A 92,062-nucleotide genomic window follows, 5' to 3' on the forward strand; every position below is an offset into this window, starting at 1 on the left:
ACCGGTCATCCAGACGGCCGGGTACTTCATGGTCACCTTGGAGCCAATGTTGCCATCGACCCACTCCATGGTCGCGCCCTCTTCAGCCTTGGCACGCTTGGTGACCAGGTTGTAGACGTTGTTCGACCAGTTCTGAATGGTGGTGTAGCGGCAGCGGCCTCCCTTCTTCACGATGATTTCCACCACCGCGGAGTGCAGGGAGTCCGACTTGTAGATCGGGGCGGTGCAGCCCTCGACGTAGTGCACGTACGCGTCCTCGTCGACAATGATCAACGTGCGCTCGAACTGGCCCATGTTCTCGGTGTTGATGCGGAAGTAGGCCTGCAGCGGGATGTCCACGTGGACCCCCGGCGGGACGTAGATGAAGGAGCCACCAGACCACACTGCGGTGTTCAGCGCGGAGAACTTGTTGTCGCCGGCCGGAATGACGGAGCCGAAGTACTCCTTGAATAGGTCCTCGTGCTCACGCAGCGCGGTGTCAGTATCGACGAAGATGACGCCCTTTTCCTCCAGGTCCTCGCGGATCTGGTGGTAGACAACCTCGGACTCGTACTGTGCTGCAACGCCTGCAACGAGGCGCTGCTTCTCTGCCTCGGGGATGCCGAGCTTGTCGTAGGTGTTCTTAATGTCCTCGGGCAGGTCATCCCAGGAGGTTGCCTGCTCTTCAGTGGAGCGGACGTAGTACTTGATGTTGTCAAAGTCGATGCCGGAGAGGTCTGCACCCCAGGTCGGCATCGGCTTCTTTTCAAAGATCTCGAGCGCCTTGAGACGCTGGTTCAGCATCCATTCCGGCTCTTCCTTGATGCCGGAAATGTCGCGGACAACGTCCTCGTTGAGGCCGCGTCGCGCGGATGCGCCGGCAACATCGGAGTCGTGCCAGCCGTAGTTGTAAGCGCCGATGGACTCGATGATCTCGTCGTCGTTCATCGGCTTTTCAAGACCTGGCGTTGGCTTCGCTTCAGTCATTGTCAGCCGCTCCTTTCGTTTCGTTTCCCGCCTTTGGGGCGAGAGGGATGTTAGTCGTGCAGATGCCGTGTCCGTCCACAATAAGGGCGAGCGGTTGCACATGCGTATCGACGATGCGCGCAATGGCCTCGTGTTCCGCCTCGCACAATTCTGGATGCTCAGCCGCTACCGCGGAGACTGGACAGTGGTGTTGGCACAGTTGGATACCTGCTGGCGTACGCCTGACGGTGGGCTCGTATCCGTGGGCTTCGAGCGCGGCAGCAACAGCTTGCACTGCTGCTTCCGGGTCGTCACTGTCAGCACCAGTCTGGACATCTGCAAAGATGCGTTCGGCCCTCCTGCGAGCGAATTCACGCACCGCTTCCTCGCCGCCGATAGATTCGATCACATCAACGGCCTCAAGTGCGATGGTGTCGTAGCTCGTACCGAACTCTTCCCTACCCTTGACGGTGAGCTGGAAGTGCTTTGCCGGACGGCCGCGGGATGCCTGATCCCCTGCTACCGCACGCGGCGGGCAGGTTTCTGCCATCCCTTCTTCAACGAGCTTGTCCAGATGGCGTCGTACGCCGGCGGGCGAAAGTCCAAGCTCGGTGCCGATTTCGGCCGCCGCAACGGGCCCTTGTTTGAGCAGGATAGACATCACCTGCGAACGGGTTGTTCCGTTCGCGCGGTATGCAGTGTCTTTCTCTGCCACCATGCAACCCCTTTCCTTGGCTCTCTGCTCGCCTTTACACAACACTAGTGTGTCGTAATTATTCCCGCCGAAGCGGGTCTCCTTGGCGTGGCGCGCACCAAGTAAGCTCTAGCGACGTGACTGCCCAGCCTCCCCGCTCGCCGAGATTGCCGCGTCTGCGGCGCCCTGGCCGTGCGGTCCTTGCGGAGTTTCCCCACATGGGGCGGCCCGGTTCGCGTTCCTCGGAACTGCACAATCCGTCGCCCGGGTTTGATGGCGGTTCGTCCATTCCACAACCGTCTTACCGGGAGCGGGACCGGTTTTTCATTTTGCGCTGGCTCGGAGCCCTGGGCGCGTGTCTCATCGCGCTCGGTGGTTTAGGTGGCGGGGCGCTCCCAGTCGTCGATAATCCGTGGTTCGCCTTCCCCTTTGGGGCCACCATGAGTCGAATGATGCTGGCTTCTAACGCCATCGTGCTCATCGGCGTGGGCATGCTTGTCGCGTCATGGCTGATTATGGCGCCGTTTGTCGGCGCAGGTGGGCACGCACCGCGCATCGGAGCACCGGCGTTGCAGCGCACGTTCGTCGCATGGGTGCTGCCACTCATGTTGACCGCGCCCCTGTTTACTCAGGACATTTATTCTTATTTGGCTAACGGCGCGATTGTGCGCATGGGGCTTGATCCGTACGCCGCCGGGCCAGTAGAGATCCTCGGCGTCGACCACCCACTGGCCAGGTCCGTGCCGTTCATTTGGGCGCACTCTCCAAGCCCGTACGGGCCGGTTGCACTCGGCATCGCGGCGTTAATTTCCATTGTTACCGCCGATGCAGTGTTTTGGGGGGTCTTCCTGCACCGTGTGCTTTCTGTCGCGGGATTGCTCGCAGCATCGTGGGGGTTGCGTGCCCTTGCGCAACGGTGTGGCGTCAACGCCTCGGCTGCGCTGTGGCTCGGCCTGCTCAACCCACTGACCATCCTGCACCTCGTCGGAGGTATTCACAACGAGGCGTTACTGGTCGGCTTCGTCCTCGTCGGCCTCGAGCTCGGGCTCAGAGCAGTCGATCCGATCCGAATTGGCGACGCAACGTTCCGTACCTGGATCACCCTGATAGCATCGGGCGTTCTCCTCTCCTGTGCGGGGTTGGTGAAGGTGACCGGGTTCATCCCGCTGGGGTTTATTGGCATGGCGCTCGCGCGCAGTTTTCACCTCAAGGGAGTCTCTACGGTGCGCTCCATTGCGCGGGCAGTCGCCGTGCAAACGCTTATTTTCTTAGCGACGATCACACTCGTCTCCCTCGGTACCGGCATCGGGTTCGGGTGGGTGACGGGACAGGGCGGTGCTGCGTCGATACGCAGTTGGCTCTCGCTGACCACCGACATCGGCGTCATCAGCGGATTCATTGGGATGCTGCTAGGACTTGGCGATCAGACCGAGGCGATACTCGTCATTACGCGTGGCGCAGGGCTCGCCGTAGCTGCAGCGTTCGCGGTCCGCATGTTGTGGGCCACGTTCAAGGGCACGATCCACCCCGTCGGCGGGCTCGGCGTATCCATGCTGGTGCTCGTGATCCTGTTCCCGGTGGTGCACCCCTGGTATCCGCTCTGGGCGATCTTGCCGCTAGCGGCCTGGGCGAACCGGTTCTTTTTCCGGGTGATTGTGGCGTCTTATAGCGCGGTTTTTAGTTTCCTTGTACTCCCGCGCGGGCTGGCACTGCCGCCGTTTGCTGTGGTGACAATCTACGGGTCAGCCGCTGTTGCGTTCACTGCGTTAGTGCTTGTTGCCTGGTTGGGTTTCCGGTACTGGCGGGGCCGCGGGCTAGACTGATCGGCCATGAGTGATCTTGCTCTTGAAGTCGACAATGTCGTCAAGGAGTACGGCGAAAAGCGGGCTGTCGACGGGCTGACGTTTACCGCGCGACGTGGTGAACTTTTGGCACTGCTCGGCCCGAATGGTGCCGGCAAAACGACGACGATTGAGATGTGCGAGGGGTTTACCACACCAACCTCCGGGTCTATCCGGGTGCTTGGCATCGACCCTGTTACGCAACCGCAGAAGGTCCGTGACCGCATCGGCATCATGCTGCAAGGGGGCGGATCCTATGCGTCGTTGAAGGTTCGCGAGATCCTGCAGCTCGCTGCGCGGTACAACACCAATCCTCACGACCCGGACTGGCTTATAGAGCTGCTCGGGCTTGAAGGCGTAGCGAAGACCACGTACCGCCGCCTGTCGGGCGGCCAACAGCAGCGACTGTCGCTCGCGCTCGCGATGATTGGTCGCCCAGAACTAATCTTCCTCGACGAACCCACTGCAGGCATGGATGCCCAGTCGCGCCTCGCAGTATGGGACATCATCCAGGCGATGAAGCGTGACGGCACCACTGTGCTCCTTACCACCCACTTGATGGACGAAGCGGAAACGCTCGCCGACGACGTTGCGATCATTGACCATGGCAAACTCGTCGCCCAAGGCTCCCCAGCGGAGTTGACCAGTCATGAGGAGTACCCGGTTGTTGCTGTCCGCACGGACCGTAAGCTCGATGTGCACCTGCTTAACGACGAACTCCGAGCGCTCGACATTACCGCCGAGGCAGTCAGCCCTCAGCGCTACCGAATTCTTGGCGCCGGTTCCCCGGCCGTCATCGAAGCGCTTGCGCGAAGTGCTGCCCAGCAAAACGTGCTGATCCGGGATTTGTCGATGTCGCACCGCGACCTTGAGGACGTCTTTTTGGATATCACCGGACGAGAGTTGAGGAGCTAACGCAATGACCACGCAAGCCCAGACCACCGACCGAGCTCTTACCCCTGGTATTTTCACGCCGAACCCGCAACGTGCATCACTTGCACAGATGGCACTGGCACAAGGCCGCGTTGAAGCAAGGCTGATGCTGCGCCACGGCGAACAGCTCCTCGTCAACCTCATCATCCCTGCTGCGGTGCTCATCGCAGCCACGCACATACCGATGTTTGGCGACGACACCGACTTCAACGCACTCGTTCCGATGGTGTTTGCTGTTGCTGCTACCTCGGCTGGCTTCACGGGCCAGGCGATTGCCCTTGCGTTTGATCGTCGATACGGAGCGCTCAAGCGCGTGGGCGCCTCGGGCGTGCCACCATGGACCATTGTCGCCGGGAAAATCTTCGGTGTTCTCGCCACCGTTTTGGTACAGATCGTCGTCCTCGGCGCGATTGCCCTATACCTGGGCTGGCGAGTTTCGGTCGCAGGCGCTGGATTCGGCCTGATTACCCTGCTGTTCGGCGTGGCGGCGTTTACCGCCATGGGACTACTGATGGGCGGCACGTTGAGCTCCGAGCTAGTCCTTGCGCTGGCAAACCTGATCTGGATTGCGTTCATGGGCATTGTTGGATGGGTGGTCTATTCCGGAGACCTTTCTAGTGCCGGTGTTTGGAATGCTGTGCCCACGGTCGCGCTAGCCGGCGCTTTGGCAGATGCTGTTGACCTGCGTTTTAACGTGTCGGCTTGGGTCTCGCTCGCAGTATGGACTGTCCTAGCGATCATCGGGGCGGTGCGCCTGTTCCGCTTTGACGACTAACCGCGATACACTCAAGCCGTTATTCATCCGAAAGTTGGAGAAGTTTTGTCGACCACCACCGCCCAGCCAAAGTCCCAAAGCCGCTTCAAAGAGGCCTGGCAAGATCCCTCACTCCACCTGCAGCGCGTTCTCGGCATGGTGCTGCTCATCTGCCAAGGTGGCATTACGGTCACCGGCTCGCTTGTCCGCGTGACCGGTTCCGGTCTCGGTTGCGACACCTGGCCGCTGTGCCACGAGGGCTCACTCGTGCCGGTTGCGGGCGCTGCACCTTGGATTCACCAGACAATCGAGTTTGGTAACCGCCTGCTCGCCTTCGTCGTCGCCGCTGCCGCAGTCCTTGTCCTAATTGCGGTATACAAAGCGAAGCGCAGCGACGCAATCAAGACGATGGCTTGGGTTTCCTTCCTCGGCGTTGTTGTCCAGGCCGTCATCGGCGGCATTTCAGTACGCCTCGACCTGCAATGGTGGTCCGTCGCGGTGCACTTCCTGCCGTCGATGCTGCTCGTGTGGGTTGCGGCAGTGCTCTACATGCGCATCGCAGAAACCGATGCGGCCGAGCCGACGCGCCGCTTCCCCGCGCATGCTCAGACCTGGACTGTCATCGCCGCCGTCGCGCTCTGCTTTGTCCTCGTTACCGGCACTATGGTTACCGGCTCGGGTCCACACTCGGGTGATTCCGGTGTTGGCATGGAAGGTCGTCTCGACCTCGACACCCGGATGCTCGCCTATGTCCACGCCATCTGCATGTACGTCTACCTCATCGCAACCTTCGTCGTCGCTTTCATCTTGCGCCGCTCTGATGCCCCTGCAGACGCAAAACGAACCGTCTGGGTGCTCATTGCATTGATTTTTGTGCAGTGGGCCATCGGCGTCATCCAGTTCAGGATGGGTGTTCCACGCTGGACAATCCCAGCCCACATCGGCATGTCATCAACGGTCGTAGCATTTAGTGCATTCCTTTTCGCACACGGAAAGCGTCGTTTGCCTACGCTAGTGTGACATGAAGGCAATTCTTGTTACCGAACATGGCGGCCCGGAGGTACTCGAATACACCGAGATCGCCGATCCCGTTCCAGGCGAGGGGCAATTGCTTATCGACGTCGACTATGCCGGCGTCAACTACATAGACACGTACTTCCGCTCCGGAACGTACGCCTCTGAGCCTCCCTACGTCCCCGGCACCGAAGGTTGCGGCCGAGTGGTCGACGACCCATTGGGGGAAATCGCGCCGGGTACGCTCGTCGCTTGGCACGACGCTCCAGGGTCCTACGCAGAGAAGGTTGCCGTCGACCGCAACCGTCTCGTCGCAGTGCCGGAAGGCGTGCAGCCCGAGGTTGCGGCATCCATGCTTCTACAGGGGATGACCTCGCACTACCTTCTCCACGGTGTTCGAGATACCAGGCCGGGAGACACCATGGTCATCACTGCTGGCGCCGGTGGCGTCGGCCTTATCCTGACCCAGATGGCTGCGGCGCTCGAAACCACGGTTTATTCGATTGTTTCTAGTGACGAGAAAGAGGATCTCGCGTACAAAGCCGGAGCGACCAAGGTGTTCCGCTACGGAGACAAGGGCTCCGCTCTCGCAGAGGAAATCAAGGAAGCCAACGGTGGCAAGGGCGTCAACGTGGTCTACGACGGCGTTGGCAGGAACACTTTCCAGTTTGCCCTTGAGGTCACAGGTCCGCGCGGCCTCGTGTGCTCCTTCGGTTCCGCGTCGGGCGACGTGGAGCCGTTCAAGATTCAAGAGTTGAACCAGCACGGAGCACTGTTCCTCACCCGCCCCTCGCTGAAGCACTACGTTGCCACAGACGAGGAGTTCCTCATGCGCGCACAGGCAGTTGTCCGTGCGATCGAGGACGGCACCGTCAGGATGCGCGTCCACCCGCCGTATGAGCTCAAGAACGCCCGCAAAGCCCATGAGGATCTGCAGGCGCGTAAGACCACAGGTTCTGTGGTGCTCAAGATCGAGCGGGATTAATCGAGCGGGATTAGAAGAGCAGTTCTCCTATAGTCTCCCAGCCAAGCACGGCGTCAAAGGACAGACCGAGGAACAGGGCCGCGAGGTAGTTGTTCGACAAGATGAACAGCTTTAGCGGCTTGACCTTCTCGCCTCGCACGATGCCGTTGTGCAGCTTGGTCGCCATGACGAGGAATGCGACACCGGATACCACGGCAATCACGAGGTAAATCCACGACGCAGCCGGCACGAGGCCAAACGAGACAATGACGGTCAGCCAGGAGTACAGCACGATCTGACGGCTGGTTTCTTCTGGCGAGGCCACCACCGGCAGCATCGGCACATTCGCACGCGCGTAGTCTTCCCTGTACTTCATTGCTAGCGCCCAGGTGTGCGGTGGCGTCCAGAAGAAGATGATCAGGAACATCACGATGGCCTGCCACCAGTGGTCTGGCGTTCCGTCGGTGACGTTGTCGCGGATCACGGCCCAGCCGACGAGCACCGGCATGCAGCCAGCCGCGCCGCCCCAAATCACGTTTTGCCACGTGCGGCGCTTGAGCCACTTCGTGTAGACGAAGATGTAGAACGCGTTGGTCAAGATGATGAAGAACGCCGCCAACCAGGACTTACAGAGCAAACCAAGCCACAGCACACTGATGATCAGCAGTGCCCATGCAAAGATGGCGGCCTTTTGCTTGGTGATCTTGTGACGGACCAGCGGGCGGGCGCGCGTACGCCCCATTTTCTGGTCGATGTCGTAGTCGGCCACCATGTTGAACGTGTTTGCGGCGCCGGCACCCATCCAGCCTCCGAGGAGAGTTGCGAAGACGAGCCAAACGTGAACTTCGCCGCGGTCAGCCTGGAGCATCGCCGGGATTGCGGCGACCAGGAGTAGTTCAATGACCCTCGGCTTCGTCAACGCGAAATATGCCTTAATGGTCTCCAACAACTCTCTCCTTTTTATTCTTCAGGTGGCGCAGGGCACTCATACCTTTGGACGATGGTAGCCGTTCCCCCACTGTAGGCACGAATCGAACACGCCATAAGGGTCACGCAGTATGCTCTTGGGAGACCTCATCAGACTCAACTTAAGCGAGGAATGAAGTGACGCTGCCCCCCGAGCTGCAAGCCATGACTGTCCGCAACTACCCGTCGGATTGGACCGATACTGACACTCGTGCAGTTGATACTGCCCGCGTGCTGGCGGCCGACGCGGTGGAAAACTGCGGGTCCGGACACCCGGGTACGGCGATGTCCCTGGCGCCGCTCGCCTACACCCTGTTCCAGCGTGTGATGAATGTTGACCCGTCCGACAAGGATTGGGTTGGCCGCGACCGTTTCGTGCTATCCAACGGCCACTCGTCGTTGACCCAGTACGTGCAGCTTTATCTCGGCGGTTTCGGCCTCGAGCTGCAGGACTTGAAGGATCTGCGCACCTGGGGTGCAAAGACGCCGGGGCACCCGGAGTACAACCACACTGACCATGTGGAGATCACTACGGGTCCACTCGGCCAAGGCCTTGCCTCCGCTGTGGGCATGGCAATGGCTTCTCGACGAGAGCGCGGCCTCTTCGACCCTGAGACGCCTGCTGGCGAGTCCCCGTTCGATCACTACATCTATGCCATCGCCGGCGACGGCTGCCTCCAAGAAGGCGTTACCGCAGAGGCATCTTCGCTTGCAGGTACCCAGCAGCTGGGCAACCTCATCTTGTTCTGGGACGACAACCGGATCTCCATTGAGGACGACACCCAAATCGCGTTCACCGAAGACGTGATGAAGCGTTACGAGGCCTACGGTTGGCAGACGCTGACCGTCGAGTCGGGCGAGGATGTCGTGGCAATCGAAGCAGCCGTCGCAGAGGCGAAGGCCGAGACCACGAAGCCGACCATTATCCGTGTGAAGACCGTCATCGGCTACCCGGCCCCGAACCTGATGAACACTGGTGCTATCCACGGCGCAGCTCTCGGCGCGGACGAGGTAGCTGCGGTGAAGGCTGAACTCGGCTTCGATACCGACGTTCACTTCCCTGAGGAAGCCGACGTGATCAACCACACCCGCAAGCTGCGTGAGCGCGCAGCCGAAAAGCGTGCCCAGTGGGATGAGAAGTTCAACGCCTGGGCTGCGGCAAACCCGGAACGCAAGGCGCTGCTGGATCGCCTCACTGCCCGTGAGCTGCCTGCGGATTGGAAGAAGGACTTCCCCACTTGGGAACCGGATGCCAAGGGCCTAGCTACCCGAAAGGCTTCTGAAGCTGCGATCCAGGCTGCGGCCGCTATGCTGCCTGAGCTCTGGGGCGGTTCTGCGGATCTTGCTGGTTCCAACAACACCCTCATTAAGGGCGAGCCGTCGTTCGGTCCTGAGTCGATCTCTACGGAGATGTTCACGGCGAACCCGTACGGCCGCAACCTCCACTTCGGTATTCGTGAGCACGCGATGGGCGCTGTCATGAACGGCATTGCCTTGCACGGTGGCACTCGCGTATACGGTGGCACCTTCCTCATCTTCTCTGAATACCTCTACCCCGCCATCCGCGTTGCCGCACTGTCCGGCATCGATGGTTACTACGTGTTTACGCACGACTCGATCGGCCTCGGCGAGGACGGCCCAACTCACCAGCCGGTGGAGACTCTGGCTGCGCTGCGCGCCATCCCGGACGTTGCCGTGATTCGTCCGGCAGATGCGAACGAGACTTCTGCTGCGTGGATCGCCGCACTCGAGGCGAAGGAACAGCCGAAGGCCCTGGCCTTGTCGCGCCAGAACCTGCCGGTGCTCGAGGGCACCAAGGAGAAGGCGTTCGACGGTGTCGCCCGCGGCGCTTACGTCCTGGTTGAGGGTTCGAAGGAGACTCCGGACCTGATCATCATGGCGACCGGCTCCGAGGTGCAGTACGCGGTTGAGGCCGCCAAGGTGCTCGAGGAAGATGGCACCGCAACGCGTGTGGTTTCCGTGCCGTCCATTGATTGGTTCATGGAACAGGACGACGACTACATCGACGCTGTTTTGCCTCGCGAGGTCAAGGCCCGTGTGTCTGTCGAGGCAGCAACCTCCATGCCGTGGTTCCGCTTCCTCGGCGAGTTCGGCCGCGCTGTGTCGCTGGAGCACTTCGGTGCTTCTGCCCCGGGCGCGGAGCTCTTCGAACGCTTTGGTTTCACCACCGACAACGTTGTCCGCGTCGCCCGCGAGACTCTTGCATGCGTGCGAGATAACCGCAGCGTGCCAACGAGCCAGCGTGTTGGCGACACCGAGTCCGAACCAACCCGCGGCGACGGAAAGTAGGAGTGCATGACTGCTATCGACGATCTGTACAACGTAGGCACGTCAACGTGGCTGGATGACCTGTCGCGTGAACGCATTGCTACCGGCAACCTCGCTGAAGTGAAGGCATCGAAATCGATTGTCGGCGTAACCACTAACCCGGCGATCTTCGCTGCGGCGATGAGCTCGGGCACACACTACGACGAGCAACTCGCCGAGTTGAAGGCTGCTGGATCTGCTGCTGATGCAGCGGTTTACGCAATGAGCGTCAAGGACGTTCAAGATGCGTGCGACCTGTTCCGCGATACGTTCGAGGCAACGGGTGGCAAGGACGGTCGCGTGTCCATTGAAGTAGATCCTCGCTACGCGGCTGACGAAGCAAAGACCATCGCGCAGGCGAAGGAGCTCTGGAATCAGGTCGACCGGGAGAACTTGATGATCAAGATTCCCGCAACCGACGAGTCGCTTCCGGCCGTCACCGCCGCCCTCGCCGAAGGCATTTCGGTCAACGTGACGCTGATCTTCTCGGTAGAGCGCTACCAGCAGGTCATCGACGCGTACAAGGAGGGCATTCGTCAGGCTGCTGCGAACGGCCACGATGTCAGCACTATCCATTCGGTGGCATCGTTCTTCGTATCCCGTATGGATAGCGAGGTGGACAAGCGCCTCGAGATCATCGGCACCGACGAGGCTCTCGCGCTTCGTGGCAAGGCAGGCATTGCGAACGCCCGCTTGGCGTATGCACTGTTCCAAAAGGAGTTCGAGGCGGAGCTCATCGACGAACTGCCTAACGGCGCGAACAAGCAGCGTCCGCTCTGGGCGTCAACGGGTGTGAAGAACCCTGAGTACCCTGCGACGATGTACGTCACGGAGCTGGCCGGACCGGATACTGTAAACACGATGCCGGAGAAGACTCTTGACGCGGCGCTCGCGGATGGCGGTGTGCACGGCGACACGCTCACCGGCACCGAAGCTGTCTCCCGCGAGGTGTTTGCGGCGCTGCGTGAGGTTGGCATTGACGTTGAGGATGTCGTCGCCACGCTAGAGCGCGAAGGCGTAGAGAAGTTTGTGGACGCGTGGCAGGAGCTGCTCGATTCGATGACAGCTAAACTCGCCTAATGTGACTAACCCACTCCGTTCCCCTGAGGACAAGCGGCTGCCCAAGATCGCCGGACCTTCCGGCATGGTTATCTTCGGTGTGACCGGCGATCTGGCCCGCAAAAAGCTTCTTCCCGCGATCTATGATCTAGCGAATCGTGGCCTCCTCCCCGGCGGGTTCACGCTCGTCGGCTACGGGCGGAGGGACTGGACACAGGCTGATTTTCAGGCCTATGTCCGTGAAGCAATCGATGCGGGCGCGCGCACTAGCTTTCACGAGAATGTGTGGCAGCGCCTCGCTGAAGGTCTTCAGTTTGTCAAGGGCAACTTTGATGACGACGACGCCTTCGACGCCCTTGCGGCCACGTTGAAACGCAGCGACGCGGAACGCGGCACTGCTGGCAACTGGGCGTACTACCTGTCGGTACCTCCCGATTTTTTCGCGGATGTGATCCACCAACTTGATCGCAGTGGTATGGCCCACGCAGGTGAAGGCGAGTGGCGGCGCGTGATCATCGAGAAGCCATTTGGGCACAACGCGCAGTCAGCGCACCAGCTCAACGAGGTGGTAGGCGCCGTGTTCGACGAGCGCTCCGTGTTCCGCATCGACCATTATCTGGGCAAAGAAACCGTCCAAAATATTTTGGCCCTGCGCTTTTCTAACCAGCTCTTCGAGCCCGTGTGGAACTCGCACTACATCGACCATGTGCAGATCACCATGGCCGAGGACATCGGCCTCGGTGGTCGGGCGAGCTACTACGACGGCATCGGCGCAGCGCGCGATGTTATCCAGAACCACCTGATTCAACTGCTCGCGTTGGTTGCCATGGAGGAGCCGACATCGTTCTCGCCACGGCAGCTGCGCGCGGAGAAGCTTAAGGTGCTTCGAGCCACCACCGCTGTCGGCCCGTTCTCTGAGACGACGGCACGCGGCCAGTACACCGCGGGTTGGCAGGGCTCTGAACGCGTCGTAGGGCTGCGGGAGGAAGACGGATTCGATCCGAATTCGACAACTGAGACGTACGCAGCATGCACGCTAGAAATCGCGTCGCGACGCTGGGCTGGTGTACCGTTTTATCTGCGCACCGGCAAGCGCCTAGGCCGACGGGTGACCGAAATCGCGCTTGTCTTCAAACAACCCCCGTACCAGCCGTTTACAGAAGGCCAGACGGATTTGCTGACCAACAACGCAGTGGTCATCCGCGTCCAGCCCGACGAAGGTGTTCTCATGCGCTTCGGTTCGAAGGTCCCTGGTGCGGGTATGGAGCTTCGGGACGTGAACATGGATTTCCACTACTCGGAGGCGTTCACGGAACAGTCCCCAGAGGCGTACGAGCGTCTCATCCTTGATGCGCTGCTTGACGAGTCCAGCCTGTTCCCCACCAACGCCGAGGTGGAGCGCAGTTGGCAGATTCTGGATCCGGTGTTGGACTACTGGGCGGAACATGGCGCCCCTGAAGACTATGAGGCAGGCACCTGGGGTCCTGCGTCCGCTGATGAGATGCTTGCCCGCGAGGGCCGGGCGTGGCGTCGTCCGTAACGGAGCAGAAAGGGTTCGACGTATGATCATCGATCTTCCTAACACCACCACGAAACTGATTGAGACGTCACTCGCACGCGTGCGCGAGAGCCATTCGCTAGCTACCGGTCGCGTCCTGACGCTTTTGGTTGCGGTAGATGAAGACAGCGAGCTTCTCGATGACACCTTGTCCACCCTCCGGGACGCCTCTTTCGAGCACCCAGCACGTGTACTCGTGCTGGTCTCCGGCGACCCGGCTAAGGAATCGCGTCTCGACGCCCAAGTGATGGTTGCGTCTAACGCAGGCGCCTCCGAGGTCGTCGTCATGCATCTGCGCGGGGAATTGACGCAGCACCTCGGTGCGGTGGTGACACCCCTTCTGCTTCCCGACACCCCCGTTGTCTCATATTGGCCAGGCGCTGCTCCAAAACGGCCCTCCGAAGATCAGTTGGGACACATTGCGCAACGTCGCATTACCAACATTCGTGGTGCGAGCCGCGATGGATCGCTCGCGGAGTTGGCGGCAGGCTATACGCCCGGCGATTCCGATATGTTGTGGTCTCAAATCACTCCCTGGAGGGGAATTCTCGCTTCGGCGCTTGACCGGTTCCCTGAGCACACAATCACGGGTGCAGAGGTCGCCGGTGCTCCTGGAGACCCCAGCGTGGATCTTGCGGCCGGCTGGCTCGCTGACAGCCTCGATGTGGAGGTAACACGTTGCGATGAGCATATCTCCGGCTTCCCCATCGCCCACACCATCATCCACACTGACGGCGGCGATGTTGAAGTCGTTGCTGAGGGTGAGTACACGGTACGCATTTCGGTACCAGACATGGCTGACTCGCGCGTCGCAATGGGTGAGCGCACTGACGCCGAATGTCTTGCCGAAGAGCTTCGCCACCTCGGTCCCGATGCCATCTACGGCAACGCTTTGAACGGCTTAGGAAAGGTACGACACGCATGATTTATCCGAATCTCGAGGCTCTTATCGACGACACCGCCGCCGACGTTGCGGCCGTCATCCGCGACGCTCAGCGCTCTGGCGACGGCCGCGCTCGAGTGGTACTGACCGGCGGAACCGCGGGCATCGCTCTCCTGCGACGTCTGCGCACCGAAGCGATCGACTGGGCAAACGTAGACGTGTTTTTCGGCGATGAACGCAACGTACCGGTAGACCACCCCGAGTCCAACGAGGGCCAGGCCCGGGAGGCGTTGCTTGACCATGTCGACATACCCGAAGCGAACATCCACGGCTACGGGTTGGACGGTGGGCCCATGGATGCCGCGGTAGCGCGTTATGAAGCAGCCTTAGCGGAGTTTGCGCCGGATGGCTTCGACCTCCACTTGCTCGGTATGGGCGGCGAGGGTCACATCAACTCGCTGTTCCCTCACACCAGCGCCGTGCGCGAACATGATGCCATGGTCGTCACGGTTACTGACTCCCCCAAGCCGCCAGCCGAGCGGGCAACCCTGACCCTGCCTGCGGTCCAGTCAGCCGACCGTGTGTGGTTGCTCGTTTCCGGCGCAGAGAAAGCCGAGGCTGCCTCCCACGCAGGTGACGGTGTTACGGCAGCTCAGGATTGGCCGGTCGCCGGCGCAGTTGGGCGTAAAGAAACGGTCCTGCGCATCACCGAGGATGCAGCAGGACCGTTGAACTAATTCGCTGTTAGGACGCGAACGTCTGGATCAGGTTCAGACCGATGATGCAGGCGATCCAGATGATCGCCATCAGCACGGTCACGCGGTCCAGGTTGCGCTCCACGGTGGTGGAGCCGGACAGGTTCGCCTGAACGCCGCCACCGAAGAGGCTGGACAGACCGCCGCCCTTGCCTTTGTGCAGCAAGACGAACACGGTCATGAGGATCGCCGAAATCACCAGCACGATCTCGAGAGCAAGAGCCATCTGCGATACCTTTCCAAATCACATTGGTGCAAACTCTGTTGAGCCTACACCACTTTCTGGTGGGAACTTACATCGACGCGTTCGCGGCAGCGGCAGCAAGCTTCGCAAACTCCTGGCCATCCAGGGAGGCACCGCCGACGAGTCCACCGTCGACGTCGGGCTGGCCCACGATCTCTGCGACGGTGTCCGTTTTCACCGAACCGCCGTAGAGGATGCGGACCTGCTCGGCTGCGTCGTCGCCCGCAAGCTCACGGACAAGTTCACGGATGCCGTGGCAGACCTCTTGCGCGTCCGCGGCGGAGGCTACCTTGCCAGTACCGATTGCCCAGACGGGCTCGTAGGCGATGACGACCTTGGACGCATCCACACCAGCTAACGACTCACGCGTTTGCTTGACCACGAAGTCGAGGTGGTCGCCCGCCTCGCGGACCTCGAGTGGCTCGCCGACGCAGACGATTGGCGTGATGCCGTGTTCAAGCGCCTTCTTCGCCTTGGCAGCGACCTGCTCATTGGTTTCGCCGTGGTACTCGCGACGCTCCGAGTGGCCGACGACCACCCAGGTGCAGCCGAGCTTCTCCAGCATCGCGGCAGAAATGTCGCCGGTGTACGCGCCGTTGTCGTGCTCAGACACGTCCTGCGCGCCGTAGGTGATCTGGAGCTTGTCGCCTTCCACCAACGTCTGGATTGAACGAAGGTCTGTGAACGGGACGGTCAGGGCGATATCGACTACCTCGTAACCATCCTTCGGGAACGCGAAGACAAGCTTCTGCGCGCTCTGGATCGCCTCAAGGTGATCGTGGTTCATCTTCCAGTTGCCCGCGATGAGTGGTGTACGTGCCATGGATAGACCTCCTTACTGCAGAACAGAAACGCCAGGCAGGTCCTTACCCTCAATCAATTCGAGGGAAGCGCCACCGCCGGTCGAAATGTGGGAGAAGCCCTCTTCGTCGAGGCCCAGAGTGCGCACGGATGCTGCCGAATCGCCGCCGCCTACAACTGTGAAGGAACCGTTGTCCTTCGTCGCTGCGATCATGGCCTCGGCTACCGCTTTGGTGCCATCTGCGAAGTTCGGGAACTCGAACACGCCCATCGGGCCGTTCCAGAACACCGTCTTGGAGCCCTTAATAGCCTCCGCATAGTTCTTTGCGGTCTCCGGACCGATGTCCAGGCCCATCCAGCCTTCCGGAATCTCGTCTAGTCCGACGACCTTCTTTTCAGTGTCCTTGTCAAAGTCTGCGCCAGCTGCGACGTCGACCGGCAGGAGCAGCTTGTCGCCGAAGCGTGCAATGAGCTCCTTGCAGGTATCAATCATGTCGTCCTGCAGCAGGGATTTCTGCACGTTGTGGCCTTGCGCTGCAAGGAAGGTGAAGCACATGCCACCACCGATGATGATCTTGTCGGCCTTTTCGGCCAACGCCTCGATCACGCCGAGCTTGTCTGAAACCTTCGATCCACCGAGCACCACAATGTACGGGTTTTCAGGCTTGTCCTTCACCGCGGACAGGATCTCGACTTCCTTGTCGACGAGAAAGCCCGCGTATGCCGGCAGATTCTTCGCAACGTCGTACACAGACGCCTGAGCACGGTGCACAACGCCGAAGCCATCAGAGACAAACGCACCATTGTCAGCGGCAAGGGCTGCAAGCTCGGCCGCAAACTCCGCGCGCTCCGCCTCGTCCTTTGAAGTCTCGCGCGGATCGAAACGGACGTTCTCCAGGAGCAGAATCTCGCCCTCGGTCAGGCCGTTGGCACGCTCGTGGGAGTCCTCGCCACTGACGTCGCCTGCCAGCGGGACAAACTGCCCGAGACGTTCCGACAGTGCCTCTGCAACCGGTGCGAGAGAAAACTTCGGGTTCACCTCGCCCTTCGGGCGGCCGAGGTGTGCCATAACGATGACCTTCGCGCCGCCGTCGAGAAGCGCCTTCAGCGTAGGCAGCGACGCGTCAATGCGACCGGCATCGGTGATGTTGCCGTTCTCGTCGAGCGGAACGTTGAAGTCGGAACGAACGAGGACGTGGCGGCCGTCGACGCCTTCGTCGAGAAGCTGCTGCAAGTTCTTAGTCAAGGGGTCTCTCCTTTTAGTTCGGTGAACGCATCCCATCGTATGAAAAACGGGTCCGCCGCGCTGGAAGCGCCACGGACCCGGGGGTGCCATAACTTAGAGCTTGTCCGCAACCAGCTTGGTCAGACGGATGTACTGGGCGGTGTAAGACCACTCGTTGTCGTACCACGAGATGATCTTGACTAGGTTGCCGTCGATGACGCGAGTCATGCCAGCGTCGAAGATAGCGCCGTGCGGGTCACCGATGATGTCGGAAGAGACGATCGGGTCCTCGGTGTACTTCAGCGCCTGGCCGAACTCGCTGTCCTCCACAGCCTTCTTCACTGCCGCATTGACCTCCTCGACAGTGACATCCTTGCCCAGGGTCACGGTGAGGTCGGTGGCGGAACCGGTGATGGTCGGCACACGCATTGCGAAGCCATCGAGCTTGCCCTCAAGGCTCGGGAGCACGAGCGCCACAGCCTTAGCTGCACCGGTGGTCGTCGGAACGATGTTCTGCGCTGCCGCGCGGGCGCGACGCAGGTCCTTGTGCGGAGCATCCTGGATGCGTTGGTCACCTGTGTAAGCGTGGATGGTGGTCATCAGGCCACGCTCGATACCGAACGCCTCGTCGAGGACCTTCGCAACCGGCGCGAGCGAGTTCGTGGTGCACGATGCCGCGGAGATGATGTTCTCCTTGCCCGTGTAGTCGGCGTGGTTCACGCCCCACACGTAGGTGCCGTCAACTTCCTTGCCCGGTGCGGAGATGATGACCTTCTTCGCGCCGGCATCGATGTGCGCCTGAGCCTCCGGCCCCTTGCGGAATACGCCGGTGCACTCCAGCACAATGTCAACATCCAGGTCACCCCAGGCGAGGTTTGCCGGGTCCTTCTCAGCGGAGACCTCAATACGGCGGCCATCGATAGAGATCGAGTGGTCGTCGTACTCGATGTCGTGCTTGAACTGGCCGTAGGCCGTGTCGTACTTCAGCAAGTGTGCGAGAGTCTCATTGTTCGTCAAGTCATTGATCTTGACGACTTCGAGCTCGCCCTTGTACTCGTCCTCGATGATGCGGAGCGCGGAACGTCCGATACGACCGAAACCGTTAATGCCAATGCGCGTAGTCACTGTATTTTCTCCTCGATGGTTGTAGAAAACCTCGTACGCAAGCCAGTGTATCTGCGCCTCTCACAGCCTGCAGGGCGCAAATTCGCCCCAAGGCCCCCTCCCCGCAACCAGGGGGAGCATTCCCCCGCCGTGCCGATTCTGAATGTGGTTTCCCACACCACGACACCTCAGCACCCCCACTCCCCCTGGGGAAAATACCGCCCGCTCAGGGCATCTCATGTACCCCAGAGGAAACTGTGATTCCGAACACGTTCTGGGCGTTAATCTGAATTCACAGGATTCGGAGCCGTTTCCACTCCGTGTGTGTCCGGGATCCCCATCTCGGCTGCTCGACGATCAGCGAGCGACAGCAGTCGTCGAATACGTCCTGCAACGGCGTCCTTGGTCATCTGCGGGTCAGCCAAACGACCAAGTTCCTCGAGTGAAGCATGGCGGTGTTCCACGCGGAGGTAGCCCGCTTCCGCAAGGTGCTCAGGAACATCGTCGCCAAGAATGTCCATCGCACGCTCCACCCGAGCTGCAGCAGCTGCTGCAGCCTGCGCCGAACGGCGAGTATTGGCGTCATCGAAGGTAGCCAAGCGGTTGTTTACCTTCGCTGTCACAGCCTTCGCCGCGCGCTTGCGGTCCCACTCCAGGCGGGTCAGTGGTGCCCCCATACGACTCAGCAGGATTCCGATGGTCTCGCCGTCGCGGATAGTCACTCGCTCCACACCTCGGGTTTCACGGGTCTTCGCGGTCACCGACAGACGACGGGCCAACCCAACGAGTGCGAGCGCAGCTTCCTGGCCCGGGCACGCCACTTCAAGGGTCGCGGTACGGCCAGGCTCCATCAGCTTTCCTCGTGCGAGAAACGCGCCACGCCAAGCTGCCTCAACGCCGGCCATTGATCCTGAAATCACCTGTCGCGGCATACCAACCACCGGGTGACCAGACGCTGTCACAAGCTTCAACCGGCGGATGACATCAGCCACGTCACGTTCCACCCGAACGACATACGTAGTGTCTTTACTGCCTTGGGCAGGGGGTACGGTCTCGATGGCAGGCTGGACTGAGCAGAGCTCTTGGATTGATTCCGCGAGCCTCACCGCGACCGGCTTCTCGCCGAATTCTGCGACGATCGCCAGACCGTTATCGGAAGGCTGGATCGAGCCGGCGAAACGAATAAGCGCGGTGGCTTCCGCCGCCCGAGCCTCGGTGGTACCACAAGATACGGCGAGTAGCTCTTCTTTCACCTTGCCCGTAAGCGCCAATGTTTCCGTCCTTTCATCGCCCCCTTCAACCCGGAGCAGTCTAGCTTGCTGCTCTTAGCTGCTCGTCGAGAGGTCCTTGAGCGCCGCGGCAAGCTTCAACGGATCATGAAGGTTACGCTTCACACCATCGTCGCCTTCGACACGTAAGGAGCGGTATTCGACGTCCGCGCCGAGCCGTTCCGCCGCACGGCGGACGTTTTCACGTTCGCCTTGCGTAGTCACCATGTCGCTGTCCGCCAGGAAGCAATCAACCCGCAGGTTGGGGGCGTGTTGCGCAAAGACATGAATATGACGCTCGGTGGTAAAACCATGGGTCTCCCCTGCTTCTGGGGAGAGGTTGAGTACCACAACCACCTTCGCTTCGGTCTCGTTCAACGCATCGCGCACTTGAGGCACCAACAGGTGCGGGATCACAGAGGAAAACCACGAACCAGGCCCAATGGTGACCAGATCCGCGTCCATGATCGCCTGGATGGCGTCCCGGCTCGCTGGCGGTTCGGACGGAGTCAGCCGCACACGGCGCACAGTGCCCGGTGTCGTCGCAACGGCGACTTGGCCGTGTACAGAGCGCAGCACCCGTGGGTCGTCGTCAAGCCCTGCAACATCAGCTTCAATGTCGAGGGGTTGTGGGCTCACTGGAATGACTCGTCCCTGGGAGCCGGTCCATTTGCCAACCTGGTCCAGCGCCGCTTGTGTGTCACCAAGGCGCTCCGCAAGTCCGGCGATGATCAAGTTTCCCAAAGCGTGTCCAGCCATTGCGCCATGCCCACCGAAGCGGTGCTGGAGCGTGTCGCGCCACATTGCGCCGTCCCCGCTGTCGTCGGTAAGCGCTGCCAGCGCCATGCGGAGATCTCCCGGAGGAACAATCTCCATCTCGCGACGCAGGCGGCCCGACGAGCCGCCGTCATCGGCAACTGTCACCACAGCGTTAATACGAGCTGCGCCGGCAACGCGCGCGGCCGTGAGCGTCTGGTAGAGCCCATGCCCTCCTCCGAGGCATGTGTACGTCATCGCCGCGGGATCAGTCGCGCGCATTAGTGCTTCTCCAAATCACGGTGGATGACATTGACATCAACTTGGCCCTGCTGTCGCAGTCGCTTCCCGATCGCTTCTGCGACCGCAACCGAGCGGTGGTGCCCACCTGTGCAGCCAACGCCCACAGTGATGAAGTCCTTACCTTCGTGGCGGTAGCCCTTCAACGTGCTCGACAACAGATCAACGAAATGGTCCACGTATTCCTTCGCACCATCCTGCGACAGGACATAGTCTGCTACAGGTGCGTCGATACCGCGGAAGTCGCGCAGCTCCTCAACCCAGTATGGGTTGGGTAGGAATCGCACATCAATGATCAGATCAGCGTCACGTGGCGAACCATGCTTGAATCCGAAAGACTCAATAGTGACGTGTTGACGCTCCACCGGCAGCTCGCCGACCGATGCCTCAACAGCGCGGCGTAGGTCGTGCACAGACAAATTGGACGTGTCGATGATGACATCTGCGGCCGAACGGATGCCTTCCATTTCCTCGCGTTCGCGATCGATGCCGTCCTGCAAGGTACCATCGCCCTGCAGCGGGTGCGTGCGCCGCACGGAGTCGAATCGGCGGATCAGCACATCGTCACGCGCCTCAAGAAACAGCACGAACGGTGAGTAACCACGTCGACGGAGCCCCTCAAGGGTGTCGGCCAATGAACCGTTGAACCGGTCTGCGCGCACGTCCGACACGACCGCCAGCCGTTCCACTGGGGAATCGTCCGCTGCTGCAAGGTCCACAAGCTCCAGAATTAACTGGGGTGGCAGATTCTGAGAAACGAAGAAACCTTTGTCCTCGAATACTTTCGCTGCGGTGGACAATCCGCCACCGGACAAACCGGTGATGATCACCGGACGCCAACTGGCGGAACGCAAATCGTGTGGCAATGCTTGAGCAGAAGCTGTGGACATGGCGCTCATCCTAACGAAGCGCAGCGAGCCGCGTCGCGGTTCCGCAAAAGCTGCCGCAAAAGCTGCCGCAAAGCCAGCCTCACAACCAGCTACGTATGAAGGTGCTCGTAGATCGTCGCGGCGAGTTTCGGACCGACGCCTTTAACCTCCTGGATCTCCTCGATAGAAGCCTCTTTGATCTTCTTCACCGAGCCAAAGTGCTTCACCAAATCGGTTCTCCGCGCGGGGCCTAGTCCCGGAACTGCGTCGAGGGCGGACGCTCGCATGCGCTTCGAGCGTTGCTGGCGGTGGTAGGTGATGGCGAACCGGTGGGCCTCATCACGCACCTGCTGGAGCAGATACATGCCTTCGGAGTTTCGCGGCAGGATCACCGGCTCGTCGTCGTCCGGCACCCACACTTCCTCGAGGCGTTTGGCCAATCCGATGAGTTGTACATCGACGATGCCGAGGTCGTCGAACACAGCCTGTGCGGCATTAACCTGGGGTTTGCCACCGTCGACGATGAACAACTGAGGAGGGTAAGCGAAGCGTTTCGCACCGGTCGATTCGTCGGCCTCGTCCTCGAAGGTCTGCGCCTCAGCGACCTCATCAGGGTTGGCGAGTTTGTCCTCGTTGTAGCGCTTGAAGCGCCGGCGTGTGACCTCGGCGATGGACCCGACGTCGTCGGATCGACCATCGCCGGCTGCCTCCTTGATGCGGTATCGACGGTAGTCGTTCTTTTTGGGCAAACCGTCCTCGAACACCACGAGGGAGGCTACAACGTCGGTGCCTTGGATGTGGGAAATATCGGTGCATTCAATACGCAGCGGCGCTTCGTCCATCCCGAGCGCGTCCTGGATATCTTGCAGGGCCTGCGATCGTGCGGTCAGGTCACCGACCCGCTTCAACTTGTGCTGGTGGAGCGCTTCGGCGGCGTTTTTGTGCACTGTTTCCATCAGTGCGCGCTTGTCCCCACGCTGCGGCACGCGAAGGTCCACAGGCCCGCCACGTAGTTCTTCGAGCAGTTGGGTCACTTCCGGCAGTTCCGCGGGCAGCGTCTCGACGAGAATCTCACGCGGCACCGGCATCGGTGCCGCCGCCTGTGCACGTGACTCCTGATCTACGCCTCGGCGACGAACCTTCTGCGCTTCGATCTTGCGGTCCTCTTCACGCTCTTGCTTCACTCGCTCGACCGCATCCGAGTAGTACTGGACCAAGAAGTTCTGCATCAACGTTGGCAACGTTGGGTCGGTCTGGCCTTCCTCCAGACGTTCTGCTGCTCCGGGCTCATCGCCCGTTTTTTCGACAACCCAGCCCCGCTGTGCACGGATGCGTCCATCACGGACGTTGAAAATCTGCACCGCCGCTTCAAGCTCGTCGGTGTCAAAGGCGATGATGTCCGCGTCGGTGTCCTGGCTGAGGACGACCGTCTGGCGCTCCATTACCTTTTCGACGGCACCGAGGTCGTCGCGAAGCCGCGCCGCTTTTTCAAACTCGAGGTTTTCCGCGGCCTCCTCCATCTGTGCGGTGATGCCACGGACAAGCTTCTCGGAGCGACCTGCCATGAAGCCAAGGAAGCCTTGGACGATCTCGTCGTACTCGGCTTCGTCGACACGACCGACGCAGGGTGCCGCACACTTGTCGATGTACCCAAGCAAGCAAGGGCGTCCAAGGGATTCGTGACGGTTAAACACACCGTTGGAACACGTCCGAATCGGGAACACGCGCGTGAGCAGATCGAGGGTCTCGCGCACCGCCCACGCGTGCGAGTACGGGCCGAAATAGCGCACGCCCTTACGTTTGGGGCCACGGTAGAAGAACGCGCGCGGGTAGCGTTCGCGCACGCTGACGGCAAGCATTGGGTACGTCTTGTCGTCGCGGTACATGACGTTAAACCATGGGTCGAAGCGCTTGATCCATGTGTATTCGAGCTGGAGCGCCTCTACCTCGGATGCGACAACGGTCCATTCGACTGACGCGCCGGTGTAGACCATCTGCCGGGTCCGCGGGTGCAGAGTCTCCGGTGGCTGAAAGTAGTTGCTCAGGCGCGCACGAAGATTTTTGGCTTTGCCAACGTAGATGACACGCCCGTCGCGGTCCCGGAACTTATACACGCCCGGATCGGTTGGGATCGTTCCGGGCGCTGGGCGGTAAGACTGGGGGTCAGCCAAGGGTTAATCCTTAGGCATGTATTTGGCTTCGAGCTTGCGGAATTGCTCGACAGCCTGAATCGCGCGCTCTTTATCGCCTGATTGGATCGCCCACAGGGTGACGTACTCGAATTCCGGAAGTTCGAGTCGCGCCATGCGGGAGCCCTTGGGAAAGCTCAAACCGTAAATGACGGTCCAGGGGTAGAAACGGGTGCCGATGATGTTGGCCACCTGGACACCGTCTTCGTTCGCACGCACCCGAGGGCGAGTCAGTGCGATCCAGGACAGGACGGAAATAATCAGGCCAACGCCAACGAACGCGAACTTATCCACGCTGGTAATCGCGATGCCCGAGAACTGCGCGTCCACGGCCCACGCCATGAAGAAATGCACGGCCATGACAAGGATGATCCAGCCGATCGCCACGGTTCGCAGGTACCTCGACGAAATCTCAAGCTCCCACGGCTTCGTCGAGGTGTTGGCGTGCGGATCAAGCGCAGTCAGGTAAGCAGCTTCCTGCTCGTTCGTTATGTGTGTGCCTGCTGGTTGATCAGTCACTTCCGCACTCCTTGTCAACTTGAAAACGCTCTTGCTTCTCGACGACTCCGTGCCGCGCTCGCTCCGGCTACTTTAACCCTTTAGCGGCAAAGCGCGAACTTTCTGCAGTTCAACTAAGGCTCCAGCGGCCGCACGCATCGCTTCAGCGCCTTTGTCTTCTTTCGCGTCTTCCCCACCGGCACGCTCGTAAGCCTGGTCTTCTTCTTCAACCGTGAGCACGCCGTTGCCTACCGGCGTTTCCTCATCCAATGCAATACGGGTGAGGCCAGCGGTGACAGAGTCGCAAACGTAATCAAAGTGGGCAGTTTCGCCACGGATGACGCAGCCGAGGGCCACTACCGCGTCGTAGCGCTTTGCGCATGCCTGCACCACAACTGGCAACTCCAACGCGCCTGCTACCGCATATTCATCGACTTTAACGCCCAGTTCTCGGGCCTCATCTCGTGCGCCAGCGCGCAGCATCTCGACGATCTTTTCATTCCAGCGGGTGTAAACGACGGCGACGGTAAGCCCCTCCGCTTGCAGGGAATAGTCCTCGGGTGCTCCAGTAGCTGCCACTGGTGGGTCTCCTTGATACCTAGTTGGTGTGGTGTTGTGGGTGTTGTGTGTTGTGTTCTTCAGCCCAACCGAGAATGCCGGGCAGGTCGTGTCCCATCCTGTCGCGCTTCGTCCGCAAATAGGCGATGTTGTCGTGGTTAGGAACCACTTCGATCCTACTGCGGTGAGCAACCTTGGGGATCAGACCGGCAAAGGCATCGACTTTTTGGGGATTGTTGGTCATCAGATCGACCGAACCGATACCCAGGTCTGCAAGGATGTCGCTTGCTGCGGAATAGTCGCGTGCGTCGACTGGCAGGCCTTGTTCAAGGTTTGCATCAACGGTGTCGAGCCCGTCGTCCTGTAAACGGTAGGCGCGCAGCTTGGCGAGTAACCCGATTCCGCGTCCCTCATGTCCACGCAAGTAGACGATGACGCCGCGGCCTTCCTGTTGAACGCGGCGCATTGATTCCTGAAGCTGCGGACCACAGTCACAACGCCGGGAGCTAAACACATCGCCGGTGAGACATTCCGAATGCACGCGGACGAGAACGTCCTCGGCGTCGCGCAGTGCATCAAGTTCCCCCGCGATCAGCGCAACATGCTCGGTCTCAGTCAACGTATCCAGGTAGCCAACCGCAGTGAATTCACCGAACTCCGTTGGTAAACGAGTAGCAGTGCTGCGTTCGACAAATCGTTCATGCTGGCGACGGTACGCAGCGAGCTGCTCGATCGAAATCATCGGAAGCCCGTGCGTATTCGCGAACCTGCGGAGCTCGTCGAATCGAGCCATGTCTGCAGGGTCATCTTCAGAAACGATCTCGCACAGTGCGCCGACGGGGGCCTTACCCGCAAGCGTTGCAAGGTCTACCGCTGCCTCCGTGTGTCCGTCCCGGACAAGCACTCCCCCGTCACGCGCCCGCAGGGGCACAACGTGTCCGGGCCTCGTAAACGACTCTGGGGTCGCGGAATCGTCGGCAAGCAATGCGATCGTCGTGGCGCGCGAACGTGCGGAAATACCGGTGGTGCCGGTTGCTGCATCAACGGTCACGGCGTAGGCAGTCCCGTGCAGGTCCTGGTTTTGCGCAACCATCGGGGGCAGATCTAGGGCAGTAGCCCGCTCGTCCGACATGGACACGCAAATGTAGCCAGAGGTGTACCTCACCATAAACGCCACCAACTCCGGCGTGGCGTCTTGTGCAGCGAAGATGAGATCGCCCTCGTTTTCGCGATCCTCACTGTCCACGACGACGACTGCTTTGCCCTCGCGGATGGCGGCAATCGCCTCCTCCACAGTGTCCAATTCGGTGGTGTGATTACCGGCGCTACCGGCGGATGCTGTCATACCGTTCAACCCTAGCCCTGCACCATTTTCTCAACGTACTTGGCCACGATATCCACCTCAAGGTTCACCGGATCACCGACCGTAAGGTCACCAGCAGTGGTATCGCGCAGCGTGGTGGGGATCAGCGACACCTCGAAAAAATCGTCTCCAACCGCGGAAACCGTCAGCGACGTTCCGTTGACCGTAATGGATCCTTTCTCCACCACATACCGACCAAGATTCGCGGGCAGAGTGAAGCGCACTACCTCCCAGTGCTGCGAAGGCGTGCGAGAGACAACCTCGGCGACACCATCGACGTGGCCCTGCACGATATGTCCGCCCATGCGCTGACCAGCAGCCAACGCGCGCTCTAGGTTGACCTTGCTCCCCTCGCTATAGGTGCCGAGACGCGAGCGATCCAGCGTTTCGCGCATCACGTCAGCGGTGAATACGCCAGCAACGTTGTCAACCACCGTCAGACACACGCCGTCGACCGCGATGGAGTCTCCCGGTGATGCATCCTCGGTGACCTTCGACGCACGTACCGCGATCCGAACGGCATCCTCGAGCTGTTCAAGCGTGTCAACGACACCAATCTCCTCAACGAGTCCCGTAAACACAGTTCAGTCCTTCTCCATTTCTATAAGCACATCGTTGCCGATCCGGCGCACATCAGTGGTGCGGAAACGTTTAGCGTCACCAATCGTTCCCGCGATTTCGCAGTCGAGCACTCCCCGTCCGGCCCCCAGCAGTGCAGGGGCAATGTAGGCCTGCACCGCGTCGACCAGGTCGAGTTCCAGGAAACTCGCCGCCAATGTTGCCCCGCCTTCTACAAGCACATCTCTCGCGCCGCTATCCCACAGCGCTGTCAGCGCGGCCTGTGGAGTGTCGTATTGCTCAAACCCGAGCTCGGTCAGGTTGCCGCTGGGAACAGCCCGCTTACCGACGACCACACGTCGCGGCTGGTGCTCATACAGAGCGCCATCGCTGTGGCGGGCGGTCAACGATGGGTTGTCAGCAAGCGCGGTCCCCGTGCCAATGACAATCGCGTCACGTTTCGTGCGATCTGCGTGCACAGCGGCGCGGGCTTCGTCGCAAGTGATCCACTTGCTCGTCTTATCGGCCGCTGCCGTAAACCCGTCCAGCGTCGACGCAAACTTCAGCGTCACACTCGGGCGGTTGTTGCGCACCGAGCGAAGCCAGGGCTGCAGTGCCTCCACACGGGTGTGAAGTAGGGCCACATCCAATCCATGTGTTCGCAGCCAATCCGCGCCGCCGGATGCAGGCTCAAACGGATCAGCGGTCAGATACACCACCCTCGCAATTCCGGCATCCACCAACGCTTGGGTGCACGGACCTGTCCTGCCAGTGTGGTTGCACGGTTCCAAAGTGACAACGGCTGTCGCGCCCTTCGTCCGTGGTCCCGCTTCACGCAGGGCGTTGACCTCAGCATGGGGCCCGCCCGCGGGAGAGGTCCCGCCAGTCGCGATAACTTCCCCGGATGCGGTCACGATTGCGCAGCCCACCGGCGGGTTCGGCGAGGTCGTCCCGCGCACTGCGTCACCCGCCGCTATGGCCGCAGAAACCGCGTTGGCTAACGCGGGATTATCACGTGTCACGCCTGCGCAGCCTCAGTTGCCAACTCGCGGAGGCGCTCTACCGCCTGGGCTGGGTCATCAGCGCCGAATACGGCGGAACCAGCAACGAATGCGTCCACACCGGCCGCTGCCGCTTGTGCGATAGTGCTGTTGGCAATGCCACCGTCGATACCAATGATTGTGTCCAGGCCCGCTTCCGCAATGCGATCGCGAAGCGTCATCACCTTGCCCAGGACCTCGGGCATGAACTTCTGGCCGCCAAATCCTGGCTCGACACTCATGACCATGACCTGATCAAAATGCTCGAGGTCATCGAGGTACGGCTCGATTGCGGTCCCTGGCTTGATGGCGAAGCCGGACTGTACACCGAGTTCGCGGCACTGCTTCGCAGCAGCTACATGGTCGTCGGTCGCTTCGACATGGAACACGAGGCGGTCGCCGCCGGCCTTGACGTAGGTTTCAAACCACCGCTCCGGCTCCTCGATCATCAAATGCATATCCAGGAATTGGTCCGTCACGCCGTCAACCGCCTTGGTCACGTCGGGACCAAAGGACAAGTTGGGCACAAAGTGGCCGTCCATGATGTCAACGTGGATCAGGTCTGCGTTGGGGACCTTGCGGACGTCGTCGCCAAGCGCTGCATAATTAGCGGCAAGAATTGATGGTGCGATGTAAATCATGAGGTGTCCTTAAACTTCGGTGGTCGGCTCGGGTCCGAGTTTTCGCAGTACAGCGAAAAACATAGCGTCTGTTCCGTGTCGGTGCGGCCACATCTGGACGCTTGGCAAGTCGCCAACGTCATCCATGCCCGCTGCGTACTGGCTCGCATCGAGCTCCTCGACCTTGCCATCAGCGAGGATCGTGTCGACGATTCCCCTGGTTTCGCGCACATCGGGTGAGCACGTGGAGTAGACGACAATACCGCCGGGCTTAACTAGCTCGATTGCAGCCGAGAGCAATTCGCGCTGAAGCACGTTGAGTTCCGCGATGTCTTCCTCACGCTTGGTCCAACGCGCCTCTGGGCGGCGGCGAAGCGCTCCGAGACCGGAACAGGGTGCGTCGACGAGAGCACGGTCGTAGCCCGGCTCAAGGCCAGAACGACGACCATCGGCAGTATGGACGCGCACAGGAAGATCACGCACGGTTTTCCGAATGAGTTCAGCACGGTGCGGACTCACTTCGACGGCATCAACTACTGCGCCATCGATAGCAGCCAACGCCCCCATAAGCGCCGCCTTACCTCCCGGCCCAGCGCACAAGTCGAGCCATCGGCCTTGGTCGTCTTCGACCGGCACGTCCACTACCGCACGCGCAATCACCTGCGAGCCCTCGTCCTGGACTGCGGCGAGCCCCTCGCGTACCGGCTGCAACTGTCCTGGATCACCTTCAGGGAGGTAGACGGCGTACGGTGAGTAGCGCCCCTCTTCTCCGCCAGTGACCAGCGCTAACTCCTCCGCACTCATCTCGCCTGGTCGAGCAACAAGATGTACGACCGGGCGGGCTGAATCAGCCTCAAGCGCAGCCTCAAGCTCGTCGTCTCTCGAGCCCAGTGCAGCACGGATCGATTCCGCGATCCACACCGGGTGCGCATGGCGGAACGCCACCGCAGCAAGCGGGTCCTCCGGTTCAAGCTTGCGGAGCCACTCCTCCGCTGGAGTCCGCGTAATCGAGCGCAACACGCCGTTGACAAAGCCCTTGGCCTTGAATTGACCGGCCGCTTCAACCAAACGTACGGAGGTGTCGACGGCCGCATGGTCCTCCACTCGCGTGTACAGCAACTGGTAGGTGCCGAGCCGCAACGAAGTCAGCACTTCAACAGCCATTCGGTCCAGGCCGCGGGATGCGTTGTCTGCAATCACAGCGTCAAGAACACCAAGGCTGCGCAGCGTGCCGTAAGTCAGCTCGGTTGCAAACGCAGCGTCACGACCGGTGATCTTTCGCTCACGCAAGACCGTCGGCAGGGTGAGGTTTGCAAACGCCGCGTCGCGCTCGACGCGTACCAACACCTCAAATGCCGCCTCGCGCGCCGGGTCACCGATGCGTGCGGTTGCGTTCACAGGTGCTGCTTCTTTGCGACGCCTCGGCGCCTGCCGCGTGTTTGCTCGCCCGTTTCGCTTCGGCTGGTGTTCACGGCGCCCTGCTGCGCGTGACCGGAATCCACCACTCATTCGAACGTCATCCCTTCCGCCCGGACATCGTTGGCCAAGCCTCGAGCCCAATCAGCTGCGTTCATCATTTTCTTGCCGGGTGCCTGAATCGTGCTGAGCACGACGTCACGAGTACCGGTTCCCACTCGCACCTCGTTCTTGCCAAATGCAACCTGGCCCGGGGCGAGCTCGGTTGAATCGACAGACGTTACTGGCCCGAGCTTGAATCGCTCCTCGCCTCGCATAGTCCATGCACCAGGCGCTGGAGTATGCGCACGAATTGCCCGATCGATGACCGTGGAATCGGCGGCCCAGTCAACGCGCGCATCTGCAGTGAGAATCTTTGGCGCATAGGTTCCCTCTTCAGGCTGTGCTTTCGGCGTCAGTGTGCCGGATTCAAGACCATCCATGGTGCGAACGAGCAGGTCTGCGCCGGAGTACGCCAAACGCTCGAGAAGAACACCGGCGGTGTCGTCGTCGGAAATTGTGTCTGTGAGCGTGTCCAAAATGTCGCCGGTGTCCAACCCTTCGTTGATCCGGAACGTCGTCGCACCGGTGGAGGCATCGCCCTCGCGGATCGCGGCCTGTACCGGCGCAGCACCGCGCCACTGCGGCAGCAGCGAGAAGTGCAAGTTCACCCAACCGTGCGTCGGAATATCGAGCATGCCAGCAGGAATCAGGTTGCCGTACGCAACGACCGGGATCGCGTCTGGGGCGATGTCGCGCAGTCGGGCCGCGGTGTCGTCGTCAAGTTTCTCGGGTGTGAGCACCTCAATGCCATGCTCGAGTGCAACTGCCTTCACCGGCGACGGATGCAACGTGCGCCCCCTGCCTTTGCGTGCATCGGGTCGCGTCAGCACGGCCACTACCTCATGTTCCGATGCCAGCAGCCGCTCCAGTGCCACTGCCGCCGGCTCAGGGGTGCCTGCAAATACAAGTCTCACGGTTAGTTCTCCTTATTCCACTCCGCCGCGGCAATCGCATCGAGTGCCGCTTTGCGGTCAGCTGGCGACATTCGGGCCGTAAACATCACGCCGTCGAGATGGTCTGCTTCGTGCTGAATGCAGCGTGCGAGCAATCCGCTGCCGCGTAGTGTCAGCGGGCGCCCACACATGTCGGCGCCATGGGCAACCACGGTGTTGTGCCGCTCAACAGTCCCGCGAACATCAGGCACCGAAAGACATCCCTCCACACCAATTTGGGTATCTTCGCCCAACGGCGTCCACACCGGGTTCACGATGTGTCCCCGAAGGCCCTGACAATCGAACACAAACACTCGCTGTGCGACACCGACCTGGTTTGCCGCTAGGCCAACACCCCCAGCCGCATCCATCGTCTCAAGCATGTCACCCACGAGCCTGTGCAGGCGTTCGTCGAACACATCCACCTCCTCCGCTGCCGTGTTGAGCACCGGATCCCCGAATAGACGAATGTCGCGTATGGCCATGAACGCCAAGTGTACTGACCTGGACAAGCGAAATTTCGCTTACCCGATATCCACCGGATTGACCTGGATACGCAGTGGCAGCTCCTGCTTCGACGTCGTCCACGCGACTGCCCCTGCCCGCAGCGCCTTGCCCAGCGCAGACCGCCCAGTTAACGGCGCGCGCACCAGCATGCGCTGCGCCGGACCGTACTCACGCTGATCCCACTCGCCGGGCAAACGCACACCCGGGGGCAAATCCACAGGCCCCAGGATCTCCGCGTAGTCCGGCAGGTCGGTGCGCTCAAAGAACGGCTCCAGCGCGTCTCGGGGCGCGTCAACCACGGCAACGTGGACCGCCGGCGGAAATCTCGCCTCGCGGCGCAAAGCCAGCTCTGCAGCTGCAAATCCCGGCGCGTCCCAGCGAATGAGATGCTGCACGACCGGCATGCTCGGCTCCGCTACCACTACGACTTCTCCGCCATCGGCATGCGGTTGGACAAGCGTGGCAGCAGCCATCCATTTCGACAGCGTGTCCTCCACTGCCCTTAAGTCAGGGCGTTGCACGAGCGCCCACGCGTCAAGCAGCACAGCAGCACCGTATCCGCCTGGTACTCGAGGCTCCGCACCTGGCGTGGCGACGACAATCGCAGGCCCCGCGTCAATCGTGCGCGAAATACGATCGCCCCCGGACGTTTTGACCCTATATTTCGCAAACGCACGGCCAAGCTCTTCTGCGGTGCGTTCGGTGCCCAGTACGACAGCCCGCACACGCCGGGAACCGCATGCCGGACACACATGTGCAGGGTCCATTCGGCCACACCACCGGCATGTCGGTGCCGCTGCTTCACCACCGGACGGCAACCCCAGCGGTCCGTTGCACCAACGGCAACGCGACGGTGTACGACACTGCCCACACGCAAGAGATTGGATATAGCCGGTGCGTGGCACCTGGAACAACACGGGTGTGCCCCGCTCGAGGGCTTTCGTCGCGGCTGCAAATGCTGACGAAGGCAGACGCGCCTGTTTAGCCCTCGGGTCCCGTTCAAGCTCAAAGTCAGAATCGCCCGCGGCGTGAATGTAAGGCGAACGTGTACGAAGCGTTTGGCGGGGTGCGACCAGTTCGTGCATCCAGCCAGATTCCACCAACAGTTGCGCCTCTGCTGTGCGTGAGAATCCACCGATGACCAAACATGCGCGCTCAAGGCTCGAGCGCGTCGTGAGCACCTCCCTGGCGTGAACGTAGGGCGCGCGAGGATCCACGAGGTTGTCATCGCCGTCGAACATGACGACCATCAACCGCAAGTTCTGGACCGGCGCGAACGCGGCGGAGCGGGTCCCTACCACGATGCGCCCTTGGCCGTGCAGAACGGACAGGTAGCGGGAATACCGTGCTTGGGGTCCCTGGGAGGCGGTCAAAGTCGTCACTTGTTTTGCCGCAACGAGCTCGCGTAGCGCTTCCTCGCAACGGTCAACAGCATCTTGGTCCGGAACCACGATGAGCGCGCCACCGCCGTCCTTTGCCACCTTGACAGCGAGTGCGGCAAGCGCGGCAGGCCAATCCTCGCCCGGCACCAACTGCCACGCGGCACGAGCCAGCTTTCCCTCTACTACGGCATCGACGAAGGACTCACCGTGTGTGTACGTCGTCCATGCGGAAAGGTCCGGCTCGGCGACCTCCCCGAGCTCCACCCATGGTGTGGAGGTATCCGTTTCTTCCGCTTTCGCATGTCGTGCGGGTATTGCAGAGCGATAAATGTCGGATCGGATGCCTGCGTACCGGTCCGCGAGTGCGTCGATAAGCATGCGCGTGTGCTCCGGGGCCACGACCTCGGGTGAGATAACGCGTTCGATGAAGCGCAGTGAGCCTTCATGGCTTGTCGACGACACCCGCTCCAGCACGATCGCATCCACGAGCCTGCCTGCAAACCGAACCCGCACGCGGACGCCTGGCTGTGCGGCTTCTGCATCCTGCTCGTCGACAAGATAATCGAAGGCCCGATCAAGGTGCGCGAGCCCCAACATAGGCAGCACGCGGGCCACAGGCAGGTTGGCAGCTCGCGTGTTCGACATGGTGCAGCATTCTAAACCACGCCACGACACGACACTCCGGACCTAAGGCTCAGCTGTGCGAAACAGTGCGGTAGTAATAGATGCATCACAAATCAATCACGCCGATGAGGGACCCGCTTCCGCCATGAAACGTCTGCTTCCCGCAGTCTTATCCGTCTGTATATCCGCCGCAGTTGCCGCAGGAGCCATGACTGCTCCCCAAGCACATGCGGTTGACGTCACAAATCTTTCGCTAGGAAGCAAGCAGACACAACAGCTTTTTGCAGGCTCCTCCCTTGGCCCGATACTTAGTCCAGGTAACGGCTCGCCGATCGACAACGTATCCGCCTACATCCACGGCTCGTCGCAAGGCGCACAGCAAGCCGTACAGGACAACTGGCGCAAGGCATACAACCAACTCCCCCAACAAGTTCGAGATAGCGTGCCACCTCACCTGCGCCCTGCACCGCAGGAAGAAGAGACTGTGCCGGTAACCGTGGTCCCGGCAGCGGAGCCAACGTTGTCTCCTAACGCGGCCAACTGCAGCAATTGCGTAGCAATTACGTACGACGACGGACCGGTTCCCGGTACGGACCGCCTGCTCGACATCTTCAAGCGCAAGAATGCGCATGCGACGTTCTTCGTCGTCGGTAACAACGTCAATGCAAACCCGAAGATCCTGCGCCGCATCCGCGCCGAGGGCCACACGATTGGCAACCACTCGTATTCACACCCGGACCTGGCGCGCCAATCCGACGCGACGATCGGGTCACAGCTCAGCGACACGAGTGCTGCCATTGAGAAGCAATCGGGAGTGAAGGTGCACTGGGTGCGCCCGCCCTATGGTTCCTACGACGGCCGTGTAATCAATGCTTCCAAGGCCCGTGGCCTATCGCTGGCAATTTGGGACGTTGACACGATGGATTGGAGCCACCGTGACACCGCACGCACCTGCTCCATAGCGGTCAATCAGGCGCAAGCTGGATCGATTGTGCTCATGCACGACATCCACGAGCCGACCATCAACGCAGCGGAATGCATCATCGATGGTCTGCGCGCCAAGGGGCTGCGTCCGGTAAGCCTCGACGAAATGGTCAAGGACCCAGTTCCAGGTCGTGTGTACACCCACGCGAATTAGCCGTTAGACTTCGTCGCCATGACTGATCCAGGCGAGCATACAGACGAGCAATCGGAAGACACTGCAGACCGCGAAGGTTGGCTCAAGGCACTTCCCTATGCCGTTTTTGCACTGTATGTGATCGCACCTGCACTCCTCATTCCCGTCGCTGGCACGCCATGGCTCCTCGTTGGTTTCATCTTTGCTGTCGCTGCTATCGCGGGGCTTGTCGACGGCTACTGCTTCCGTCCCTCTTGGACATTGCCACTATCCGCCGCTGGCGGTTTCTGGGTGGCGAAGATCCTTTACTTCAATGACGGCACCTTCATCTATGCACTCGGCGTGGCTGTCGTGTCGGCACTTTGCGCATGGCTGATGTCTTTGCTGCGCAAGCAGCCGGCCCCGGTGTCGTCGACAAGCAGTGCGCAGGTGTAGCCGATGGAAACCTGGAGCCTCAACCACCCGAAGTATGGGCTTATCGAACTGCGTGTGGGATTCGACCGCGACTTCGCGGCAGAGGACCCTGAGTGGCCCGGAGATGAGACTGACAAGGAAGGCACCCTGGCCACAGACAAACACACGCTGCCCGAACGCGTCGAACTCTGGGCAAAGAATCCGAGTGAGCGCATGGAAGTGCGTGTCGACGGCACCGTGCAGCACCGCTACAACGACGTGAACAGCGGGCGACTCCCCCTTTTTGGAAACGGCGGGGCAAAACTCGAGACTCCAATGGGGATCGGCGTTGACCGCCAAAAGCCTCACCTTAAACTGCGTGCAAGTGGCTTCGACGAACTGCTCAGTGTCGAGTTTCGGGAGGGCGACACCATCGTCGAGTTCGACCCTCCAGAAGGCTCACGCGGTGCGAAACGGCGTCGGACAATGGAATCGAGTTCGCTCAAGCGCACACTCATCCCTATGGCCGAAGGCTTGGGCAAAGGTGGCTGGGCGCTGGCGGTGATTGTCCTCGGTCCGATCGTAAGCCGAATCATCGACCGACTTCTGCGCTACCTTCCGGACTGGGAACTCCCCGACATCACCTTGCCGCACATGGATCTTCCGGTCCCGCACCTTCCCCAAATGGATCTTCCGCTCCCCCAGATCAACTGGCCTGAATTAGACCTCCCAGACTTGCCCGAGTGGGTTCTTGTCGCGCTCGAATACTCCAAGATCTGGCTGCCAATCCTCATTGGCGTGGTTGTCGGAATCGTGGCCTTGCGCAACCACAAGAAGTCTGAACAGCAAAAAGCCGCCTGGGACAAACCCCAAGCGGCTTCGAAGGAAACTTAAACGCCTGCGGCTGCGCGCAAGTCGTCCACCTTGTCGGTGTGCTCCCAAGGCACATCGATGTCTGTGCGACCAAAGTGGCCGTAGGCAGCGGTTTGGCTGTAGATCGGGCGCTTCAAATCCAAATCACGGATGATCGCATCCGGTCGCAGATCGAAGACCTTCTCCACTGCCTGCTGGATCGACTCGTTGGTCTGCCCCTCAGCGGCGGTACCGAACGTCTCCACGTACAGGCCAACCGGGGTTGCACGACCAATTGCGTACGCAACCTGAACCTCAACACGGTCTGCGAGGCCCGCAGCGACAATGTTCTTCGCCACCCAACGTGTCGCATACGCGCCGGAGCGGTCCACCTTTGAGGGATCCTTGCCAGAGAACGCGCCACCGCCATGGCGTGCCATACCGCCGTAGGTATCCACAATGATCTTGCGTCCGGTCAGGCCTGCGTCCGCCATCGGACCACCGGAGATAAACGAGCCAGACGGATTGATCAGGACCTTGGTGTCCTCGCGGTAGAACTTCTCCAGACCGGCATCTTCCATGACCCAAGCGATAACGTGCTCTCGCAGCGCCTTCTCAAGTGCCTCACCAGTGAAGTGTGGGTCGTGCTGCGTGGAGATCACGATCGTGTCGATAAACGCCGGGGTATCACCGTCGTACGCAAACGTGACCTGAGTCTTGCCGTCTGGGCGAAGGCCGTCGACGATGCCCTCGTGGCGCACTTGGGACAGTCGGCGTGAAAGGCGGTGCGCAGTCGCAATCGGCAACGGCATGTACTCAGGGGTCTCGTTGGAGGCGTACCCAAACATTAGCCCCTGGTCACCCGCACCAGACTGGTCAGTCTCTTCAGTGGAGGCCTGTTCGCGCACCTCCTGGGAGGTGGTCACGCCATCCGCAATCTCCTGCGACTGATCACCGATTGCGATGTTGACGCCACAGCTGTTGCCGTCGAAACCAACCTCGGAAGAGGTGAACCCGATTTCCACCAATTTGTCGCGCACGATCTTCGCAATATTGGAATACGCAGACGTGCGCACCTCTCCAACAACGTGAACCTGTCCAGTGGTAACGAGCGTTTCCACTGCAACGCGGGACTGTGGGTCCTGCGCGAGCATGTCGTCCAAAATCGCGTCCGAGATCGCATCGCAGATTTTGTCTGGGTGCCCTTCAGTGACGGACTCACTGGTGAACAGTCGGTAGTAAGTGTCGAGTGACAACGGATCTTTCCTTTACGTGGCCTTGAGGCTGATTCTCCAACACACTAGACCAAGCGGTCTAAGTACGCAAAGCTAAGCGCGAAGCTTTTCAATCGCATTCCAGATCCGAGCAGCTACCTCGTGTTTCGTTCCGTCCTCAATTTCCAGTTCTTCGCCAGACGCACTCAACAACCAACCGCGATTAGTTGACTGGCCAAACACATTGCCACCAGCAACCGAGTTCAGCATGAGCAAATCCGCGCCCTTACGCTTGAGTTTCGCGCGACCATTCTCAAGTTCGTTGTCCGTCTCAGCTGCAAACCCGACGATCGTGGCATGAGTCTCGCCGGCATCTCGCTTTTCGACGAGACCTTTAAGGATGTCCGGGTTCTCGGTCAAGCGAACAACGGAGAGCGCGTCATCACTCGTGCCCTTCTTCAGTTTCGTCGTAGCTTCCGATTCTGGACGGTAATCGGCCACGGCGGCCGCCATCACGATGATGTCTGCGTCTGCGGCACGCTCATCCATCGCGTCTTTCATCTCACGTGTGGATTGCACACGCACCACCTCCGCCCCTGAGGGCACAGATAGTTCCGCGGTTGCTCCAGCCACGATCGTGACCTGTGCTCCCCGCTGCGCTGCGATGTCCCCGAGCGCAAACCCCTGCTTGCCAGAGGATCGGTTACCAATGAAACGCACAGGATCAATATTTTCTTGCGTTCCTCCCGCGCTAATAAGTACGCGGGTTCCTGCGAGCGTCTGCTTCATTGGACCGGTTGCCAACACCGTACGGGCTAGCTGCGCAATCGCCTCAGGGTCCGGCAAACGACCCGGACCCGTGTCCTTTCCCGTCAGGCGCCCATGCGCCGGCTCAAGAACCGTAATCCCACGCGAACGAAGCACCTCTACATTGTGTTGCGTAGCTGGGTTATTCCACATTTCGGTGTGCATTGCAGGCGCAAGCACGACGGGGCATGTGGCCACAAGAATGGTTGCAGCCAACAGGTCATCTGCTCGGCCTGCTGCGACACGGGCCATGAGATCAGCGGTTGCAGGTGCGACAACGATGAGATCGGCCTCTTGACCGAGACGGACGTGCTGGACTTCGTCGACACGTTTGAATACCCCAGTATCAACAGGGTTTCCGCTCAGCGCCTCAAATGTTGCCGCACCCACAAACGACAACGCGCTTTCCGTAGGGATAACGCGCACATTATCGCCATGCTCTTTAAAGTCGCGGACCAAGTGGCATGCCTTATACGCAGCAATTCCGCCGGAGACACCGATCACAACGTTCTTGGGGGCAGACGTGGCTTCGCTCATGTGGGCCAAGCATACAAAAACGCCGTTGTGCGAGCCCCAATGGCTCGCACAACGGCGTCATTAGCAGAAGCGTTTACTGGCCTTCCTCGTGCTCGAGGAGACCTGCCTCGATCTCACGCAGCGCGATCGACAGCGGCTTCTCACCAGGCTCTGGCGTTACCAGCGGGCCGATGAACTCGAAAACACCATCTTCGGAGTTCTGGTAGAAGCTGTTGATCTGACGTGCACGCTTGGCTGCAAAGATCACCAGAGCGTACTTCGACGAGACCTTCGTCAGCAGTTCATCGATCGGGGGCGCGGTAATGCCGTCCGGGGTGTCGTAGACACGTTCCTGCTGAGTCTCCTCAACAGCGGTGTCCTGCGACAGGTCATTGGTTGATTCAGTCACTAAAACCCACTCGCTAATTGTTGTCGGATGTTGCGCCTAGAAGGATGCGCGCAATGTGTGCAACGGCATCGTCGACATCGTCATTCACAACAACGGTGTCGAACTCCCCTTGCGCATCGAGCTCCTCGCGCGCGGTGGTGAGCCTGCGCTCAATCACAGCTTCCGTCTCGGTCCCACGACCCGTGAGACGTTCAACGAGGACTTCCCACGACGGGGGTGCAAGGAACACTGTACGCGCTTCAGGCATGAGCTGCTTGATGTTGCGAGCACCTGCGAGGTCCACCTCTACGAGTACCGGGCGCCCGTCTGCAAGAGCTTCACGGACCGGACCCGCAGGCGTGCCCGAGCGCTGAAGGCCTCCGTGAATGTCAGCCCATTCCAGCATCTCACCAGCATCGATGCGCTGTTGAAAATCATTCGAGGAGACGAAGTAGTAATCCCTGCCGTCGACTTCGCCCGGGCGTGGAGCCCGAGTTGTCATCGAGACAGAAAAGTAGAGGTCCGGCACCTCGCCGCGCAGGCGGCTAACCACCGTTGACTTACCTACGGCAGACGGTCCGGCCAAAACGACCAGCTGCCCGCGGGGCGCCACCTCAGCCATGTTTAGTTCTCTTCGAAGCCGAAGCGCTCGAGCAGAGCACGACGCTGACGCTCACCCAGGCCACGCAGGCGACGGGTCTGAGCGATCTCCAGCTCCTCCATGATCTCGCGAGCCTTGACCTTGCCAACCTTCGGCATGGCCTCGAGCAAAGCGGAAACCTTGGTCTTGCCGATGATCTCGTCGGTGTCAGCCTTCTCCAGCACGTCCTTGAGCGTGGTCTCGCCGCGCTTCAGGGAGGCCTTCAGCTCAGCGCGCTTCTTGCGAGCCTCAGCCGCCTTCTCGAGGGCTGCCTTGCGCTGTTCATCGGTCAACTGTGGAAGTGCCACGGGTTCCTCCATGTAGGTAGTTCATTCAATATGTTCAGGCCGACTCGTGCCGGCGCGGGGCCTCCTCCACACTCTGCGTTTCAGAAGGCGCACCGCATCCGACACAGTCTAACACTGCATCTGGTTGGCACCGGGAAAATGGAGCGCATTCTTGCTGCATTTCTCCATGTCACCGTTGCGACGCACCTAAACTACCAGGGTTTTTCTCAGCCGATGAAATGGACCCGCTAGTTATGGCTGTTTTACCAGTTCAGCGACACGTTTCCGCAGTTCAGTAACGTCCGGCCCAGCAGACAAGACGGAACGGGAAACATTCGGGAACACCAGGTGTGCGTTTGCACCTGCAATCTGCGCCACGTCTTCCATCGTCGCTCCCTGCGCTCCGACTCCAGGCATAAGCACTGGAGCATTGAGCGCGTCGAGCACCGGCGGCTTCGCCACGGTTGCACCGACAACGACACCAACGTGGCCTACTGCAGCGCCCTGGTTGTACGTGGCGCATTCATCGACCATCCACTGCGACACCATGCGTCCATCGATTTCACTCGTCTGAAACGCTTCAGCTTCAGGGTTGGAGTTCGCAGACATCACGAACACGCCCTTACCGTGCGCTGCAGCAAGTGAGATGGCAGGCTCCAGCGACCCGACACCCAGATACGGTGTCAGCGTGAGCGCGTCCGCTTCCAACGGTGAGCCTGGCTGCAGCCACGCGGCGGCGTATCCGGCCATCGTGGAGCCGATATCGCCGCGCTTGGCGTCCGCGACGACGAGCGTCCCGCTCTCACGGAGTGCGGCGAGGGTCTCCTCGAGTACCGCGAAACCCGCAGAGCCGAACCGCTCGTAGAAGGCAACCTGTGGCTTGACCAACGCAACTGATCCTGCAAAGGCCTCGACACACGCCGAGGAAAACCGTTGCAGACCATCAATGGTGTCCGGAAGACCCCACTTGTCTAGCAGCGCCGCGTGCGGGTCGATGCCTACACACAGTCGGCCATATTCATTACCAGCGGCAACGAGACGCTCCCCGAAGGAGGCATGGGGCTGTACCACTACTGGCCACCCTCTGCGTTCTTGGAGACGCTGTGCTCGAGCTCCTGGAGGCTGGTCACATCAATAGAGTTGCTGCGCACTGCTTCGATGCCTTGGACTGTGGCGGTAACACCCTGCACATCGGTCATGATCGGTACATCCGCGATCACGGCTGCGGCACGGATGTCGTAGCCATCGTGGCGCGCGGTTGTCGAGCCCGCCGGAGTGTTCAGGATGAGATCAATCTCGCCGTCCAAGATCCGCTCCACGATGGAACGGCCCTTCGCACCTTCGCGGACCTCGGAGCCCTTGAGTGCTACTTCGCATTCGATGCCGTTGCGGCGCAGCATTTGCGCTGTACCTGCCGTCGCGATCACCTTGAACCCCATGGTGGACAAACGCTGGATCGGGAAGATCAGGGTGCGCTTGTCGTGGTTAGCCAGGGAGACAAAGACCGTGCCCTCCGTTGGCAGTTCGCCGTAAGCAGCGGCCTGGGTCTTAGCAAATGCCACACCGAACGACGGGGCAAGCCCCATGACCTCACCGGTGGACTTCATTTCCGGGCCGAGGATGGTGTCCAGAATCGACCCGTCTGGGCGGCGGAAGCGGCTAAACGGCAGTACCGCTTCCTTCACAGCGATCGGGTGGTTCAGCGGCAAGGATCCGCCATCGTAGTCGGACGGGATGAGGCCCTCGTCGCGAAGTTCAGCGATCGTCGCGCCGAGCATGACGCGTGCTGCAGCCTTCGCAAGGTGGACGCCGGTCGCCTTGGAGACGAACGGCACCGTACGCGATGCGCGCGGGTTTGCCTCGATGACGTAGAGGATGTCGTCCTTCAATGCGAACTGGACGTTCATCAGACCCTTCACCCCGATACCGTGAGCGAGTGCCTCAGCGGAGCGACGGACCTTTTCAATGTCGTCGGGGCCGAGCGTCATCGGCGGAAGCGCACAGGCGGAGTCGCCAGAGTGAATGCCGGCTTCCTCGATGTGTTCCATCAGACCACCGAGGTAGACCTCGTTGCCGTCAGACAACACATCGACGTCAATTTCGATGGCGTTGTCAAGGAAGCGGTCCACAAGCACTGGGTGGTCCGGGCTGAGCTCGGTTGCGCGCTCGATGTAGTTGCGCAGGGAGTCTTCGTCATAAACGATCTCCATGCCACGGCCTCCGAGCACGTAAGACGGGCGCACGAGGACGGGGTAACCAACCTTGTTGGCCACTTCGCGAGCCTCTTCGAAGGAGGTTGCGGTGCCAAATGCGGGAGCTGGAAGCTTGGCTGCTTCGAGCACCTTGCCAAACTCGCCGCGGTCCTCCGCCAGATCGATTGCCTCGGGGCTCGTACCGACGACTGGCACGCCCGCATCCGCGAGTCGCTGCGCGAGGCCCAGCGGGGTCTGACCGCCGAGCTGCACAATAACGCCAGCGACCTCACCGGTAGCGGCTTCCGCACGGTAGATCTCCATCACGTCTTCGAACGTCAACGGTTCGAAGTAGAGACGGTCCGCGGTGTCGTAGTCGGTAGAAACGGTCTCCGGGTTGCAGTTGACCATCACGGTCTCGTAGCCAACGCGGGACAGTTCCAGGGCGGCGTGGACACAGGAGTAGTCGAACTCGATGCCCTGACCAATGCGGTTCGGACCAGAGCCCAGGATGATGACCTTGCCCTTGCTGTTTTCCTTTGCACCGGTGAACTGGTCAACCTCAGACTCGGCAGCCGGGTCGAGTTCGTACGCCGAGTACAGGTACGGAACCTTCGCCTCGTACTGGCCCGAGCAGGTGTCCACGGTCTTGAAGGTCGGGTGGATACCCAGCGTCCATCGCAGTTGACGCACGCCGTCTTCGCCCGCGAGTTCTGGGCGCAGCGTAGCAATCTGGGCGTCGGACAAGCCTTGAGCCTTTGCCTCACGCAGGAGACCTGCGTCAAGCACAGGGGCGTCGATAAGCACCTGGCGGAATTCGACCAGCCCAGTGACTTCCTCGAGGAACCACGGATCGATGCCGGAGGCTGCGTAGACCTCATCAACGCTCGCGCCGAGGCGGAGCGCGAGCTCGACATCGTAGAGACGCTTGTCGGTCGGCACCTTAAGGTCTTCGAGCACCGCTGCGACGTCATTTGCACGCTCTCCTGCGACGTACTCGTCGGAACGAGTCCAGAAGCCGTTTGGCTTGTCTTCCATCGAGCGCATGACCTTGTTCAGGCCCTGGATGTAGTTGCGGCCAATACCCATGGCCTCGCCAACCGCCTTCATGGAGGTGCCCAGAGTCTCGTCCGAGCCCGGGAACTTCTCAAAGGTAAAGCGTGGCATCTTGACGATGACGTAGTCGAGAGACGGCTCCTCAAGCGCAGTGGTTGCGCCACCGGTCATGTCGTTAGCAATCTCGTCGAGCGTGTAGCCAATGGCGAGTCGGGTTGCCACCTTGGCAATCGGGTAGCCGGTCGCCTTCGACGCAAGTGCAGACGAACGCGACACGCGCGGGTTCATCTCGATCGTGATCATGCGGCCGTCTTTGGGGTTGATGGCGAACTGGATATTGCAGCCACCGGTCCTGACACCGACTTCACGGATGATGGCCTTGCCCTGTTCGATCATCTTGGTGACCTCGGGCTCGGTCATCGTCAACACCGGCGCCACCGTGACAGAGTCGCCCGTGTGGACACCCATGGCATCCACGTTCTCAATCGTCGCAACCGTAATGCAGTTGTCATCCGAGTCACGAATGAGCTCGAGCTCGATTTCTTTCCAACCGAGGATGGATTCTTCAATGAGCACGTTCGCTTCTGGCGATGCGGTCAAGCCGTCGCCGGCGATGCGGTGCAAGTCATCCATGTCATAGGCAAGGCCGGAACCGAGACCACCCATGGTGAACGACGGGCGCACGACGACTGGGAAGCCGAGCTCCGCAACGGTTTCTTCCACTTCTTCCATGGTGTAGCAGACACGGGAACGGGCGGACTCGCCGCCGATCTTTTCAACAATGTCCTTGAACTTTTGGCGGTCTTCGCCGCGCTCAATCGCGTCGATGTCTGCGCCGATGAGTTCAACGCCGTGCTTTTCCAGAATGCCAAGGCGGTCGAGTTTGATGGCTGTGTTCAGCGCAGTCTGCCCACCAAGCGTCGGCAGAATCGCATCAACCGGGTGGCCTTGCTCTGCCTCGCGGGCGAGGATGCGGTCGATGTACTCCGGCTGGATCGGCTCTACGTACGTGTGGTCGGCGAACTCAGGGTCGGTCATGATCGTCGCCGGGTTCGAGTTCACCAGGGTGACACGCAGGCCTTCTTCTTTGAGCACGCGGCACGCCTGGGTGCCGGAATAGTCAAACTCGCACGCCTGTCCGATGACGATCGGCCCGGAGCCGATGACCAGGACGTGGTTGAGATCTTCTCGCTTCATAATGTTTCTCCTGGTCTTTCTTTTAAGCTTCTTGCTTTTCGACGATTACCTGCACGCGCACCGACTTACCCTCGTGCTGCGCCTGAGAGACGTGGCGGACCAGCCTGCGGGTGTCTACACCCCAGATGCCGGTAATGCCCTGCGCCTTCATTTCTTCTTCCAGGCTGTGCTTTGCTTCCTGGTTCGATGCGATGCGAGCGAGATCGCGGATCACCACGGCTTTTGCCGTGATTGCCGTACGTTCCTCCCCTGCTCCTTCACCTGTCCAGCCAACATTGCCGATGTGCGGTGTAGCGAACACCAGGATCTTGCCGTCGTTATCGGCAGAGCACATTTCGCGCTCGTAACCGAACATATCGATGATGCTCTTGAGATCGCCTTCAATGTCACCTTCCGGTGCTGCGCCGAAGACGAAGCCGGTGAATTTCTCGCCTGTGTCGAGGACGAGTTGTGCGCGGGTGCGCTGCTGCTGTGTTTTTGTCATGGGTTTAGGCCTTCTTTGCAGAGTAGGTTTGGGTGCCGCGCAGCCAGGTGCCAACTACGCGTGCGTTAAATTCGATGCCTTCGTAGGGAGTGTTCGACGCCTTCGACGCCATATCCTTGCCCTTTGCGGTCCAGGTGTCCTGTGGATCAATCAAGGTGAGGTTTGCTGGCTCGCCAACCGCGATCGGACGGCCCTGGTCCTCAAGCCGCAGAATTTCGGCAGGGCGCTCGCTCATGACCTTGGCCACGAAGCGCCAGTCAGCAAGACCCGATTCGACGAAGACTCGGTGCACGATCGCCATGGACGTTTCTAGGCCGAGCATGCCTGGCTTGGCGTGCTCGAACTCCACGCACTTGTCTTCAGATCCGTGAGGAGCGTGGTCGGTGGCGATGACGTCCACGGTGCCGTCGAGAAGCGCTTGCTTGAGCGCTTCAGCGTCGCGCTTTTCGCGCAGTGGAGGGTTGACGCGGAACAGGCCGTCGTAGGTGGACAGCATTTCGTCGGTAAGCAGCAGGTGGTGCGGGGTGACCTCTGCCGTAACGTTGATGCCCTGTGCTTTGGCGAAGCGAAGCAGCTCGACCGTGCCTTCGGTCGACGCGTGGCAGAGGTGGTAACGACCACCGTAGTCACGAGTCATGATGGCGTCGCGTGCGACGATGGATTCCTCCGCGACACGTGGCCAACCGCGAAGGCCCAGGCGCGCTGCCTGCTCGCCTTCGTGGGCGACAGCGCCCTCGGTCATGCGGTGATCTTCCGCATGCTGGGCGAGAATCACGTCGTGTGCCTTGGCGTATTCGATAGCGCGGCGCATGAGCTGCGGGTCGTTGACGCACTTGCCATCGTCGGAAAACATGCGCACACCGCTGCGGGCCATCAGACCGATCTCGGTGAGCGTCTTGCCCTCGAGTCCCTTGGTAATCGAGCCCACCGGGTAGACATCGCACTTACCGTACGTCTGGCCCTTCTCCCAGACCGCCTCGGCGAGGAACGGCTGGTCGATCACCGGGTTGGTATTCGCCATGGTGAATACAGCGGTGAAGCCTCCCTTGGCGGCAGCATCCGAGCCGGTAGCGATGGTTTCGGTGTCCTCGCGGCCCGGCTCACGCAGGTGCACGTGCATATCGACGAGACCAGGCAACAACACGTTGCCACCGCAGTCGATGGTTTCATCAGCATCGTCAAACGGGTTGTCCCCAATGGAGTCGATGACACCGTCTTCCACGTCAATGAGAATGCTGGTCACGTCCTCGCCATATGGACGAACGTTGTTGAGTGCAAGCTTGGTCACTTGATCGCTCCTTCTTCGCCGCCAGTGCCGGCGAGCAGTGTGAACAACACGGCCATGCGGGTGTACACGCCGTTAGAGACCTGGCCGAGAACGACAGCATTGTCGCGATCGGCCACGTCGTAGTTAATTTCCATGCCACGCAGCATCGGACCCGGGTGCATGATCAACGCCGAATCCTTCATGCGGTCGGCTCGGTCAACGCTCAAGCCGTACAAGGTGGCGTACTCGCGGTGCGACGGGAAGAACCCGCCGTTCATGCGCTCGGCCTGCACGCGCAGCATCATCACGACATCTGCGTGCTCAATCTCGGCATCGAAGTCATACGAGACACGTGCCGGCCAGAACTCCACACCGGTAGGCAGCAGCGTCGGCGGCGCAACCAACACAACCTCTGCGCCCAAGATGTGCAGTAGATCCACGTTGGAGCGAGCAACACGGGAGTGCAAAATATCGCCGACGATCAGGACGCGCTTTCCAGCGACATCGCCAATGTGCTGGCGCATGGTCACCGCATCCAGCAAAGCCTGTGTCGGGTGCTGGTGCTGGCCGTCACCTGCGTTCACGATGCTTGTATTCGGCAACCACTTGGCCAGAAGCTGTGCAGCACCCGAAGCAGGGTGGCGCATGATGATCGCGTCTGCACCGATTGCCTCCAAAGTTGCAGCGGTGTCTTTGAGCGATTCACCCTTCTTCACCGAAGATGAAGACGCAGACAGATTGATCACATCGGCGCTCATCCACTTGCCCGCTGTCTCAAACGACGAGCGGGTACGCGTCGAGTTCTCGTAGAACAACGTCATCACAGTGCGGCCGCGCAGGGTCGGAAGCTTCTTGATCTCACGACCATCCAGAGCTTCCCGGAAGCGGTCCGCTTCATCCATCAGCTCGATGATCTCTTCGCGGCTGAGATCTGCAATATCGATGAGGTGCTTCATTTACGCCTCCCGTTCCAGGGTCACGCGATCTTCACCGTCGAGCTGGGCGATCGCGACAGTGACATCTTCGTCCTTCGATGTGGGGATGTTCTTGCCTACGTAATCCGCGCGGATTGGCAGCTCCCGGTGGCCACGATCGACCAGCACTGCGAGCTGGATCGCGGCTGGCCTACCGATGTCGCGCAGCGAATCAAGGGCGGCGCGAATGGTTCGGCCGGAGTACAAGACATCGTCGACAAGCACGACAATTGCCCCGTCGATGTCGACCGGAATGTGGGTTGGGCGCAGTGCCCGATGTGGCTTGTCGCGGAGATCGTCGCGGTACAAAGTGACGTCGAGACTGCCTACTGGCACGCTCACGCCTGAAAATTCTTCAACCGCTTCCGCAATACGCTGCGCTAACGGAACACCACCGGACGGGATCCCCAGCAGAATGACCTGCGGTCCGTCGCTGTCGTCCAGCGTTGTCTTCTCGATGATCTGGTGCGCGATGCGTGCAACAGTGCGACCGACGTCCTGAGCGTTCAGCAGCTCAACCGTCGACCGTTCGTTTCCACTCATCGAACCTCCTTCCCCGCCTCTCTGTGCGGCATTTAAAGGAAATATCGACGCGGTCCCGCCTATCGGGGCCGTGTGAAGTCTCGGAGACTGCGCTTCACATTAGCACCAGCACCGCGCCATCGCGAGGAGTTTCACCCAGATGGGTATTCTCGCAAGTGTGACTACAGAAGAGACTGAAGCCATCCAGCCCAACGAGCACCCAGAACGCAACGTTCCGGAACCGGTGACTACCGAAGCAATCGCCGCGATTTTTGAGGAAGAAAACCTTGAATACCGCGTCGAAGATCAAGCCGTGCGCTCTGGTTTTATCAACGCAGCAATCGTCATTGCCCTCGACGGCGATCACCTCATCTTCGAGGCCCTGTGGCGTGGCGAGTTTCCCCGCGATAGCGCATCGCAGGTGCTGTTTGCCTGCAACGAGCACAACCAGACGCATTTTGCACCGACCCTGCGTTTCTTCGAACGCGGTGAGGACAACCTGGCTGTGAGCGCCATTCGCTCGATGAACATCGCCGATGGAGCCTCATTCAACCAGCTCGGCTCTTTCATTGTGACGTCTATCGACGCCACGCTTCAGGCATTCGACTACCTCAAAACCACTTTCCCGACCGTCGTGAACTGGGAGGAACCGCAGCAGTGAGCACCGCAACTCAAGTAACCATCGACCGCGTCATCGAAACGATGGCGAAGCAGGGCATCGAAGTTTCCGACGACCCGTCTGGCCGCGCAGGCCACGCCCATTACAAGGGATTCAACCTGCTGTTTGTCCTGTTGGACTCAGTGTTGATCCTGCGTGCGGACTCGGTTACCGACACCCCGTCCGACACGCCCGATGCCACCTTGTACCTGGCCGCAAACCAGGTCAACAGCTCGTACCTCGACGCGCGTGCGCTCGTGGTCAACCGCACCGAGACGATCGTTGTGCGCACCGAATCGGAAATCGCGATCGGCGCAGGGCTAAGCGACGAGCAACTCGCGTCCTCGCTCAAGGCCGCTGTTGCTGGTGTGTTGGAAACCCAAAATGCCATGCAGGTGCTGGTGGGCGAGATCAAGCGCACCGCTGAGGAAGCAAGCGCAGCGCAGTCTAAATCTGCGCCTGCCCCCGACGAGGACTAGGAGTTCTCCAATCGCTCAAGCTCGACTTCAGCGTCGAAGTCGGGCTCGGGCCACGTCGGGTTGAGCGACTCTAAAGCGTCGTAAAGCAACGCTTTCACCACACTGCGGCAGTACTTCTTATCGTCCGAAGGAATGCAATACCACGGCGCAGATTCCGTCGACGTGCGCGTCATTGCGATCTGATACGCCGCCATGTACTGGCTCCAGAGCCGACGATCATCGATATCACCCGGGTTGTACTTCCAGTGCTTGTCTTCCCGCAGAATGCGCTTCTTCAGGTTCTCTGCCTGAAACTCCCGTGAGATGTGTGGCATCACCTTGATGATCTTGGTGCCACGGGCGGCAATCTCCTGTTCAAACTCAACGATTGCTCCGTAGCGGCGCTCAATCTCCTCCGGTGAAGCCATCTGTTTCACGCGCTGCACAAGTACATCTTCGTAATGGGAACGGTCGAAGACACTGATCTGCCCAGGTTTTGGGAGGTGGTCGTAGAACCGCCAGAGGAAATCATGAGATGCCTCCTCCTCCGTTGGACGCCCGAACGCCTGGACGTGTACGCCTTGAAGGTCCATGGTCGCACCGACGACGTGGCGGACGATCCCGCCTTTGCCTGACGTATCCATCCCCTGCAGCACCAACAGCACCGAGCCCGCATCCTCGTTGCCTACGCGACCGTTGGCGTACAGCCGCCTTTGCAGGTCATCGAGTTCATCGTCGTAGTCATTAAACACCTCAGCGGCATCCTTCACCCCGGGTGTCGCTGTTGGATCTACATCCGCAAGTTGAAAGTCGGGACCGACCCGAAATTGCTTCGCTTCTTCAACAGTGAGTTTCGACATGGCATCCTTTCTTGAAGATCGTTCGCATAACAAAAGCCGCTACTGATGTCTGCCTCTTCCGCACAAAATACGGCAAGTGCGAACAACAATCAGTAACGGCTCCAATGCGCTTCGCAAATACTGAGGAAGCTACTCCTCGTCGCTCTCGGTGTCGCCGAGGCCGTCAGGTTGACCCTCCTCCTCGTCGGCATGTTCACCATCAGGTACAACGAAAAACGGAGAATTCGGATCAACGGACGAGGCAATCCGATCCAACACCGCGTTGATGTAGGGCGCAGCCTTGGCACCTGAGTACTCAGACGCCATCTCGACCGCTTCCTTGATCGAGATCGGCGCATCGACCTCGTCGTTAAACAAGATCTCCCAGGCGGCCACGCGCAGGATCTGACGGTCGACGGCTGGCAGACGAAACAGCTCCCAGTCCTCGCTGAGTGAGCGCTCAATCGCATCGTCCAAGTCGTCGAGCTTCTCCGCAGCGCCTGCGACAATCTCGCGAGTGTAGTCAGCAACCGGCGCAACTGCGTTCAACGGATTCCGCGAAAGCTCAGTGCGGTCCTCAACGATGGCAACCGGATCGATATCCCGTGTCTCCGCCTCGAACAGCATGTCTACCGCACGACGGCGCGCCCGGTAACGGGCGCCATGACGTTTGTAGTCGAGCATTAGTTGTTCACGCGAGAGAGGTACTCGCCAGTACGCGTGTCAACCTTGACCACGTTGCCGGTTTCCAGGAACAGCGGAACCTGGATCTCAGCACCAGTCTCCAGCGTTGCCGGCTTGGTACCACCGGTGGAACGGTCGCCCTGCAGACCCGGCTCGGTGTGCTCGATCTTGAGGTCCACAGAGATCGGAAGCTCAGCGAAAAGTGCTTCACCCTCGTGGAAAGAAACCTGAACATGCATGTTCTCCAGCAGGAAGCGTGCTGCATCGCCGAACTTGTCGGCCGGCAGCTCGAACTGCTCGAAGGTCTTGTCGTCCATGACAACGTAGCTCGTGCCGTCGTTGTACAGGTAGGTCATATCGCGACGATCAACCGTCGCGGTCTCCACCTTCACACCTGCGTTCCACGTCTTCTCAACGGTCTTTCCGGAGACGACATCCTTAAGCTTGGTGCGCACGAATGCCGGTCCCTTACCGGGCTTGACATGCTGGAACTCAACGATCTGCTGCAGTTTGCCATCGACCTTCAGCACAAGACCGTTCTTAAAATCGGCGGTAGTTGCCATGGGTGGTACCTTCCTCGTAATTGTTTCGGAACGTGTACAAACACAGCAATGCTACAGCACCGTCAATTCCTTCGGGTACTTGGTGATAATCCGTGGCTTCCCTGATGTGATGATCAACGTGTCCTCGATACGCACACCGGTCTTGCCCGGAATGTAGATCCCCGGCTCAATGGTCAGGGTCATACCTTCCTTTAGGTCTCCCTTGCCGGTCTGTGCGGCAGACGGGGCTTCATGCACGTCCAGGCCGACACCGTGGCCAGTGGAGTGAACGAAGTACTCGCCGAAGCCTGCCTCTTCAATAACGTCGCGGCAGGCCTTGTCTACATCCACAAGTGCCGTTCCCGCCGTGGCTGCCTTCACGCCAGCAAGCTGGGATGCAAGCGTCACTTCGTAAATCTCGCGCTCCAACTGACCGATTTCCCCGATAGCAAACGTACGGGTCATATCGGAGTTGAACCCGAGGCGGTGCATACCGTAATCAATGGTCACCAAATCGCCTTCGGCGATAAGACGGTCGCCGGCCTGATGGTGTGGCTTCGAGGCGTTCGGGCCGGAGGCGACAATCGTGTCAAAACTTGGGCGTTCTGCACCAAGTCGACGCATGCGGTACTCAAGGTCAGCGGCAATGTCACGCTCAGAACGGCCTGCTCGCAATTCTCCTGCGGCGACGAGTTCCTCCAACGCCTGTGTGGCCAGCTCGGCAGCCTCAGTCAGACGGGTGAGTTCAAGGTTGTCCTTAAACAAGCGGATCCCTTCAATCACGCCAGAAACCGGCACAAGGGTTACGCCCTCCGGGCATGCATCCTCGAGGCGCTTGAGCTCCACAACGGAAACGAAATCGGCCTCATAGCCCACACGGTGGCCTTCGGTAACCTGCGACAACAACTCGGTTGCTGTCGCGCGAGCAATCGTCGCCTTGATATCCGGGACCTCTTCAGCAATCTGAGTGGTGTAACGACCGTCGGTTGCGATCTTCGCAGTACGGTCTTTCGACACCAGAAGCGCGCCGTTCGAGCCGGAGAAACCAGACAGGTAACGCACGTGGGTCAAATGGGTGACCAGCATGTCGTCGATACGCTGTGCCGCAAGTTGCGACGAGAGTTTCCTCCGACGAGTTTCAAAACGAGTATCGGCCAATGCCATCATTTCCTCCTTGCGAAGTAGTCCAACGCGAGCCGGTAGCCTTCCGTACCCAACCCCGCGATCACGCCTACGGCGATTGGCGAGAGGTACGAATGGTGCCTGAACGACTCGCGCGCGTGCACGTTCGAAATATGCACCTCAATAAAACCTTGGTGATCATTTAGTTCTACCAGTGCATCACGAAGCGCAACCGAGGTATGGGTAAAACCACCCGGGTTAATGATCACCGGCCAAGTGTTATCGGCTGCTTCATGCACCCAGTCAATGAGTTGGCCCTCGCAGTTGGACTGGCGGCACTCCACTTCAACCCCAAGATCGGCTGCGTGATCGTGCAATTGCTTTTCGACGTCCGCCAGCGTGACCGTCCCATACACCTCCGGTTGGCGTTTGCCGAGTCGATTGAGGTTCGGACCATTGAGTACCAAGATTTTCATGTTCTACTCCGAAATCTTTGCGTACGCCGCGCGCATCTCTTCCACAGTTGCGTCCTCCAGGCGAGTGCAGGACCCAAGGCCGTCCAGGACGACAAATCGGATCTTGCCGTCGCGGTTCTTCTTGTCCAGAAGCATCGCCTCATGCAACTCTTCAAACGCACCGGCCTCGTAGCGCGTGGGAAGTCCCGCACCACTGATGACGGTCTCGTGGAGGGCGACCAGGTCATCGTCGATAAGCCCGCGCGCATGAGCAAGGTGTGCCACAAACATCATGCCCACTCCGACGGCATTGCCGTGGCGCCACATGTAATGCTCGCGACGTTCGATCGCATGGCCCAGAGTGTGGCCATAGTTAAGAATCTCGCGCAGCCCAGCTTCCTTGAGGTCCTCCCCCACGACCTTGGCTTTTACGCTGACAGAGCGCTCGACAAGCTCCGCCCAGTGATGCTCTGGGCCCTCCTGATAGAGCTCCAAAATCCGCGGGTCCGCAATAAAGCCCGTCTTTACCAACTCAGCAGAACCTGAAACAACCTCTTGCTCAGGCAGCGTTGCAATACGAGCGAGATCAATAAACACCGCATTCGGCTCGTGGAACGCACCGACGAGATTTTTGGCTGCGGTCGTGTTGATGCCAGTTTTGCCGCCGACTGCCGCATCAACCATGGCGAGCAATGTCGTCGGCACATGCACAACCTTGATACCGCGCATCCACGTGGCCGCGGCGAAACCGGCAAGATCTGTCACAGCGCCGCCACCCAAACCGACAACGGCGTCCTGGCGCGAGAACCCGTGCTCCCCCAACACGTCCCACAAGTGGGAAAGCACCGGAAGATCCTTTCCAGCCTCCGCATCTGGAACACATGCCAAGACCGGCGCCAGGCCCGCTTGCTCAAGCATGTGCTCAAGGTCCTCAGCAACGGCACGCAACGGTTCCTGGTGGACCACCAGCACACGGCGTGCGCCGGAATCCGCAAGGTGACCTGCTACGGCGTCAAGGTTATTGCTGCCAATATGAATGTCGTACGGACTTGGGCCCGTGACGGATACCACTGCCATTGTTTGCTCCTTCGCTTGACAGAACTGAAGCCTGACGGAAACTACTCGCCGTCGATGAAACCCAAAATCTCTGCGACAACACGCTGCGGTGGCCGCGCGTCCGTGCGGACGCGGAACGTGGCCACTTCGCGGTACAGCGGTTCACGTTGATCCATGAGGTCGCGGTAACGCTGCTCGCGATCATCACTGTCAAGCACTGGTCGAGTGGAATCCTGTGCTGTGCGGCGAATACCCTCTTCCGCGCTGACATCGATCCAAACAACAGTGTGGCGCTGCAGCAGCTGTCGCACTTCCTCGGTCACGATCGCACCGCCCCCGAGGCTGACTACCCCACCGGTGGCCAGAGCACGTGCCACAAACCCGACTTCGAGCTCACGGAAGGCATCCTCACCCAACTCGGCGTACACCTCGCCACACGCTTTGCCTTCAGCCTGTTCGATGAGCAGATCCGAATCCATGATCGGCAGGTTCAGCGCGCTAGCTATTCGACGACCAATCGTTGACTTACCTGACCCCGGCATACCGACGAGCACCACGCGAGGAGCCGTATGAACCGTCGCCGGACTTGTATTTGTTGACTCCTCGTTGCATGCCTCTACTGCCTGCAAATCAGTGAGCTCAGTCATCGGCATCCCTAACTTGATCAAACGCAAGACGTTGTGCGACGTACTCCTTGTACGACTCTACGTTGCGCTTCACCTCCTCAATCGTGTCTCCCCCGAATTTCTCAGAGACAGCCTGTGCCAGAACAAGCGCAACCATTGCCTCTGCAACGACACCACCAGCGGGCACGGCACAGACATCGGAGCGTTGGTGAATCCCCGTGGCAGCGTCGCCGGTGCTCATATCAACCGTCTTCAAGGCACGAGGGACAGTCGAGATGGGCTTCATCGCAGCGCGAACGCGCAACTGCTCCCCATTCGTCATGCCACCTTCGATACCGCCTGCACGGTTGGTCAGCCTCCGCACACCATCTTCGGTGCGCTCGATTTCGTCGTGTGCCTGCGATCCACGGCGACGCGCCTCCTCGAAACCGTCGCCGATTTCGACGCCTTTCACCGACTGGATACCCATCAGCGCGCCTGCCAACTGCGCATCCAAGCGTCGTTCGCCAGAAATGTGGGAGCCAAGGCCGATCGGCAGCCCATCCACAATGACCTCAACGATCCCGCCGAGCGTGTCGCCCGATTTCTTCGCAGCCTCAATGCACGCGACCATGTCCGCCTCGGCGTCCTTGTTAAACGCACGAACAGGGGAAGCATCAATTGCCTCAATATCGGCGAAGCTTGGCGATTCTCCTGCGTACGGCACCGACTCCCCAATCGACACCACATGGGAAAACACCTCAACCCCGAGAACCTCACGCAGGTAGCTACGGGCAACCGTACCGGCTGCTACGCGGGCAGCAGTCTCTCGTGCAGAGGAACGCTCAAGCACAGGACGTGCAGAACCGAAACCGTATTTGATCATGCCGGCGAAATCGGCGTGCCCCGGACGCGGACGGGTCAACGACGCACCGCGACCAGAGCTCAACTCTTTTGCCACCTCAGGGTCAGAGGCATCAACCGGCTCAGCAGACATGATCGTGGTCCACTTCGGCCACTCGGTGTTGCCAATCTGGATAGCCACCGGGCTACCGATAGATGAGCCGTGCACGACGCCCGTCAGCAAAGTGAGCTCATCTGCCTCAAACTTCATTCGCGCGCCACGGCCATAACCGAGACGGCGACGAGCGAGCTGATGAGCAATTTCTTCTTTCAATACCGGCACCCCAGAAGGCATGCCCTCAACGAGGGCTACGAGGGCCTGGCCGTGCGATTCACCGGCTGTAGTCCAACGAAGCATGGCGACATTCTCGCACAAGCAGCTGCGATAGATGTGCTTATACCCCGAAATACATTACGACGAGCCACGTTGTGGCAAGCATCGATGGACCATGTGCGACGGTTCGGCTGCGACTTAACCACGCCATTAAGACTGTGAGCAGGCCGGACACACCAATCGCAACGAGTACCGCCGGCAGTTTTCCGGAGATCACACACACCATCGCCAGCGGCAGCGCCAACTTAACGTCCCCACCACCGACCCCCTGAGGCGAAAACAGATACAGCCCCGGCCACAGCAGTGCCCACAGCAACGTCGCCTCGCCAAGAAATGGCGCGAGAAGGCAAGCAATCAGCGCCACAATGGCCGGCGGCACTGTCAGCGCATTCGGCAGACGCCGAAACGCAACATCAAACACCATCAGGGCCGCTGTCCAGCAGGCAGCAACAGTGGCCCCCAAAACTCCCCCGAATTCCATATGGACAGCGTACCGAAGTTGAGTACTTCGAACCGCTCTGGCAAGCGAGCTGCTTCTTACGAGTTCGCGTGCCGCATCAGCGCGTCGCGCATCGCCTGTCGCGGTGCGTCCACACCGGTGAATTGCTCGAACTGAGCGTACGCCTGTCCGGCAAGCATCGACAGTCCACCAACGGTGCGGTAGCCGTTCGCTGCAGCCTCTACGGCGAGCCGCGTGGGCCACGGGTCGTAGATCACGTCAAACACCGGGGCATGTGCAAGATCGGATGCCACGTAGTCAGCTGCCCCGGCGGGGACAGTCGAAATGACGAGGTCCGATGCGGACGTAATGTCCGCTAGAGGTGCCTCGAAATCCACGAAGTTAAGCACCATCCCCGCAGCAAGGTCTGTGTACTCCCCGCTGCGGTCAGTGCGGTTGACCACGGTTACCTCACGGACTCCAATATGCCGCAAGGCCCACATGACTGCGCGCGCTGTACCGCCCGCGCCAACGATAACGGCGTGAACCGGGGAATCGGGACCAAGTAGCTCCCCAATGGCAGCAATCACGCCCTCGCAGTCAGTGTTGTCGGCGCGCCAACGGTTGTCGTCGATACGCGTCAGCGTGTTTGCGGAGCCGATCTCACGTGCCCTGTCAGTGACTTCATCCGCCACCGCGAGAGCGGCAAACTTGCACGGCATGGTTACAGAAAAGCCCCGGAAACTCGGATCGGCGTTGCAGACGAGATCAGCCAAATCATCCGCAACACACTGTTGGCGCGAGTAATGCCACCCAGTGAGGTCCGCCGCCTCGTAACCCGCATTGTGAAGAACCGGCGATAAGGAGTGCTCGATCGGTGAACCGAGGACCGCTGCCCGATTCGTCACAGTCCCCGACACAGGTTTGGCTGAGTTCATGCTGCGCGACGACTCCATAACTAACGCTGCGAGTCCAGGATGCCCGACTCGATCGCGCGCTGCGTGTCATTGAGGTGCTGCTCGAACGTGTCGTTGAAGATGGTTGTGCCGTCCTTGTCCACGGTGACGAAGAACAGCCAGTTGCCGTCAGCTGGGTGCTCTACTGCATCGATCGCCTCAATGGACGGAGATGCAATCGGCGTTTGCGGCAGGCCATCCATTGCGTACGTGTTCCACGGAGTAACCCGCTTGCGGTCTTCATCTGTGGTTGCAACCTCAACGCTCGGCAGCCCGTAGTTCACCGTGGAGTCGAATTCCAGTCGCATCGGCTCATCGAGACGGTTCAAGATGACGCGAGCGACCTTGTCAAACTCTCCGGCCGGCGCCTCACGCTCAACCAAGGACGCAGCGACAAGCAACTCGTACGGGCTCAAGCCAATCACTTGCGCGCGGTTGACAATGTCAGTTGCGTCATACTGCTTCGCAGAACGCGTCACCAGATCCGAAAGAATATCCTCGGCGCTCGCGTGCGGGTCGATGATGTACTCACCAGGGGCAATGAGGCCCTCCAAACGCTTCGCGTCGCCAGCACGGGCAGCAACCGTTTCACGAGCCCACTCCGGCACACCGAGCTTCTCAGGATCACTGTTCGCCGCAGCGTTGTTCAGCTTCTCCACGTTGACACAATCCGGTGTTACCTCCTCGCCACAGGTAGCCGACTGGATCATCGAGAAAATACCGAACCGAGTCTGGCCGCCAACGACGTTGACATCCATCAACGTCGCACCTCCGTAAACCTGCAGAGGGGTGATGCGCTGCGCGGGATCAAGGAGTGCCTCAACCGCTGACTTCGCGCTCATTTTGCCCTGCAATCTGTAGAAGCCAGGCTGAATGTTTCCCGCATCAGGGTTATTCGCTGCCGCTGTTTGGAAAGCACCGTCGCTGGCAACAATGCCGCGCTCTTCAAGCTCGGGGCCGAGCGCTGACAGGCTCGATCCCTCCTTGATATGAACGACCTGTTCCTCACCGTTGCCTGCACCCTCAAAGTCTGCCGAACCCGAAAGGTTGCGCAAGACGGCAATCCAAGCGACAAGGCCAATGATGAGCAAAATGGATGCGACTAGCACCGCGGTGCCTCGGGTACGCCGGCGTGCGGCTTCACGGGTAGACACGGTTAGTTCTCCTTGAGGTAGTTCAGTCGGCCGTCAAGCCACGATTGCAAAATCTCTACAGCAGCTGCTTGATCAATGACCGCACGGCCTGCTTTCTCATTCACACCAGACATCCGCAATGAATGCGTCGCAGCAACTGTGGTGAGACGCTCATCCGCCATCCGCACCGGCACATCGCTACGCCGGCGAATACGGAATGCGATTTCCTTCGCATGTTTCACGCTTTTTGATCCATTGCCTTGCAGATCACGAGGAAGCCCCACAATGACTTCGACTGCTTCATTCTCAGCGATGAGTTCCAATATCCGCTCGATATCTTGCCCATCGCGGTCCTTGAAACCGGTCACTCTGTCAATCGTTTCGACCGGTGTTGCCAGGCGGGCATCCCGGTCGGAGCGGGCAACGCCAATGCGCACAGTGCCGACATCAATGCCAAGTCGGCGTCCCGCACCGGGGTCGTCGACCCCAGGGCGATCTGGCTCCACCTTCATCGCTGCTCCTTTCCGTGTCTGCTGGCCTGGTCTCAACCTAGCCGTTAGCTGTGCGTCTCGTCGGACGCGCATTCGGCGTGTCAGCGTCGATTTTGTCCGCGAACGCGAGGCTTAGTCCCGGCGAAGCCAGTCACGCACAGCGGACAAAGCAGCAGGAATGCCTTCGGGCTTCGCACCAGAGCCCTGCGCAAGGTCAGGCTTTCCGCCACCCTTGCCATCGACGTACTCGCCAAGCACCTTGACCACGTCTCCCGACTTGATGCCGTCTTCCACTGCAGCCTTTGTTGCTGCAACCGCCAGAGAAACCTTGTCGCCAACCTTCGAGGTCAGCACGATCAGCGCATCCTCGGACTGCAACTTGCCACGCAGGTCAGAAACAATCGTGCGCAAATCACCCGTGTTGATCCCGTCGGGCAGCTGCTTTGCGACGAGGCGACGCGCGCCGATGGTCTCTGCTTCCTCCGCAAGGCTTGCAGTGGAAGCCAACAGCTGCTGACGGTGCAGGTTCTCGATTTCCTTTTCAGCCGCACGCAGTCGCTCAGCAAGCTGGGCAATACGGTCCGGAAGATCTTCCGTCGGCGTCTTGAACTCCGCAGCCAGGCCAGAAGCCAGCGCTGCCTCCTTCGACAGGTACTTGAAGGAATCCATACCGGAGTACGCCTCGATACGGCGGGCTCCGGAACCGACCGAGGACTCGCCAAGCACGGCGACCGGGCCGATCTGGGAGGCGTGCTCCACGTGGGTACCGCCACAAAGCTCGACGGAGAACGGTCCGCCGATCTCCACGACGCGGACAACGTCGCCGTAGCTTTCGCCGAACAGCGCCATCGCACCCATGGCCTTCGCCTTGTCCAGCGTGGTCTCAATGGTGTTGACAGCAAAGTCTGCGTCGACAGCCTGATTCGTGATCGTCGCAATCTCCTGCAGTTGCGCCTCGGTCAGCGCCTCGGTGTAGTTGAAGTCGAAGCGCAGGTAACCCGGCTTGTTCAAGGAACCAGCCTGGACTGCTGTGGGGCCGAGCACCTCACGCAGCGCCGCGTGAATGAGGTGCGTTGCGGAGTGCGCCTGGCGGGCACCGTGGCGCCACGCACCGTCAACCTCAGCCGTGACCGTCGAGCCGAGATCCAGTCCACCGTTTTGGACCGTCGCCTTGTGCAGCCACAGTTTCTTGCCTACGCGCTGCACGTCGTTGACGTTGAGGATCGTGTCCCCCATGATCAAGCGGCCACGGTCGGCCATCTGACCACCAGATTCGGCATACATCGGGGTGACGTCGAGGATGACCTCGACCTCGTCGCCCTGGGAAACCTCGCCAACTTTCTCACCGTCGCGCACGAGGCCAATGACCGTGCCGTCGTGGACCAATTGCTCGTAGCCGACGAATTCCGTCGGGTTGTTGTCAACCCATTCGCGGTACAGCGACTCGTCAACGTTGCGGTGCTTCTTCGCCTTGTTGTCGGCCTTCGCGCGCTCTCGCTGTTCCTGCATCGCAGCGTTAAAGGCATCCATATCGACGTCCAGGCCGGCCTCGCGCGCCATCTCGACCGTCAGGTCGATCGGGAAGCCGTAGGTGTCATGCAGCTCAAAGGCCTGATCACCCGGCAGGACAGCAGCACCCGAAGCCTTCACTGCGGTTGCGGCTTCGTCGAAACGCGACGTGCCGGACTCCAGTGTCTTGGAGAACGCCTTTTCTTCCGCAACAGCAACACGCAAAATGCGCTCGCGGTTGTCCGCGATCTCCGGGAAGGACGGCGTCATGGTGTCCATGATCGTGTTCATGAACGTCTCCATAACCGGCTTCGTCGCACCCAACAGACGCGCGGAGCGGATGATGCGGCGAAGCAGACGGCGCAGGATGTAGCCGCGGCCCTCATTCGACGGGGTAACACCGTCGAGGATGATCATCATGCCGGTACGGGCATGGTCAGCGATCACGCGGAAGCGGACATCGTCTTCCTTGTTGCCGTCGTCGTACTTCGAACCGGTGAGCTCCACGGCTGCATCGATGACCGGACGCAGAAGGTCCGTCTCGTAGACGTTGTCTACTTCCTGCAGGATGCAGGCCACACGCTCAATGCCAAGACCGGTATCGATGTTCTTCTGTGGCAGCTCGCCGACAATCTCGAAGTTGCCCTTCTTATCACCTTCGCCGCGAATGGACTCCATGAACACGAGGTTCCAGATCTCCATGTAACGGTTGTCGTCGGCGATTGGGCCGCCTTCCTTGCCGTACTCCGGGCCTCGGTCGTAGTAGATCTCAGAGCAAGGGCCGCACGGACCGGGGATACCCATGGACCAGAAGTTATCCTCCATGCCCATGCGCTGAATACGCCCTTCCGGAACGCCAATCTTGTCGCGCCAGATTGCGGCCGCCTCGTCGTCGTCAAGGAAGACCGTAACCCAGAGACGCTCCGGATCAAGGCCATAGCCACCGTCAGCAACAGCACCCGTCAACAGGTTCCACGCGTGAGTAATGGCGCCTTCCTTGAAGTACTGACCAAACGAAAAGTTGCCAGCCATCTGGAAGAACGTGTTGTGGCGGGTGGTGATACCCACTTCCTCGATATCGAGGGTACGCACGCACTTCTGAATCGATGTCGCCGTGCCATTGGCAAAGTCTGGGGTCTGATCGCCCAAGAAGTACGGCTTGAACGGCACCATTCCTGCGTTGACGAACAGCAGCGTCGGATCGTCGAGAATCAGCGAGGCGCTCGGTACCGGGGTGTGCCCGGCCTCAACGAAATGGTTGGTAAACCGCTCTCGGATCTCATGGGTTTGCACGCTTCGGTGTCCTTTCAACTGCTCCGGAGTTTTTCCGCGCTTACTTTACCCGCGACTCCTCTACAGTTGGGCTACCGCCCGCGAACAAGTCGGCGTAACCGACCAATAAACTCGCTAATTCGGCGCTCCGCGCCGTGTTCCGTCGGCTCGTAATACACCGCTTCTTCCAGCCCATCCGGGATATATTGCTGCTCGACCACTCCCCGCGGGTCGTCATGCGGGTAGACATATCCAACCGCATTGCCCATCTGTTTTGCGCCCTCATAGTGGCCATCGCGCAAATGGGCCGGCACTGGAGGCACATGCCCCTCACGCACGTCCGCTAAAGCACGATCGATGGCCTTAATGACGGCAGGCGACTTCGGCGCCGTAGCCAGGTGAATTGTCGCCTGTGCTAGCGCAAGACGCCCTTCTGGCAGGCCGACAAACTGCACTGCATTCGCCGCAGCGGTAGCAGTCTGCAACGCAGTCGGATCTGCCATACCAATATCTTCCGAAGCGTGAATGACCAGACGTCGTGCGATAAACCTGGGGTCCTCCCCGGCCTCGATCATTCGCGCCAGATAATGCAGCGCTGCATCGACATCAGACCCGCGGATCGACTTGATAAAGGCGCTGACCACGTCGTAATGCTGATCGCCATCGCGGTCGTAGCGAACAATCGCACGATTGACGTTTTCACGCACAATCTCCAGCGTGATCGTGCCACCGCCAGAAACAGCTTCAGCGGCAGCTTCGAGGTACGTCAGCGCCCGACGCGCATCGCCTCCAGCGAGCAGAATGAGTTGTGCGCGGGCTTCGTCGTCAAGCAAAACCTGCCCCTGCAACCCCCGCTCATCTGCCAATGCGCGGTCGATGACTCCGCCAAGGTCTTCGTCGCTAAGCGACTCGAGCTTGAGCAGCAGCGAGCGCGACAACAACGGAGCAACAACGCTAAAACTCGGGTTCTCCGTCGTGGCGGCAACCAGCAACACTGTGCGATTTTCGACGGCCGCAAGCAGCGCATCCTGCTGCGTTTTAGAAAACCTGTGGACCTCGTCGATAAAGAGCACGGTTTTCTCACCGCGGATGAGGTCACGCCGCGCCTCGTCGATAACCGCGCGGACTTCTTTCACGCCGGAAGACAGCGCGGACAACGCCACAAAGTTCTGCCCCATCGTTTTTGCGATTAACGATGCAATCGTGGTCTTACCTGTCCCAGGCGGACCATACAAAATCACCGATGCTGCACCAGAGCCTTCGATGAGCCGACGCAGCGGCTTTCCCTCGCTGAGCAAATGCTTCTGCCCCGCTACCTCATCTAGGGACTGGGGGCGCATCCGTGCGGCCAGCGGTGCTGTCGAGCCAGCTTCAAAAAATGAGGTACCCCTATTCCCCGATGCTGCACCGGGAACGTCGTTGCTAGAAGCAGCCGCGAAAAGTTCTTCTTGGCCCATTGCCTTAACGCAACCGCCTTGCGACCTCGGACGCGAACTCAGCAACGACAACGTATGCGGGGTCTTTACCGCTACCCGCATAAGCTGCCAACGACTCGAACGTCTCGCGCAAATCACGTCGCACGAGAAGCTCATCTTCGGTCAATGGTTCTCCACCTCGCGGTCGAAGCACAACGCCAGCATTCTCTTCGGCGTCGTCGCCAATGGCTTCGGCTACCCCATCTACAAGATCAAAATCCTGAATATCACCTGCCGAAAGACCAGCAGCTTCAAGCTCTTTCTCAAATGTCGGATCATCCTGCAACAACGCGGCCATAGGCTTCGGTTCCAACATGGCGACGCTACTAAGCGCCCACCCCACCAGTGCACCCGTGATGCGCGCCTGCAACGTATCCGGATGCTGCACTCCTGGCCAAAGGTCAGAGACCTGTATCCGCCACGCATCGACGAACGCCTTGGTCGCTTCCTCGTTAAACGGCTGCGAAGCCAAATACACCGGGAACCGCGCAACTACGTAGGCAACATCGAATGAAACATCCCGAAAGCCCGCTGATTCATAATCAAGAAAGTGAAACGAGTTCCCAGACCGAATGACGTTATCTGGTGCCAGGTCAAACGGCGTAAAAGCACGCATACCGCCACGCAGCAGCCGGCGCTCGATGTTACGAGCCGTGAGAACCACCTCTTGAGGAATCTCAATTCCGGCCTCACGCATGATCCGCAAGCCAACTCTGATCCGATGGGACAGCAACCGGTCCCTCAAACGTTGCAGCGGTGCAGCGTTGGGCCGCGAACGCGTCATCCGATGCAGTAAGACGTTAAACGCTTCCTCTTCATCGGCAGTACCTGCATGCATTCGGCCAAGTGCTGTGCCCAGGCTGCGCAACAGTGCGATGTGGTCCTCTTCGCTTGCAGTCTCAAGCGCTTCTGCGAGAGTTTCCCCATCACCGGAGTCGGTGATGATAATGATGCGTTGCTGCGTGTCGTAGCCCAACAACGCAGGGCCAGGCCTGGTCTTTTCACTTAAGGAAGTGGCGAATTGGTACGCGACAACCTCTCGAAGGTACGCCGCCTCTTCGAAGACAGACTCCGTTGGCGGCGCCTGCTTAATGATGACTGAGCGCTGCTGGAAAAACGGGTTCGTTTTAACACGAGCCCTCAACACGATCGAGGGACCGGAGCCATTAAGGCGTTCAACCTCAAACAACGACTGCTCACCGCCGTAACGGCGAGTGAGAATGTCTGTAGCGCTTGCAACGACTTGCTCGTCACTTACTTGCTCGGGCTGCATCCGGTCCCCTTTGTCGTGCGCCACCGCAGGAGCAGGTTCCTGCGGTGGCTGCATTCAATCGGCTACTTCGTGTCCGTTTCGCCGTCTGCCTTGTCTTCAACCTTCTTCGGCTTGAAGTCCACTCCAGTTTCCTTGCGCTGCTCAGCCGGAATTGGAGCAGGCGCGTCGGTAAGCGGGTCGACACCGCCGCCGGACTTCGGGAAAGCGATCACATCGCGGATCGATTCAAACCCACCGAGCAACGACACGATGCGGTCCCAGCCAAAGGCAATACCACCGTGCGGAGGAGCACCGAACTTGAACGCTTCGAGCAGGAAGCCGAACTTCTCTTCGGCCTCCTCATCGGTGATGCCCATGACCTCGAACACGCGCTTTTGGACATCGTGCTCATGAATACGGATGGAGCCGCCACCGATCTCGTTACCGTTGCACACAATGTCGTATGCGTAGGCGAGAGCCTCGCCCGGGTTCTGCTCGAAGTTGTCCAGGAACTCCGGCTTCGGAGAGGTAAACGCGTGGTGGACTGCGGTCCACTTGGAATGGCCCAACGCGACATCACCGGATGCGGTTGCGTCTGCAGCAGGCTCAAACAGCGGTGCATCCACAACCCACGTGAACGCCCAATCGCCTTCCTTGATCAGGTCAAGCTTGCGCGCAATCTCACCGCGGGCTGCGCCAAGCAGTGCACGAGATGCCTTGGTTTCGCCTGCTGCGAAGAAGATGCAGTCACCCGGCTTCGCACCGACGTGCGCAGCGATGCCAGCCTTTTCCTCGTCAGTGATGTTCTTCGCCACCGGACCGGTGAGCTCGCCGTCTTCCTGAATGAGAATGTAGGCCAGGCCCTTCGCACCGCGCTGCTTTGCCCACTCCTGCCATGCGTCAAGCTGACGACGAGGCTGGGATGCGCCACCTTCCATCACAACAGCACCCACGTACTCGGCCTTGAATACGCGGAAGGTGGTGTCCTTGAAGAAGTCGGTGCACTCGACCAATGGAATGTCGAAGCGCAGGTCCGGCTTGTCGGAGCCGTACTTCTCCATCGCTTCCTTGTAGGTCATGCGCGGAATCGGCGTCTGAATGTCGTAGCCGATCAGCTTCCAAAGCTCGACGAGGATTTCCTCGGCCAGCTCGATGATGTCGTCCTGATCAACGAAGGATGCCTCGACATCGAGCTGGGTGAACTCAGGCTGGCGGTCTGCGCGGAAGTCTTCATCGCGGTAGCAGCGTGCCAACTGGTAGTAGCGTTCCATGCCCGCGACCATCAGCAGCTGCTTAAAGAGCTGCGGCGACTGCGGCAGCGCATACCAAGAACCTGGCTTCAAACGAGCAGGAACAAGGAAGTCACGTGCACCTTCCGGGGTCGAACGCGTCAGCGTAGGCGTTTCGATCTCGGTGAAGTCGTGGTTGTCCAAGACGCGACGGGCGGCTTGATTGGCCTTAGCGCGGAGGCGAATTGCCTTAGCCTGACGCTCGCGGCGCAGGTCGAGGTAGCGGTACTTCAGACGTGCTTCCTCGCCAACTTCATTGGAGGATGCATCCTCGATCTGGAATGGCAGGGCTGCAGCCTTGTTCAGCACCTTCAGGTCAGTGACGTTGACCTCGATTTCACCGGATGCAAGGTTCGGGTTCGCAGAGCCTTCCGGGCGTGGCTCAACCACACCGGTGACCTGGATGACGAACTCGCTGCGCAGGTCGTGTGCAGCCTCCGCTACTTCGGACTCACGGAATACAACCTGAGCGAGACCAGAGCGGTCCCGCAGATCGATAAAGATGACCCCGCCATGGTCACGGCGGCGGGCCACCCAACCTGTGAGCGTGACGGTCTGACCGTCGAGTTCTTTGTTCAAGTTCCCCGCAAGGTGAGTGCGCAGCACGGTTTCTTCCACGTCCTTCCACGTGATGGCGAATCTAACCTGACAAAGTCTACCTACCCCGGCTGAGTGGTGCCTCGGCGAGGTCCGCCCCACACCACCCCAGTCGCTCGAGACACGATGTTTTGGCCCAACCGCGACACTCGGTAGGGATCTTTGGCACAATTCAGCCATGACATTTCGTGGTGATTACGCGCAGGGTCAGGGCGGCAACGTCAGGACAAGCTCCGGCTCCGGTCGCGGAGGCGGCGGGGTCAGCCCCGGCGCAATGGCAATTCTTCCGATGCTGCTTCGCGGCGGTGGCGGAGGGACTGTCATCTTGATATTGCTCGCGGTGCTGTACTTCAGCGGTGCGTTAGATGGACTCCTTGGCGGCGGGAGCAATTCTCAATCCCAGTCTGAGTCGCAGGGTGACTACTCACTCGAGCATTGCAACGAACAAGGATCCTCGAACACCTACGACGATTGCCGCGCGGCGGCAACCTTCGGGTCTGCCCAACAGATTTGGAGCGAAGTACTCCCCGCGCAGGCGAATGTCGAGTTTGAGCCGGCAGATATGGTGCTTTTCCGCAACGATGTCACCACTGGCTGCGGCTACGCTACCTCCGATACCGGCCCGTTCTACTGCCCTCGCGATACCACCGCTTACCTTGACGTGAGCTTCTTTGAGCAGCTGGGCCAACTCGGCGGCGCGAACGGTCCGCTTACTCAGGAGTACGTAACTGCCCACGAGTACGGCCACCACATCCAGCATCTGGAAGGAACGTTGGGGCTGAGCGACTATAAGAACCCAGGCCAGGATTCTGCGGCTGTCGCAATTGAGCTGCAGGCGGACTGCTACGCCGGAATCTGGGCAAAACATGCTGCCGAGCAGGGCGTTTTGGAACCGATCACCGACGAACAGCTCGAGCAGGCACTGCAGACCGCCCGTTCGATTGGCGACGACAACATTCAACGACGCTCAGGCGGCGACGTCGACCCGGATGCGTGGACGCATGGCTCCTCTGAGCAGCGTATGGAAGCGTTTAATTCCGGATACAACTCTGGACAGATGGCCGCCTGCGACACGCTCAACCGCGGTGTCTACAACTAAAAGGCACCGTTCGCTTATGACCAAGTCCGCACCAAACCGCGCTATCCCGTTCCTTGCCGCCTTCAATTCGATCGAGTCGCATTTGCGCAGCGAATTGGATGCCAAGCGATCCGATTCGTTTACGTGGATGGTGGGCCTCGCCGCAAAGAAAGGGATTCTTGCTCGCGACCAGGCCGAGACCTTGCGTGAGTTTGCGGATCTGCGCAACGCGATTAGCCATGGGGAGTACGACAATCTCCGCCCGATTGCAGAGCCGCTCCCCGAGACGGTTCAAACAATCGAGCATTTGCGCGACGCGATACTCTCCCCACCTTTGGCCCTTGAGGTGGTCCCACACCAGAAGGTGGTGACGTTTACGCCGGAGACGGACATTCATGAGCCATTGAAGACAATCGCGACACAGGGACTAACGCAATTCCCGATCTACGACGAAGGCAAGTGCGTCGGGCTGCTCACCACGAATGCAATCGCGCGCTGGGTGGCAGCGGAACTCACAGACGATGACCGCATTCCCGCTACCACCGTTCGCGATGTGCTCACCCACAGTGGCAAACTCGACCACCCGGTGTTTCTTCCACGAAGCGTGACCGCCGCACGTGCTGTTGATGCGTTGAGCACTCCATTGAAAACCGGCGCGGTGCCTCGCCTGGCCATCATTACCGAGCACGGCAAGGCAAACCAGCGGCCGATCTCGGTTTTGGGGGCAACCGACATCCCTGCACTATCTCAAGCGCAGTAGCGCATCCCGCTTATCGACGAGCCACAACCGGTTTCTGCGGTAGGATTCGCCGCATGTCAGCAAACTTTGTCAGTGTTGTCGACCTGTTCAGTATCGGCATCGGTCCATCCTCATCTCACACCGTTGGCCCGATGCGGGCCGCAATGACGTTTGTGGAGAAACTCGGGAAGGTACCGGCGAAGGTTGTCGTAGAGTTGCGTGGTTCCCTCGCCGCCACGGGAGTCGGCCACGGCACCGACCGTGCTGCGTTGCTCGGGCTGGTTGGGTACACCCCCACCACCACTTCTGCAGACATTGCTCCAAAACCTGGCGAGCCGATCCCTTCCACAGGCGTGATCGAAGGCCCGACAGGGCGCGTGGAGTACGAGCTTCGCTTCGACCCGGCACCGGTGGCCGAGCACCCGAACTGTCTCATCTTCGATGCGTGGGACACAGACGGCACCATGATCGCCGAACGCGAGGACTATTACTCTGTCGGCGGCGGCTTCATTCTGGATCGCTGGGAGATGGAAGCGCACCGACAAGAATCCGGTGTTGCATCCGCTCGTGAAATTGCGACGGTCCCCTACCCGTTTAACAATGGCGCAGAACTCATGGAGCAGTGCCGAACACATGGGATGACAATCGCAGAGATCATGCGTGCGAACGAGGAGTCGATCCACGGGGCGCAGCGACTCAACTCCCATTTGGATGCGGTGTGGGACGTCATGCAGGAATGCGTTGCGCATGGCCTGAAGACAGAGGGAATCCTTCCCGGCGGCTTGAACGTAAGGCGTCGCGCGAACCGTCTTCACCGTCTACTGACTGCAGAGTACGAAGCATCCACTGCCCGTGGGCTTGACGCTATGGAATGGGTGAACCTGTACGCGCTTGCCGTGAACGAAGAAAACGCTGCTCACGGCCAGGTGGTTACCGCGCCAACGAACGGCGCAGCCGGCATTATCCCTGCAGTTATGCATTACTGCCGCGACTTCACCGACGACTTCACTGCTGAGCGCGCCCGCGAATTTCTGCTTACGGCTGGTGCGATCGGGTCGATCATCAAGACCAACGCCTCGATTTCAGGCGCAGAAGTCGGCTGTCAGGGCGAGGTCGGTTCGGCTTCTTCGATGGCCGCTGCTGGCATGTGCGCAATCCTGGGCGGCACCCCTGAGCAGGTTGAAAACGCAGCTGAGATCGCGCTCGAGCACAACCTTGGCCTGACCTGCGATCCTGTGGGCGGTCTGGTCCAGGTTCCGTGCATCGAGCGCAACGCAATTGGTGGCGTAAAGGCCATCAACGCGGCACGGTTGGCAAAGCTTGGAGATGGCACCAACATCGTCACCCTCGACGACGTGGTGGAGACCATGGCAGCCACCGGCCGCGACATGATGACTCAGTACAAGGAAACGTCCATGGGTGGCCTCGCAGTCCAGCTCGGCCTGCCCGTGAACATTACTGAGTGCTGATTGCCTGCGCGACCGCTTCAGCGGAAAGCGCAACGGCCTCCTGTGAGTGCTCGGCGAGGTTCTTGACTGCAACCTCGCCTGCCTCCAGCTCACGCTCGCCGAGCACCAGCGCGAAGCGTGCGCCCGCGCGGTCAGCACCCTTCATTGAGCCCTTGAGCCCGCGGTGGCCGTATGCCATGTCGGCGCTGATACCGGCCGCGCGGAGTTCGTCGACAAGCTTGCTCATCTTCACTCGTGCTTCGTCGCCAATCGCGATACCGAACACATCGACACGGTGGGCTGCTGCTTCAAGCTCGACGCGTTCAGCTTCGAGGGCGAGTACCGCGCGATCAACGCCGAGACCGTAGCCGATGCCGGAGAGGTCCGGGCCGCCAATCTGGGCCATCAGGCCGTCGTATCGTCCACCGCCACCGATGCCGGACTGTGCGCCGAGGCCATCGTGGACGAACTCGAAGGTGGTCTTGGTGTAGTAGTCCAAACCACGAACCATGCGTGGGTTAATGACGTACGGCACGCCGAAGTCATCCAACGCCGCGGTGACGGCGTCGAAGTGGGCACGGCATTCGTCGCAAAGGTGATCCAGCATCAACGGCGCATCGGCGGTCATCTCTCGGACCGCCTCACGCTTGTCGTCGAGCACTCGAAGTGGGTTGATCTCAGCACGGTGGCGAGTTTCCTCGTCGAGTGGGAGATCAAACAGGAACTTCTGCAGCTTCTCGCGGTAGGCCGGGCGGCAATTCTTGTCGCCGAGGCTGGTGATCTCCAGACGGAAACCGCTCAGGCCGATCGCACGGTAGCTGCGGTCTGCCAAGGCGATCACCTCGGCGTCGAGCAGCGGATCGTCGACACCAATGGCTTCCACGCCCACCTGCTGCAGCTGACGGTAGCGTCCGGCCTGCGGGCGCTCATAGCGGAAGAACGGTCCGTAGTAGTTGAGCTTCACGGGCAGGTAACCGCGGTCCATATTGTGCTCGATGAAGGAGCGCATGACGCCGGCGGTGCCCTCGGGACGCAGCGTTACCGAACGGCCACCGCGGTCCTCGAAGGTGTACATCTCCTTGCTCACTACGTCAGTAGATTCACCGACGCCGCGGGCAAACAAGGTGGTGTCTTCGAACACCGGCAGCTCAATGTGTTGGTAGCCAGCGATCCGTGCCTGGCGCGCGAACTCGTCGCGGACATGGATGAACGCACTCGAGGCGGGCGGCACATAATCGGGCACGCCTTTCGGTGCGGAAAGTTTTTGGAACTGCTCGGCTTGATTCTCACTCACGAGGCCTTAGTCTAACCAACCTCTCCCCTGTGCGGGCGCACTTGTCGCTGTGGTCTTTCCACCGCTGTTGCGATTAGCCCTGCTAGGCTTTTGCACCGTTCAATGCGCGCGTGCTTTTCGACGACATCACGCACGCGCTTTCCCCGATACTCGAAGAGGTGCATCGCCAGTGGCTAGCAACGAACAGCGTGGCAAAGAGGCCCTGTCCAATCTGGAACGGGAACTCGATTCCCGCGACCGCAAGGAAAAGTCCCGCCCGTGGTCTGTCGCAGCGCTTTCCGCCGTTGCCATCGCGCTGATTGGTGGCGGCATCTACGTCGCAGCCAACCAGGGCGACGAGGACAATCTAGCAACTGACGATACCTCCGCCGCTTCGGAGACTGACAACGCGGAACAGGAAGAATTCGACGCTTCCACCTTCGCGCCGATTGCTACGAAGCGCGAGAAGGCCTTGCCGGCTACCGTCTCGTGCACCTATGAAAACGAGGACGGCGCCGAGCTGCGCGCTGGCACCCCGCCGACCGAGAACGTGTCCACCGAAGGCACCGTCACCGTCGAGCTCGAGACCAACCAGGGTCCGATCGGCATGACGCTCGATCGCGCAGCTTCCCCGTGCACGGTCAACGCCATCGAGTACCTGACCTCCGAGGGATACTTCAACGACACGGTCTGCCACCGTCTGACCACTGCCGACGGGCTGAAGGTGCTGCAGTGTGGCGACCCGGATGGCACCGGTGCGGGTGGCCCTGGCTTCCAGTTCGCCAACGAGCTTCCCACTGACGAGGCACTCGACGGCATCGACACCGAAGGTCTCGACCTACCAGCCGATATGGATGAGGCAACCAAGAACCAAACCCTGCAGATGATGCTGCAAAACGAGCCTAAGCGCTATGACCGTGGCACGATCGCCATGGCTAACGCCGGCGCGGACACCAACGGCTCCCAGTTCTTCCTTAACTACGGCGACTCGGTCCTGCCGCCGCTGTACACCTACTTCGGCACGATTGACGACGAGGGCCTTGCCACCCTGGACAAGATCGCCGAAAAGGGAGTTGAAGGCGGCGGGACTGACGGCGCACCGGCAGATGAAGTACGCATCACCAAGGCCACTGTGAAGTAGCACTGTGCAGTAGCACTCCGCTCTTCCACACCGGTATCGCTATTGCACGCAACCCTCGCAGGCGATAGCATCCTGCAGAGATTCCGTTTCAAACCTTTTCAGTGAGGACCCTCATGAAGACCCGCACCAGCCTTATCGTCGCCGCTACCGTCACCGCAGTCGCCTTCACCGGTGCAGGTGTTGCTCAGGCTGCGCCGACTGTCGTCGGCGATAACACCACGAACACCACCAACAATGGTGGATCGTCCTCCAACGAAGAGGGCTCCTCCTCCCGCGATATGAGCCCCTCTGAGATCCAGGATTGGCTCGCCGTTGTCACCGCGATCATTGGCATCCTGAGCCAGGTGGCTACGGTTGCCATGAAGTTCATGCGCTAAAACACGGCACTGCGAAAAGCGTCTCCGGTTTCTCGCCGGAGACGCTCTTCTGTTTCGTGGTCATTTCTCTCGCGCTGGGTCATGCAGGCCTATGAGTTCAAACGCAATCCATTCAATGTCTGCATACGAATCCGTCGTGACAAACGATGCACGCTGAGTGCTTAAGTCCAGCAGCAGCATCGAGGAGAATCCCCGCGTTGCACCGTTATGCCAGTACAGTTCGGTGCCTTTAATGTTCGCCCACGTAAATCGCGTACTGCGACGCTCAAGGATATGCATGGCGTACTTCGCCATGTCCGAGGTGGTCGAACGCAGGCCGCCGGATGGAGCTGTGCCGTCCATCTCCCAAGCTTGAACAGGTAGACCGAGTGCGGAGACTCCCCTGGGTCTATCCGGTCCGACTGTTCCAGGCAAAGCGACGTAAGTCTCCGTCATCCCCAACGGGTCGAGCACCCACTCTTTGATCAACGTCGGGTAGGTCGTGGTGGACACCCTGGCCAGTAGAAGCCCGAGCAAGTCGTGGCCGAGGTTAGAGTATTCCTCCACGCCACGCTCTCGCAGTGTCGCTGACAGTGCCTGCTCGATGACATCCTCGGATGTGACTCCTACATCAGGATTCAAGCCGAGAAGTGCTCGTGCAATGTTTCGCGGTCGTTGCTTGCCGGTTCGTGGCAAGCCCGAGGTGTGGTTCGCCAATTCAGCCAGCGTCACATCTGCTAATGCGTTACCTCGCACACGCTGCCCAAGCACATCTCCGACCGTTGTATCGGTGTCAACCAACCCCTTGGTAATGGCTTGCTCGAGCAGCTCGGCATTGAACGTCTTGGTTATCGAGGCAATCTCGAACTCGGTGTGCTCATCCGCCCCGAGCCCAGCAAAGTTGGCTTTCCCGTCTTCAACAACGCAAGACGCAACATTGCGAAGAGGATAACTATCCGCACTCGCCCGTGTTGCCAATGAGGAGAGTAGCCGCGCAAGAGACGCATCCCCTGTCAGCTCTTGTGCAAGGGTGACCCGTTTGAACCGCATCGCAACCTTCCTATCAACGCAACGTTGAACAGGTCTCGAACGAGCTTAGGTTACGCAGTCACTCTGTAGACGTCGAACACACCTTCAATGTTGCGAATCTGATTCATGATCGAGCCGAGTTGTTTGATGTCTGACACCTCAATGGTCAGTCGGATCGTCGCCACTCGGTCCTCCCCTGCTTGAGACGACATCGCGAGGATTGGGAGTTTCGCCTCGGAGAGCACCCCGGTGGTCTCGGTAAGCAGACCATTGCGGTCGAGTGCTTCCAGCTGAATCGTCGCGCGTGACGCACTCTTGGTGCCACCGGGGGCGGACCATGACACTTCGACGAGACGCTCTGGCTCGTCGTTAAGTTTGGTCGCGTTCGTGCAGTCAGTCCGGTGCACGGAAACTCCCCCACCACGGGTGACAAACCCGAAGATGGCATCGCCGGGGACGGGTTGGCAGCATTTCGCCAACTTCGCCATCACATCCGGGCTGCCCTCAACCAGGATCGCAGGGCCGTCGCCGGTTGTTTGCGGGCGAACAAGTGCAGAAACAGGGGTACGCGCTGTGAGGGCGTCTACGGCGTCATCGTCGCCGCCGAACATGTCCATGAGCAAGTGCGCGACGTGCGCTGCAGACACTGTTCCCGCGCCGATAGCCGTATACAGCGCATCAACGTCCTGGTAGTGCAAACGCGTTGCTACCTGGCGCATCGACTCGTTGGTGAACAGCCTGTGCAACGGCAGCCCGCCACGCTGCACCTCAGCAGCCAGGGCATCGCGACCCGCGTCGAGCTGCTCCTCGCGACGTTCCTTGGCAAACCACTGTCGAATCTTCGCCTTCGCGCGCGGGGAGACAACAAAGTCCTGCCAATCGCGCGTCGGCCCAGCGTTTTGGTCCTTGGAGGTAAAGATCTCTACCCTGTCGCCGGACTTCAGCTCGGTTTCTAGGGTGACCAACTTGCCGTTAACCTTCGCACCAATGCAGCGGTGGCCAACTTCAGTGTGCACGGCGTAGGCGAAATCGACCGGAGTAGAGCCTGCCGGCAAATCCACTACATCGCCCTTCGGAGTGAACGCGAAAATCTGCTGGCTTGTCAGGTCGTAACGCAACGAGTCCAAAAACTCATTCGGGTCCGCGGCTTCCTTCTGCCAGTCAAGCAACTGACGCATCCACGCCATCTGGTCGACCTCGGCCTGATCGCCCTTGTGGGAGCCCTTCGTCTCTTTGTAACGCCAGTGGGCAGCCACACCGTATTCGGCGTTGTAGTGCATCTCGTGTGTACGCACCTGCACTTCAAGGGGGCGACCGGTCGTCGTCATCACCGTCGTATGCAGCGACTGGTAGACACCGAAACGCGGGTTGGAAATGTAGTCCTTGAACCTGCCCGGCATCGGCGAATACAGCGAGTGGACCACACCAACAGCGGCGTAGCAGTCATACACCGTATCCACCAGAACACGGATACCGACCAGATCGAATATCTCCGCGAAGTCGTGACCGCGCACAGCCATCTTCTGATAGATCGACCAGTAGTGCTTCGGACGGCCCATGACCTCAGCCTGGATGCCATTCGTGCTCAGCTCGCGCTGCAGATCGGTAGTGATCTCGCGCAGGGCACGGTCGCGTGACGGAGCGTGATCCGCCACAAGACGCACAATTTCCTCGTATTTTTTCGGCTGCAAAATAGCGAACGCGAGATCTTCTAGCTCCCACTTCACCGTCGCCATACCCAAGCGGTGCGCCAACGGTGCGATGACGTCGAGCGTCTCCTGCGCCTTCTTCGCCTGCTTCTCCGGCGGCAAGAAACGCATTGTGCGCATGTTGTGCAATCGGTCCGCGACCTTAATCACCAGTACGCGAGGATCCTCGGACATAGCAACGATCATTTTGCGGATCGTTTCCGCTTCTGCGGCGGCGCCGAGCGCGACCTTGTCCAGTTTGGTCACGCCATTGACAAGTTTGGCCACTTCAGGGCCAAAATCACGGGTGAGCTCATCAAGTGAGTAGTCGGTGTCCTCTACCGTGTCATGGAGCAGAGCCGCCACCAGCGTGGTGGTATCCATACCAATCTCGGCACAAATCGTTGCGACGGCGAGCGGGTGGGTGATGTAGGGATCACCTGACTTGCGGAACACACCCTCGTGCAACCGCTCTGCCGTTTCGTATGCAAATCCAAGCTGCTCTACGTCAGCCTTCGGGTGATACTTGTGGTGAATCGACAACAGCGGATCGAGCACTGGGTTCGTTCGCGGACGCCCACCTCCCGTAAGAGAGCGGGCCAACCTGGCGGAGACACTGCGCACGGTCGGGCCCGACCGTTTGACTGGTTTATCTGTCATGTCAGGACTCCTCCACTGTCAGCAGGTACTAAGTCTGTGATACTACCCGGCTAGTTTTCTTCTTTCCCCAAAACCACAAGCGGAGCGCCGTCGAGTCGCTCGCGCCCTCCAAGTCCCGGGACTTCCAAGACGACGACGTAGCCGGCAACTCGCCCGCCGGCGCGCTCAATCAAGTCGCGCGCCGCGATCAACGTCCCGCCGGTAGCCAGGACGTCGTCGACAAGCACAATGCTCTTGCCAGAGATATCCACCCCATTAGCGGGGATCTCCAGCGCAGCGGAGCTGTACTCCGTGGTGTACTCCTGGGTAATCACCGGTGGCGGCAACTTGCCCTTCTTGCGAATCGCAAGAATGCCGGTGCCCATCTCGTACGCCACAGCGGAGCCGAGCAAAAACCCTCGGGCATCAAGACCGCCGACGAGATCGGCGCCGAGCTCCTTGCTCGCCTCGGCCATCTCTGCAATGACCACGTTGAGCGCGGCTGGGTCGGCAAGCACCGGAGTCAGGTCCTCGAACAGCACTCCCGGCTCCGGAAAATCCGGAACGCGGCGAATCTTGTCCTGCAGTGCCTCAAGAGCGGAAGCGTAAGGCTGACCGCCATGCGGGCTGATCGACGGGGTGGGCGACATGATTTCGGATCGTCTCCTGGTCAGGTTTATCGGGTTTTTAGGGTCGGGAATTAAGTTTGGTCAGTTGAACCATCGGTCCATGTTCCAGCCAATGCCGGAAAGTCCTGTATACGGCACCACGTTGCGCACTGCATTATCGACGACAAAGGTTCGGGGTTGTGCGGCCAGCGGAATCGATGGCAGCGTCTTCCACAGATGCCCCTCCTGGGCACGCAACGCCCCCAGATCCTGGGCGCGATTGTTGGCCGCTGGGTACTCGCTCATCGGGTCAACGACTCGCAAGATAGCGTCGGCTTCGCCGTCATGCACGGATTCGTTGCGCCACTCGTCGTACTCCACGTGAGGCAGGTCAGCGAGCGTCTTCCCCTCGCCTGTGACGTCGGTGATCGTAATTCCTGCTGGCTCGCAGGTGCGGCGCATCGATTCCACCATCGCGGCCCAACGCTCGTCCGGATACACGTAACCGATACGCAACGTGGAACCCCGAAGTGCGGAAGCTTCCTGGATGTTCACGTCCAAAAGCGGAGCAGCGATATCTGCCATACGCTGAGCCAACGGGTCGGTGTGCTGAATGACATGCAACGGTGCAACTGGCACTTCAACCCCCGCCTTCTCACTTGAAGCGGCGGCAACAGCGCGAGGATCGATGCAACGTGCAAGTGCCTTCCGGTTCTCCGGATCCGCCCAAAAACCAACCTCCGGCAGGGTCAACATCTCGGTGAGCTCACCGATGGTCGTTTTCACATCCAGTCGATTGCCTTCTGCGTCCTCGTCGTACCACTGTGGTTGCAACTGCCGCAGGTCGCCGATCTTCATCGCCTTGGATGCTGCCAGCTCCGCAGAATCTACGGAACCAGGCCACACCACCATTGCTGCTGTCTGCGGAGCGTCCCCGTAGTAATGCTCATTAGCGACGAGCCGAACCTGGCCCTTCTCTCCTACCTCCGCAACCTTGAACGGGCCAAACGAGACTTGGAGTTCAGGATCGAACTCTTTGAGGTCAAACCCGTGGCGCCACACCTGCGCGATTGGTTTGAGTCGCTCCAGATCATCCGAGAGTAGATCAGCGACGAGGTCCTCGACAGATCGATTGGTCTTTGCAGCAACAGCATGTGCGGGAAGGACCGTGCCTGGTTCAAAAAGGCCACGCCAGCGTGCACCACGGCCTTCCTTGAAGGTCACAGTGAACTCTTTCGATCCGGGTGTGCACGACAGCGAATCCGTGTCGCCGAACAAAGGCATATTCGAACCGAACGTCGCCGGGTATTGTCCGGCAGCAAACGTCAAAAGATAGTCAGCGCAGGTGACGGGAGTGCCGTCCGAAAACACTGCCGCTTCCGACAAGGTGTAAATCACCTTGCGCTGATCCCCCGGCAGCACCTGGGTTTTTACAAGGTCAGTGTTGGGGATCAACTGTCCGCTTGGACCGGGAACATACACCCCGGGGTACAGGCGACCGGACAACGATTGCGCTAAGTCTGTCGATCCTTCGAGGGATCCAGCGTTTGTGGTGCGCAGATTGCTTGTTACCTGGTAACCGAAAAGTTTCGTGGACTCATCATCGTCGTTGTCTGAAGATGCGCACCCGGAAAGCACCAGCGCCGTTGCGGCCAACACAGCCGCAACCTTGCTGCCAATCACCATTTTCGGTCTCATGAGTCCACGCACCACTAGGTTTCAGCCGCTTTCTTACGCGTTCGGACGCCAGGTGCTTGTCGAAGATGCACCCGTGTCTTCCACAGGTCGAATCGGAGTAGCCACGTGGCGCTTCTTCTCTTCGACCGGTTCCTCTTCAACTTCTTCGACCTGGCCACGGCTTCGGAATGCCTCAACCGCAGCATTGTGGTCCTTGTGCTCCTGACGGCGGTTTACCAGGCTGACCAACATCGGGGTGGCCAAGAACAACGAGGAGATCACGCCTTGAATGACGCCAATGAGCTGGATGAGCGCAAGGTCCTTCAAAGTACCCACGCCCAGCATCCATACCGCGACAATCATCAGTGCGATGATCGGCAGCGCAGAAATAACCGAGGTGGAAATCGAACGCATTACGGTCTGGTTGACCGCGAGGTTGGCCTCTTCCGCGTAGGTGGATCGTCGAGAATCAAGCACTCCCGACGTGTTCTCCTTGACCTTGTCAAACACAATCACCGTGTCGTAAAGCGAGAACGTCAACACAGTCAGGAAACCGATGATCATCGCTGGGGTGATCTCAAGGGCGAACAATGCGTAGATACCCATGATGAGGATGGCATCAACCAACAGCGCCCCCATGGCAGCCAGCGCCATCGCACGCTGCAAACGCACCGCGACATACACGGACGCTGCCAAAAGGAACACGACCATAGCCAGGAGCATGCGGTTCGTAATCGTGGAACCCCACGACTCCGACACGGTGGAGTCACCGATAGCGTCAGCGCTCGGCTCACCGTTGTGATCCTGTGGGTGGTAAGTATCGAAAATAGCCTGGCGCGCGGCATCGATCTGCTCCTGTGAAAGGTGGGCAGAGTTGATCTCCAGCGTGCGGGCGTCGCCAGCGCCAACGATCTGGGTGAGCTCAGGTGTCACACCGGTGGCCTCGACGAAGGTTTCCTCGACCTCGGTCGCAACCAAATCGCCGGCAGGCATCGTCAGTTTGGTGCCGCCCTCGAAGTCGATACCCATGTTGAAGCCACGAATGAACATCGCCAGGATCGCGACCACAATAAGTCCGAGGGTGATGCTGTACCAGGTCTTGCGGTGCCCGACGAAGTCGAGGCCGCCGGAGCCGTCATACAGCGATTCACGGTCGCGACGTGCAAAGCCGCGCTTCGTCGTGGGGGTTTCGGTCGTAGCTACAGTGCTCGACATGATTAGGCCTCCTCATTCGCGGCGGATGCTTCCACGGAAGCTTGTTGCTTGACGACGACGCCGTCGCCCTCCTCAAGATCACCTGCAGCGCGGCGTTCTTCTGCGGTGCGGAATGCGGCACCCATACCGTTGACAGACGGCTTCGACCAGAAATTGCTGCGAGATGCGAGCACCAGAAGCGGCGCAGTGACCAGGAAGGTGACCAACAGGTCGAAGATGGTTGTCAGACCCATGGTGAAGGCGAAGCCCTTGACATCGCCAACTGCCAGGAAGTAGATGATGACCGCACCAATCAGAGTCACCATGTTGCCTGTGATGACCGTCTCCTTGGCCCGTTCCCAACCGGACGCGGTCGCCGAACGGAATGTCTTGCCGTGGCGTACCTGGTCCTTGATGCGCTCATAAATCACGATGAACGAGTCTGCAGTCGTACCGATACCGATGACCAGACCAGCGATGCCCGACAGGTCGAGCGAGTATCCAATCCAGCGACCGAGCAACACGAGCATGCCGTAGACAAGCAAACCCGCTGCTGCCAGGGTGACCAACGAGATGAAGCCGAAGAGGCGGTAGTAGGCGAAAACGAAGATCGCCACCATGGCAAGACCCACCAGCCCCGCATACAGGCCAGCCTTCAAGGAGGCCTGACCGAGTGAAGGGGGAACCGTCATCGCAGTTCCGCCTGGCTCACCGTTTTCACCGGCGAACGACAGCGGCAGTGCTCCGTAGCGCAGGTTGTTTGCGAGCCCCTCAGCTTCCTCTTGAGTGAACTGACCCGTGATCGAGGTTGCGGAGCCGACTGGGGTTGCGCCCTGGATAACTGGCGCGGAGATCACCTGGGAGTCAAGTGTGATTGCAATCTGCTTCTGCAGCATCTCACTGGTGAGTTTCGCCCAGGTGGCGGAACCGTTGACATCACCAGCCTGGTTGAAGGCGAAGCTGATCTCCATCTGTCCCGACTGCGGGTTGTATCCGCCGGTAATCGCGCGGCTGGTATCAATCTGCTCGCCGGTCAGGCGGGGCCCTTCCGGATCTGTTACACCGCTCAGCAGGGGGACCTCGTCAAGCAGCATCGCCTGACCGGTCGACGGGTCACAAGCAACTAGCGGAAGATCTTGCTTATCCGAGCCAGCGAGCGGGTCGGTTGCCTGGCCGAAGCAGCGTGCGGACATCAACGTCAACGCAGCGTACTGCTGAGTCGGGTCAGTCGACTGGCGGGTCTTGCGCAGCATGTCAGTGATTTCCTGGCGGCGCTCAGTGGCCTCAACCGGGCCGTTCGGTTCCGGCAGTGGTTCAGCGGAAATCTGTGGGACGTTCTTCGGCTCTGCTGGCGCTTCTTCCTCGCTTGGCGCGACGTCCTTGCCAACCTCTGGGTTGTTTGCATCGCCTGACTCAGCAGCTTTGGCCTGCTCCTCGGCTTGTTTCTCAGCCTGCTCCTTGCGAGCCGCGAACTGTTTCAGCAGTGACTGGCCCTCTTCGGGCGTGAAGATGCCGTACTTTACCCACTCGTTTGCCATATCCGAGATGGCTTTATCTGCTTCAGCCGGGTTTGCAGCCGGAGGGTCAAGCACAGGTCGGAAGAACAGCTGGGAGGTCTGTCCGATGTTACGGATCTCCGAGGTATCGTCACCGGCTGCTTCGATCACGATGGTGTTGCCATCGACGACGACCGATGCGCCCGAGACGCCCATGCCGTTGACACGGTTCTCCAGAATCCGACGAGCATCCTGGAGCTGTTCTGACGTAGGCTCTTCACCCTGCGGCACCAGTGTCACACGAGTACCGCCCTGCAAGTCAATACCTAGCTTCGGGGTAGCACTCTTCGTGCCGGTAAAAAATACAAGGGCGTAGACGCCGATGACGATGAGAGCGAATAGGGCAAGCGCCTTCGCGGGCCACTGCCGCTTCGACTTCGCCTCGCCGGATCGCCGAGTGCGTGTAGACACTGAGCAGACTCCTCTTTGTTCAGGCTCGGGTTTTCCGCCTTACACCGGCGCACACGCCGATCCAGCAGCATCTTTCAAGGTGCGGTGGACACAAACAATCGCGCGAGCCGGTGATGGCACAACGCAAATATGCTACGCCATCAGGCCAGAAAAACTTAGTTGGGTACCTCATTTGTGTCGACAGGTGCCACAGGCTCAATCTTGCGCATCACACCAGCCGTATCCATCGTCACGGCTACACCCGGGGCAAGCTCCACAAGCATGGTCTCGCCATTGTGCTCCACGACCGTGGCGTGGAAGCCTGCAACGTTGACAATCTGATCGCCAGGCTGAATCGACTGACGCAGTTGTTCAATCTGAGCCTGACGCTTCTTCTGGCCACGCATCATGAGGATGGAAGGCAGCAAGAACAAGGCCAGAATGACAATGAGCAAAATTGGTTCCATGAGAAACCATCATTGCACAACACAATCGTGGGCTTAGTAGAGCGGCATCTGCCCAGGCGCTTCGGGAGGTGCCTGCAAACCCAAGTGCTCCCACGCGGCGGCGGTAGCAACCCTCCCCCGGCCTGTTCGCGACATCAGTCCCGCGCGCACCAGATAAGGCTCACAGACCTCTTCGATGGTGCCGGATTCCTCGCCAACCGCGATCGCAAGGGTCCCTACACCTACCGGGCCACCGCCATGTCCCCTGATCAGGGCGCCAAGCACAGCACGGTCGAGGCGATCTAGCCCTAGCTCGTCGACATCGAACACTTCGAGCGCACTTCGTGCGGCATCCAGGTTTACCCTGCCGTCGCCATGGACCTCAGCCCAGTCGCGCACTCGACGCAGGAGTCGGTTCGCAATTCGCGGGGTTCCACGTGAACGCGAGGCGATCTCAACCGCAGCGTCAGTATCAATCTGCACCCCAAGGATGTTCGCTGCACGGCTGACAACCTTGGTGAGGTCGTCGACATCGTAAAACTCCATTTGAGCTGTAAACCCAAAGCGGTCACGCAACGGGCCGGTGAGCATACCTGCCCTCGTGGTTGCCCCGACAAGGGTAAACGGAGGAATCTCTAGCGGAATCGATGTCGCGCCCGGGCCCTTGCCAACAATGACGTCGATACGGAAATCCTCCATGGCCATATAGAGCATTTCCTCAGCCGGCCGTGCGATGCGGTGAATCTCATCGATGAAGAGCACATCGCCCTCCATCAAGTTAGACAACATCGCCGCCAAGTCGCCTGCCCGTTCAAGAGCAGGCCCGGAGGTCATGCGCAACGACGTGCCTAATTCCTGTGCGACGATCATTGCCATTGTGGTCTTGCCCAGTCCAGGCGGACCAGACAGCAAGATATGATCCGGCGTCACACCACGATTTCGGGCGCCCGTAAGCACAAGACTGAGTTGTTCTCGTACCTTGGGTTGGCCGATGAATTCCTGAATGGACTTCGGACGCAACGAACGCTCAATATCGTGTTCGTCGGCCTGCACGTTGGCGTCGACAGGCGACGGTGCTTTCGCTGAAAAACCTTCAGGGAGCTGGAACTCGGTCTTTTCCACATCAGACATTGCGCATTAGCCTACTTCTTGCCCAAATGCGTCAGCGCTTGACGCAACAACGCAGAAGCGTCGAGATCCGGCTGGTCTGTTGTCAGCTGATCTACGACCGACTGTGCCGTACGCTCTGGGAATCCGAGTCCGACCAGCGCTTCCACAACCTGTTCCGAGGCATAGGTGGTGGCTGGTTTTACTCCTGTACCAGCCGCCGCACCGCTTGGTGACTGCGCCGGCAACATCGCTTCGACTTTGTCCTTGAGCTCGAGGATCATGCGCTCGGCCATTTTCTTGCCCACGCCGGGGATCGTTTGAACCTTCTTCGCGTCACCGTTTGCAATATGCGTCGAAAGCTCGCCAGGCTCAAAAACAGACAACGCGGCAATAGCCAACTTCGGACCCAAGCCAGTCACGGTCTGCAACTTATGGAACATCTCGCGCGATTCATTGTCGCCAAAGCCATACAAGGTGACGCCGTCGTCTTTGACCACCATCGAGGTCATCACTCGACGCGTTTCACCACGCACAAGACCGCCAAGCGTTTGCGGTGTAGCAAGAAACCTATAGCCCACCCCAGAACACTCAATGACCGCATGGTCGAGACCAATAGTGAGCACCTCACCGTTGAGAGAATCAATCATTGCACTGCCGCCTTCGTATTGGGGTGTTGAAGTTGTTGGAGATGTTGCGTTCGAGCGATAAGTGGCGCGCGCCAGCAGTGACAGACTGCAATGGCCAGCGCATCAGCAGCATCTGCTGGTTTCGGCGCCTCACTCAAACCAAGAATGCGCGTGACCATAGTGGTCATTTGCTTCTTGTCCGCACGCCCGTTGCCAGATATTGCTTTCTTTACCTCTGAAGGGGTGTACATGTGCACCGGGATGTCACGCTCCGCAGCGGCTAAGACCATGACACCGACAGCGTGCGCTGTGTGCATCACCGTGGAGACGTTGCCACGTTCAAAGATACGTTCCATAGCAACAACATCGGGCTGGTAATCATCCATCCACTCGCCCACCGCCCGAGAGATTCTGAGCAGGCGCTCCGCAAGCTCCGCTGTTGAGGGAGTTCGCACGACGCCAACTGCTACGGGAATGATCTGGCGGCCACGACCTGCCTGCACAACAGACAAGCCACAACGCGTCAGACCGGGATCAATGCCCATCACCCGTAGTCCTTCGAGGTTCACGCAACCACTCCTTCGCTCATGACACATATGTTCTACCACAACGTGCGAAAAAGGCGCGCCTCTCAAAGAGGGCGCGCCGGTTCACGACGAAGTGTTAAGCGTCGAGCTGCGCTGCAACCTCGTCCGAGATCGTCATATTGGTGTAGACATTCTGGACGTCGTCGGAATCTTCCAACGCGTCGATCAGGCGCATCATCTTCTGTGCGCCCTCGAGATCCAGATCGACCTGAACGTCGGCACGGAATTCCTGGCCAGCATCTTCAATCTCGATGCTTTCACCGATCAGCGCCTCACGCACTGCAGGCAGGTCAGTCGGCTTGCAGGTAATTTCGAACTCCTCACCGAGGTCGTTGACTTCCTCAGCGCCAGCGTCGAGCACTGCCATCAGCACGTCATCTTCGGAGAGGTCACCCTTCTTGATCGTGACCACACCGGTGCGCTCAAACATGTAACCGACAGAGCCGGACTCGCCCAGGTTGCCACCGTTCTTGGTCATGGCGGTACGTACCTCGGTTGCGGCACGGTTGCGGTTGTCGGTCAAGCACTCAATCAACACAGCAACACCGTTGTTGCCGTAGCCCTCGTACATGACAGTTTCCCAGTCGGATCCGCCGGCTTCCTCGCCGGAGCCACGCTTGCGAGCGCGCTCGATATTGTCGTTGGGGACCGAGGCCTTCTTCGCCTTGCGGATCATGTCATCGAGGGTCGGGTTAGCAGCGGGGTCACCGCCGCCTGTGCGGGCGGCGACCTCGATATCCTTGATCATCTTCGCCCAGAGCTTGGAACGCTTTGCATCGTTCGCCGCTTTTTTGTGCTTGGTCGTTGCCCACTTTGAGTGGCCTGCCATCGAGCACCCCTTCATTCCTCTGTTGACGGTTAACAGAGCGCAAGTATACGCCAGCTGCACAAATACGCTGTTACTGGCCGTCGGTGGCAAACTGCGGCACTACCGCAGTACCGCCAAGACGGAAAAACCGCACCATAGGTCGCAACTGCAGCACCAACGTATCCGCAACCGCATCGTTATAGAACCGCCGGGCGAGTTCTACTCGGGTATGTGCATCACGGAGTTCAGCCGGTACGTCGCCACTGCTTTGCGACGACTCCCTGACCACCTGCATCAGATCCCCCTCAGCGCCAAGACGCAGCCGAAGATCCTTCGAGCTGAACCGAAGCGCCTCCGTTTCGTGAGCCTGCTTCGCGAGCTCCGGAAACAGCGCCGCAACTACAGCGCAGCGGCGGTCAAGAGCAGCCTGCAGCGCATCACGGGACCTATCCAAACGAATATGCAATCGGTGAAGTCGCTGCGCAGTGTGAAACGCCCAGGCAGCCACGATGACAACGCAGATCAGCGCGACGACGAGAAGCACGACACCAAATGTCACCGCTCAATCCTCACCTTCTCGTTGTAGGAAACAGCCTCATACACAGCGCAAACACGGTTCGCCACCACTGACCAGTCGAATTCCCTGGCCCGACGTGCGCCTCGGTTAATCAAGTCATTGCGGTAAGTGGCGTCGTCGATAAGCAGCTGCAACTGCTGCGCCAAAGCATCGGGATCCCCCGGTGGGAAGAATGCCGCAGCGTCAGAGCCAACGGCGGCAAAAGCAGGGATATCGCTGGCTACCACGGCACACCCCGCCGCCATTGCTTCGACCAGAATGATGCCAAACGACTCGCCGCCGAGGTTCGGGGCAACAAAAATGTCGGCGCGGCCGAGAATCTCGACCTTTTCATCCTCCGTAACCTTCCCAGCGAAACGCACCCCGTCCATTTCGCGTGCAGCACCTCCGCCCATCACCGTCACCTGAGGAAGGCGCGGAAGACGCTCCAGGGCAGCCAAGAACACATCGAGGCCTTTACGTGGCTCGTCGAGTCGCCCAAGGAACACAACCTCCACGTCTGAAGAGTCATTGCGCACACCACGAGCCCGCGCGAAGCGTCGCGTGTCAACTCCGTTCGGAATGATCACAGGGTCAGTGCCAATCTGTTCTGCCTGCCACTGCCATGCCAACTCGCTCACTGCGATTCCGGCACGAATCTTCTCCAAGTTCGCACGCAACGCAGGCAGCGCTACTTTCAGCGCGTAGGAGCTCTCCGCAGAGGTGTGATAGGTAGCCACGATCGGACCCGCAGCTATTCGGTTCGCAACCATGGCGTAGCCCGGCGAATTTGGCTCGTGGATATGCAGCACATCGAAATCGCCGAGTTCGATGAATCGCTTGGTCGTCCTCACTACTCGCGGGCCAAACGACAAGCGCGCCACAGAACCGTTGTAAGGAATCGGAACCGCTGGCCCGCCCCGAGTTACCCATTCGGGCAACGGTGTATCGGCAGATGCAGGGCCAAGGACTTCACTGTGATGTCCCATTTCCCGCAACCGCTCCGCCAAGTCAAGGACATGCGCTTGAACTCCACCAGGTTCATCAAAAGAATAGGAGCAGACTAGCCCAACCCGCATCGGCTAGGTCTCCCTTGAGATGTCTGAACGGTTGTCGAGCGCCCAGCGCCTCCCGCGAACCGGGACATCGACAGGCCACAACGGCTGCAGCATGTGCCAATCCTGCGGGTGGTGGGCAATCGCGACAGCGAACTCGTCTGCAATTGCCTGCACCGTTCGCTCAAGCGTGGTTACTTTCAGCGCAGGTGCAACGCTCATCCCCCAGCCAGGATCCGTCTGCGAACCTGCAAACCACGTATGCACCGTGTGAAGGCCCGCGCCTGTCTCCAATGCCAACTTTGCTGGCCCTGCAGGAAAAGTCGTATCCTCGCCGAAAAATGTCACTGGCACACCTCGACGCCCAAGGTCGCGCTCTCCCATCAAACACACGATGCCCCCGCCTTGGAGGACCTCTTTGAGCCTTGCATAGGGAGGAGTTTTCTCCCCGGTGAGGGCAAGTACTTCGAAACCCAGACTTTCGCGATACTCCACGAACGAATCAAACAGCTTCTCAGGCCTGAGCCGCTCAGCAACCGTTGTAAACGTTCCATAGTGCTTTGCAAGCCACATTCCCGCCATATCCCAATTCCCGGAATGCGGCAGAGTCAGTACGACCCCGTTGCCAGCATCGATCGACTCCTGCAAATACTCCCTACCAACCAGACCTGCAGTGAGTCGCTCATCCAAGTTTGGATCATCCGCAATGCGAGGCAGTTGGAAAGCTTCGAGCCAATATCTTGCGTAGGAACGCATGCTGTCACGCACCAGCTCCTTGGTGACGTTTTCTGCACCGACGACGCGTGTGAGATTGCGGCGCAGCATGTCCATTCCGGCGCCGTCGTTTGATACCCAATCCGCACCAGCAGCAGCTAACGGACGCGTGAGGCACTCCGGAAGCGCCCCGACGATCTTCCACCCGGCGATGTAACCCGCCGAAGACACACGCTTTCCAATGCCGCTCATCTACGCCCCTGCTGGTGGCGCCATCTTCGCGTTCGCCTGATCGTCTCGCGCGGCGAAGACCAGCCGCTGCACCACGGTAAACAACGACCCTGCTAACAGAATCCAAATTGACACCACGACAGCGTTGGGCACCCCAAACCCCTCGAGCGCTAGCCCGCCCAAAGCAAGGATCAAACGCTCTGGCCGTTCAATGAGGCCGCCGACGACGCTGATGCCGCCGGCTTCAGCGCGCGCCTTGATGTAGCTGATCGCCTGCGAGAGGACCAACACAGCTAGGCAGGCTGCAACGTGGACCGCAGACAAGTCCGCAACGTAGACCATCCACATCGCGATCGACCCAAACAGGGCGCCGTCCGTGAGACGGTCACAACTGGCGTCTAGTGTTGCGCCGAAAGCCGTCCCACCACCACGTAATCGCGCCATGGTGCCGTCCACCATGTCACACGCTGCAAAAATCGTGCTCAACACCGCTGCCCACACGAGATGATCCGTCGGGATGAGAACCATCATCGCCAGCATCGTGGCAATCGTGCCGGCAAGGGTGATCATGTTCGGCGTGACGCCGGCTTTCAACAAGCCCTTCGCCACCGGTTCCACGACAACAGCTGCCGGTTTACGCCCATGCACACTAAGCATCGTGGCTTCTCCCCTCGCCCTGTTCGACCTCGCGCCACCCCTGCGCCAGCAGCTCGCGAGTCTCCCGCAGGAGCTGCGGCAGAACCTTGGTTCCGGAAAGCACAGTCATAAAATTCGAGTCACCGGACCAGCGCGGAACCACATGCAGATGCAGGTGATCTCCAACCGACCCCCCGGACGCCTTGCCCAGGTTCAAACCGACGTTAATCGCCTCTGGGTTCGACACATGCTTCAGCGTCTTTACCGCATGCTTGGCAAACGCCATCAGTTCGGTTGTTTCTTCGTCGTCAAGCGCTTCAAGCTCCGCGACCTTGCGATACGGCACAACCATGAGATGTCCCGCGTTGTACGGATACAGGTTCAACACCGCGTACACACGCGTGCCACGGGCAATAATCAATCCGTCTTCGTCGCTGAGTTTCGGTATCTCTAGAAACGGGTCATTGCTTTTCGACGATCTCGGCGCCGACGCAATGTAACTCGACCGGTAGGGCGCCCACAGACGTACAAGACGGTCAGGAGCCCCTACACCGGTATCGATGTAGGGGTCCTCGCCATGATTACTGCCGCTGGTCTGCAACGTTTGCCTCACTCGGCTGATCGTTACGTTTCGCCGCGATCCAGTCCGCGATGATCTCCACTGCCTCATCGACATTCACGCCGTTGATCTGCGTGCCATCAAGGAAGCGGAAGCTCACAGCGTTGGCATCAACGTCACGCTCACCCGCAAGCAGCATGAACGGGATCTTGTTCGTGGTGTGCGTACGGATCTTCTTCTGCATGCGGTCGTCCGAGTGGTCAACCTCTGCACGAATACCGCGCTCGCACAGCTTTGCGACGACCCCATCAAGGTGGTCGGCAAACGCATCAGCAACCGGAATACCCACAACCTGGTGTGGCGCCAGCCATGCCGGGAACGCACCCGCGTAGTGCTCGAGCAGCACGCCGAAGAAACGCTCGATCGAGCCAAAGAGTGCACGGTGGATCATCACCGGACGCTTCTTCGAACCGTCAGAGGCGGTGTAGGTCAGGTCAAAGCGCTCAGGAAGGTTGAAGTCCAACTGGACGGTCGACATCTGCCAGGTGCGACCGATGGCGTCGCGTGCCTGCACCGAAATCTTCGGGCCATAGAAAGCGGCGCCGGCAGGGTCCGGAACCAGCTCAAGGCCAGACTTCTTCGCCACCGACTCGAGAATGTTCGTGGAACGCTCCCAGATGTCGTCGTCGCCAATGTATTTCTTCGGGTCCTTCGTGGACAGTTCGAGGTAGAAGTCATCCAGACCGTAGTCCTGCAGCAGCGAGATGATGAACTCCAGAACGCTGGTGAGCTCTTCTTCCAGCTGCTCCTCAGTGCAGTAGATGTGAGCATCATCCTGGGTAAAGCCACGAGCACGAGTCAGACCGTGCACCACACCAGACTTTTCGTAGCGGTACACCGTGCCGAACTCGAACAAACGCAGCGGAAGTTCGCGGTAGGAACGACCACGAGAGTCGAAGATCAGGTTGTGCATCGGGCAGTTCATCGGCTTGGCGTAGTAGTCCACCGGCTGCTTAGTCACGTTGCCGTCAGCGTCAACCTCACCGTCGAGCTTCATCGGCGGGAACATGCCGTCGGCGTACCAATCCAGGTGACCAGACTTCTTGAAAAGGTCACCCTTGGTCACGTGCGGGGTGTTGACGAAGGAGTAGCCGGCTGCCACGTGACGCTCACGCGAGTGCTGCTCCATGGTCATACGCACGATGCCACCGTCCGGGTGGAATACCGGAAGACCAGAACCGACCTCGTCTGGGAAGGAGAACAAATCCAGCTCATTGCCAAGACGGCGGTGATCGCGCTTCTCAGCCTCCTCGAGCATGGTCATGTACTCGTCGAGCTTTTCCTTCGACTCCCACGCCGTGCCGTAGACACGCTGCAGACCAGCGTTGTCCTGGTCGCCTCGCCAGTAGGCAGCGGACGAACGGGTCAGTGCGAATGCCGGGATGTACTTCGTCGTTGGAACGTGCGGGCCACGGCACAGGTCATGCCACTCCACCTCGCCCGTGCGGGGATTGACGTTGTCGTAGTGGGTCAGCTCGCCTGCACCGATTTCAGTAGCTTCGTCGGAATCTGGGTCGACGTTGCCCTTGTCGTTGATCAGTTCGAGCTTGTACGGCTCATCCTTGAGATCCTCGGCTGCTTCCTCCACGGATGCGTAGACACCGCGGACAAACTTCTGGCCTTGCTTGATGATCTTCTTCATACGCCGTTCAAGCGTTTTCAGATCTTCAGGCGTAAACGGCTCGGCGACATCAAAGTCGTAGTAAAAGCCATCTTCAATCGCAGGGCCAATGCCCAGCTTGGTTCCCGGGAACTCCGCCTGAACAGCCTGTGCAAGTACGTGCGCACAGGAGTGGCGGATAACCGAGCGACCAAGCTCAGTGTTTGCCGGGACAGGAGTGAACGTGGCGGTTTGCTCCGGCACGTGGGAAAGATCTTTGAGTTCGCCCTCTGCATCCAAGACGCAAACGACGGCGTCGTCGCCCTTGTTTGGCAAGTTCAACTCCCGCATCGCTGCACCCACGGCGGTGCCTGCGGGGACCTCGAACGTTGCAAACTCGACTACTGCTTCGTTTGACATAGGTGTCGTGCGCTCCTTTGCGCGTCATTGGGCTGCGTCATACCTGGACGCAACCCCATCGTGCTGTTCACTGTCCCGACGGCGCAGACGCACGCCGGTCGATAGGGATTCTACCCCCGAGTGCCGGAAAGTACGGCTTCGCCCCAGTACGTATCACCGGAGTTACCACTACCCGGCTCCACAGTGCCCGGTGGCACCCAGTACACCGCGGAACCAATGTGAGTCGTCCATTCGTTAAGGCGATCCATCTCCAGCAGACGGCGAAGCACCGGCGTGAACTGGATATCCGGGTCCTTCTGGAAAGTCAGAAAGACCAAGCCTGCATTTGAGAGACCTTTCGAGTTCGGGTCCGGCGGAAGGTTGTAGTTGTACGGTCTGCGTAAGAAACGCTGCTCCGGATGGTCCTTCGGCGGCATTGCTCGCGCCATGTGCGAGTTCCTGTCAATGACGGGCAGACCGTATTCATCAATTGCATCGAGATCTGGTTTGTCGAATTCGCTGTCGCCAGTGAGCGGGGCACCGTCGCTCAACCTGCGGCCGACAGACTCCTCGCGTGAAGCCCGGTCGAGCCGCTCCCAATCGTCGAGATCCATCGCGATCCGGCGCACTACCAGTGAGGAAGAGCCATCCTCGTGAAACACCTGCTCCGCGAATTCATCGTCCGAATGTGGGTTGACGGTTCCATCGACTTGACCGAAGAGGTTGCGCGGGGTTTGGCCTTTCGGAATATTGCCGTAGGCGTTCATGAACCCTTGCTGCACCCACGCAGTTTTTACGTAGTCCATCCCTGCGCGGGTCATGTGGCGCATTACCCATGCGCACACCATCGGGTCATCCGAGCAGATCTGGAGAACGATATCGGTTTGTCCCCACTCTGGAACGAGTTTCTCCCGCGGCATCGGCTCAATGTCGTGCAGCCACGCCGGCTTACTTTTGGGGGCGGCGACGTCAAAGATTCGCTCGCCCAAGCCGCATGTGATTGTGAGGTTTGCTGGCCTGTCTACCATTTCTGGCTCAAGGCTTGACAAAGGGTTGCGGCCGGAGACGAGCTCTCGCGCATCTTCCGTCCACAACCGCATTAGACGGCGGATTCCATCGGCCTCCACGCCGTCTTTGAGGTTGAACCCAACGAGGTTGAGATTCGCTTGTGTAGTCGTTTGGATGCCTGCCTGATGAGCGCCATCGAATGCGATAGTTGATTCGGTAAGTGCCCGTGATGCAGTTTCGCGATCATCCTCACCGCTACACGCAACGAGCGCCATGCTTGATGACGCAACCCCCGCCACCCCAGCCGCACCGGCCAGAAACACCCGGCGGGAAACTCCGCCACGCTGTGGCTCAACCATTGAATTCGCTCCTCCTAGTGCTTGTGCTCAGCGGTTTCGCTGTGCTCGGCGTGTTCGCCATGCGCTGCATCGTCGCCGTGCTTGTGCTGGCTGTGGTCCATGACCTGGCCATCCTCGCCGTAGTCCTCCACGCCCGGCAGCATGGTACGGACGGCTACTTCCGGAATATCAATGGTGGTGCCACCCTCAGTCAGCAGCGTGACATCAACGGTGTCTCCAGCAGGAATCTCGTCCGGGTAGCCCATCACCATGAAGTGGTCACCGCCCGGCTTCAGCTCGTAAGTGCCACCGGCCGGAATGACGATGCCCCCCTCCTTCTCCTGCATGACGCCATCCACAACCTCGTGGATTTCGTACATGGCTTCACCCAGCGAGGTAGTGAAGCCAATCACGTGGATGTCTTCATCCGTGCCATTTTTCAAGGTGCCAAAGATCGCCGTCATATCACTGCCATTTTCTGCGTCCTTGGCAGCCTTTGCACGCACAGTGCCATCGACGAGTTCAACGTCCGAGGTGGCGGCAGCATCCGTGGCAGTCTCACTTGCCGACGTTGCAGCGGACGAGGTAGCTGTGTCGGTTGCCGCCTCATTAGAGTCGCTAGAGCAGGCGGTCAGCGCCGGGGTCAAAGCGAAAGCAGCGACAACTGCCGTGGCCATCAAACGATTCTTCATCATGTTTCCTTACTGCGCGCCTTTGCGCACGTGATCAGTTATGGTCTTGCTCTTCTTCGAACGATTCGTCACGGCCAACACCGCGATGACCGCAAGCACGATGGTGCCAAGAGCAAGCAGCCAGAGAGCAGAAACGCTTGAGTTTTCATTCGTTTCTGCAGCGTTAGTAGCGGTCGAATCCTGTTGCGATTGCGAGCCAGCGCCATCTGGCTGATAGCTAAACGAGGTCATGCCCTTAGTTGCGTGTCCGTCGGACGAGACGATTTGGAAGCCAACTTTGTAGTCTCCGGCCTCCGGCTGCAGATCTGGCGGAAGGTCGAGTGTGACGTTTCGGCCCTCAATTACCGGTTCGCCGGTGAACAGCACATCCGTGCTTCCATTCTCCGTACGTGAGATGGCGACGGTATTGAAACCTTCCTTGGGCTCGCCAGAAAACTCCAGCTCGATCCGCTCAGGAAAGTCCTGCACCACAGACTTGTTTTCGGGGTTGGATCCGATAACAACGTCATGCGCAACCGCGGGAGCCGAGGTAACCAGAACAGTTGCCAACGCCGCGGCAGCGATACCGCCCACTCGTGCAACTTGCCTGCAATGTGCAGGTTTGGGCATTTCGTCTCCTTGTTCAAACTGTTGAGTGCGTAATTCTCACACTCGAAATGAGTAGTCGCTTAAAACGGCCGAATAGTTCCCACACTGGCACAAAACCCCCAATATTGGCAGCTAGGAATCGCAGACCCCAGCCTGACTGCCTGAAGAAAAAGAAAAACGGGTTAAGCGACAAAATGTGTGTCCGGAA

The 92,062-nt window shown here is 59.8% G+C and carries 89 protein-coding genes (1 of these 89 running past the window's edge); 20 read left to right on the top strand and 69 right to left on the bottom strand.

Annotation, left to right across the window (positions count from 1 at the left end; genetic code table 11):
• A protein-coding gene (gene sufB, locus HMPREF2617_RS00590; protein ID WP_070839042.1) for a Fe-S cluster assembly protein SufB crosses the window boundary here: on the bottom strand, window positions 1-966 show its 5' portion. The gene continues 480 nt to the left of window position 1, outside the view; the window shows 966 of its 1,446 coding nt (coding positions 1-966); its start codon is at window positions 964-966; its stop codon lies beyond the left edge, outside the window.
• Window positions 959-1,663: a helix-turn-helix transcriptional regulator gene (locus HMPREF2617_RS00595; RefSeq protein WP_070423137.1), complete on the bottom strand. Its 705-nt coding sequence runs from the start codon at window positions 1,661-1,663 to the stop codon at window positions 959-961. The genes sufB and HMPREF2617_RS00595 overlap by 8 nt, the downstream gene beginning before the upstream one ends.
• A gap of 194 nt (window positions 1,664-1,857) precedes the next feature.
• On the opposite strand from HMPREF2617_RS00595, the gene mptB reads away from it, so the two are divergent.
• The 5 genes from mptB to HMPREF2617_RS00620 are packed head-to-tail and all read left to right on the top strand — an operon-like array spanning window position 1,858 to window position 7,166.
• The gene (mptB, locus tag HMPREF2617_RS00600; protein ID WP_141740870.1) at window positions 1,858-3,462 is read left to right on the top strand and encodes a polyprenol phosphomannose-dependent alpha 1,6 mannosyltransferase MptB; all 1,605 of its coding nucleotides are present in this window, start codon (window positions 1,858-1,860) and stop codon (window positions 3,460-3,462) included.
• A 6-nt stretch (window positions 3,463-3,468) separates the two neighbouring features.
• The gene (locus HMPREF2617_RS00605; protein WP_070615017.1) at window positions 3,469-4,395 is read left to right on the top strand and encodes an ABC transporter ATP-binding protein; all 927 of its coding nucleotides are present in this window, start codon (window positions 3,469-3,471) and stop codon (window positions 4,393-4,395) included.
• Window positions 4,396-4,399: 4 nt separating this feature from the next.
• Window positions 4,400-5,188, top strand: a complete 789-nt coding sequence (locus tag HMPREF2617_RS00610; RefSeq protein ID WP_070615016.1) for an ABC transporter permease — start codon at window positions 4,400-4,402, stop codon at window positions 5,186-5,188.
• A gap of 45 nt (window positions 5,189-5,233) precedes the next feature.
• Complete coding sequence (locus HMPREF2617_RS00615; protein ID WP_070423133.1) at window positions 5,234-6,187, top strand: COX15/CtaA family protein; 954 nt, start codon at window positions 5,234-5,236, stop codon at window positions 6,185-6,187.
• A 1-nt stretch (window position 6,188) separates the two neighbouring features.
• Entirely contained in the window at window positions 6,189-7,166 is a 978-nt protein-coding gene (locus tag HMPREF2617_RS00620; RefSeq protein ID WP_070839044.1) for a quinone oxidoreductase family protein, read from the top strand.
• 10 nt (window positions 7,167-7,176) lie between these two features.
• Here HMPREF2617_RS00620 and HMPREF2617_RS00625 read toward each other — a convergent pair whose 3' ends face one another.
• Window positions 7,177-8,094, bottom strand: coding sequence for a heme o synthase (locus HMPREF2617_RS00625; protein ID WP_288870091.1), 918 nt, complete (start codon window positions 8,092-8,094; stop codon window positions 7,177-7,179).
• A gap of 182 nt (window positions 8,095-8,276) precedes the next feature.
• On the opposite strand from HMPREF2617_RS00625, the gene tkt reads away from it, so the two are divergent.
• Genes tkt through pgl form a run of 5 tightly spaced genes read left to right on the top strand, consistent with a single transcriptional unit; the run spans window position 8,277 to window position 14,676 of the window.
• A complete protein-coding gene (gene tkt / locus HMPREF2617_RS00630) occupies window positions 8,277-10,421 on the top strand; it encodes a transketolase (RefSeq protein ID WP_083323146.1) in 2,145 nt (714 codons plus the stop codon).
• A gap of 6 nt (window positions 10,422-10,427) precedes the next feature.
• The gene (gene tal, locus HMPREF2617_RS00635) at window positions 10,428-11,519 is read left to right on the top strand and encodes a transaldolase (RefSeq protein WP_070839046.1); all 1,092 of its coding nucleotides are present in this window, start codon (window positions 10,428-10,430) and stop codon (window positions 11,517-11,519) included.
• Window position 11,520: 1 nt separating this feature from the next.
• Window positions 11,521-13,038, top strand: coding sequence for a glucose-6-phosphate dehydrogenase (gene zwf, locus HMPREF2617_RS00640; protein ID WP_070423129.1), 1,518 nt, complete (start codon window positions 11,521-11,523; stop codon window positions 13,036-13,038).
• A gap of 22 nt (window positions 13,039-13,060) precedes the next feature.
• Complete coding sequence (locus HMPREF2617_RS00645) at window positions 13,061-13,981, top strand: glucose-6-phosphate dehydrogenase assembly protein OpcA (protein ID WP_070839048.1); 921 nt, start codon at window positions 13,061-13,063, stop codon at window positions 13,979-13,981.
• The gene (gene pgl, locus HMPREF2617_RS00650; protein WP_070423127.1) at window positions 13,978-14,676 is read left to right on the top strand and encodes a 6-phosphogluconolactonase; all 699 of its coding nucleotides are present in this window, start codon (window positions 13,978-13,980) and stop codon (window positions 14,674-14,676) included. Before HMPREF2617_RS00645 ends, pgl begins: the two co-directional genes overlap by 4 nt.
• A gap of 7 nt (window positions 14,677-14,683) precedes the next feature.
• On the opposite strand, the gene secG is transcribed toward pgl, so the two are convergent.
• From secG to HMPREF2617_RS00740, 18 genes are all read right to left on the bottom strand, one after another.
• Window positions 14,684-14,920: a preprotein translocase subunit SecG gene (gene secG, locus HMPREF2617_RS00655; RefSeq protein ID WP_070423126.1), complete on the bottom strand. Its 237-nt coding sequence runs from the start codon at window positions 14,918-14,920 to the stop codon at window positions 14,684-14,686.
• 67 nt (window positions 14,921-14,987) lie between these two features.
• Complete coding sequence (gene tpiA, locus HMPREF2617_RS00660) at window positions 14,988-15,761, bottom strand: triose-phosphate isomerase (protein ID WP_070615009.1); 774 nt, start codon at window positions 15,759-15,761, stop codon at window positions 14,988-14,990.
• A 12-nt stretch (window positions 15,762-15,773) separates the two neighbouring features.
• A complete protein-coding gene (pgk, locus tag HMPREF2617_RS00665) occupies window positions 15,774-16,985 on the bottom strand; it encodes a phosphoglycerate kinase (protein ID WP_371441279.1) in 1,212 nt (403 codons plus the stop codon).
• 93 nt (window positions 16,986-17,078) lie between these two features.
• Entirely contained in the window at window positions 17,079-18,089 is a 1,011-nt protein-coding gene (gene gap / locus HMPREF2617_RS00670) for a type I glyceraldehyde-3-phosphate dehydrogenase (RefSeq protein WP_070451412.1), read from the bottom strand.
• 260 nt (window positions 18,090-18,349) lie between these two features.
• Complete coding sequence (whiA, locus tag HMPREF2617_RS00675; protein WP_070839051.1) at window positions 18,350-19,339, bottom strand: DNA-binding protein WhiA; 990 nt, start codon at window positions 19,337-19,339, stop codon at window positions 18,350-18,352.
• 54 nt (window positions 19,340-19,393) lie between these two features.
• Window positions 19,394-20,374 (bottom strand): gluconeogenesis factor YvcK family protein, encoded by a 981-nt coding sequence (gene yvcK, locus HMPREF2617_RS00680; protein WP_070839053.1) that lies wholly within the window; start codon window positions 20,372-20,374, stop codon window positions 19,394-19,396.
• Window positions 20,374-21,282 (bottom strand): RNase adapter RapZ, encoded by a 909-nt coding sequence (gene rapZ, locus HMPREF2617_RS00685; RefSeq protein ID WP_070615004.1) that lies wholly within the window; start codon window positions 21,280-21,282, stop codon window positions 20,374-20,376. The genes yvcK and rapZ overlap by 1 nt, the downstream gene beginning before the upstream one ends.
• Before the next feature lie 89 nt (window positions 21,283-21,371).
• Window positions 21,372-23,432, bottom strand: a complete 2,061-nt coding sequence (gene uvrC, locus HMPREF2617_RS00690; RefSeq protein ID WP_070451404.1) for an excinuclease ABC subunit UvrC — start codon at window positions 23,430-23,432, stop codon at window positions 21,372-21,374.
• Window positions 23,433-23,435: 3 nt separating this feature from the next.
• A complete protein-coding gene (locus HMPREF2617_RS00695) occupies window positions 23,436-23,969 on the bottom strand; it encodes a PH domain-containing protein (RefSeq protein WP_244268731.1) in 534 nt (177 codons plus the stop codon).
• A gap of 72 nt (window positions 23,970-24,041) precedes the next feature.
• Window positions 24,042-24,527, bottom strand: a complete 486-nt coding sequence (gene ribH, locus HMPREF2617_RS00700) for a 6,7-dimethyl-8-ribityllumazine synthase (protein ID WP_070423117.1) — start codon at window positions 24,525-24,527, stop codon at window positions 24,042-24,044.
• A gap of 19 nt (window positions 24,528-24,546) precedes the next feature.
• Entirely contained in the window at window positions 24,547-25,851 is a 1,305-nt protein-coding gene (locus HMPREF2617_RS00705) for a bifunctional 3,4-dihydroxy-2-butanone-4-phosphate synthase/GTP cyclohydrolase II (RefSeq protein ID WP_070839110.1), read from the bottom strand.
• An 11-nt stretch (window positions 25,852-25,862) separates the two neighbouring features.
• Window positions 25,863-26,450 carry a riboflavin synthase gene (locus tag HMPREF2617_RS00710; protein WP_070614999.1) on the bottom strand — a complete coding sequence of 196 codons (588 nt, stop codon included), beginning with the start codon at window positions 26,448-26,450 and terminating at the stop codon, window positions 25,863-25,865.
• Between the two features lie 3 nt (window positions 26,451-26,453).
• Entirely contained in the window at window positions 26,454-27,449 is a 996-nt protein-coding gene (gene ribD / locus HMPREF2617_RS00715) for a bifunctional diaminohydroxyphosphoribosylaminopyrimidine deaminase/5-amino-6-(5-phosphoribosylamino)uracil reductase RibD (RefSeq protein ID WP_070614998.1), read from the bottom strand.
• A complete protein-coding gene (gene rpe, locus HMPREF2617_RS00720) occupies window positions 27,446-28,108 on the bottom strand; it encodes a ribulose-phosphate 3-epimerase (RefSeq protein ID WP_070423113.1) in 663 nt (220 codons plus the stop codon). The genes ribD and rpe overlap by 4 nt, the downstream gene beginning before the upstream one ends.
• Before the next feature lie 9 nt (window positions 28,109-28,117).
• Window positions 28,118-29,596: an RsmB/NOP family class I SAM-dependent RNA methyltransferase gene (locus tag HMPREF2617_RS00725; RefSeq protein ID WP_070839056.1), complete on the bottom strand. Its 1,479-nt coding sequence runs from the start codon at window positions 29,594-29,596 to the stop codon at window positions 28,118-28,120.
• Complete coding sequence (gene fmt / locus HMPREF2617_RS00730) at window positions 29,593-30,519, bottom strand: methionyl-tRNA formyltransferase (protein ID WP_070423111.1); 927 nt, start codon at window positions 30,517-30,519, stop codon at window positions 29,593-29,595. The genes HMPREF2617_RS00725 and fmt overlap by 4 nt, the downstream gene beginning before the upstream one ends.
• A gap of 2 nt (window positions 30,520-30,521) precedes the next feature.
• A complete protein-coding gene (def, locus tag HMPREF2617_RS00735; RefSeq protein WP_070423242.1) occupies window positions 30,522-31,022 on the bottom strand; it encodes a peptide deformylase in 501 nt (166 codons plus the stop codon).
• A gap of 39 nt (window positions 31,023-31,061) precedes the next feature.
• A complete protein-coding gene (locus tag HMPREF2617_RS00740; RefSeq protein ID WP_070423110.1) occupies window positions 31,062-33,071 on the bottom strand; it encodes a primosomal protein N' in 2,010 nt (669 codons plus the stop codon).
• A gap of 187 nt (window positions 33,072-33,258) precedes the next feature.
• Here HMPREF2617_RS00740 and HMPREF2617_RS00745 point away from each other — a divergent pair, with 187 nt between their 5' ends.
• The 3 genes from HMPREF2617_RS00745 to HMPREF2617_RS00755 are packed head-to-tail and all read left to right on the top strand — an operon-like array spanning window position 33,259 to window position 35,454.
• Window positions 33,259-34,188 carry a polysaccharide deacetylase family protein gene (locus tag HMPREF2617_RS00745; protein ID WP_070839058.1) on the top strand — a complete coding sequence of 310 codons (930 nt, stop codon included), beginning with the start codon at window positions 33,259-33,261 and terminating at the stop codon, window positions 34,186-34,188.
• An 18-nt stretch (window positions 34,189-34,206) separates the two neighbouring features.
• Window positions 34,207-34,602: a hypothetical protein gene (locus HMPREF2617_RS00750; RefSeq protein ID WP_070839060.1), complete on the top strand. Its 396-nt coding sequence runs from the start codon at window positions 34,207-34,209 to the stop codon at window positions 34,600-34,602.
• A gap of 3 nt (window positions 34,603-34,605) precedes the next feature.
• Window positions 34,606-35,454 carry a hypothetical protein gene (locus HMPREF2617_RS00755; protein WP_070423107.1) on the top strand — a complete coding sequence of 283 codons (849 nt, stop codon included), beginning with the start codon at window positions 34,606-34,608 and terminating at the stop codon, window positions 35,452-35,454.
• Here the strand turns inward: HMPREF2617_RS00755 and metK are convergent.
• The 11 genes from metK to pyrR form a co-directional block, all read right to left on the bottom strand.
• On the bottom strand, window positions 35,451-36,668 hold the full coding sequence (gene metK, locus HMPREF2617_RS00760) for a methionine adenosyltransferase (protein WP_070423106.1): 1,218 nt from the start codon (window positions 36,666-36,668) through the stop codon (window positions 35,451-35,453). The genes HMPREF2617_RS00755 and metK overlap by 4 nt on opposite strands.
• A gap of 72 nt (window positions 36,669-36,740) precedes the next feature.
• Window positions 36,741-37,970 carry a bifunctional phosphopantothenoylcysteine decarboxylase/phosphopantothenate--cysteine ligase CoaBC gene (coaBC, locus tag HMPREF2617_RS00765; RefSeq protein ID WP_101733075.1) on the bottom strand — a complete coding sequence of 410 codons (1,230 nt, stop codon included), beginning with the start codon at window positions 37,968-37,970 and terminating at the stop codon, window positions 36,741-36,743.
• Between the two features lie 73 nt (window positions 37,971-38,043).
• Entirely contained in the window at window positions 38,044-38,358 is a 315-nt protein-coding gene (gene rpoZ, locus HMPREF2617_RS00770) for a DNA-directed RNA polymerase subunit omega (protein ID WP_371325710.1), read from the bottom strand.
• A 13-nt stretch (window positions 38,359-38,371) separates the two neighbouring features.
• Window positions 38,372-38,959: a guanylate kinase gene (gene gmk, locus HMPREF2617_RS00775; RefSeq protein WP_070423104.1), complete on the bottom strand. Its 588-nt coding sequence runs from the start codon at window positions 38,957-38,959 to the stop codon at window positions 38,372-38,374.
• A 2-nt stretch (window positions 38,960-38,961) separates the two neighbouring features.
• Entirely contained in the window at window positions 38,962-39,285 is a 324-nt protein-coding gene (gene mihF / locus HMPREF2617_RS00780; RefSeq protein WP_070423240.1) for an integration host factor, actinobacterial type, read from the bottom strand.
• A gap of 231 nt (window positions 39,286-39,516) precedes the next feature.
• A complete protein-coding gene (gene pyrF, locus HMPREF2617_RS00785) occupies window positions 39,517-40,335 on the bottom strand; it encodes an orotidine-5'-phosphate decarboxylase (protein WP_070839062.1) in 819 nt (272 codons plus the stop codon).
• A complete protein-coding gene (gene carB, locus HMPREF2617_RS00790) occupies window positions 40,335-43,709 on the bottom strand; it encodes a carbamoyl-phosphate synthase large subunit (RefSeq protein ID WP_246821667.1) in 3,375 nt (1,124 codons plus the stop codon). The genes pyrF and carB overlap by 1 nt, the downstream gene beginning before the upstream one ends.
• A 22-nt stretch (window positions 43,710-43,731) precedes the next feature.
• Window positions 43,732-44,193 carry a carbamoyl-phosphate synthase domain-containing protein gene (locus tag HMPREF2617_RS00795; RefSeq protein WP_070816216.1) on the bottom strand — a complete coding sequence of 154 codons (462 nt, stop codon included), beginning with the start codon at window positions 44,191-44,193 and terminating at the stop codon, window positions 43,732-43,734.
• A 4-nt stretch (window positions 44,194-44,197) separates the two neighbouring features.
• Complete coding sequence (locus HMPREF2617_RS00800) at window positions 44,198-45,481, bottom strand: dihydroorotase (RefSeq protein WP_070451380.1); 1,284 nt, start codon at window positions 45,479-45,481, stop codon at window positions 44,198-44,200.
• On the bottom strand, window positions 45,478-46,416 hold the full coding sequence (locus HMPREF2617_RS00805; protein WP_070839066.1) for an aspartate carbamoyltransferase catalytic subunit: 939 nt from the start codon (window positions 46,414-46,416) through the stop codon (window positions 45,478-45,480). Before HMPREF2617_RS00805 ends, HMPREF2617_RS00800 begins: the two co-directional genes overlap by 4 nt.
• Window positions 46,417-46,977 (bottom strand): bifunctional pyr operon transcriptional regulator/uracil phosphoribosyltransferase PyrR, encoded by a 561-nt coding sequence (gene pyrR, locus HMPREF2617_RS00810; protein ID WP_070423098.1) that lies wholly within the window; start codon window positions 46,975-46,977, stop codon window positions 46,417-46,419.
• Between the two features lie 157 nt (window positions 46,978-47,134).
• Between pyrR and HMPREF2617_RS00815 the strand changes: the two genes are divergently transcribed.
• Together HMPREF2617_RS00815 and HMPREF2617_RS00820 are read left to right on the top strand one after the other, a co-directional pair.
• Window positions 47,135-47,617, top strand: a complete 483-nt coding sequence (locus HMPREF2617_RS00815; RefSeq protein ID WP_224212667.1) for a YbjN domain-containing protein — start codon at window positions 47,135-47,137, stop codon at window positions 47,615-47,617.
• Window positions 47,614-48,093, top strand: coding sequence for a YbjN domain-containing protein (locus HMPREF2617_RS00820; protein ID WP_070839068.1), 480 nt, complete (start codon window positions 47,614-47,616; stop codon window positions 48,091-48,093). The genes HMPREF2617_RS00815 and HMPREF2617_RS00820 overlap by 4 nt, the downstream gene beginning before the upstream one ends.
• Here HMPREF2617_RS00820 and HMPREF2617_RS00825 read toward each other — a convergent pair.
• The 16 genes from HMPREF2617_RS00825 to aspS all read right to left on the bottom strand — a co-directional run bounded on the left by HMPREF2617_RS00825 (window position 48,090) and on the right by aspS (window position 65,034).
• Complete coding sequence (locus HMPREF2617_RS00825; RefSeq protein ID WP_070570405.1) at window positions 48,090-48,932, bottom strand: PPK2 family polyphosphate kinase; 843 nt, start codon at window positions 48,930-48,932, stop codon at window positions 48,090-48,092. The genes HMPREF2617_RS00820 and HMPREF2617_RS00825 overlap by 4 nt on opposite strands.
• A gap of 129 nt (window positions 48,933-49,061) precedes the next feature.
• Window positions 49,062-49,595 (bottom strand): transcription antitermination factor NusB, encoded by a 534-nt coding sequence (nusB, locus tag HMPREF2617_RS00830; protein WP_070570407.1) that lies wholly within the window; start codon window positions 49,593-49,595, stop codon window positions 49,062-49,064.
• Entirely contained in the window at window positions 49,595-50,158 is a 564-nt protein-coding gene (efp, locus tag HMPREF2617_RS00835) for an elongation factor P (protein ID WP_070451369.1), read from the bottom strand. The genes nusB and efp overlap by 1 nt, the downstream gene beginning before the upstream one ends.
• A 51-nt stretch (window positions 50,159-50,209) precedes the next feature.
• Window positions 50,210-51,301 (bottom strand): aminopeptidase P family protein, encoded by a 1,092-nt coding sequence (locus tag HMPREF2617_RS00840; protein WP_070839071.1) that lies wholly within the window; start codon window positions 51,299-51,301, stop codon window positions 50,210-50,212.
• Window positions 51,301-51,735, bottom strand: a complete 435-nt coding sequence (gene aroQ, locus HMPREF2617_RS00845; RefSeq protein ID WP_070839073.1) for a type II 3-dehydroquinate dehydratase — start codon at window positions 51,733-51,735, stop codon at window positions 51,301-51,303. The genes HMPREF2617_RS00840 and aroQ overlap by 1 nt, the downstream gene beginning before the upstream one ends.
• Window positions 51,736-51,738: 3 nt before the next feature.
• Window positions 51,739-52,791, bottom strand: a complete 1,053-nt coding sequence (aroB, locus tag HMPREF2617_RS00850; protein ID WP_070839075.1) for a 3-dehydroquinate synthase — start codon at window positions 52,789-52,791, stop codon at window positions 51,739-51,741.
• 41 nt (window positions 52,792-52,832) lie between these two features.
• Window positions 52,833-53,417 carry a shikimate kinase gene (locus HMPREF2617_RS00855; protein ID WP_083284804.1) on the bottom strand — a complete coding sequence of 195 codons (585 nt, stop codon included), beginning with the start codon at window positions 53,415-53,417 and terminating at the stop codon, window positions 52,833-52,835.
• Window positions 53,410-54,636 carry a chorismate synthase gene (aroC, locus tag HMPREF2617_RS00860; RefSeq protein WP_070570409.1) on the bottom strand — a complete coding sequence of 409 codons (1,227 nt, stop codon included), beginning with the start codon at window positions 54,634-54,636 and terminating at the stop codon, window positions 53,410-53,412. Before aroC ends, HMPREF2617_RS00855 begins: the two co-directional genes overlap by 8 nt.
• Before the next feature lie 37 nt (window positions 54,637-54,673).
• Window positions 54,674-55,093 carry a prepilin peptidase gene (locus HMPREF2617_RS00865; RefSeq protein WP_070451359.1) on the bottom strand — a complete coding sequence of 140 codons (420 nt, stop codon included), beginning with the start codon at window positions 55,091-55,093 and terminating at the stop codon, window positions 54,674-54,676.
• Between the two features lie 56 nt (window positions 55,094-55,149).
• Complete coding sequence (locus HMPREF2617_RS00870) at window positions 55,150-55,989, bottom strand: shikimate dehydrogenase (RefSeq protein ID WP_070839114.1); 840 nt, start codon at window positions 55,987-55,989, stop codon at window positions 55,150-55,152.
• Between the two features lie 20 nt (window positions 55,990-56,009).
• A complete protein-coding gene (gene mltG, locus HMPREF2617_RS00875; protein WP_070839077.1) occupies window positions 56,010-57,161 on the bottom strand; it encodes an endolytic transglycosylase MltG in 1,152 nt (383 codons plus the stop codon).
• Between the two features lie 2 nt (window positions 57,162-57,163).
• Window positions 57,164-57,652 carry a Holliday junction resolvase RuvX gene (gene ruvX, locus HMPREF2617_RS00880; protein WP_070423088.1) on the bottom strand — a complete coding sequence of 163 codons (489 nt, stop codon included), beginning with the start codon at window positions 57,650-57,652 and terminating at the stop codon, window positions 57,164-57,166.
• A gap of 111 nt (window positions 57,653-57,763) precedes the next feature.
• Complete coding sequence (alaS, locus tag HMPREF2617_RS00885; RefSeq protein WP_070839079.1) at window positions 57,764-60,433, bottom strand: alanine--tRNA ligase; 2,670 nt, start codon at window positions 60,431-60,433, stop codon at window positions 57,764-57,766.
• Between the two features lie 71 nt (window positions 60,434-60,504).
• The gene (locus HMPREF2617_RS00890) at window positions 60,505-61,869 is read right to left on the bottom strand and encodes a replication-associated recombination protein A (RefSeq protein WP_070816222.1); all 1,365 of its coding nucleotides are present in this window, start codon (window positions 61,867-61,869) and stop codon (window positions 60,505-60,507) included.
• 4 nt (window positions 61,870-61,873) lie between these two features.
• Window positions 61,874-63,214: a phosphotransferase gene (locus HMPREF2617_RS00895; protein WP_070423085.1), complete on the bottom strand. Its 1,341-nt coding sequence runs from the start codon at window positions 63,212-63,214 to the stop codon at window positions 61,874-61,876.
• Between the two features lie 8 nt (window positions 63,215-63,222).
• Window positions 63,223-65,034: an aspartate--tRNA ligase gene (gene aspS, locus HMPREF2617_RS00900; RefSeq protein ID WP_070423235.1), complete on the bottom strand. Its 1,812-nt coding sequence runs from the start codon at window positions 65,032-65,034 to the stop codon at window positions 63,223-63,225.
• Window positions 65,035-65,203: 169 nt separating this feature from the next.
• Between aspS and HMPREF2617_RS00905 the strand changes: the two genes are divergently transcribed.
• Genes HMPREF2617_RS00905 through HMPREF2617_RS00915 form a run of 3 tightly spaced genes read left to right on the top strand, consistent with a single transcriptional unit; the run spans window position 65,204 to window position 68,311 of the window.
• Complete coding sequence (locus tag HMPREF2617_RS00905) at window positions 65,204-66,124, top strand: KPN_02809 family neutral zinc metallopeptidase (RefSeq protein WP_070451349.1); 921 nt, start codon at window positions 65,204-65,206, stop codon at window positions 66,122-66,124.
• A gap of 16 nt (window positions 66,125-66,140) precedes the next feature.
• Window positions 66,141-66,863 carry a CBS domain-containing protein gene (locus HMPREF2617_RS00910; protein WP_070839081.1) on the top strand — a complete coding sequence of 241 codons (723 nt, stop codon included), beginning with the start codon at window positions 66,141-66,143 and terminating at the stop codon, window positions 66,861-66,863.
• 53 nt (window positions 66,864-66,916) lie between these two features.
• The gene (locus tag HMPREF2617_RS00915; RefSeq protein WP_070484848.1) at window positions 66,917-68,311 is read left to right on the top strand and encodes an L-serine ammonia-lyase; all 1,395 of its coding nucleotides are present in this window, start codon (window positions 66,917-66,919) and stop codon (window positions 68,309-68,311) included.
• Here the strand turns inward: HMPREF2617_RS00915 and hisS are convergent.
• Entirely contained in the window at window positions 68,298-69,584 is a 1,287-nt protein-coding gene (gene hisS, locus HMPREF2617_RS00920; RefSeq protein WP_070820282.1) for a histidine--tRNA ligase, read from the bottom strand. The genes HMPREF2617_RS00915 and hisS overlap by 14 nt on opposite strands.
• Window positions 69,585-69,753: 169 nt before the next feature.
• On the opposite strand from hisS, the gene HMPREF2617_RS00925 reads away from it, so the two are divergent.
• Window positions 69,754-70,704: a peptidylprolyl isomerase gene (locus tag HMPREF2617_RS00925; protein ID WP_070614980.1), complete on the top strand. Its 951-nt coding sequence runs from the start codon at window positions 69,754-69,756 to the stop codon at window positions 70,702-70,704.
• Between the two features lie 113 nt (window positions 70,705-70,817).
• Complete coding sequence (locus HMPREF2617_RS00930) at window positions 70,818-71,081, top strand: hypothetical protein (RefSeq protein ID WP_070839083.1); 264 nt, start codon at window positions 70,818-70,820, stop codon at window positions 71,079-71,081.
• A gap of 60 nt (window positions 71,082-71,141) precedes the next feature.
• Here the strand turns inward: HMPREF2617_RS00930 and HMPREF2617_RS00935 are convergent, their stop codons facing one another.
• The 20 genes from HMPREF2617_RS00935 to HMPREF2617_RS01030 all read right to left on the bottom strand — a co-directional run bounded on the left by HMPREF2617_RS00935 (window position 71,142) and on the right by HMPREF2617_RS01030 (window position 91,875).
• Window positions 71,142-72,110, bottom strand: coding sequence for a serine hydrolase domain-containing protein (locus HMPREF2617_RS00935; RefSeq protein ID WP_070839085.1), 969 nt, complete (start codon window positions 72,108-72,110; stop codon window positions 71,142-71,144).
• A 50-nt stretch (window positions 72,111-72,160) separates the two neighbouring features.
• Complete coding sequence (locus HMPREF2617_RS00940; protein ID WP_083279516.1) at window positions 72,161-74,437, bottom strand: RelA/SpoT family protein; 2,277 nt, start codon at window positions 74,435-74,437, stop codon at window positions 72,161-72,163.
• A 50-nt stretch (window positions 74,438-74,487) separates the two neighbouring features.
• Window positions 74,488-75,066 (bottom strand): adenine phosphoribosyltransferase, encoded by a 579-nt coding sequence (locus HMPREF2617_RS00945; protein WP_070423077.1) that lies wholly within the window; start codon window positions 75,064-75,066, stop codon window positions 74,488-74,490.
• Window positions 75,067-75,126: 60 nt separating this feature from the next.
• Window positions 75,127-76,722 carry an ABC transporter substrate-binding protein gene (locus HMPREF2617_RS00950; RefSeq protein WP_246816806.1) on the bottom strand — a complete coding sequence of 532 codons (1,596 nt, stop codon included), beginning with the start codon at window positions 76,720-76,722 and terminating at the stop codon, window positions 75,127-75,129.
• A 33-nt stretch (window positions 76,723-76,755) separates the two neighbouring features.
• Window positions 76,756-77,919: a protein translocase subunit SecF gene (secF, locus tag HMPREF2617_RS00955; protein ID WP_371325716.1), complete on the bottom strand. Its 1,164-nt coding sequence runs from the start codon at window positions 77,917-77,919 to the stop codon at window positions 76,756-76,758.
• Entirely contained in the window at window positions 77,919-79,862 is a 1,944-nt protein-coding gene (secD, locus tag HMPREF2617_RS00960; RefSeq protein WP_070839087.1) for a protein translocase subunit SecD, read from the bottom strand. The genes secF and secD overlap by 1 nt, the downstream gene beginning before the upstream one ends.
• Window positions 79,863-80,017: 155 nt before the next feature.
• On the bottom strand, window positions 80,018-80,308 hold the full coding sequence (gene yajC, locus HMPREF2617_RS00965; protein ID WP_070451334.1) for a preprotein translocase subunit YajC: 291 nt from the start codon (window positions 80,306-80,308) through the stop codon (window positions 80,018-80,020).
• 33 nt (window positions 80,309-80,341) lie between these two features.
• Window positions 80,342-81,418: a Holliday junction branch migration DNA helicase RuvB gene (ruvB, locus tag HMPREF2617_RS00970; protein WP_070423072.1), complete on the bottom strand. Its 1,077-nt coding sequence runs from the start codon at window positions 81,416-81,418 to the stop codon at window positions 80,342-80,344.
• 11 nt (window positions 81,419-81,429) lie between these two features.
• Window positions 81,430-82,044 carry a Holliday junction branch migration protein RuvA gene (gene ruvA, locus HMPREF2617_RS00975; protein WP_070816227.1) on the bottom strand — a complete coding sequence of 205 codons (615 nt, stop codon included), beginning with the start codon at window positions 82,042-82,044 and terminating at the stop codon, window positions 81,430-81,432.
• Window positions 82,041-82,592, bottom strand: coding sequence for a crossover junction endodeoxyribonuclease RuvC (ruvC, locus tag HMPREF2617_RS00980; RefSeq protein ID WP_070451330.1), 552 nt, complete (start codon window positions 82,590-82,592; stop codon window positions 82,041-82,043). Before ruvC ends, ruvA begins: the two co-directional genes overlap by 4 nt.
• Window positions 82,593-82,686: 94 nt before the next feature.
• A complete protein-coding gene (locus HMPREF2617_RS00985; protein ID WP_070423069.1) occupies window positions 82,687-83,439 on the bottom strand; it encodes a YebC/PmpR family DNA-binding transcriptional regulator in 753 nt (250 codons plus the stop codon).
• 70 nt (window positions 83,440-83,509) lie between these two features.
• Complete coding sequence (locus HMPREF2617_RS00990; RefSeq protein ID WP_246819507.1) at window positions 83,510-83,977, bottom strand: LemA family protein; 468 nt, start codon at window positions 83,975-83,977, stop codon at window positions 83,510-83,512.
• On the bottom strand, window positions 83,974-85,053 hold the full coding sequence (locus HMPREF2617_RS00995; RefSeq protein ID WP_070839089.1) for a glycosyltransferase family 4 protein: 1,080 nt from the start codon (window positions 85,051-85,053) through the stop codon (window positions 83,974-83,976). Before HMPREF2617_RS00995 ends, HMPREF2617_RS00990 begins: the two co-directional genes overlap by 4 nt.
• 3 nt (window positions 85,054-85,056) lie before the next feature.
• Window positions 85,057-85,995 (bottom strand): phosphatidylinositol mannoside acyltransferase, encoded by a 939-nt coding sequence (locus HMPREF2617_RS01000; RefSeq protein WP_070839091.1) that lies wholly within the window; start codon window positions 85,993-85,995, stop codon window positions 85,057-85,059.
• On the bottom strand, window positions 85,996-86,631 hold the full coding sequence (pgsA, locus tag HMPREF2617_RS01005; protein WP_070816230.1) for a phosphatidylinositol phosphate synthase: 636 nt from the start codon (window positions 86,629-86,631) through the stop codon (window positions 85,996-85,998).
• Window positions 86,624-87,223, bottom strand: a complete 600-nt coding sequence (locus HMPREF2617_RS01010) for an ATP adenylyltransferase (protein WP_246821668.1) — start codon at window positions 87,221-87,223, stop codon at window positions 86,624-86,626. The genes pgsA and HMPREF2617_RS01010 overlap by 8 nt, the downstream gene beginning before the upstream one ends.
• The gene (thrS, locus tag HMPREF2617_RS01015) at window positions 87,192-89,249 is read right to left on the bottom strand and encodes a threonine--tRNA ligase (protein ID WP_070839093.1); all 2,058 of its coding nucleotides are present in this window, start codon (window positions 89,247-89,249) and stop codon (window positions 87,192-87,194) included. Before thrS ends, HMPREF2617_RS01010 begins: the two co-directional genes overlap by 32 nt.
• A gap of 110 nt (window positions 89,250-89,359) precedes the next feature.
• On the bottom strand, window positions 89,360-90,595 hold the full coding sequence (locus tag HMPREF2617_RS01020; RefSeq protein WP_070770961.1) for a Dyp-type peroxidase: 1,236 nt from the start codon (window positions 90,593-90,595) through the stop codon (window positions 89,360-89,362).
• A gap of 14 nt (window positions 90,596-90,609) precedes the next feature.
• On the bottom strand, window positions 90,610-91,269 hold the full coding sequence (locus HMPREF2617_RS01025; protein WP_083323148.1) for a copper chaperone PCu(A)C: 660 nt from the start codon (window positions 91,267-91,269) through the stop codon (window positions 90,610-90,612).
• Window positions 91,270-91,275: 6 nt separating this feature from the next.
• Window positions 91,276-91,875 (bottom strand): copper resistance CopC family protein, encoded by a 600-nt coding sequence (locus tag HMPREF2617_RS01030; protein ID WP_070839097.1) that lies wholly within the window; start codon window positions 91,873-91,875, stop codon window positions 91,276-91,278.
• Window positions 91,876-92,062 lie beyond the last annotated feature (187 nt).

The organism is Corynebacterium sp. HMSC070H05 (assembly GCF_001837615.1).
Taxonomy (GTDB): Bacteria; Actinomycetota; Actinomycetes; order Mycobacteriales; family Mycobacteriaceae; genus Corynebacterium; species Corynebacterium coyleae.

Excerpts from the sequence above, each read along its gene's own strand:
- tpiA (WP_070615009.1), bottom strand. The coding sequence starts at position 15,761 with ATGGCACGTACACCACTCATCGCGGGCAACTGGAAGATGAACCACGAT.
- HMPREF2617_RS00610 (WP_070615016.1), top strand. The coding sequence starts at position 4,400 with ATGACCACGCAAGCCCAGACCACCGACCGAGCTCTTACCCCTGGTATT.
- HMPREF2617_RS00870 (WP_070839114.1), bottom strand. The coding sequence starts at position 55,989 with ATGAACTCAGCCAAACCTGTGTCGGGGACTGTGACGAATCGGGCAGCG.
- HMPREF2617_RS00945 (WP_070423077.1), bottom strand. The coding sequence starts at position 75,066 with ATGTCGCCCACCCCGTCGATCAGCCCGCATGGCGGTCAGCCTTACGCT.
- secG (WP_070423126.1), bottom strand. The coding sequence starts at position 14,920 with ATGGCTCTTGCTCTCGAGATCGTGCTGGTGATTTCGGCGATCCTCATG.
- pyrR (WP_070423098.1), bottom strand. The coding sequence starts at position 46,977 with ATGAGTGGAAACGAACGGTCGACGGTTGAGCTGCTGAACGCTCAGGAC.
- HMPREF2617_RS01025 (WP_083323148.1), bottom strand. The coding sequence starts at position 91,269 with ATGATGAAGAATCGTTTGATGGCCACGGCAGTTGTCGCTGCTTTCGCT.
- nusB (WP_070570407.1), bottom strand. The coding sequence starts at position 49,595 with ATGCTCGACTACAAACGTCATGGCGCCCGTTACCGGGCGCGCCGTCGT.
- ruvB (WP_070423072.1), bottom strand. The coding sequence starts at position 81,418 with ATGTCTGATGTGGAAAAGACCGAGTTCCAGCTCCCTGAAGGTTTTTCA.
- HMPREF2617_RS00755 (WP_070423107.1), top strand. The coding sequence starts at position 34,606 with ATGGAAACCTGGAGCCTCAACCACCCGAAGTATGGGCTTATCGAACTG.
- HMPREF2617_RS00745 (WP_070839058.1), top strand. The coding sequence starts at position 33,259 with ATGACTGCTCCCCAAGCACATGCGGTTGACGTCACAAATCTTTCGCTA.
- HMPREF2617_RS00940 (WP_083279516.1), bottom strand. The coding sequence starts at position 74,437 with ATGACAGATAAACCAGTCAAACGGTCGGGCCCGACCGTGCGCAGTGTC.
- efp (WP_070451369.1), bottom strand. The coding sequence starts at position 50,158 with ATGGCAACTACCGCCGATTTTAAGAACGGTCTTGTGCTGAAGGTCGAT.
- aroB (WP_070839075.1), bottom strand. The coding sequence starts at position 52,791 with ATGGCAGTGGTATCCGTCACGGGCCCAAGTCCGTACGACATTCATATT.
- HMPREF2617_RS00740 (WP_070423110.1), bottom strand. The coding sequence starts at position 33,071 with ATGTCGAACACGCGAGCTGCCAACCTGCCTGTGGCCCGCGTGCTGCCT.
- carB (WP_246821667.1), bottom strand. The coding sequence starts at position 43,709 with ATGAAGCGAGAAGATCTCAACCACGTCCTGGTCATCGGCTCCGGGCCG.
- HMPREF2617_RS00985 (WP_070423069.1), bottom strand. The coding sequence starts at position 83,439 with ATGGCAGGCCACTCAAAGTGGGCAACGACCAAGCACAAAAAAGCGGCG.
- HMPREF2617_RS00890 (WP_070816222.1), bottom strand. The coding sequence starts at position 61,869 with ATGGGCCAAGAAGAACTTTTCGCGGCTGCTTCTAGCAACGACGTTCCC.
- ruvA (WP_070816227.1), bottom strand. The coding sequence starts at position 82,044 with ATGATTGATTCTCTCAACGGTGAGGTGCTCACTATTGGTCTCGACCAT.
- HMPREF2617_RS00910 (WP_070839081.1), top strand. The coding sequence starts at position 66,141 with ATGACCAAGTCCGCACCAAACCGCGCTATCCCGTTCCTTGCCGCCTTC.
- HMPREF2617_RS00750 (WP_070839060.1), top strand. The coding sequence starts at position 34,207 with ATGACTGATCCAGGCGAGCATACAGACGAGCAATCGGAAGACACTGCA.
- HMPREF2617_RS01000 (WP_070839091.1), bottom strand. The coding sequence starts at position 85,995 with ATGAGCGGCATTGGAAAGCGTGTGTCTTCGGCGGGTTACATCGCCGGG.
- thrS (WP_070839093.1), bottom strand. The coding sequence starts at position 89,249 with ATGTCAAACGAAGCAGTAGTCGAGTTTGCAACGTTCGAGGTCCCCGCA.
- HMPREF2617_RS00915 (WP_070484848.1), top strand. The coding sequence starts at position 66,917 with ATGTCAGCAAACTTTGTCAGTGTTGTCGACCTGTTCAGTATCGGCATC.
- HMPREF2617_RS00705 (WP_070839110.1), bottom strand. The coding sequence starts at position 25,851 with ATGACAGCATCCGCCGGTAGCGCCGGTAATCACACCACCGAATTGGAC.
- pgl (WP_070423127.1), top strand. The coding sequence starts at position 13,978 with ATGATTTATCCGAATCTCGAGGCTCTTATCGACGACACCGCCGCCGAC.
- HMPREF2617_RS00595 (WP_070423137.1), bottom strand. The coding sequence starts at position 1,663 with ATGGTGGCAGAGAAAGACACTGCATACCGCGCGAACGGAACAACCCGT.
- coaBC (WP_101733075.1), bottom strand. The coding sequence starts at position 37,970 with ATGAGCGAAGCCACGTCTGCCCCCAAGAACGTTGTGATCGGTGTCTCC.
- rpe (WP_070423113.1), bottom strand. The coding sequence starts at position 28,108 with ATGATTTACATCGCACCATCAATTCTTGCCGCTAATTATGCAGCGCTT.
- rapZ (WP_070615004.1), bottom strand. The coding sequence starts at position 21,282 with ATGTCCACAGCTTCTGCTCAAGCATTGCCACACGATTTGCGTTCCGCC.
- HMPREF2617_RS00840 (WP_070839071.1), bottom strand. The coding sequence starts at position 51,301 with ATGGCATTGGCCGATACTCGTTTTGAAACTCGTCGGAGGAAACTCTCG.
- HMPREF2617_RS00935 (WP_070839085.1), bottom strand. The coding sequence starts at position 72,110 with ATGCGGTTCAAACGGGTCACCCTTGCACAAGAGCTGACAGGGGATGCG.
- HMPREF2617_RS00825 (WP_070570405.1), bottom strand. The coding sequence starts at position 48,932 with ATGTCGAAACTCACTGTTGAAGAAGCGAAGCAATTTCGGGTCGGTCCC.
- mptB (WP_141740870.1), top strand. The coding sequence starts at position 1,858 with ATGGGGCGGCCCGGTTCGCGTTCCTCGGAACTGCACAATCCGTCGCCC.
- HMPREF2617_RS00930 (WP_070839083.1), top strand. The coding sequence starts at position 70,818 with ATGAAGACCCGCACCAGCCTTATCGTCGCCGCTACCGTCACCGCAGTC.
- gmk (WP_070423104.1), bottom strand. The coding sequence starts at position 38,959 with ATGGCTGAGGTGGCGCCCCGCGGGCAGCTGGTCGTTTTGGCCGGACCG.
- aroC (WP_070570409.1), bottom strand. The coding sequence starts at position 54,636 with ATGCTTCGTTGGACTACAGCCGGTGAATCGCACGGCCAGGCCCTCGTA.
- HMPREF2617_RS00620 (WP_070839044.1), top strand. The coding sequence starts at position 6,189 with ATGAAGGCAATTCTTGTTACCGAACATGGCGGCCCGGAGGTACTCGAA.
- HMPREF2617_RS01020 (WP_070770961.1), bottom strand. The coding sequence starts at position 90,595 with ATGGTTGAGCCACAGCGTGGCGGAGTTTCCCGCCGGGTGTTTCTGGCC.
- HMPREF2617_RS00645 (WP_070839048.1), top strand. The coding sequence starts at position 13,061 with ATGATCATCGATCTTCCTAACACCACCACGAAACTGATTGAGACGTCA.
- HMPREF2617_RS00605 (WP_070615017.1), top strand. The coding sequence starts at position 3,469 with ATGAGTGATCTTGCTCTTGAAGTCGACAATGTCGTCAAGGAGTACGGC.
- HMPREF2617_RS00725 (WP_070839056.1), bottom strand. The coding sequence starts at position 29,596 with ATGAGTGGTGGATTCCGGTCACGCGCAGCAGGGCGCCGTGAACACCAG.
- HMPREF2617_RS00905 (WP_070451349.1), top strand. The coding sequence starts at position 65,204 with ATGACATTTCGTGGTGATTACGCGCAGGGTCAGGGCGGCAACGTCAGG.
- yvcK (WP_070839053.1), bottom strand. The coding sequence starts at position 20,374 with ATGCGCGCGACTGATCCCGCGGCGATGACGTACACATGCCTCGGAGGA.
- HMPREF2617_RS00855 (WP_083284804.1), bottom strand. The coding sequence starts at position 53,417 with ATGACTGAGCTCACTGATTTGCAGGCAGTAGAGGCATGCAACGAGGAG.
- tkt (WP_083323146.1), top strand. The coding sequence starts at position 8,277 with ATGACTGTCCGCAACTACCCGTCGGATTGGACCGATACTGACACTCGT.
- yajC (WP_070451334.1), bottom strand. The coding sequence starts at position 80,308 with ATGGAACCAATTTTGCTCATTGTCATTCTGGCCTTGTTCTTGCTGCCT.
- HMPREF2617_RS00865 (WP_070451359.1), bottom strand. The coding sequence starts at position 55,093 with ATGGAATTCGGGGGAGTTTTGGGGGCCACTGTTGCTGCCTGCTGGACA.
- def (WP_070423242.1), bottom strand. The coding sequence starts at position 31,022 with ATGGCCATACGCGACATTCGTCTATTCGGGGATCCGGTGCTCAACACG.
- HMPREF2617_RS00805 (WP_070839066.1), bottom strand. The coding sequence starts at position 46,416 with ATGAAGCACCTCATCGATATTGCAGATCTCAGCCGCGAAGAGATCATC.
- HMPREF2617_RS00795 (WP_070816216.1), bottom strand. The coding sequence starts at position 44,193 with ATGACAAAAACACAGCAGCAGCGCACCCGCGCACAACTCGTCCTCGAC.
- ruvX (WP_070423088.1), bottom strand. The coding sequence starts at position 57,652 with ATGAAGGTGGAGCCAGATCGCCCTGGGGTCGACGACCCCGGTGCGGGA.
- HMPREF2617_RS00995 (WP_070839089.1), bottom strand. The coding sequence starts at position 85,053 with ATGCGGGTTGGGCTAGTCTGCTCCTATTCTTTTGATGAACCTGGTGGA.
- HMPREF2617_RS01030 (WP_070839097.1), bottom strand. The coding sequence starts at position 91,875 with ATGCCCAAACCTGCACATTGCAGGCAAGTTGCACGAGTGGGCGGTATC.
- aroQ (WP_070839073.1), bottom strand. The coding sequence starts at position 51,735 with ATGAAAATCTTGGTACTCAATGGTCCGAACCTCAATCGACTCGGCAAA.
- HMPREF2617_RS00895 (WP_070423085.1), bottom strand. The coding sequence starts at position 63,214 with ATGCAGCCACCGCAGGAACCTGCTCCTGCGGTGGCGCACGACAAAGGG.
- tal (WP_070839046.1), top strand. The coding sequence starts at position 10,428 with ATGACTGCTATCGACGATCTGTACAACGTAGGCACGTCAACGTGGCTG.
- pgsA (WP_070816230.1), bottom strand. The coding sequence starts at position 86,631 with ATGCTTAGTGTGCATGGGCGTAAACCGGCAGCTGTTGTCGTGGAACCG.
- HMPREF2617_RS00950 (WP_246816806.1), bottom strand. The coding sequence starts at position 76,722 with ATGAGACCGAAAATGGTGATTGGCAGCAAGGTTGCGGCTGTGTTGGCC.